The sequence below is a fragment of the Rhodococcus sp. NPDC059968 genome (genome assembly GCF_042738615.1).
Taxonomy (GTDB): domain Bacteria; phylum Actinomycetota; class Actinomycetes; order Mycobacteriales; family Mycobacteriaceae; genus Rhodococcus_F.
This window is the reverse complement of the sequence record NZ_JBHWUE010000032.1, coordinates 1-105,140: the sequence shown is the minus strand read 5'-3', so window position 1 is coordinate 105,140 and position 105,140 is coordinate 1. Positions and strand designations below refer to the sequence as shown.

Genomic DNA, 105,140 nt, shown 5'->3' with positions numbered 1-105,140 from the left:
GCACCCGCACCACCGCAACGCGCCCTGCGTAGACCGCAGACCGCTCGTCCTCTCGGGCGACTCCGTGCCCTCGCCATAAATAAACGGTATTGGGCCTAGCCCGTCGTCGCAACTGATCGAGGTGATGACGGCAACACGGTGTCTTTGACGATCCTGCCGTCGCGAAACACCGCGAATGATTGCTTCGGTGCACGGCGCCCTAATCCCGCAAACGCGACACCGCCTGCGAGGTTGATGCAGACCGTCACGCTCTGGACAGCCGGGCATCCTGTTCCGTCGATCAACAGAACTTCTCCAGAGGGATCCGGCGCTCGAGATGGTTGGTGTGCATGGCGACTCCGTGTCGATCGTCGGAACTCAAACATCCCCCACCTGCCAGTATCGAAGCCCATCGTGGTCAATGTTTGTATCCTTCGTGCAAATCCGATCGAATCCGACGAAAATCACGAGAACAATGATGGAATCCGTCAGGCAAGCCGCGTTTCGGTGGCGTGCAGGTTCTGTGATCAGAGCGAGGTTGAAGGCGTTGGCCGTAGCGTCGAGGTCAAGAGATGCCGACCAATGAAGAGGTGAGAGGGCTCATGTCGTCAGGAATCGACCTCGACGTGGCGTTCAAGGAACGATCACCCCGGCAGCACACCACGCTCGAACCGACGAAATCAGTCTCCATTAGCGGCGGAGCGCAACAGACACTCCGGTCGGCGGCGAAGACTCAAACGTGATTTCGGATGGTCCGGCGGTAGGAACCGGTTTCCGGATCGGCGTGACAGCTCTGGTGGGGCGACCCCTCGACGCCCCACCAGTATGCGAACGATCGACGGCCGACGAGTCAATGCGGACCGTCGCATCCGCACTACCGCCGGCTACAGATCGCGGGTGCAGGGACCCGAGCGGTCGAAGCTCACCGCGGCGGAGTCGGCGGGTGTGATTTCGTCGATCCGCTTCCGTCGTGCCACCCCACACACCGTAGGGTTCACCTGCCGCGAGAGCGTGATCGCGGCACTGCGCGAGTACAGGGCAGGGCTGGCAAATCTGCCGGGCGCGCGCTTCGCGCCGGTCGCGGGCGTGGCCGCGTTCACCGTCAGGCGAGAAGAACACTGCCAGTTCTCATCACGGCACGCGGCATGCGCCCGCCAGTCAGCGGAATCGAGACTGACGTTTTCCTTGCGCGTGGGGGAAATCTTCAGGGGCGGCGATTGCGGCTCCGTCCTCATCGAACGCCACCCATGTCGGTGGGCGCTGCACGTGGCAGATGGACGGTGGGACGGGGTTCCGGTTGCTCTCGCAGATCGGGAATCGTAGATGGCCGGGACAGGATGTGTTCGGCTGCGGTGACAATGCTGACGTGCTTGCGGCGGGCTACGTCGAGGAGAGAATCGAAGGCGGCGTCCTGACTGCAACCAAGCTGCTCGGCCAGGATTGCGGCCGCGGCAGACAGTAGCTGTGCGCCAGCAGTTTCCGAAGGGTCCCGTCCGGATACTGCAGAGGTGTCAGTCGGCACGAGAGTCCTTTCGCTGCGTCGGCGGTCTCGACGGCGTAGACGGCAGGTGGACAGTGCTCCGCGCTGTACCGCCGACGCCACCCGGTCGTTACCTCAGCCTCCTCGACGAGACGTCCAGAGACCACCGACATTCACCTAGTCATGCCTCGGCACGTGGTACCTGTCGGGGCGACCCTCGCAAGACGAGATTCAACGGCGACGCCCCCGAGCCGACTGCGCCGCCAATGTGATCGGACGAATCCTCGGCGCCCAATATGGCCACCTGCACGAATGGCCAGGTCCGAGGAGGTGCCGACAGCGTGGTTGGGTGTCACAAAATCCGCGGAGATCTCACTGGACCGGGGTGGTGAACGGACAGACGTCGGTCCCGGCCCCACGGAATGTGAGCCGGGACCGACGAAGTACAGCGACCGCATTTCCGCCCCCTGACTACTTCTTCGAGGTCAGTGACCTGAGAAAGAAAGCCAGGTTGGCGGGGCGCTCGGCGAGACGACGCATGAAGTAGCCGTACCACTGCTCGCCGTAGGGCAGATAGACCCGCAGATGCTGCTGCTCTTCGATCAGACGCAGTTGTTCGGTGTCCCGGATGCCGTGGAGCATCTGGAATTCGAACTCGTCGGTGGTGCGACGCGTGGCCTTCGCCTGCGCCAGTGCGGCGTCGACCATGGCCGGGTCGTGCGACGCGACCATCGGGTAGCCCTGGCCGTTCATCAGGATCCGCAGGCACCGCAGGTACGCCTCGTCGACCGCGGTCTTTGCTTGATAGGCAACAGATGCGGGTTCCTTATAGGCGCCCTTGCACAACCGGATCCGTGATCCCGGCCCCGAGAGGTCCCGACAATCCGCTTCGGTGCGCTTCAGGTACGCCTGCAGCACGGTGCCGAGAGACGAAAAGTCCTGCCGCAGTTCCCGCACGATCGACAACGTCGAGTCGGTGGTGGTGTGGTCCTCGGCGTCGACCGTGACCCATACGCCGGCTTCTTCGGCCGCGGTACAGATCTTGTGGGCGTTCTCGAGTGCCACGTTGTGACCGTCGCGGGGCAGGAACTGCCCGAGGGCGGACAGCTTCAGGGATACCTCGATGCTTCGCGGCCTACTGCCGTTGTCGGTGGCCGGGGCAAGCTGCGCCAGCGACGACAGCAGCGTCAGGTAATGCGACACGGTGCGGGAGGCCTGCGCGAGATCGGCGGTGTCCTCACCGAGGTAGTCGATGGTGATGTAGCGGCCGGAGTCGAGGATTCCGGTCGTCGCGGCCACCGCCTGATTCTCGGTCTCGCCGGCGACGAACCGGTCGACGAGACTCTTGGTCACCGGAATGCGAGTGACCGTGCGTTCTATCCGCGGTGAGCGGGCTGCCGCCAGCAGTGCAGGCCGGAGCAGATCGGAGGGTGCCATCAGATGTCCTCGGAGGTGTCTGCGGCGGCCTGGTGGGGGTAGTGGTGATCGGTGGCCGGGACGAAGGTTTCCTTGATGGTGCGTGCGGAGGCCCAGCGGAGCAGGTTCTGCGGGGAGCCTGCCTTGTCGTTGGTGCCCGATGCCCGTGCCCCACCGAATGGCTGCTGTCCGACGACGGCGCCGGTGGGCTTGTCGTTGATGTAGAAGTTGCCGGCCGCGAACCGCAGGTCGGCGGTCGCCTTCGCGATCGCGGTGCGGTCGTCGGCGATGATCGAGCCGGTCAGCGCGTAGGCGGATCCCTTGTCCACGAGGTCGAGGACCTTCTCGAACGATCCGGCGGCGGAGTCGTCGTAGACGTGCACGGACAGGATCGGTCCGAAGTACTCGGTGCGGAATGCCTCGTCGGTGGGGTCGTCACCGAGCAGGACGGTGGGGTCGACGAAGTAGCCGATACTGTCGTCGACGTGGCCGCCGGCGGCGATGGTCAGGCTCGGGGTGGCCTTGGCGCGGGCGATGGCGTCGGCGTTGCGGTCGAAGGCCCGCCGGTCGATGACGGCGCCTCCGAAGTTCGAGAAGTCGGTGACGTCCCCGTATGTCAGTGTCGATGCCTTCTCGATGAAGTCGTTGCCCATCTTCGCCCACACCGACTTCGGGACGAATGCGCGGGAGGCGGCGGAGCATTTCTGGCCCTGGTAGTCGAATGCGCCGCGCAGCAGTGCGGTGGTGAGGGTGTCGGGGTTGGCGGAGCTGTGGGCGAGGACGAAGTCCTTGCCGCCGGTCTCGCCGACCAGGCGCGGGTAGCTGTTGTAGTTCGAGATGTTGTTTCCGACCTGGCGCCACAGGTGCTGGAAGGTGGCGGTGGATCCGGTGAAGTGGATTCCGGCCAGGCGCGGGTCGGCGAGGACGACGTCGGAGACCTCGGCGCCGGCACCGTTGACGAGGTTGATCACACCGGGCGGTAGTCCTGCGGCCTCGAGCAGCTTCATCGTCCAGTACGCGGCGACGGCCTGGGTCTGCGACGGTTTCCACACCACGGTGTTGCCCATCAGGGCGGGTGCGGTGGGCAGGTTGCCGGCGATGGCGGTGAAGTTGAACGGGGTGATGGCGTAGACGAAGCCCTCGAGGGAGCGGTATTCGAGCTTGTTCCACACGCCGGGGGAGGAGATGGGTTGGTCGGCGAGGATCTGCCGGGCGAAGTGGACGTTGAACCGCCAGAAGTCGATCAGTTCGCAGGGGGTGTCGATTTCGGCCTGGTAGGCGGTCTTGGACTGGCCGAGCATCGTTGCAGCGGAAAGGGTTTCACGCCACGGTCCGGACAGCAGGTCGGCGGCGCGCAGGAACACTGCGGCGCGGTCCTCGAAGGACAGTGCCCGCCAACCTGGGGCGGCGGCGGTGGCGGCTGCAACGGCGTCCTGGATGTCCTGGGCGCCGGCATTGGTGAAGGTGCCCAGGACCGCGGCGTGCCGGTGCGGCTGCACGACGTCGATCGCGGGCCCGTTGCCGCGCCGGTGCGTGCCGCCGATGACGTTGTGGATCTCGGTGGGATTCGCACCAAGCTCGGTCAACTTCGCCTGCAGCCGGGCACGCTCGGCGCTCCCCGGTGCGAAGGAGCCCACCGGCTCGTTGATCGGCTGCGGGGTGGTGGTGATGGCGTCCATGGAACCTCCTACAGGGGTGTGGCGGCGAAAGAACCGCCGCTCGAACTAGACGTAGTCAACACCAGAACAGAGCCGAGATATTGAGCCAATCGGACAAGGAATACCATTTGGGGTTGTACTGTTGGCTAAACCAGCTCTCACCTTCCGAACGGAGCGATGTCGGTGACTCCCGGAACTCGAAGCCCCGCCACGGCAGCCGCGGCGCCAGCTACTTCTGCCGAAACCATCACGCTGCGTGAGCTTCTCCGCGCTCTCGACACCGCGGTCGTCGAGCTGATCGACGCTCCCGCGGGCGACGAGGTCGTCGTCGCGTCGATGGCGCTCGTCGACAGCTCCGATCTGACGGTCGAAACCGAATCGCAATCTCCGATGCAGGATTTGTATCTCCATGTGGGGGTTGCCGACGCCGATGCCGTGCGCTGGTTCGACGACGTCTCCGGGCGGGCGCGTGAGCACCGGCCGCATGCGGTGATGTCGAAGACGGCGCACGAGTCGAGCGCAGTGCAGGAGGCGGCGCGCCGTGCCGGCGTCGCCCTGGTGGCGGTGCACCCCAAGGCCCGATGGGATCACGTGTTCCCGCTGGTCCAGCGCATGCTCGACCGCTCTCGCCGCGGGCGTGGCGCACCTGCGGACCCGGATCTGCTCGCCACGGACACCGACCTGTTCGGTCTCGCACAGATCGTCGCCCAGAACGCCGGAGGGATGGTCTCGATCGAGGATGCCCAGTCGAAGGTGCTCGCCTACTCTGCCTCCGACGAAGCGGCGGACGAACTGCGAGCCTTGTCGATCCTCGGCCGCGAGGGCCCACGCGATTACCTGCGGGCACTGCAGAAGTGGGGAGTGTTCGATCGGCTCCGCGAAAGCGACGAGGTCATCGACGTGCCCGCGCACGAGGAACTCGCCACCAAGCGGCGGTTGGTGGTCAGTATCCGCCAGTCCACCGAGGACACCTCGACCGCACCCCGGCTTCTCGGTTCGATCTGGGTGCAACAGGGCGACGCGCCGTTCAATTCTGATGCGGTGGACGTGTTGCGCGGCGCTTCGGCGATCGCAGCCCGGATCATCTCCCGAAGTCTCAACGCCCCCTCCACCGAGGGGCTGCTGGTCCAACGGTTGTTCGGGGCGCGTGGCCGGGGTGTCGACGTGCCCTCCGTGGCCAGTGCCCTGAACTTGCCGATGAGCGGCTCGGCCGCTGTGGTGGGCTTCGCGCCGACCGGATCGGAGAGCTCGACGGCCACCGGCGAGTTCGCCGGTATGGGCAGCATGCTCCGCCTGCACGCGAGCTCGTTCAGCCGCCATTCGGTCGCCACTGTGATCGGTGATCGCGCGTACGTGCTGCTTCCTCGCTACAAGTCCGCTGCGGGAGTCACTGCATGGACGCGGCAGCTCGTCGACCAATTCGAGGCGAAGCGGTCGATCGTGCTGAGGGCCGCCATCGCCGTTCCGGTTCCCGATCTCGCGCAGGTGGCCGCAGCGCGCGTCGAGGTCGACAGGGTTCTCGACGGCACTGCCGCCACGTTCCCGGAGGGGCGGGTGACCACCCTCGCCGAATCCCGCACCGCGGTGCTGCTCGGTGAGATCCTCGACCTCGTCGGCGAGCACCCGGAGCTGCACGATCCGCGCCTCGATGCGCTGTTCGAGTACGACCGAAAGCATGCTTCCAACCTGTGCGACAGTGCCGAGACCTACCTCGCCGAGCACGGGGACGTTCGTAATGCCGCCGCCGCACTGAGGGTGCATCCCAACACGCTGCGCTACCGGATCCGCAGAGTGGAGGAGATCATCGGGATCGGTCTGCAGGACGCGGCCGACCGGCTGCTGTTCGAGCTGCAACTCGCCGTGCACCGGCGCACGACACCGGAGAAGCCGCCGCGGAGTTGACGCATTGGTCAGGCGATGACGGCAGACCAGATTTCGTCGACGGAGAGGCCGGAGCCGTCGCTGAGAACAGCTTGGGTGACAAGGAGTTTCCCAGTGTTGACCAGGTGAACGCGCATGGCGGCTTCGGCTCCGTCGGGGTCCCCGGCGATGATGGCATCGATGATGGGCGCGTGCTCGTTGTCGATGTCGGCGAGAGTTCTGGTCTTGTCGGCGGTGTTGGCCCCGAGTAGCCGGGTTGTCTCGCGAAGGGTCTTGACGATCGCACGGGCTCGGGCGTTGCCGGCGGCGTCGAGGATCAGGTCGTGAAGCCCGAGATCGTGATGGGCGAACTCGTGTTCATCGCCGCCGGCAGCGGCGTCCTGCATCAGGCGTCGCTGCCGCTGCAGTGCGTCCGAGAGCGCGGGGTCGGCCACGGTTGCGGCCTTGCGGACCGCGGGAAGTTCCAGGGCCAACCGGACTGCGAAGATCTCCGCGATCTCCTTCGGCTGGGGGAGGAGAATGCGGAAGCCCTGGCGTGCTTCGAACTTGATCAGTCCCACTTCTTCCAGGCGCAGTAAAGCGTCCCGTACCGGGGTTCGGGAAATGCCCAGGCCCTCGGCGAGTTGGTAGACCGAGTACTTCACTCCTGGTTTCATGCGGCCGTCGTCGATGGCCGCCCGTACCGCCGCGATCGCTTGCTCCATCCGTCGTCCCGTGAACGGGGTGAGCGGTTCGAGTTCGAGCGCTTCGTCTGCCACTCGCTCACTGTAACAACACGGAGCTGTTCGTAGCATGCTAGAAGTTGTAGCATGCTACGAATGATCTCCGCTGAATCACTGGCCGCTGAGCTGCGCAGTTCGGGAGTGAGCGACGTTCTCTCCGACGGCACCACCCGCGCTGCCTATTCGTCCGATGCGTCCCTGTACCGGGTGCGACCGCTGGTCGTTGCGCGGCCACGCCATGCCGACGAGGTCGCTGCCGCCCTCGCGGTGTGCCGCCGAGAGGGCGTGCCGCTGACCTCACGAGGTGGCGGCACCTCCGTCGCAGGCAACGCTGTCGGGACGGGACTGATTCTCGACTTCAGCCGGCACATGAATCGGGTGCTCTCGATCGACAGGGACGCACAGACGGCCACCGTCGAGCCGGGCACAATTCAGACGGTGCTGCAGCAGGCCGTTGCACCGCACGGCCTGCGATTCGGGCCCGACCCATCGACGTTCACTCGCTGCACCATCGGCGGCATGATCGGAAACAATGCCTGCGGTTCACGCACTCTCGGATACGGCCGGACCTCGGACAATGTGAAGGGCCTGCACGTTCTGACCGGAACCGGGGAGTCGCTGCAACTGGGTTCGGCGGGCGGGGTGCCGGACTCCCCGGCACTGGGTGCATTGCAGCAGGTCACCCGCGCCGGTTTGGCGACCATCCGCACCGAACTCGGGCAATTCGGCCGTCAGGTGTCCGGATACGCCCTCGAACACCTGCTGCCGGAAAATCGGTTCGACGTGACCCGCATGCTGGTCGGCACGGAGGGCACCCTCGCCGTCGCAACTCGTGCGACGGTCCGCTTGGTGTCCGAGCCCGCCCACCGCGTCCTGGTCGTACTGGGGTACGCCGACATCGCGTCGGCGGGTGACGCGACCCCGCTGGTGCTGAAGTTCGATCCGACCGCCTGCGAGGGTATCGATTGCCGGATCGTCGAGGTGGTGCGCGAGCGCCGCGGCCCGGATGCGGTTCCGCCGTTGCCTGCGGGGGCGGCCTGGTTGTTCGTCGAGGTCGTCGGCGACGACCTCGACGAGACGATCGCCAGGGCCCAGCAGGTCGGACGGGACTGCGGCGCCGCGGATAGCCTCGTGGTCACCGACGAGGGGCGCACGGCCCAGCTGTGGCGGATTCGCGCCGATGGTGCCGGACTCGCCGGCCGCAGTCCTGCCGGCCTTCCCGCACACGCAGGATGGGAGGACGCGGCCGTGCCACCGGCCATGCTGGGCAACTACCTACGCGACTTCGACGCCCTGATGGACGAATTCGACGTCACCGGCCTGCCGTACGGACACTTCGGTGACGGATGCATGCACGTTCGCATCGATTGGCCGCTCGACAAGCCCGGCGGGGACGGCATCTTCCGGGACTTCCTGGTCGCGGCGAGCACACTCGTCGCCGGCTACGGCGGATCCCTGTCCGGTGAGCACGGGGACGGCCGCGCCCGCAGCGAACTATTGCCGCTGATGTACTCACCGGACGCGATGAAGCTCTTTGCTGCCGTCAAGCACGTCTTCGACCCGGACAACATCCTCAACCCCGGAGTGGTGGTCGACCCCCGCCCGGTCGACGCGGACCTGCGCATTCCCGCAGCCCCACTCCTGCGCCGCAACCTGGCCCTGGCCTACCACCACGACGACGGAGATTTCACCCAGGCGGTGCACCGCTGCACCGGCGTCGGAAAATGCCGGGCCGACAACACCGCCGCCGGCGGCGTGATGTGCCCGTCATATCAGGCGACCCGGGAGGAGAAGGACTCCACCCGCGGCCGCGCGCGCGTGCTGCAGGAGATGATAAACGGCACCGACATCGAGGGTGGCTGGCGATCGCCCGAGGTTCACGACGCCCTCGACCTGTGCCTGTCCTATAAGGGGTGCTCCTCGGACTGCCCGACCGGTGTCGACATGGCCGCGTTCAAATCCGAAGTGCTGCACCAGAGCTACAAGGGCCGCATCCGCCCCGCCTCGCACTACTCGCTGGGGTGGCTCCCGCGCTGGGCGAAGATCGCCAGCCGCGCGCCCGGTCTGGTCAACGCCACGATGCGCATTCCCGGCATCGGGCCGCTGGCGTTGTCGTCGGCCGGAGTGGACAAGCGCCGCACCATTCCACCGTTCGCGAAGCGGACGTTCCGGTCCTGGTTCAAGGCCACGGAGAACGACCGTGCCACGACCGGTGACCCGGTGCTGCTGTTCGTGGACTCGTTCACCAACTACTTCACCCCCGAGGTCGGGCACGCCACGGTGCAGGTGCTCGAGGCCGCCGGCTACCGGCCGCAATTGACCGACAAGCAGCAGTGCTGCGGACTCACCTGGATCTCCACCGGGCAGCTCACCGCGGCGAAGAAGATCCTCGGCCGCACCGTGGATGCACTGTCCGGTAGTGCCGCGGCCGGAATTCCGATCGTCGGAATGGAGCCGTCCTGCACGGGTGTGCTGCGCTCGGACGCCGCGGAACTGCTCGGTAGGTCGGCGGCCGAACCGGTCGCCGACGCAACCCGCACCCTCGCGGAACTGTTGACGGACCGAGGGTGGGAACCCGCCGTCTCTCGAAGGCAAGTCCGTTGTCGCGCAGCCGCACTGCCACCATCATTCGGTGATGGGGTGGAGTCAGGACGCGCAGCTTCTCGAGAAGGCCGGTGCACAGGTTCAGCGGCTGGGCGGATGCTGCGGGCTGGCCGGCAACTTCGGCGTCGAGAAGGGGCATTACGAGGTGTCGGTGGCGGTCGCCGAACAGCAACTCCTACCCGCCGTGGCCGGGGCGGACGCGGACACCACGATCCTGGCCGACGGCTACTCCTGCCGGACCCAGTTGTCGGATCTGACCGATCGTCGCGGTGACCACTTGGCGCAATTGCTCGCCGCGCAGCTCGACGTCGATGCTGTGCGGCAACGGGACTGACCTCGGTGGTTGCGCGGCGTTCTGGTCATCGACAACACCGCCCGCGGAATGGGCAAGGGCGGGACCCGCATGTCCACCACGGTCAGTGTCGGTGAGGTCGCCAGGCTGGCCCGCAACATGACCTGGAAGTGGGCGGGGGTCGACCTGTTCTACGGCGGCGCCAAGGCTGGCATCTGGGCCGACCCGACTGCCTCCTCCAAGGACGCGGTCCTGCGTGCCTTCGTCCGGGCACTCCGCAACGAGGTCCCCGAGGAGTACGTCTGCGGGCTCGACGTGGGATTGACCGAGAAGGATGCCGCGATCATGCTCGACGAGGTCGGCGGACGCGGCGGCGCGGTGGGCACCCCCCACGCGCTCGGCGGGCTCCCGTACGACCAGCTCGGGGTCACCGGCCACGGTGTCGCGGAGTCGGCCGACGCCGCCGCGCAGGCCATCGGCCTGTCCACCGGTTCGCTGAGCGTGTCCATTCGGGGCTTCGGAGCGGTCGGAGCGGCGAACGCGAAGCGCCTCGCGGAACTCGGGGCGACCATCGTCGCTGTGTCCACCTCGCACGGCGGCATTCGCAACCCGGACGGGCTCGACGTCGCTACCTTGCTCGACCTGCGCGATCAGTACGGTGACGGACTCGTCGACCAGTACTCCGACGCCAAGCCTCTCGCTGCCGGGGAAGAACTCTCGGTGACGGCGGACATCCTGATCCCGGCAGCGTTGCAGGACGTCATCGACGCCGATCTCGCCCGGACGTTGCCGGCCAAGATCGTCGTCGAAGGCGCGAATCTGCCGAGCAGCCCCGAAGCGCAGTCGGTGCTGTTCGACCGCGGCGTGACCGTGGTTCCGGATTTCATCGCCAACGCCGGCGGTGTGGTCGATGCAGCCGTGGCGATGGATGCCCGCTTCTCCGGAATCCGTCCCGAACCGGCAGCCGTGTTCGACAACATCTCGAACAAGCTGCGCGCCAGCACCATCGATACCCTCGATGCGTCGAAGGCTCAGGGGCGGACCACTCACGAGGTGGCCCGCGCCACCGCCCAGGAGCGCGTGCGCGAAGCCATGGTGCTCCGCGGGCGTTCCCTGCAGAACGCCGCGTTCTAAAAGGTTCGGAAGCCACCACGCGCCCGCTGACTGTGTGACCCCACTCCGGTCAGCGGGCGCGCGTCATTCTTCCAGGCAAAGCCATCGACCCGGTCGTTCGTCAGGTGTCCCGGAACCGGTCGGGCATCACATCACTACTCTCGAAGGAAAGAAGAGGACGACATGAGCAAGGAACTTCCCGAACAGGCGTCCGTCGTCGTCATCGGCGGCGGCGTCATCGGCGCCAGCATTGCGTTCCACCTCGCCGAATCCGGGGTCTCCGATGTCGTTCTCCTGGAAAAGGACGAGTTGGCTTGCGGCTCGACCTGCAAGGCCGCCGGCGGTGTTCGCGCCTCCTTCAGCAACGAGGCCAACATCGCGATCGGTCTGCGCGGCCTCGACGTGTATTCGCGGTTCGCGCAGGAGTACCACCAGGAGATCGACTTCAGCCGCGACGGCTACCTCTATCTTCTCTCGGACCAGGCGAACGTCGACATTTTCACCGAGAGCGTCGCGCTGCAGAACCGCCACGGCGTTCCGAGCCGCATGGTCACCCCCGAAGAAGCACAGAAGATTTCGCCGCTCATCAGTACAGACGGGCTCCTCGCGGCATCCTGGTCGCCCCAGGACGGCAAGGCCACCCCCGAATCGGTCGTGATGGGATACGCCGCCGCTGCCCGTCGACACGGTGCCCGCATCGTCCGTCACTGCGCGGTCACCGACATCGAGAGCACAGGCGGCACGATCACCGCGGTCGTGACCGAACACGGACGCATCAAGACCGACACCGTGGTGTGCGCTGCGGGAGCCTGGTCGGCCGGCATCGGCACCATGCTCGGGGTGAACATCCCCGTCGTTCCCGTCCGCCGACAGATCGCCTTCACCGAGCCGATCTCCGAGTTGCCCGAATCCTCGCCGTCGCTGACCATCGACTTCCCGTCCAACTTCTACTTCCACCCGGAAGGCAAAGGCCTGCTGCTCGGCTGGTCCGACCCGAACGAGCGCGAGGGATTCAACCTCGAGTTCGAACTCGAGGACTGGCTGATGGGACTGGGCGCCATCGCCGAGACCCGGGTGCCGGCTGTACTGGACTACGGCATCAGCACCGGGTGGGCCGGTCTCTACGAGGTCACCCCCGACCGCAACCAGATCATGGATCGCTCCACCGAGGTCGAGGGCCTGCTCATCGCCACCGGTTACTCCGGCCACGGCTTCCTGATGGGACCGGCGACCGGCGAGATCGTGCGCGACCTCTACCACGGCAAGGAGCCCGGATACGACATCAGCTCCTTCGCCCTGGACCGCTTCGCGCAGGCCGGTATCCGAGCAGGCGAGACGAACATCGTCTGACGTCACCCGCGACACTGCCCAGTAGACGATCACCAGTTCTCCATCGCCCGCGCGGCCAAACTGAACCTGCTCTCCGCGTGGCCCGAGGACGCGATCGCGGTATGCAGTTTCTCTCAGAAGACACCATCGAGGCCGCGGCGATCACGTCGGTCCAGGTGAGCTGATGGCATACTTCGGGCCGGAATCTGGGGCGGACTCTCCCCGAAAGAGCGTCGCCAGTACAAATGGTTCCACCCCTCGAGTAAGACTGGGACGTAACCTGTCCGAGCACGAACCGACACCTGGAGCAGTTGTGCCCACCTTCGATCCCGGACCGCACACTGAACCGTTACGCGCCCAGGAATTCAACGGAATCGCAGTGTTCGACGCCAGCGAACACAACCTCGCCCACGTCGATGTGTTCATTCCCCGGGACTGCATCGTCGCGTTCACCGGGGTCTCGGGATCGGGGAAGTCTTCGTTGGCCTTCGGCACCATCTACGCCGAAGCGCAACGGCGGTTCCTCGAGTCCGTCACCCCGTACGCACGCCGGCTGATGGATCAGATCGGAGCGCCCAGGGTTGGAGACATCACCGGGCTTCCACCGGCGGTTGCCTTGCAGCAGGCCCGCGGTCATACCTCCGCCCGATCGTCGGTCGGCACCCTCACCCACATCTCGAACGTGCTGCGGATGCTGTTCTCCCGAGTCGGTACGTACCCGCCGGGTGCCCCCATCCTCGACTCGAATGCGTTCTCGCCCAACACACCCGAAGGCGGATGCCCAGCCTGCCACGGACTCGGACGCACGCACGACGTCGACATCGATGCCCTGGTGCCGGACCCGAGCCGAAGTATCCGCGGCGGTGCCGTCGCCGCCTGGCCCGGCGCGTGGCTGGGCAAGAACTACCGCGACGTCCTCGACACACTCGGTATCGACGTGGACCGCCCCTGGTCCGAGCTCCCGGAGGACCAGCGCGAGTGGGTCCTCACCACCGAGGAACAACCCACGGTCACGGTGTCACCGGTGCGCGACCCGGGCAAGATGGTGCGCGACTACCAGGGGACGTTCTCGAGCGCCCGCACCTACGTCCTGCACACCTTCGCGACGACGAAGAGCGCAACCCAGCGGGCGAAGGTCGCCCGATATCTGGTGTCCCGCCCCTGCAGTGCGTGCAGGGGCAAACGGCTGCGCCCCGAGGCGCTGGCCGTACGGTTCGCCGGCCTCGACATCGCCGACGCCACGGAACTGTCACTGGCCGATCTGGCGTCGGTCCTCGACGCCGTCGTCGCATCCCGCGGTTCCGACGCAAGCGACGCAACCGAACGCGCATCCGCGGCGCTGGTAGACAACCTTCGCGGACGCCTCGCGGGTCTGACCGAGCTCGGGCTGGGATACCTTAGCCTTGCCCGCTCGACCACCACCCTCTCGCCGGGAGAACTTCAGCGCCTGCGGCTGGCAACCCAGCTGCAATCGGGTCTGTTCGGAGTGCTGTACGTCCTCGACGAACCGTCCGCAGGCCTGCATCCCGCCGACACCGAGGCGCTGGTCACCGCCGTGCGGCGACTACGAGCGGCAGGTAACTCCGTCTTCGTCATCGAACACAACCTCGACGTCGTCCGGGCAGCAGATTGGATCGTCGATGTCGGTCCCGGTGCCGGGGAGCATGGTGGCCGGGTGCTCTACAGCGGTGAGGTGGACGGTCTCGCTCACGTCCCCGAATCCGCCACTCGCCGATACCTTTTCGGAACCCCCGAGAGTTACCCCGAGCCCGGACCGCCGAGCCGGTGGATCGAACTCGCCGGCATCACGATGCACAACCTCCGTGATCTGACCGTGCGAATCCCGCTCGGGGTGCTCACCGCGGTCACGGGCGTGTCCGGTTCGGGCAAATCCACACTCGTCAGCCGTGTGCTCACCGACGTCGTCGCTCAACACCTCGGCGTCGACAGCGAACCCGGGGGCGACACCGGGGGAGACGACGCCGAGGACTCCACGGTCGTACTGGCCGAGGAGCGCGAGAACGACACCGAGCCGACGGTCGTGGCCGCCCACGGGCTCGGACACATCACCCGGCTGGTGCGCGTGGACCAGACCCCCATCGGGCGGACTCCGCGCTCGAATCTCGCGACCTACACCGGTCTCTTCGATGTGATCCGGAAACTCTTCGCCGCACACCCCGTTGCCCGTGATCGGGGATACAGCCCGGGCCGATTCTCATTCAATGTCAGCGGCGGCCGTTGCGAGGAATGCGAGGGCGCCGGTTCGATCACCATCGGCATGCTGTTTCTCCCCGAGGCCTCCGCGCCGTGCCCGGCCTGTGCGGGCGCGCGATACAACGCGGAGACCCTCGAGATTCTCGTCGACGGCCGGTCGATCGCGGACGTTCTCGCGATGACGGTCGACGATGCCCGTGCTTTCCTGAGTCACGTTCCGGCAGCGGCGAAAAGCCTCGACATGCTGGCCGAAGTCGGTCTCGGATATCTGCGACTCGGCCAATCGGCCACCACCTTGTCCGGTGGGGAGGCGCAACGCGTCAAGCTCGCCAGCGAACTGCAGCGCATCCGATCCGGGCACACGCTCTACGTACTCGACGAACCGACCACCGGATTGCACCCCGCCGACGTCGACCGCCTCATGGTGGTGTTGCGTCGTCTCGTCGCTGCGGGAAATACCGTCGTACTCGTCGAACACGACATGCCGGTCATTGCCTCGGCGGACTGGATGATCGATCTCGGGCCCGGCGGCGGAGACAACGGCGGCCGGATCATCGCCGCGGGGCCACCGACGGTCGTTGCCGAGACGGCCGGCTCCGCCACCGCCGCCTACCTCGCCCGGCACCTCGCCGTGTGACGTTGCGTATGACGTAGTCGACATCGACCTGGTGTGGTAACGGTTCAGTGCGCGTGGATTCCGTAGACGGTGACGACGAAGCCGTGCCCCTTGGCCGTGCAGGTGAGGTCCCCCATGAATCCTGCGACACAGGTGGTTCCCCCGTGGGTGATCGTCTTCTGGTACATGCTCCGGCTGGTGGCGACCTCGGATATGTCGGGGCTGCCGGCGGGCAGGGTGAACGGAGTGCCGGGCGGATAGGTGGGGTGAGCGGGAAGCCAGGGAAGGTCGATGACGACGTGCTGGACGGGTCCCAGCCACGGCAGTCCGAACTCGCCGAGGATCGGGAAGTCCATCGGCAATGGTTGTGGCAGATCGCATCCCACGACGTCATCGGGTGCGATCGAGCAGTTGAAGTTCCCCACGCGGAAGTAGACGGGCGCGGGGGAGTCCGCCTGCGCGGGTGTTGCGAATGCGAGGAGAGCGGCTGCTGTGGCCGTGAACAGGCCGGTGGCTCGCTTCACTGACGGTTTCATACGAGCTATATACGCTGGGAGCGCCGGGTGTTAGCTGGGCGTGGCATCGGACGGCTGAGAACTGACCGTGAGGAGCGAGAACGTCATGGCGGCGGCAGACGAGCAGACGGACGGACCGGACAGCACGACCGTGCGCGTTGCCCTGTGGCGGGCAATGCACGTACAGGTCGACCCGCCGCCGCACGTTCTCGTCGACGAGATCGGCCTGCAGCTCGCGGCCCCGGACGAGGGCTGGCGGGCTCGTCCGGACATGGACCCGGCCGGCACCCGCGGGTTTCGGGCGGCCATCGTCGCGCGTGCTCGTTTCATCGAAGAGCTGGTTGCCGAGCAGGCCGGCCGCGGCGTCGACCAGTACGTCGTCCTGGGGGCCGGACTGGACACCTTTGCCCAGCGTAGGCCGGGAGATCGCCTCCCGTATGCGGGTGTTCGAGGTCGACCAACCCGGCCCTCGAGCATGGAAGCGGAAACGGCTGATCGAGCTGGGCTTCGGTGTACCCGACTGGTTGCGGCTGGTTGCGGTCGACTTCGAGGCGAGCGAGTCCTGGTCGGAGCAGCTGGCTGCGGCGGGCTTCGATCCCGGCCTGCCGGCGGTTGTCGTCTCGACCGGCGTCACGATGTACCTCACGAAAGACGCGACAGCGGCCACCCTGCGCCAGCTCGCCGGTCTCGCTGCCGGCTCGACGCTGGCGATGACGTTCCTGCTGCCGCCCGGGCTTCTCGACGACGCCGATCGCCCCGGACTCCAGACGTCCGAGAAGGGTGCACGGGCGGCCGGAACACCGTTCATCAGCTTCTTCACGCCGCAGGAAATGCTCGCCCTGGCCCGCGAGGCCGGTTTCACGGGCGGTCAGCACGTGGCAAGAACGTCACTCGCCGAGCTTTACTTCGCCGATCGGACCGACGGCCTGCGACCGTCGAGCGGAGAGGATTTGTTGGTGGCCACTACCTGAGCACCTCGTCAAGTGACGGCACAGCTGGACAGTTGTCTAGATGACAGGCGCGGCGCCGTCGGCTAGAACTGTTGGGGCATCGACAGTGACGTGACTCACATTTTGCGTCCGGACGGGATCGTCGGCACACCGGCGGGCCGGCAGCCGATGCACGAGAGCGAAGGAGCATCGCGGAATGATCGAGGACAGCACCGAACTACTCACTCCGACTCCCGGCCCGACACGGCTGATCCCCCGTAGGCGTCCCGACGGACGTGAACTACTCGGCACGGCGAAGGGAATCCTGATCGCAGGCCGCGGCTGCAGTGATGCCCAGGCGTTCGACGAACTCCTCGACGTCGCCCGCCGTCATCACCTGACCGTCCTCGGCGCTGCCCGGAGCCTGGTCGACCTCGCCGCCGGACCCTCGTCCCGTCCGCGCTCGCCCGAAGCTGCCCGATTCGAAGAGTGGGAGCGGCTGGTCAGCCAGCTTCCTCCCCGCCGACACGCTCACGCGAGTTGACGCGACACGGGGCGCGAGCGGTGAGTGATTCCGAGGTAGATCCGAACGAGATCAGCACAGCAGAATCGGGCCACCCGCGCGAAAGTGCGCCATCACTCACGGCCGACGCGATCGTGTGGCCCGAACCGAGCCCGCTCGAATCGTGGTGGGAGCACGTGGTCAACGACCATGCGACTACGCTCCCCGAGCGCGAGCCCGTCACCGACGCCGGCAAGTAGCAGACCGCGACAGGCGGGTTCTCCGGGACGTCTCTCTTCAGCCTCGACCGCGTCGTGCCCGGCAGTGCGAGCCGATCATGCGAGATCGGAGTCGGTGGCGCGTTGGACCCAGGTCGCGAACTTCTCGGAGCCCGCGCGGTCGGCCACGTAGCGTCGAACGATCCGCTCGACGTAGTCGGGCACCTCGGTGGCTGGAAGCTTGTGGCCGCGCAATTTACGTCCGAAGCTCGTGTCCAGCCCGAGGCCGCCGCCGAGGTGAACCTGGAATCCCTCGACCTGGTTGGAATCGACGTCGGTCACGATCATGCCCTTCAGGCCGATGTCGGCGACCTGAATGCGGGCGCACGAGTTGGGGCACCCATTGAGGTGCAGTGTGATCGGGTGCTCGAGCCGATCCTGGACGTCGGCAAGTCGCTTCTCGACTTCCGCAATGAGTGCGGCGGCCCGCGCCTTGGTCTCGACGATCCCGAACTTGCAAAATTCGATGCCGGTGCATGCCATGGTGCTCCGTCGCCACGGTGACGGACTCGACGGAAACCCGAGACTTTCGAGATCGGATTGGAGTGAGTCGATCTGTTCGTCGGGCACATCGAGGATGACGAGTTTCTGCATCGGGGTGATGCGGACCCGCCGGGATCCGGTTGCTTCCGCTGCCCGTGCCAAGTCGGTGAGCAGGGTGCCGCCGACCCTGCCGACAACGGGTGCGATCCCCACGGCGTTGAGACCGTTCTTCTGGCGCTGGATACCGACGTGATCGCGTGGTTCGTCGAGCGGCTCGGGTGCGGGCCCATCGAGCATCGGGTGTCCGAGGTACTCCCTCTCGAGCACGTCGCGGAATTTCTCGACACCCCAGTCCGCGACGAGGAACTTCAGGCGCGCCTTCGCTCGCAGGCGCCGATACCCGTGGTCACGGAAGAGGGAGACGATACCGATCCACACGTCGGGCACGTCCTCGAGCGGGACCCACGCGCCCAACCGCTCGCCGATGCGAGGATTGGTTGACAGGCCGCCGCCGACCCAGACGTCGAGTCCCGGACCGTGCTCCGGGTGTTCGACGCCGATGAATGCCACATCGTTGATTTCGTGGACGACGTCCTGAAGGCCGGAGATGGCGGTCTTGAACTTGCGCGGCAGGTTGGAGTATTGGGGGTTTGCGATCAGTCGGCGGGTGATCTCGTGCAGAGCGGGTGTGGCGTCGAGGACCTCGTCGACGGCAATACCGGCCATCGGCGAGCCGAGGACCACGCGCGGGGTGTCGCCTGCGGATTCGGCAGTGGTGAGGCCTACCCCTTCGAGCCGCCGCCAGATTTCGGGCAGGTCCTCGACCCGGATCCAGTGCAGCTGGATGTTCTGGCGGTCGGTGAGGTCCGCGGTGTCGCGGGCGAAGAGTCGGGAGACTTCACCGACGACGCGCAGCTGTTCGGTGGTCAGTGCCCCTCCATCTATTCGGATGCGGAGCATGAAGTGCTCGTCCTCGAGCTCTTCCGGCGGCAACGTGGCGGTCCGGCCGCCCTCGATGCCAGGTGCGCGCTGGGTGTAGAGCCCCCACCAGCGGAACCGGCTTCGCCGGTCGGTCGGGTCGATGCCGGCGACACCGGTGCGGGAGTACACCTCCTCGATTCTCTTGCGCACGTTGAGGCCGTCATCATCCTGTTTGACCTGCTCATTCACGTTGAGCGGCTCACGGTCGCCCTGGGCCCATTGCCCCTCCGCGCGCGGGGCCTTCGCCTGGGCAGGGCGGGTCTTCGGCGTTGTCATCGGTGCTCCTGTCGAAACTGTGTGCCCGAAACTGTAGCGTAGGCGAATAGATCGTGCATTAATTATATGTGCACGCCCCGGTTGTCTACGAAGTGAAGGATGAGCCATGAGTAGAAGCAATTTTCTGGTCGACGCCGAATGGGTCGTCGAACACCAGCACGACCCCGATGTCGTCCTCGTCGAGGTGGACGAGGACACCGCGCAGTACGAGACGAACCACATCGACGGTGCCGTACGCATCGACTGGAAGCGCGATCTTCAAGATCCGGTACGCCGCGACTTCATCGACCAGCGATCGTTCGAGAAACTCCTGTCCGAGAGGGGAATCGCCAACGGCGACACGGTGATCCTGTACGGCGGGAACAACAACTGGTTCGCGGCCTACGCGTACTGGTATTTCAAGCTCTACGGCCACCGCGACGTCCGGTTGCTCGACGGCGGACGCAAGAAGTGGGAGCTCGACGGTCGGCCTTTGTCGAGCGAGAAGGTCACCCGGCCGGGCACCGACTACGTGGCGTCCGAGCCTGTGTCGGGAATCCGCGCGCACCGCGACGAGGTGATCGAGCAGATCGGGAAGAAGAGTATCGTCGACGTCCGGTCTCCCGACGAATTCTCCGGGAGGATCCTCGCTCCGGCGCAGTTCCCGCAGGAGCAACCCCAGGTTCCAGGGCACGTCCCGACTGCTGTCAACGTGCCGTGGTCCAAGGCCGCCGCTGACGACGGCACCTTCCTCGCCGAGGACGAGCTCCGCGCCCTGTACGGCGACGCCGGCCTCGACGACACGAAGGACATCATCGTCTATTGCCGGATCGGCGAAAGATCGGCGCACAGTTGGTTCGTTCTCCACGAACTGCTCGGCTACCCCGAGGTTCGGAACTACGACGGCTCGTGGGTGGAGTACGGCTCGTTGGTCGGCGTTCCGGTCGAGAGGTAGCCCACGCCTTGACCAGCTCTCGGTTCACCGAACTCAATCAACGCGTGCGGTTCATGATGTTCACCGTGTTTCAGGTGGTTCCCGGCGCGCTTCCGGACGTGCGCGACGAGGTCGTGGACGATGCGCACACCTACCTCGACCGAGTCGCCGAGTCCGGTGTCGCGATCCGCGGGATCTACGACGTCGCAGGACTACGTGGAGACGCCGACTTCATGATCTGGACGCATGCCGACACCGTCGAGGGATTGCAGGCCGCCTACTCCGGTTTCCGGCGCTGCCGACTCGGGCGAGCGTGTACGACGGTGTGGAGTGCGGTCGCGCTCCACCGGCCGGCCGAATTCAACCGTAGCCACATCGCGGCATACGTGGCCGACGAGGAGCCGGGGCAGTTCGTGTGCGTGTACCCGTTCAACCGATCGCTCGAGTGGTATTTGCTGCCGGACGCCGAGCGACGACGGCAGCTCGCCGAACATGGCCGAGCGGCTCGCGCCTACCCGGACGTGCGGGCCAACACCGTTAGTTCCTTCGGGTTGAGCGACTACGAGTGGATCCTTGCCTTCGAGGCTCCGGACCCGAGCCGGATAGTCGACATGATGCGAGACCTTCGCGCTACCGACGCGCGCCGGCACGTTCGGCTGGAGACTCCGTTCTTCTCCGGCCCGCGAACCGGCCTCGATGCCCTCGTTGCGCGTCTACCTTGATCGCCGACTACCTCCAGAATGATTCGTGCAATATTAGTTATTGCACGAATCATTCTGGTAGCCTGGTGGCATGACCGCAGACATCCAGCAGGGGAAGGCCGGCGACGATCTACTCGCTCTCGACCGGCAGGTGTGTTTCGCGCTCGCGATCGCGAACCGGGCGGTGCTCGCCGTCTACCGCCCCTTGCTCGAGCCGATGGGGCTGACGCATCCGCAGTATCTGGTCATGCTTGCTCTCTGGGGAAAGGCCCCGATGGCGGTCAAGGAGATCGGGACCGCGCTGCAACTCGATTCGCCCACCCTCTCGCCGCTCCTCAAGCGCCTCGAGGCGTCCGGACTGATCACGCGCACCCGCAGCCGGGCCGACGAGCGCCAGTTGGATGTCGAGCTGACCGAAGCCGGTGGTGCGCTGCGTGCGGAGGCCGAAAAGATTCCGCCCGCCGTGATCGAGAAGCTCGGCGTCAGCCTGGCCGAACTCGAAGAATTGCACGACGTTCTCACCCGCGTCAATCAGGCTGCGCTCAGAGCGGGCGCGCTCGATCAATGAGGACAACCATGTCGAATTCGACTTCAGCACAACATGAACAGGTAGTTGTCATGTCGCGAAACACGCAACGAACCCGGCCGGGCCCCATACAGTGGCTGGGCTACGCGGTAGGCCGCAAACTTCCCGACTCCATGCAGGACTGGGTCCGCAACGACCTGGTCGGTGACTGGGCGGTACCCCGGCACCTCGTCCGCAGCATGGTCCCGTTCGTTCCGGTCTTCGCCGCGTTCTTCCTGTTCCCGGGACCGCTCGGACTGCGAGCGTCCATGGTCCTGCTCGGAGTGCTACTCGCCGTGTTCTATGCGGTGTCGTACATGGCGCAGAACCGATCTCGGCGCCTCGAGAGGCATGGACTGCCGCCCGATCTGGAGAACCCGAGAAAGGCGTCCCGGCACGACGCCGAAAAGGCCGCGTACGAGAAGCTCCACGGACCTTCCGGCACCTGGGGCCTCGAACGGCGGAGTGGCAACGAACTTAACTGAGCGCAGTCGATCAACCCCGGCGCCGAGAATGGTCACATGGTGAGGACCATCCGATAGCGTGCGCGTCCTTCCTCCATCGCGGCGTAGGCCTCCGCCGCTCGAGCCAGCGGCCGTTCCTCGATTCGGGCACGCACGCCTGACAGGACCGCGAAGTGCATCGTCTCTTCGACGTCGCGGGCGGTGCCGGACGGGTGGCCGGTGACATCGACGCCGGGAGTGATCAGCTGTAGGGGGCTGATCGGCAGTGGGTCGGGCGTGACACCGACGACGGTGAGCTCACCGAGCGGAAGCAGCCCACCGACCACAGAACCCATCGCTTTCGAGTTCGCAGCGGTCCCCAGAACCACCGACACGCCACCGAGAGCCTGCAACGCTTCGCTGACGTCGCCGGCGGTGGAATCGATGTAGTGGTGGGCGCCGAGCTGACGAGCGTCGTCGCCTTTGTCGGCGCCGCGGGCGATGGCGACCGTCTCGAAGCCCATCGCCCGGGCGAACTGCACGCCGAGGTGGCCGAGTCCGCCGATGCCGAGGATGGCGACGCGGTCGCCTGGGACGGCCCTGGTTTTGCGCAGCGCGTCGTATGTGGTGACCCCGGCACAACTCATGGGTGCGGCTTCGGCGAAGGACAGCTCGTTCGGAATCCGGGCGAGTGCGTTTGATGGAACGATCACCGACTCGGCGTATCCGCCGGGGTACTGCCAGCTCGGCACCTGCAACTTCTCGCAATGAATGAAGGAGCCCTGACGGCAGGGGACGCACTGGTTGCAGTGTCCACCGAACCAACCCACAGCGACGCGGTCGCCGACGGTGTAGTTGTCGACGCCGTCGCCGAGTTCGGCGATGGTTCCGGCGATCTCGTGTCCAGGTGTCAGGGGCCAAGACATATCCGGGAACGCGCCGTTGACGAAGGCGTGGTCGGTGCCGCACACTCCGCACGCGGACACCGCTATTCGTACGTGGTCGCGAGGGGGCGACCCTGTCTCGACATCGACGAGTGTCAGCGGTTCACCGGGGGCCTGGACGTGAACGGCCTGATGGGTTGGCATATGCATCCTCCCTGTCTGTTCATCCTGGGCGATCGGGACCCACGTTTCAGTCAAGCCCCTCAGCGGAGCTCCTGACAAGGGTTGACGGGTTCCAACCCAGCGGCTGGGAGACAAAGGTGCCCGGCGACACGACTATCCGTGTGTCATGTCTGCGCGCGTACCAGCAGTGCGTCCTCGGCGGCGGCGTCCGTCTCGCAGCGGATCACTTGCTCGTCCGAGGTGCTGGGACGCACGTGTTCGGCTGTGCTGATTCGTACGGTGATCAAGGCGGCGAGGGAGAATGCCATGACGGCTGCCGCGAACGTGATGACGGCTGCGCCGAAGGGTATGAATTGGATCAGGTAGCCCGTTCCCACAGGTAGCAGAGCCGCAGGAACGTAGCCGGCAATGTTCAAAGTCGCGTTTGCTTCGGCGCGATGGTTCGAGGGGATCCGGGTGCCGATCAGCGTCAGTGCCGCAAGCTGGCCGAGGCCCTGTGCGGCGCCGGCAAGAAGTGCCGCGATGACGAACAGCGCCGGTGTGGGGGAGATGGTGACGCTCGCCGTCAGCGTCACCATCGAGACGAATGCGGCAGAGGAACTCAGCGCGAGATGGGTTCTGGTACGTAGATGCGCGAGGGCGAACTGGATTCCGGTTGCTACCAGAAACATGGCGCATGCCGCTGCACCCGCGAGTAGCGGGCTGGGGGCGTTGATGCCGGTGGCGAGGACCGAGGGTCCGAGGGAGAGGAAGAAGGAGGTCGAGGTAATGCCTGGAGCGAATGCTGCTGCTCCCCAAACGAGTTCACGTCGATTCGGACGGGGAACGGAAGGCCACGACCACAGACGCTCGACAGGACCGTCCGCTACGAATCCGCGGTGGAGTGGCAACCGTATCGCGACGACCAGTGTCAGCACCGTTACCGTGAGCACGATTCCAAATATCCAGGACTGTGGTGTGTCGATGAGCTGGGAGAGCGCCCCGGACAGGAGTGGTCCGAGTCCGGCACCGAATACCATTGCAGCGGAGGCGATCATGGATCCCGTCCGGCGCCGGTGATCGGGGGCGAGATCGATCGTCGCCGACATGCCGGCGGTGACGGCCGCGCCAACCGCGGCGCCCGCGAGCAGCCTGGCCGCCAGCAGCCACATTACGTCCGTGGCCGACAGGAAGAGGCCCGCCGCGGTGACCGCGGCGATCAGGCCTGGGACGAGCACAATCTTCCGCCCATATCGATCGGCGAGTTTCCCTGCAACGAGAAGGGTCCCGATCAACCCGACCATGTACGCCCCGAACACGATCGTCAAGGTTCCGGAACTGAATTCCCATTCCGTTTGCCAGCGCGTGTACAGCGGTGTAGGCGCGTTCGACAGCACGAACACGGCTGTCACCGTACTTGCGGCGGCCAGGGACCACCCCAGTTCCTTCGGGCCGGCCGAAGTCTTTGCCATCGCTGTCTCCTCTTCCGCATCCGGTTCGATACCGGGCGTACCAGTACGAAAATTATCGTACTGAGATGGTACGACAAAACTCGTACTGACGCTATGCTGGATGTATGACTGATCTCGCGCCGACCTATCGCATGAGCGACAGCGAAGAGCTTTCCCTGCCGATGCCGCTGCCCGAACCGGCGGCAGCGGACATACGCCTGGAGCGGGTCATGGGCGTCCTCGCCGACCCGCTGAGACTGACAATCGTCAACCGGCTCTTGACCAGGTCTGAGGAATACGACCACACCTGCGGTTGGTTCGGCTTCGACCGGCCCAAGTCGAGCCTCACCCATCACTTCAAAGCGCTCAGGGAAGCGGGTGTCATCCGACAGCGGCAGCACGGGCTCGAGCGACGCAGCCGAGTCCGCATCGAAGACCTCGATGGGCGCTTTCCCGGTCTCGTGGAACTCATTGCGAACTGGCAGCCGGATGGTGGCGGGGTGTGAGGGATGCGGAGCCCACTCGGCTCCTGATCTGCTCACCGATTTCCTCGGTGGAACGGGATTCCTGTTCGCGGGATGCGACGTGGTCCTGAACTGCCTGGTCGATGGTGTTCGCCTCACGCGACAGCCCGAGGTGATGCAGCATCAGCGCTGCCGAGAGGATCGCGGCTGTGGGATCGGCGACTCCTCGACCCGCGATGTCCGGAGCGCTCCCGTGTACTGGTTCGAACATGCCGGGATTCCTCCGTGAGCCATCGATGTTCGCGCTTGCCGCTAGACCGACACCCCCGCCCAGGGCGGACGTGAGGTCGGTGATCAGGTCGCCGAACAGGTTGTCGGTGGCGATGACGTCGAATCGGGCGGGGTTTGTGACGAGATGCAGCATGGCCGCATCGACGAGCATGTGATCGACCTCGACGTCTGGGTACATCGTTGCCAGTTCGTCGGCAGCGCGCGTCCACAAGGAGCCGGCGAAGGCGAGAACGTTCGGCTTGTGCACGATCGTCAACCGTTGCCGCCTGACCGTGGCCCGCTCGAACGCCTCGCGGAGAAGTCGATCGACGCCGAAGCGTGTGTTGACGCTGACTTCTGTCGCGACCTCATGGGGAGTTCCGACGCGGAGCGCGCCCCCGTTGCCGGTGTACGGGCCTTCGGTTCCCTCTCGGACTACCAGCAGGTCGAGATTCGCATCTCCGGCAAGCACCCGTGGCGCGCCGGGCATCGTCTTCGTCGGACGTAGGTTGATGTGATGATCTAGCGCGAAGCGCATTTCGAGCAGGATGCCACGTTCCAGCGTGCCTGCGGGGACGGTGGGGTCGCCGATTGCGCCGAGCAGGATCGCATCGTGATGCCGGATCTCGTCGAGTGTTTCCGGGTCGAGCAGGCGACCTGTGGCCCGGTAGTTTCGGGCGCCTAGATCGAAGTAGCGGGTTTCGATGGTGGGGGCAACCTCGCGCAAGGTCCTGACTGCCTGGTCGATGACTTCGGGTCCGATTCCGTCCCCGGGAATGACTGCTATTTTCATCAGATCTCCGAACTACGAACGCGGGACTGTTTCCGCGCGTGATGAGTCGTCCAGCCCGAGTGCAGGCATGTAGCGGGCGGAAGTGGCGTCGGTCCACAGAAGCTACCGCGCTGAATCAAATGCTGGAATAGGCGTGCCACATAGTGAGATCGAAGTTCGAATGCCGAGTCTCACGGAGCATTCCGTCTTCACGCGATCCCAATCCGGCGCCTGGGTAGGGGCCGCGTCGAGCGTAGGCATCGGAGTGTCACCTCAACGTATTGACAAACTGTGAGCCAGTGCACATACTCGAAAGTGACACGGCGTACCGCTGAACGGCACAGATCGATTCAGGTTTACGGCCGCCTGTCTCGCGAACCCCACGCCGCCCGCGAGCGATCGCAGGTCGAATAGCGACTTCCTAGAAAGGGAAAGGCCATGCCATTTGTGGACACGGAGAGGTTCACGGAGGCGCTCAACTTGGATCCCGAATTCAAGATTGCGGCGCGCTTCTGGAACGCCATCGTCAGGTTGGAGATCGGCGACGAAACCTACGTGCTGGTGATTCGTGACGGTCGACTCGACTCCATGGCGCCGCCCGAGGGCAACAACCTCATGACGGTTGCACGGAACTACGACATCGAGATCTCGGCGCCGATCGAAGAATGGAGCAAGTTCTTCCAGCGGGTGCCTCGCCCGTTCTACCAGGACCTCTTTTCGGCGGTCACCCGACACAACTTCCGCTATGGCGGCGACATGAAGATGTTCTTCGCCTACTACGCCGCGCTCAGGCGACTGTTCGATTTCATGCGTTCGTACACCAACGTTGCCGAGGAGGCGAAATGACCACGACCAAGTTCGACAAGGCGGTCGGGCGGTACGTCCATCTGACGATCGACGACATCGAGTACCGGGTCTACTACGAGGAGAGCGGCTCCGGAATCCCGCTACTTCTCCAGCACACCGCCGGCTGTGACGGCCGCCAGTATCGTCATCTCCTCGAGGACGAGGAGATCACCTCGCACTTCCGGGTGATCACATGGGATCTGCCGTATCACGGGCGGTCGCTGCCGCCGCTCTCGGTGCGATGGTGGGAGCAGGAGTACAACCTGACCCAGGACTTCTTCATGAAGTTCGTCGTGGCCCTGGCCGAGGCTCTCGACTGCGAGGACGCGGTGTACATGGGTAGTTCGATGGGCGGCAACCTCGCCCCCGATCTGGCCCTGCACTACCCCGGCGTGTTCCGCGCCGTGATCGCGCTCGAAGCGGCGCTGCATTCGCCCGGCTACTACCTCGACTACTGGTTCCACCCCGAGATCAGCAACGACTCCAAGCCGGCGGCGATGTACGCGCTCACCTCGCCGACGGCCCCCGAGGTCGGCCGCAGGGAAACGACCTGGGTCTACAGCCAGGGGTCCCCGCCGGTCTTCAAGGGTGATCTCCAATACTACAGCGTCGAGCACGATCTTCGGGAAACGGCAAAGAACATCGATACCTCGAAGACCGCCGTGTACATCCTGAACGGCGAATACGATTTCGCGACGGGACCGGAGGAAGCCGAGGAACTCGGCGCGCAGATCGAGGGTGCGAAGGTCGTTCCGATGGCGGGACTCGGACACTTCCCGATGAGCGAGGATGCAGCCCAGTTCTTCCGCTGCATCAAGCCGGTGCTGTGGGAAATCCGTGACTCGGCCGTGCCGTCGAAGGTGCTGTCGGCCACCCAGTAGTCCACTGACCGGTTGCGCGGCCGGCAGTGCTCGTGGTGGCCACGAGGCACGAGGCCGGCGCAACCTCGCGGGGCCGCCGGCGAGCGAGTTCCTCCAACCTCGCCGTCGGCGGCTCCGCGCCGCCCATCAGCTCACGACCCGACTCGGTGGGTAAGAGAGATCGAAGCCAGGATGGAAGTAGAGGTTCGGCGTGAGCGAAGTCGTATGGGACGAGGTGCACGACGGCGGGTTCATCGGGCTGATCGGTCCGCTGCTGCTCCGTCACGGAGATGGCGGTGCCCGGGAATACGGACTGCGGTGCGAGCTCAAACATCGAAACCTTCGAGGAGTCGTGCAAGGGGGACTGATCATGGCCTTCGCCGACCGTGCTCTCGGATCGACCGCGCTCGCCGAAACCGGCACGCAGAACATGGCGACCGTGCAGCTGAATGTCAGTTTCCTCGGTATCGTCCGGGTCGGTGACCTCTTGACGAGCTCACCCCGTATCGTGCGGCGCACGGCATCGATCGTCTTCGCGGACTCCGACCTGCGGGTGAACGACTCAGTGGTGGCCACCGCGACGGGTGTGTTCAAGATCCTCGCGGACAGTTCGCTGCCTGTCGGCGTCGGCGGGGCCGCGGAGAGTCGCCTTCGGTGAGTCCGTAGCGGATGCCAAGACTGGACATTTCGACATACTGTGCCGATAATCGGCACAGTACGGAAATGTTGCACCGCGGCGGAGCGGCGGTCGAGGGAGAGGAACAGTAGGTGCAAGGCATCGAACGAGGTTTGCGCGTACTCGAAGCTGTGGCGGAGAACCAGCCGGTCGGAGTAGGCGAACTGTCACGCACCCTTCAGTTGCCGAAATCGACCGTGCAGCGGACTCTTCAGGCGCTCGCATCCGCCGGCTGGATTCGCAGCGATGGGAGCGAGTACACCAGGTGGAAGCTCACCTCGCGGGCACTGGCCGTGGGCCGGCGCGGCTGGGACAAGGGAGACTTGCGATCGGTCGCGCTCGAGCCGATGCGTGAGCTGCGGGATCTGACGAACGAGACCATCACACTCCAGATTCGCGATGGCGTGGAGCGGGTGGTTCAGATCGAACGCATGGATTCCCATCAGGCTGTTCGCACCTTCATCAAGGTCGGCAGCACATGGCAGCTACCTCACACGTCGGGGGGAATGGCGATCATGGCGCGCCTGCCGGACGACGAGGTCGACAGAATTCTTTCCAATCCCATCCAGCAACTGACGCCGCAGACCGACACCGATCCCGAATCGATCCGAAAGAAGATCGAGGAGATCCGCCGCGTCGGATATGCGGTGAACGTCAATCAGAACCGGATGGGAGTATGTGCGGTCGGGGCAGCTGTGCTGGGGGAGGGGGGATGCCCGGTAGGTGGCATCGGGATCTCGATGCCGGAGACCCGTTTCGACGAGCATCGTGTGCCCTGGTGGGGAAAGCAGGTCTCCGACACTGCAGCGAACGTGAGTTCACTGCTCTGATCCCGCCTGTAAGCGCTCTGGATCCTTCCCGAGCCGCGCAGACCACATTTGTCCACGGTGTTGCTGCCCGTAAACGCCCCCGTGCCTCATGCGGCACGGGGGCGTCGACTCTGGTGCCCTCACAGGCCCCGCGTGGTCACAGGCGGGCAGTGACCGTCTTGAGCTGGCAGTAGTGCTTGAGCGCCTCGAGGCCCTTCTCTCTGCCGAAACCGCTCAACTTGTAGCCACCGAACGGGGTTTCGACACCACCGGCGAAGTACTGGTTGATGAAGACCTGCCCCGCCTCGATGGCGCCGGCGACGCGATGAGCCCGGCCGTGGTCTCGGGTCCAGACCCCCGCGACGAGTCCGTAGTCGCTGTCGTTGGCGATCTCGACCGCCTGCTCATCGGAATCGAATCGGAGCACTGTCAGTACCGGGCCGAAGATCTCCTCGCGTGCCACCCGCATGGTGTTGTCGACGTCGACGAAGATGGTCGGCTCGATGAACAACCCGCGGCCCAGCCGCCCGGTGTCGGCGACGTGTCCACCGGTAGCGACACGTGCACCTTCGCTCGGTCCGAGTTCGAGATACGAGCGAACCTTGTCGAACTGCCCTCGCGTGGCCAAGGATCCGATGTCCGGGTCCTCGATGCCCGGTGCGATGACCGTGGTCGCAGCGTGCTGGACGAGCCGATCGACCAGCTCGTCGTGCACCGAGGCATGCACCAGCAACCGGCTGCCGGCCGAACATACCTGACCCGCCTTGGTGGTGAACGCGGTCCAGGCGCCTGCGGCGGCCGCGTCGAGGTCGGCGTCGCCGAAGACGATGTTGGGGGACTTGCCGCCCAACTCGAGAGTCAGGGGAATCAATCGTTGGGCGGCCGCCCGCATGATCGCCCGGCCGGTCTCCACCGAGCCGGTGAAGACGATCTTGCGGACCTTGTCGTGGCCGGTCAGCGCCGCTCCCGCATCGGCACCGAATCCGGGGACGACGTTGAGAACGCCCGCGGGCAGTCCCGCTTCGACGGCGAGACGGCTCATCTCGAGTGCCGACAGCGGTGTGTCCTCGGCGGGTTTGAGGACCACCACGTTGCCCATCGCCAATGCGGGTGCGATGGCCCGTGCGGCCTGGTTGATCGGCGCGTTCCAGGGCGTGACGACACCGATCACGCCGAACGGTTCGTTACGGGTGTACGAGAGGTAGTCGGGTCCCAGCGGAATCGTCTCGCCGTGCACCTTGTCTGCCGCCCCGCCGTAGTACTCGAAGTATCGTGCGGCGGTCTCGATATCGACCTTCGACTGCGACAGCGTCTGGCCCGTGTCCAGTGTTTCGATTCGGGCCAGTTCGTCCGCGTGTTCACGCAGTGTGCGGGCGACCTCGAGGAGAATGCGACCGCGAGTGGCGGCCGGGGTGTCACGCCACGAACGGAAGGCGTTCTGCGCTACGGCAACTGCTTCCTCGATGTCCTCCGCCCCGCCGAGCGCGACTTCGGCAATGACGTCGCCTGTGGCGGGATCCCGGGTGGAGAAGTACTTCCCACTCTTACTGCGCTCGTCATGTCCTCCGACGAACGTTTCGTAACGCTCTCGCATTGTGCTTCCTATTCCGAGTGGTGCCCCGGGGTGACCGGCTACACCGCGTTTGTGCCGATAAATGGCACAGTGTTTCTGTTGATAGCTTGGTTCGTTCCCGCGATCTCTGTCAAGGGCCGGGTGTCCTCCCACCATCGGGGGAACACCCGGCCCGGATCGAAGATCGGAGGGACGAGATCCTTGATCCGCGTATCACACAGCCAGCCAGCAGATCTCATCCGGTCTCGGTGAGATCAGCCGCGGGCGTTACGGGTGGGAACGCTCCCACCGGAGTCGACTACGCGTGCGGCAGTGGTCGAGCGGGTTGGTCGCCGCCGCGCGAGTCGCCGTAGCTTCGCTTGGGTACGAGAACTTTGCGTCGGAAGATGCAGACGATCTGCCCGTCCTGCTTGTAGCCGCGGGTCTCGACGTACACGACGCCTCGGTCGTCCTTGGACTTCGAGGGAGTGACTTCCAGGACCTCGGTTTCGCCATAGATCGTGTCACCGTGAAACGTCGGCTTGACGTGCCGCAACGATTCGATTTCGAGGTTGGCGATCGCCTTGCCGGAGACATCCTGTACGGACATTCCGAGCAGAAGTGAGTAGACGTAGTTGCCCACGACCACGTTTCGGCCGAATTCTGTTGTTTCCTCGGCGAAGTGGGAGTTGATGTGCAACGGGTGGTGGTTCATCGTCAGCAGGCAGAACAGGTGATCGTCGTACTCGGTGACGGTCTTGCCTGGCCAATGCCTGTAGATTGCTCCGACTTCGAAATCCTCGAAGTACCGACCGAACTGCATGTTCTGTTCTTTCTCCACGGTCGTCACTGTTCACACACCGCTCTCTACGGTTTCGATCTCCGGTTTCCACACGTCGAGGCGTTCCATGCCGGCGGCGCGGCCCTGGCCGGCGATGACCAACGCCATTTTGCGGGACGCCTCGTCGATCATTTCGTCGCCGAGCATGACGGCGCCCTTGCGGCCGCCCCGGTCGGAGGCGAACCATTCGTACGCCGCGAGGATGTTCTCGGCGTGGTCGTAGTCGGCCTGGGCTGGACTGAAGGTGTCGTTGGCGGCGTCGATCTGGGCCGGATGCAGCACCCATTTCCCGTCGTAGCCGAGCGCGGCGGCCTGCCCGGCAACCCGGCGGAAGCCGTCGACGTTACGGACCTGCACATACGGTCCGTCGATCGCCTGCAACCCGTTCGCTCGGGCGGCCATCAGGATCCGCATCAGCGGGTAGTGGAATGCGTCACCGACCCCATAGCCCGGCGGCTGCTCACCGATCACGAGCGACTTCATGTTAATGCTCGCCATGAAGTCGCCAGGGCCGAAGATGATCGTTTCGGTACGCGGCGACGCGGCTGCGATCTCGTCGACGTTGATCAATCCGGCGGCGTCTTCGATCTGCGCCTCGATTCCGATTCGGCCTACCTCGAAACCCATGGTCTTCTCGATCTGGGTCAGGGTGAAGTCGAGCCAGGCGATCTGGGCGGCCGACTGCACCTTCGGAAGCATGATGCAGTCGAGATTCTCACCGGCACCTTCGACGACCTCGACCACATCGCGATAGGTCCAGTGGGTGGTGAGATCGTTGACCCGCACCACACGGATCTTCGATCCCCACCCGCCTTCGTTGAGTGCCGAGACGATGGTCTTGCGCGCACCAGGTTTCGCGAGTGGCGCACACGCGTCCTCGAGGTCGAGGAAGACCTGGTCGGAATCGAGGCCCTTCGCCTTCTCGATCATCTTCGGATTCGAACCGGGAACCGCGAGGCAGGAACGCCGCGGTCGTTGTGTTCTGGACATGATCTCCCTATCTTGTTTCTTCGAGCTGGAAGGCAGCTGTGGTGTTGTCGAACTGGGCCAGCACTTCATCGGTGTGTTCGCCGAGTAGCGGGGCTCGCCGGAGGTGGGGCGGGGCCGCATCCGCGAACTTGATCGGCGTGTTGGCGATCGTCAGCGGATGGGGCACACCGGGGTGATCGACCTCGACGAGCATGTTGCGGGCACGCACGTGGGGATCCGCATAGATGTCCTCGATGGTATTGACCGGTGCCACCGGGACTTTGCCGCCGAGTGTTTCCACGATCTGGTCCTTGGTTCGCGTGGTTGTCCATGCGGTCACCGCAGACATGGTGAAGTCACGATTGGCCAGTCGGCTGACGTTGTCCCTTGTGCGATCGTCCGTAGCCAAGTCGGGGCGTCCGATCACCGTGCAGAGTTGCTGCCAATGATTGTTGCCGGGCGCGGCGATACTGACCCACCCGTCTGCCGCGGGCACGACATCGAAGGGGCAGAGCAAGGGATGGCTGTTTGCCTGCCGGGTCGGCACGTCGCCGTTGTAGGAGTGCTGGTAGACGGTGCGTTCGCACATTGCCAGCATGGCGTCGTACATCGACACGTCGACGAAACCACCGACTCCGTCACGGCGAGCACGGTGCACGGCCGACAGCAGGCCGATCACCGCGAAGAGCGCCGGCACGGTGTCACCGAGACCGGGTCCGGACTTGATCGGGGGTCGGTCGGGCTCGCCGGTGATCTCCATCAAGCCGCTGAGCGCCTGGACGGTGATGTCGTACGCCGGCCAGTCCCGCATCGGGCTGCTACCGGTGCGTTCGTCACCGAAGCCGCGGATCGCCGCGTACACCAGGTGGGGATTCTTCTCCTGGAGTCGCTCGTAGGACAGCCCGAGCCGGTCCATGACCCCGTGGCGGAAGTTCTCCACGACGACATCGGCGTGCGCGACCAGTTCGAGCAGCGAGGTGCGTCCCTCTTCTGTGGTGAGGTCGAGAACTACGCTGCGTTTGTTGCGATTGACGCTCTGGAAATACCCACCGAATGCGCGTAGTTCGTCATCCGGTGCGAACGGTCCCTGCTCTCGGATGAAGTCACCACGCGGGGGTTCGATCTTGATCACGTCGGCACCCAGATCTCCGAGGACCATAGTGGCGAAGGGCCCCGCGAGCATGGTGGTCAGGTCGATCACCACGACATCGTTCAGTGGCCCGGCGGCCGGCGATCTCATCGTGCCTGCCTTCCGAGGATCGAATCCGAGATGATCTTCAGCTGGATTTCCGACGTTCCCTCGAAGATCTTGGTCAGTTTCGCGTCCCGCCAGTACCGTTCGACAGCAAAATCGGTGGTGTATCCGGCGCCGCCGTGAATCTGCAGAGCCTCACTGGTCACTCGTTCGGCCATCTCGGTCGCGAGGTACTTGACCATCGACGCCTCCACGGCGTTGCGCCGGCCGGCGTCGACTTCGGTGCACACCCGGTACATCAGCGATCGGGCCGCCTCGAGTTCGGTGGCCATGTGCGCGATCTTGAACCGAATCGCCTGGTTGTCCCCGATCGGACGGCCGAACTGGACGCGTTGCCGCGCATACGCAACGGAGTCCTCGAGCGCTCCGCGCGCCACGCCGATGGCGCGGGCGGCGGTATGAATCCGGGCGGTCTCGAGATCGCCCATGGCGACCTTGAAGCCCTCGCCTTCGGGGCCGACCATGGACTCACCCGCGGCGTAGGCGTTGTCGAAGGACAACTCCCACGTCTGCCATCCGTGATATCCGATCTTGCGTACCGGTGTGCCCGTCACTCCCGAGGGCAGCTCACCGCGAGGCTTCGGCATGATGAAACAGCTGATACCGCGCGATCGGTGGTCGCGGTCAATGGGTGACGTACGGGCGAATACCTGGAGGTAGTCGGCTCCGTCGGCGAACGTGCACCACATCTTCTGGCCGCTGATCCGCCACCCGTCAGCTTCCCTGCGGGCCCGAGTCGACAGCGCCGCCACATCGGAGCCCGCATCGGGCTCGGACAAGGCAAAGGCGCTGAGGAAGTCGCCCGTAGCCATCCGCGGCAAGTACTTTCGGCGCTGTTCCTCGGTGAAACCCGCGGTGAATTGTTGTCCACGAGCGATCAGGCTCGACACGCTCATCCACGCGCGGGCAAGTTCCTCGACGATCAGGGCGTACTCGAAGACCCCGAGGCCCAGCCCGCCGTATTCCTCGGGAATCAGCACACCGAAAAATCCCAGGTCGGCCATTTTCTGGCGCAGTTCCATCGGAATTTCGCCCTTGACCGGATCGAGTTCGTTCGCCACAGGTAGCACTTCCTTGGCGGCGAACTCCCGCGCCATCGCCTGGATCGCGAGTCGCTCGTCGGTGAGATATCCGGCTCCTGACGACCCGACGTCGTCAACTACAGCAGTCATGAGGCTTCACCCCTTCATCCGTGCCTCTATACGGCACAGTGTTCCGATATGAATCAGGATGCCCCACTGAAGCCGTATTGGTCAACCCTCCCTCCGGCGAGGGGCAATGATAACGCTGTCAGTGCAGGTAAAAGCTGTATGTCAACCGACGTCGGGTCCGGTCTGTGTTCTCCGATGTCGGCCAGAACTTGCGCTTGGAGCAGGGTTGCCGGGTGCGCAGAGGCTCGAAGTTTTGTGCCAATATCTGGAATACCGTGCCGATATCGACTACCATGGTTCGCGCCGATCCAGATGGATCGGCCTCCGAAGACAGCACGTCGCGGCGATGGATGATGCCGAAGGGCGACAGGAACGGATCGGTGTGCGCTCATGGGTGGCCGTGACAACGAACAAGCGCCGGCACATCGGCGGTTGTCCCACGCGCTGCGCGAGCAAATCGCTGCAGGCCACTTCCACGGTGGCCGCCAGCTTCCCACTGAATTCGAACTTGCCGAAAAGTATGCATTGAGTCGGCAGACGGTGCGGCGAGCATTCTACGATCTCGTGGCGGATGGCCTGGTGTATCGCGTTCCGGGGAGGGGCACGTTCGTCTCCGAACAGGGGAGCATGCGCCTCCGGCGACTCGGGGCGATTGAAGAACTGACCAACCTCCCCGCTGGTGCCACCACAGAAATCGTTGCGCCTCTGCAACGTAGGGCCGACATCGAAGCCGCAAGCCGTCTACGCCTCGACAGTGACTTCGTCTCCACGATCGCGTATGTACGCCGTTACGCGGGGTTCGTGTTCGCGATGACGACCGTCCATCTGCCGGATCTTCACGCGCAGCACCTATGCGGCGGCGCGGGGACGGAGCCAGGCGCGATCGGAGCGCACACGATCATCGGTCTTCTGGAACCCCACCTGGCGTCTCCCGTTGTCGAACTCGTGCAGTCGATCACCGTGGCGCCGGCGGCCGAGGAGATCGCCCGTCACGTCGACTGTCCCGCCGGGCATCCGCTGTTACGCGCCGATCGCTTGTATCTCGATTCGGACAGTCGGGGAGTTGAGTTGGCGGTCAGCTACTACTTACCCGAGCACTACACCTACCGAAACACCATAGGCAGAAGTTGACGGGTCCTTCTCGGGCCGCCAGGGGCGGCCCGAGAAGGAGCGAATCCCGTGAACAGGGGAGAAATCCGGTCAGGATTCTTCGCCCGAAATATCGCTGCGGAACGTTTCCGGTACCGCTATGGCCCCCAGGAGCGTAATAATCGCGGTTGCCACTATGTACCACGGAAAGTACTGGGAGTAACCGGCATTGGCCAGAGCAGTGGCCACAAGCGGGACCGTTCCACCGAAGATTGCCACCGAGAGCGAGTAGGGAAAGCCCAGGCCGCTCACTCGTACGTGCGGTGGGAAGTTTTCGACCATCACAGCTGATGTGATCGATGTGCAGAAGCTCAACAATAGTAGCCCGATGAGCTGAATGAATATGAGTACCGCAAAGTGTGAACTAGTGATCGACAGCAGGAAAGGCGTCACAATGATGGTGCCGGTACAAAATGCGTACATGCATGGTTTACGCCCGTATCTGTCGGAGATCAACCCGGCCACCGGCTGTGCGATCGTGTAGAGAATGAGCGTGATAATGCCGACCGTCATTGCGGTGGTGGCAGAGGCGCCGTTCTGGATCTGGAAGTACGTAGTCAGGTAGGTAGCCCAAAAGTATTGTCCAACACCCATTCCGGTTGCGATTGCAAATACGATGAGGGACTGCTTGGGGTAACGCTGCAGAGCATTGAGCGGGTTGTGATCAACCGGTGCCGCGCCCTCGTCGGAGACGGTAGTTCCGAGCGTTTCCTGCGTCCCGCGGCGGATATACCAGGCCACGACCGCAGCTAAGGCGCCGACAGCGAAAGGGATTCGCCAACCGTAGTCCCGCATCGCATCATCACCGATGAGTGCGACGAACATGGTGATGAAGGCCAGACATGCCAACTTGCCTATGCCCGACGCCACGAACATGAAGCTCGAGTAGAAACCACGTCGGCCGGCGGGTGCGGATTCGACGATGAAGGCACCCGCAGTCGTGTACTCGCCTCCAGCGGACAATCCCTGCAGAATGCGGGCAACCGTGAGGATTATGGGCGCGGCGACACCGATCTGGCTGTATGTGGGGCAGATGGCGACGAGCAGGCTGCCGCCGGCCATGAGGCTGATGGTGAGGCTCAAAGCTCGCCGACGGCCGTACCGATCTGCAAATCGTCCGATGAAAAGCCCTGCCAGCGGACGTGCGAGGAACCCGACGGCAAAAACGCCGAATGCGCTCAGGAGCGGCACCAGTCCCGACGACTCGGAAGAGGGAAAGAAGGAAGACGCGAAGTAGACCGCAAGGTAGGAGTACGCGAGGAAATCGAAGAACTCGACCGCGTGTCCGACGGTGCCGGCGATCAGCTGTCGCCTCGGGTTCAAGATGGCCGCTTTATCAGATGTTTCTATCTTCATTGCGAAGCGTCTTTCTGTGAAGGCGTGCTCGTGATTCTGGAAGACTCTGGGCTGCGTGTGGCTCGATGAGGTTCCATTCGTGGGAGAGTTTTGAGGGACTGACCACCCCGGGCCCGTGGCTTCGATCAGCGCATCGGGAAACTCTGCGATCGGCGCGAGCCCGTCACAGGGGCGTAGATGGTGAAGCGGACGCCGCGCGTGCTAGATAGCGGCACGGTGTATCGAAAACTGAGTATCGTGCTTCGGGTCACACTCTGTCAAGGGCGGCTCATCGGGTTCATTCACGGGTGAAGTATGTTGACCTACAGACCAAGTAGGTCAGGTAGGCGAGAGGGAGGTAGCGAACGTGCACGCGACTTACCGGTGAACTCGGGAGCAGCTTCTTGAGTACTGTGCCGTTCAACGGTATGGTGTGCCATGTATTGGCTAACTGGGCGCAACGGGCGCACTGTGGGGAAAAGGGAGCGGGCTATGACGATTGCGCCGCACGAATCAACCGATGTCAGCGCGCACGATCTCGCAAGGTGGGCCACCGGAATCGACCCCGAGGCCGCGGATCTCGATCTCGCTCGACGCGCTCTGGTCGATACCGTTGCAGTGACCCTCGCTGCACTGGATGATCCGGTAGCTGCGTGGACGGATGGTCTGCCGGCCGCGCTGCGTTGGGCAGCGGTCGGGCACGTGCTCGATTTCGACGATCTGCACATACCGTCCACGACGCACATCAGTGTGGTGTGCGTTCCTGCCACGTTGGCAGAGGGCGGCGGTGCGCGGGAGTACCTGGCGGCGGCGGGTGTGATGGCGCGTCTGGGTACCGCGCTCGGTTGGAACCACTACACGCAGGGATGGCACACTACCGCGACGGTCGGTGCCATCTCGGCTGCTGTTGCAGCGGGGCTGTCGCTCGGGCTCGATTCTGACGGTATCGCTACTGCGATGGCGCACGCTGTGCCCGGTGCAGGTGGTGTCCGCCAAGCCTTCGGCACCGCAGGCAAGTCGATGCAGGTCGGATTCGCTGCCCAGGCTGGTGTGCGTGCTGCCAGACTCGCCGCAGCCGGCGCGACTGCTGACCCTCGTGCCGTCGGTGAATGGTTCCGGCTCGTCGGAGGGCGGAGATCCCCGCAGGTTGAAGGTCCCATCATTCCGGATGGTCTCGGGCTGAAGCTTCACCCGTGTTGCTACGCTCTCCAGCGTCCTATCGCGGCGATCCGGTCGCTTGGTGCGTTATCGATCGACGACATCGCCCGTATAAGGCTGCACACGCCGCACAGCGCGCTTTTGCCGTTGATCCACGACTGTCCGAGTTCGGGTCTGGAAGGCAAGTTCTCGCTGAACTACGGTATTGCGGCAGCCCTGCTGGACGGGTTTCCCGATATCGGGAGCTTCACCGACGCTGCTGTGCAGCGGCCGGAAGTTCGGAGCATTCTCGACAGCGTCAGTGTGGTTGCCGAGCCCGTGGGCGACGGGGTGCTCGATGGAGACTGCGCGGTAGTGGTCGAACTCCGTGACGGATCACATCTCGAGGCCGTGGTCGAACTGCCTCTGGGACATCCGAGCCGACCTGCGTCCGACGTAGATTTCGACGCCAAAGTTCGAGGGTGTGTCGGTGACGAACGCGCAGCCGAGATAGTGAACCTGGACTGGATTTCGGCAGCGGCGTTGTTGCAACGTCATCTGCCGGGCGGTGTCAACTGAAGAATCGGGACGGAAATCACTCGGACCAAGCGGAATTCACGATCACATCGACGAAGTCACCCCGGACGAAGCCGGGTACGAAGTGTGCCAGCACATCGGCCTTCACGTTGCCGAACGTGGTTTCCGGTCGGTCTTCGAGTCCGTTCGTGAAGGCGGCGAGGATGTCGTTCTTGAAGTTCGGCCGCGGGTGGGAGGCGACGACGGCGCCACGTTCCTCGTCGGTGATCGTGTCGTAGCCGATACCGAGTACGTCGAGTTCGACGCCCCGGGTAACCAGCGCGATCTCCGGTGCCATGTGCAACGGTATCTCGGGGGTGGTGTGGAGTGCGATGCTCGTCCACACCGTCTGTGCCTCGTCTTCGCCGATTCCGTGGGACCGGAGGAAGTTGCGGGCCTCGTCGGCGCCGTCGATCTCGAATCGCTGATCCGTGCGGCGGTATTTCGTCGTGAGGCCGAGGTCGTGGAACATGGCCCCGACGTACAGCAGTTCGGGATCGAACGTGAGCTTCTGGTGACGGGCTCGGAGGGAACCGAACAGGAACACGCGGCGGGAGTGGTGGTAGATCAACGGGTTCGCAGCCTCCCGTACCAGTTCGGTTGCTTCGGTGACGAGGGCGGTGTCGGGAATGTCGATGCCTGCGACGGTGTCGGTCATGCGGGGCTCGCTTCCGGAGTAGTGGTCCGCGGGGTACGGCTGCTCTACTTCACAGTGACATCTTCAACCGCGGCGGAAACCGGCATTCCGGCCCACTTCCGCACAGATCGGGACATGTCCTGTCGGCTGCTCTCAGCGCTGGGTGGAGTGGAATCGCTGCCGATACGCCCGGGGCGACACCCCGAGATGGTGGATGAAACTGCGTCGTAAGGTCTCCGAGCTGCCGAACCCGCTATGCTCCGCGGCTGACGTCACGGTGTGTCCTGCATCGAGCATGGCTTTCGCGGTTTCGAATCGGATCAGCTCCACGTACTTGGCCGGGGTGGTGCCGAGCTCGTCCTGGAACAGCCTGGACAGATGCCGGGGACTGACGTTGGCGCGTGCGGCGAGCCGGGTGATGGAGTGGTCGCCTGCGGGGTCGGCGGCCACGGCATCGACCACCTCGCGGAGTTGTCCGGTGCGTGGCCGCGGCCCGCGCATGCTGGGGGAGAACTGGGACTGACCGCCCGGTCGCTGCAGGAATACCACGAGCGACTGGGCCACCGCTCGCGCCAGTTCGGCGCCGTGATCGCGTTCGACGAGAGCCAGGGCCAAGTCGATGCCGGCGGTGACACCCGCCGAGGAGTAGATGGTGCCGTCTTCGACGAAGATCGCGTCGGGTTCCACGGCGATCCGGGGATATCCGCGCGCAAGGGTATCGGCGTGTTGCCAGTGGGTGGTCGCGCGCCGGCCGTCGAGGAGCCCGGCCGCCGCCAGGATGAACGCGCCGGTGCAGATCGAGGCCATCCGGTCGGCGTTGCCGGCCAGCACAGTGGCCGCGTCGGCGAGTTCCGGGCTCACCGGCGTGGACGGAAAAATGTCGCCGCCCATCACCAGTGCGGTTGACAGGCGGCCCGTTTCCACGGCATCGACATCGACGGGAATCCGCATCCCGGTGGACGCGGTCACGTCGACCGCCCCGACCGAGCACAGCACCAACTCGTACGTGGCGCCGAGCCGATTGGCCTCCGTGAAGACCTCGGATGGACCGGCGACGTCGAGCATCTTGACGCCGTCGAACACGAGCACGCCGACACGGTGGGGCACATCCATGAGCGCATCCTCCTCGCATCACGTTTCAATGGCCTGCAGGCTCGACCCACGATCGGCATACCGGAGTTTGCTCGACAGCACCGGCCGAGGTGTTCGCGGTCCTGAGGGCCAACCTGACGGATCCCGAGACTCTCGACCTGGTCTGTCCGCCAGGCGTGCCGACGGCTGATCGTCGCGCGGCCGCAAGCTACCGAATGTTACCTGTGATGCTTGAATATCTGTGCAGCAACACTATTCAGCCTGCGGGCATTCTGCGTTGTGTCACCTGTCCGACGAGCTGTGCCGCTGTTCGGGGTCCCCGCGGTCGTGGACCGGGGGAGACCCCGAGGACGGCGAGTGTGCGACGTTCTTTGTCCGGCAAGGCGTCGGCCCTCCATTTCTTCACCGCCCGGTAGAGCCACTGGCCCAGTTGTTCACCGTCAGCGGTGACATAGTTCGCGGGAACGAGTGCATTGCCGTGCTCTTCGCGGTAGGCGGCGATGGCGGTAAGCATCCGTCGTCGCTTGGGGTCGGCACGTGATACGGCCGGAAGTGGGACGTCGTCATCGCTCCACAGAAATCCGATCGCGTCGAGTTGCTCGATGCGCTCAGGCGGCAGTGTGCCGAGCATACGAGCAATCCGCTGGCGGTCCTGCCAACGTCCCAGTCGGAAACCGCATTCTGTGACGAAGTCGGCCGGGACCGGAGTTCGGGGGTGTTGGTGCTGAAAGGCGCGGTAGAGCTGCAGGGCTGAGGCTGCGGGCCTGTTATCTCGCATCGAGATCGCATCCTTGTGAAAGCTGTCTAACGTTATCCGGATAGTCATCACTTCAAGTATGTCAACGAGTTTGACGATCTGTCACGAAAGTCGGCTCGTGTCGCCCCGGGAAATGCATTCTCTGTAGGGGCGACGAGTGCCCTGATGTGGCGCTATCCGTAAATGTCGACGGCGATTCTCGTCGGTTCTGTGAGAGTCGTGACCTGGAAGTGCGGGTAGTCGGTACGGACGCCGACGAACGACTGGGTGCCGCTCTCGTAGTTCGGTGTGAGGTGTACCTCGACGACGCTGTGCGCCGCGGGGTCCGACAACGGATTCGGTCCGTTGTACGCGGCGATCCCGCTCTCGATCGAAGAGTCCGTGTCGAAGAAGTAGATCTGCAGGATCGATCGACCGTTGATCCGTGTCGCGGTCTCCTTGCCGCGTTGCGTTGCCTCGGCGACGTATTCGGCGCGCCAGCGAGGTGCGTAAGTGTCGCCGAAGTCGTAGACGATGCGATCGAATCCGTCGTGCCGCTCGATGTGCATGCCACTGGCCGTAACTCCGGGGACGGGTGGAATCACCAGCGCCGTGGGCGGGAAGAGTGGGATGTCGGTCATCGTCGGGCCCGGTGTTGTCGGTGTTGTCGGTGTGGGAGGGCCGGGGATACCGGGACCGGCGTTCGGGTCCGTCGGTGGGGGAGGATCCGGTGGTTGGGGCGGGGCACCTCCGCCCGACTGTGGGGCGGGGACCTTGCTCCACGGGATCGTCGTTCCTTCGACGGATCCCGCTTGTTCGCTGGTCGACTGGCAGCCCGCTGCCAGAACGACGCATGTCATCATTGCCATGAACGGTATCAGCGTGCGGGTTTCGCCCCTCATGGTCTGGGTATCGCTCTGCGTCGACGAGATGTGACTCGCTCGCGAAGCGACCCGCGAGTATCGGACTCGGTGACGGAGGCGGTAGCGGATATGGGAGGCCTCCGGCGTGTCGATCACCCCAACGATCTCCAACTCGACGCGCGAGGGCAATACCTCGCACGCTCGACGACCACTGCCGAACAGCACCGGGATCTGATGGATCTGCAACTCGTCGAGCACACCGGCCTCAGCGCCCGTCGCGCCACCGACGAAATTTTCTCCGAGCCGTCCTGATCTCCTGCAGACCCCCGGCGCGCATGTTCTCGACAGTACTGTGCAGCAACGAAGTTCGTGGAAGTCGTGTTCGGATGGCCCGATCCGCTCAGGCGCCTTCGGGATTGCTGCCTCGCGGGAAAATGGCTGATGGCGGTGGCCTCGCAACTCCTCAGGTGGGCGGCTCCGCCCCGGACTGTTCGGCGGCCATGTACTCGGCATACCAGTCGGGCCAGTTCGGGTCTTCTTCGCCGGTTCGCTCTTCATGCCGGCCGTGGGCAGTCGCCGCGCGCCGGAGCGCGGTCGCGAGGTCGCGTGCAGAGCCGAACGAGGTGACGGCGGTGTCGATGCGCCCGGGAAGCCGGGTCGTGACCTCTTGCAGCACCCAGGCGTTGCCGTCGGGGTCGCTGAACGACGCCAGCGAGAAGTAGCTGCGACGGTCCGGGTCCAGCCCGTCGCCCGGGCCGTCCGTGCCGAGGTGGAACAGGGTCACCTCGATGCCGGCGGCGACCAGCTGGTCACGGGCAGCCTCGATGTCGGAGACAATGAGGTATCCCTTGGCGGAACCGGGTGCGGCCGTGGTGAGGTCGGCGCCGAAGTGGATCGAGGCGTCGGCGCCGGGCGGGGTGAACTGGACGACGCCGGAGCCAGGCGGTGTGACGTCTTGTCTCCAACCGAGCCTGGTGTAGAACTCGGTGGCGCGGTCGACATCCGTGACGGGGATGACGACGACCTCCAGCTTCATGTCGACTGGCGTGACATGCGTGTTGGTCGCTTCGTTGGTGTGAACTTCGTTCGTGCTCATGGGTGCCTCTCTGGTTGTTGTGGGGATTGATCGGGGTGGGTCTTTCGAGCCACCCACGTTTCGCCGTGTGGTCATCAGGAGACGAACTGCTGACCACCGTCGATGTCGTATGTTGCGCCAGTGAGCGCGGTGTTGCTCATGATGTGGACGGCTAGTGCGGCGACGTCGGCGGGGCCGACGACCCGGCCGATCGGAAGCGTTGTTCTCAACTCGTTCCGGCGCTCGTCCAGTCGATCGCCGAGCAGCGACGCCGACAGCGGGGTGTCGACGAAGCCGGCGGCGATGAGGTTGACGCGAACCGGCGCGAGCTCGAGCGCGAGGGCCGCCGTGAACGGGGGCAGTGCGGCGGTGGCGGCGGAGGCGATCCCCAGTCCGTGACCGATGCGCCGGCCGCCGGTTCCGCCCATGAGCAGCAGCGTGCCCCCGGGCCTCATCTTGCTCGCCGCGTTGCGCGCGACCTCGAGCCCCAGCACCACGTGACCGCTGAGCTGTTCGCGCACCTCGTCGGAGTCCATGTCGAGCAGGGGCGCGTAGCGCGGGCCCCCGGCCGTGACCAACACATGGTCGATCGGGGTCGGCAGCTCCTGGAAGAACCTCGCCAAGGAGGCCGTGTCGTTGGCGTCGAAGGCCGCGGTGTGTTGTGTGCCGACGTCTGCCGCTGCTTGCTCGAGCCGGTCCGGGTTGCGGCCGGTGAGGACGACATCGGCGCCCTCGGCCCGGGCTCGGCGAGCTGTTTCCAACCCGATGCCTGCGCTGCCGCCGATCACGACGACGGTTTGCCCGGCCAGTTCCGGTTCGCGCTGGATGGAGACTGGGGTGGTTTCGCTGGTCATAATTTCTCCGATCGGTAGCGTCGGCTGCCGATTGGCGGGATGCCTGCGAGCAGAGCTCTCACACTGTCCTCCTTGGACCTGCCGCAGCCGTCGGCAGGACAAATCGCGACCCCGGAGGACGCCGTCGCGGGTTGCACCGTTTCAGTCCCGGCACCGGCGCGACATGCAGTCGCCGGTCGGCGTCCGCCTACGGAAATGCTTCTACAGTCGTCGCGGCCGGGCAAGGGTGGACGCAGCACCGGATCAGTGCGGGCACCTGCGCTTGTCGCAGTCAACAAGCGCTGCTCTCGCGGACGACTTCGTCAGGCAGGCTGTCGCCAAGTCGCGGGTCGCCTCAAGGGTGGGGAAGCGGTCTCGCGTTTCGGGTGTCGAGTATGGCAGTCATTACAGAGATTTCATTGCTCTGGTCACGGATCATCCCGCGTGCGATGCGGCGGATCGGTTCGGATGCAACAGCGTGGGTGGCTGCCTCGGCCATGTCGACGCCTCCTTGGTGGTGCCGAATCATGAGCTGCAGAAACAGTGTCTCGGAATCTGCTCCGCGCAGGCCGGCGAGCCGGGTGATCTCGCTGGTACTCGCTGCACCCGGCATGGGCGCGCCGCCCTCGTCACTCATGGCGTGATCCGATCCGTGCATCCACTGCATCGGATGGGGCGTGGTGAACGGTTCGTCGAAGAGGTTGAGCCAGCCGCGCATCGTCGCGATCTCGGAAGTCTGTGTGACAACGATCTGGTCGGCGATGACCCGGATCTGCGGATCGACGTCCCGCGGCAGCGTCTGGGCGATCAGCACGGCCTGCTCGTGGTGCACCGACATGTCCTGTGCGAAACCGATGTCCGCTGATGATAATTGCACCCCGCCGGGGTTCGTGTCGCGCTCCGATTGCAACCACATTCCGGCGGCGACCCCGGCGACACCGAGCAAGACTGTGCACAGCAGGAGGACGAGGGGACGGCGGAACTGCGAAGGCGTGGTGTCACTGCCCATAGGTAGAAGCCTGATTCGCCGGTGGTTGATAGACGGTGTCGTCCAGCTGCAAGGCCATGAAGCCGTTGTCGCTGCACGAGGTCCAGATCTGGTTCTCGTGGAACTCCGGTGGCGAGAAGCACCAGTCTGCGGACAGGTCGCCGAACGCCACCATTCCGGCGCGCGGGCCGAATGCGACCCGCGGATCCGTCTTGCCCTCGAAGACGGCGCGGGCGAGCGGAACGAAATCGAAGAGTGACACACCGATCAGCGAGGACAGTGCGTGTGGTGAGTTGGTGAGCTGAACGTTCTTGCCGGTCTGTGCCGGCGGGTTGTAGTAGGCGATCTCACCGATGCGGCTCAGATCGCGGATATCGAACACGCGGATCCCGGATGATTCCCAGGAGCACGCGAGCGCGGTCGGGTCGGCTGGACGGTCGACCACGCAATAGTGCGGATCGTAGGAGAACACGGAGCCGCCTTGCGACGACCGAAGGTTCGCGGCGGTATTGGCCGGAAGCTGGATCTCGAGCTTGATCTTCTGCACGATCTCGGCGTGCGCCGGGTCGGCGACATCGAAGACCTTGATTCCACCGCCGCCGGTTTCGTCGACGGTGAAGATGTAGGGCTTGTCCCCATACGTGACCGGGATGCTGTGCTGATTGAAGAAGCCGTCGGTCCACAGGTAGGTGGCGATCTGCGGCACGGTGGGATACGGGTCGCCTCGTTGCACCGAGCTGATGTCGAGGACGGTGATCCCACCGAGATTCGACAGGTACATCCGGTTTCCGTCCGGGGTGATGCCGAACCCGTGCCCGCCGAGTCCGTGTAATCCCTGCCAGATGATCCGCGGCTCGGCAGGGTTCCTGATGTCGATGGCGGTGAGGAATCCCGGTGCGGGGCCGGACACCCAGTAGGTGTTGCCGTCCGGGGAGAAGCCGCCCTCATGGGAGATGAACGGCAGCGGCATCGTGACGTCGGTGCCGGCACCACGGTTGAGCAACCGGGGGTGGGCGCAATCGGAAATGTCGTAGACGGAGAAGTAGCCGGTGCCGGCAGCGATCGGCACCGCCGTGGCCGCGAGCAACTTGCGTGCCTTGTTGACCTTCAGACTTTCCCAGGTTCCGCCCAGCATCGCCGGTTCGTTCAGGGTCGTGGACAACACCGGCTGCGCGGGGTTCGACACGTCGAGCACCTGTACGCCCGGTGTTGTGGGGTTGAGCAGGTTCCCGGGGAAGAACGTGCTGGTGTAGGAGCAGTGGTCGTAGGTCACCGACAGCAGGCCACCACCGCGATCCTGCAAGCCGCCGACCAGCGACATGTTGCATCGATAGCCCTGGGTGCTTCGGCCGTTGTTTCGGTCCTCGGCCGGAACGTCGCCCTGCATGCCCGTTTCCGGCAGCGAACCGGGACCGCAGTTCGCCCGCGGAACGGCCGTCGAACCGACGTCGTCGAAGAAGAACGTCTCGGCTGACGCGATGGCAGGCGCGGGGCTGGTCGCGACCCCGAGGACGACCGATACCGCCAGTGCCGCGGTAGCCACACCTCGCCGGGCATTTCCTGGCCGCGTCCGCGCGATCCGCATCGAGATCTCCCCCCGGCAGTGTGGCCTCAATCACCGGAAGGCTAGCAACGCGTACTCGAGTTCACACACAAATCGGGTAACTCCGCAGAACTGGCAAACGAGCGTGGGAGGTATGGCGAGACACGACGCGTCGGACGGATCCCTACACTGTCACTCGTGCGAATCGCGACCTTCAACGTCAACGGGATCCGCGCGGCGCAGCGGCGCGGATTCGAGGACTGGCTGGGCGACCGCGGCCCCGATGTGGTCGCGCTTCAAGAGGTGCGGGCTCGTGCCGAGGCCATCCCGCACGGGGTGTTCGGCGACTACCACCTCACGTACGACGAGGGTGACGTCGCGGGCCGCAACGGTGTCGCGGTCCTGACCCGGCGCGCACCCGTCGCAGTTCGGACGTGGAGTGGTGCGGCGCTGGTGCGTGCACCGGGTGAAATGCACACCGAGAACGTCGAACTGGATCCGGAGCCGTTGGCTCGGGGTCTGGGAGAGTTCGCGAACCAGGGTCGGTACGTCGAGGTCGACCTCGCCGAGGCGCCGATTACGGTGGCGTCGATGTACCTGCCGAAGGGTGGTCTACCGGCCCACCTCCAGAAGCCCGGGCGGATGCGGGAGGCGCCCGACGGCGGTGCCCGGTACGACCGCAAGATGCGCTTCCTCTCCGCGTTCGCGCGACAGCTGACCCGCTCGCGACGTACGGCACGCGCACGGGGCAGGGAACTTCTGCTGATGGGTGACCTCAATATTGCGCACACCCGTTCCGACGTGAGGAACTGGCGGCGTAGCAATCAGGCCGAGGGATTTCTGCCGGAGGAGCGCGAGTGGTTCGACTCGATCCTGTCGCCGCGCACGCTCGTCGACGTCGTCCGGCGACATCATCCGGGCGTCGACGGTCCGTACTCGTGGTGGTCGTGGCTGGGGCAGTCGTTCGTGAACGACATCGGCTGGCGCATCGACTACCACCTCGCGACGCCGCAACTGGCGCGGGCGGCAGTCGCGGCCGGCACCGATCGGGATCCGGCGGCAGACCGTCGGATGAGCGATCACGCTCCGGTCGTCGTGGACTATGACCTCTGAGCGGTCCCCTCGTGCGGCGTAGACAGCCCGGGACTCAGGTGGTGAGTTTCATGGACAAGAAGGCCAAGGTCGCCCCGAACTCCCGGATCTCGCTGGGCTGGTCCGGCTGACATGCCCATTCGATCAGATCTCGATCGGCCACCAGGTCGGCTGCGCGACGACGGGACTCGTCGGGGTCGGGTGGTGTTGCCCGGAGCGCATCACCCAACCGGCTCAGAGGTTCGACGAGAGGAATGAGCTCGGAGGGAGGGCGGTTCTCGGGCGTGAAAACCCGCTGAGCACTCTTGATCACCGTCATCGCCGCGAGCCACGAACCCTCCCAGGTACCGGCCTGGTCATTCGGTGGTTGCATAGCGCCAGCGTAGACATCGAGCGTCGAGTCTCGCGGGGACTGACCGAAATCGCGGGTAATCGGTCTACGGCTGCGCGACCACGGTGTTCCCGTTGTCGTCGGAGCAGTTGATCGTGTAGCCGATCTCCGCGGATTCCGGGTCTCCCGCGAGGCGGCATTCCCACCCGTCGAAGCTGTACACCGGTTCACTCTTGTCAGGTGCGGCGAAATACTTCGTGAGCATCGCGTGCGCCTCGTCGCAGCGGAGTGTCCCCTTCACGATGACCACGGTCGCAGGCTTACCCGTCTCCGGATAGACAACGGGGCCACACTGATTCGATCCGCGCGCCTGCTGAGGGAGCGGGGCAGCGGTGGGCGCGATCGGCGGTGGGCTCGCGCTGGGGAGGCTCACGGGTACCGGGGTGAACTCGAACTTGTAGCCGCTGGTGGAGATGGTGAACCCCTTGTCCGTTGCATCGTCCCTGCACGAGACTCCGGAGAACTGCACATTGCAACTGAATCCGTCGATCGCCAGCGTGGTGTCGTAGAGGAGGACGTTGGCGTCACCGGGAAAGACAGCCTGGTTCCAGTTCTGGAAGCTCGGCTCCTTCCCCGCCTCGATCGCGATGAGGTTCGCCTCCGCCGTCGGGCCGCCGTCCGACGAGGCGATCTGTGGAGTCCCCGGAACTCCCAACGGCCCCGCTGTGGGATGAGAGGCGCATCCGGCCAGGTTCTTCGCGGGAACGATCGCGCACAGCCATTTCCCTGACGGTGTGACGAAGCCGTAGGCATCGGTTTCCGGGTCGCTGGCGGCGTACTGCTTCGCATCGACACCGTTGACCGGTGCCTCCGCGGCCGGTGCCGCGATGGAGGCGCTCGGTGCAGGCGATTCGCTGTCACCGCTCGACGATGCGTCCTGGTTGCAGGCCGCAAGAAACAGGGACGACACACCGGCGATCGATGCCAGTGCCACCGCGGACCGAAGTCGAATCCCGGTCATGCACCACACCCCCTTCTCTCCAGTCTGCTGGACCGATCGGATGAGATGTTCCCACGAATACCGGTGTGCCGCGTGGCATCGATCGATCCGCGCCGAACACTGCCGGCGACAGGTGACCGGAGGTGTCGAGAAAGTCCACCCAGGTGTCGCGTTACTCCACCTTGTGGTGATGGTGTCGAATCCGCATTCCCGCGAGGATCGATCTCGTGTTCCTCGAACTGCCCGGACTCGCGGGCGGTACCCGGTGAGCCTTCGCGCGCACAGTGCGACCGCCCTGGTGACCGCCGTACTGGCGGTCGCGGTGACGGCGTCCGTCGACTGGCAGTTGTGCCGGGGCGATTTCAGTCCGACGGAACTGGCGTTGTTCGTGATGGTCGGCGCGGTGTTCGTGGCGGCGGGCCTGGTCGCCAAGTGCCACCGGCCGCAGGACAACCTGGGGTGGCTGCTGGTTGCCGCCGGGCTGCTGTGGCTGGTGAAGGGTTTTCGGCTGTCGACAGTTCCGGCGCTGTTCACGGCCGGCGCGGCGTTGACCAACATGTACATTGCGGTGCTGATCCAACTCGTGTTCAGTTTTCCCTGGGGGCGGTTGCGCCACCGGTGGGAGCGATGGTTCGTCGGCGGAAGTTACGCGTACTACGCGGTCGCCGTCGTGTCCGAGCTTGCGTTCCTCGACACCCACCGCATCAGCCCGGCCCATCCGCCGTCGCTGAACCTGCTCCTGGTGCGTGACGACCCGAGGGTCTTCGCGGCGCTGCAAGTGATGTTCGGTGCAGTCGGGATCGCCCTCGGTGCGGTCCTGATCGGCGTGGTGGTCGCCCGGTGGAGGTCGGGCTCACCGGCCTACCGGGCCGCCGTGGCGCCAGTGTGGATCGCCGCTACCGCCTGGACGCCGCTGGTCTCCGTGTGGGTGCACAGCCCGCAGCACGCGTGGACTCTGCTTCTGCGATATCCGTCGACTGCGCTCATCCCGCTTGCGGTGCTGGTCGGGATGTGGCGCTACCGCGTCGCCCGAGCCGCGGTGCGCAACCTGATGATCGAGATCGGCACCGCCCCGCTCGGTGACGGCTTCATCGATGCGCTGCGGGCGGCAATGCGCGACCCGGACTTGACATTGTGGTCGTTCTCCCGCGCCCGCGACGGGTATGTGGACGCTCAGGGACGTCCCCAGGTTCTGCCACCCAGGAACGATCCCCGCGAGGCCACGGCCCTCATCCGCGACGGCGTCCTGGTGGGGGCCTTGGTGTACGACCGGGCGGTCGCCGACCAGCCGACGCTTCTGGCGGCCGTGCGGGCCGCCACCACTCTGGCGCTGGACAATCAGCGACTGCGCGGCGAACTCGACGCGCAGTTCGCGGAGGTCCGCAGGGCCCGCGAGCAGACCGCCGAGTCCCGTGGTTCCGCAACTCGCCGGTGCTAGAATCTTGGGCATTGTCGCAGGTCCGGCTGTTGATGTCCCCGCATCTTCCGGTCGGAGTCGCCCCGGCCGAGGAGGCCGTCCCATGGCTGAGTCATCGGTACTACCCGCGGATCTCGGCGGCAGCCCAGATCTCGAACGCATCATCCTCGAGCACGCCTATCGCGGCGCGTACCTGCAACTCGCACTCCGTGGTGTGCTGGTCCTCTTCATCGCGTTGACGCTTGCATTCGTCCCGCCCATGAACGATGCGGGCGTGTGCGTCGCGATCCTGATGTGCTACGCACTCTGGTCCGGCGGGCTCGCGCTGTGGACTCGTCGAGGCGGTCCGGGGCCGGTGAACGCGATGTGGCTCGCACTGTTCGTCGACCTTGCGGTACTCGGTTGCCTCACCCTGTTGACCGGTATTGCGGCCCAACAGAGTTGGACCGCAGACATCCTCAGCAACGGTTTGTTCGTGATCCCGCTACTGGCCTCCACACAGCTGCGCCCGGGTGTCTGTGCGTCCGTGGTCGTGCCTACGGTCTTGGTGTTCCTGGCCGCCAGCTGGGCCACGATGGCTTCGAACGAAGAACCCTGGACCTCCATCCTGCTCAGCACGATGGCCCTCGCCGTCCTCGGTGCGGGCGCCGTCATGCTCAGCCGAATTCAACGGTCCAGGGTGCTGACCATCGGTCACCTGGTCCGCGACCGCACCGCTCTACTCGCGGAATTGATGGGTCTCGAACAACGCGAACGACGTGCGTTGTCCGAGCAGCTCCACGACGGGGCGCTTCAATTCGTCCTGGCCGCGAAGATGGACCTCGACGACCTCACCGGCATTGCCGACCCGGAGGCGGTCGATCGCATCACCCACGCACTCACCGAATCCGCGACCCTGCTCAGGGCGACCGTCTCGGAGCTGCATCCCACTGTGCTCGATCGTGTCGGTCTCGCTCGCGCCCTCGGCGATCTCACCCGCTCTGCCCAGGCGCGTGGCGGTTTCGACGTGGAGCTCCTGACCTCGGAATGGGTCGACGACTTGCGCACATCGGCTGATGACGTGCTGTTCAGCGCGGCACGCGAATTGCTCAGCAACGTGGTCAAACACGCGCAAGCCCGTACCGTCCGGGTCGAGCTGGCGCGGTGGGGTGAGCATGTGGTCCTCGATGTCACCGACGACGGGTGCGGAATCTCCCGTGAGGCGATCGACCGAAGCCTCAGCAGAGGCCACATCGGACTGACATCACACGAACTCCGTGTCGTCGCGGCCGGAGGCAGCTTCTCTGTCCACCCCGGACCTAATTCCGGGACTGTTGCGCACATCGAAATGCCGTTCGAGATCGTGACAGCACCCGATTCCCTCACGACCTCGGCGCACTAGCAGCGCGCGGGTCGCTGAACTGTCGAGGTTCGGGCTACTCGACGCCGAGCATCACCTCGGTGGATTTCACGAGCACCGTCGCAGCCACACCCGCCTTCAGGCCGAGTTCCTCGACTGCCTCCTTCGTGATGGATGCGGTGACGATCTGCTCGCCACCGTCGAGTTTCACTTTCACCGTGGCCATCACACTGCCGAGGGTGACCTCGGTAATCGTTCCGGCGAGCTGGTTCCGGGTGGACAAACGCATCGTGAACCTCCATCTCGGGGCATGTCGTTCCGACGCTAGCCGCAACCACTTCGGAACGGGAGAGGAGTGAACCTTTCGGATCAGTCGGATGTGACAGCGGACGGGCTCGGTTCGAGGAGGGCAGTGACACAGGTCGGGCCGAGACCGATCTCCGGCCACCCCGCCGAGATCATGATGTCGTGCGGGCGCGTACACGTTCCGAGCCAATAGTTCGGCTCCGTGCGGTACCCGGGTACCCCACCCCATTTCAGCGGCGAACCGGATCGCGGCAGGTAAGGGTCGGCTTCGCCCGCCACGGAACCCAGCTGCAGCAGCACCGACAGATACGACCACTGGGTATCGGGATCGGTTGGATCGGACAGCGACCGTGTCTCGTGATGTGCACGTTCGGCGGCGCGCCCGGTCGCAGTCAGCGCGAGCCGGACATGGATTCCGGACGAGAAGGCGACGATTCCGAGCAAGTCGAGGGTGATGTGAGTTTTGGACGCGAGGATGATAGGACCGTGCACTGCGGTCCCACTGGCTGCCGGCGGCGCGAATGCCGGCCAACGCGCTCTGCGCATGCCCACGATCGTGCACCTACATCGAGGCAGAATCAACGTGCCACGCCCGCACCGCCGCGGCGTTCCCGACGCCGCTTATCGTGGAGGAGGTCACAGGCGGGTGTGAGACGGAAAATTCGCAGGGGAGGGAGTATCCATGGAGTCGCTGCCGGATTCGGGGATGTTGCTCGCGGTCCTCGAACACACTCCGGCGTTGGTGTTCGTGTCCGAATTCGTGTCCGGGCGGATCGTGTATTTGACGTCCTCCCGGCCGTGAACGACCGGGATTCCTCTGCGGCGCTGCGCGCCGCTTGGGTGGGTTCCTGTTTCACTGGGGCTCGCTTCCCTCTAGGAGGGAAGGCTGACGGCCCCTCCGCAGGCGTTTAGCCACTCCGCACGTCCTGCGTCGTGGATGTTCTTCGCGGCGTTGACGTCGCGGTCGTGAACCGCTCCGCACGCCGTGCATGCCCACTCCCGGATCGAGAGCGGTTTCGGGCCGTCGAGGACCCCACATTGGGAGCAGATCTGCGACGACGGATAGAACCGGTCCACCTTGACGAAGGTGCGCCCGTAGCGGGCGGCTTTCTCCTCCACCATGCGGGTGAACATTCCCCGCCCGGCGTCGTGGACCGATTTCGCCAACCGTGTCCGCGCCAGCCCCTGGACGCACAGATCCTCGACGAACACCGCTTGGTTCTCGCGGATGATCGCCGTGGAGTGCTTGTGCGCCCAGTCCTTGCGAGCGTCGGACACTCTGGCGTGGGCCTTCGCGACGCGAATACGTGCCTTGACCCGGTTGTTGCTGCCCTTCTCCTTGCGCGACAGAACTTGCTGCGCCGTGCGGAGCTTGCGTTCGGCACGGCGCAGGAACTTCGGCGAGCTGATCGTCTTGCCGTTCGACAGGACCGCGAACGTTGCCAACCCGAGGTCGCTACCGACCTCCGCATCGACCGGCGGCAGAGGTTCGTCGGTGGTCTCGACCACGAACGACGCGAAGTACCGGCCCGCTGCATCCTTGATGATCGTCACCGAGGACGGTTCCGAGGGCAGATCGCGGGGTCAGGCGACCTCCAACTCGCCGACCTTCGCCACGTACAGCTTCCCGTTCGGGCGAATCGAGAACCCGTTGCGGGTCAGCCGGATCGCCTGCCGATTGTCCCTGCGGGACCGGAACCGTGGCGCGCCGACCTTGCGGCCCTTCCGTTTCCCGGAGAGCGAGTCGAACCAGTTTCGGTACGCCCGCCGCGCGTCCTGACACGCCTGCACCAGCACCACCGATGCGACCTCGCCCAACCAGGCCCGCTCCGGAGTCTTCTTCGCTGCGGTGACTACCTGCTTCTGTACTGCGGTATCCGACAGCTTCACCCTGGACGCGTACGCGTCCTGGTGGATGCGCAGGCAGTCGTTGAACACCACCCGTGCACACCCGAACGACCGGGCCAGCATGTCCTGCTGACCGGGCGTCGGACGGACGCGGTACTGGTATCGCAACTGCACACCACGAGACCACTATTGATCTATGGTTTCTGAACCTGAATACAGACGTGGCCGCACCGTTGTTTCCGCCCTGCACGTCCACTTGGTCTTTGTTACCAAGTATCGGCGCGGAGTCCTCACCGACGAGATGCTGACCACCTGCGAACAGGTGATGCGCAGCGTGTGCGACGACTTCGGTTCTCGGCTGGTCGAGTTCAACGGGGAGGGCGACCACGTGCACCTGCTGATCGACTACCCTCCGACCATCCAAATCTCGAAGCTGGTGAACAGCCTCAAAGGCGTCTCCGCACGCCGCCTGCGCGACCAGTACCGCGGATGGGTGAACCGGCACTCGATGAACGGACACCTCTGGTCCCCGAGCTACTTCGCCGCATCGTGTGGCGGGGCACCTATCTCGATCATCCGGCAGTACATCGAGCAGCAGCGGCGACCGCCCCGTGCTCCCGGTAGGCCGAAGTCGATGCGCTAACCCGGCCCTGAAGGACCGGGCTTGCGCGCTACGCTCCGCGGTCAGACGGCGGCGAACTCGCCGTGCTGGCCTATCGGGGGCCCGAGCCCTCGCCGACGACGTTCGCCCCGGGAAGGGGTACGCAACCCGGGTATGCCGCCGCCAGCGGGTCGGTGATCGTGTGCGCCGATCGGGTCCACGAGACCCGGTTCTCCACGGCCGGGATGACCGGGCGCGGGCTGCACAGCGGGGTGTGCGTTCCGATCGGCTCCGAAGCGGTGTGGGGAGTATTGACCGCGCACAGTCGTCGTTCCCGCGAATACGCCGACCGTGACCTGACCTTTCTGCGCTCGGTGACGGCGGTGCTGTCCGCGGCGATCCGCCGCATCGAGGCCGAAGCCGCGCTGGTGCACCAGAGCTTGCACGACCCGCTGACCGGGTTACCGAACCGCGCATTGGCCCGCCGCCGGCTCGACGAGGCCCTGGACGCCGCGCCGCGCGGCGGCACGCGCCTTGCGCTGTTGCTGGTCGATCTCGACGACTTCAAGGTCGTCAACGACAGCCTCGGCCATGCCGGCGGCGACGACGCGCTGATCGTTCTCGCCAGGCATCTGCGGTCGGCGGTGCGCCCGGGCGATACCGTTGCCCGCCTGGGCGGTGACGAGTTCGTGGTGGTGTGTGAGCACGTCGCGGGCGCAGCGGAAGCGCTGGCGATTGCGGCCCGGATTACCGGGAGCCTCGCCGACCTCAACCGGGCAGAATCGCTCGACTGGCCGATCAGTGCCAGTATCGGTGTTGCACTCTCCGATGCGGAGTGCACCCGCGAAGAGCTCGTCCGCCGGGCAGACTCGGCGATGTATCGGGCGAAGGCTGCGGGGGCGGGTGGTTACGCGCTCTACGACGGCACCTTCTAGGACGGCAGCAGACCCGATCGGTGCACTGCGGCCGGCGTGACATGAAGTCGCGGCTGCCGATAGGCACCCTAGGGAGGGGAAATTGTCATCTTGACGCGGATCCCGTCCCGTCGAATACTTTTTGGACAGGGCGGATCCCGTCGACACACGACGGAAAGACGCCGCGCTTCGCCCTTGTGACAGAAAGATATTCGCGTCGTCGACTGCTGGTGAAACGCATCGGCTGTCTGGTCGACCTGCATCAGAGGTGAATGCGATGAACACGTGTGTGCACGCCGGCACGAAGTCTGCCCTGCTCAGCGGGCATCGCCGCGACGCCGTCGTGGATGTCGGACGGAACTGAGGCACCCGATGGCCGATTTCGACCCAGATGCGACCCAGGCGGCGTCGGTCCGTGCAGTCGGCCACGGGATCATGGCCGAGTTGGACGCTGCCGGGTTCGCCGGTGCCGAGGAGGTCGGCCGGGGCGGGTTCGGTGTCGTGTACCGCTGCCTGCAGCGTTCGCTGGGTCGAATCGTTGCGATCAAGGTCCTGACATCGGACCTGGACCCCGAGAACCGCGAGCGCTTCCTGCGGGAGGGTTACGCGATGGGTGGGCTCTCCGGTCACCCGAACATCGTCAACATACTGCAGGTCGGCGTGACCGACGCCGGTCGCCCGTACATCGTCATGCACTATCACCCGCGCGATTCACTGGCGGTCCAGATACGCCGAGAAGGTCCGCTGCCCTGGCCGGAGGCGATCAGCATCGGGGTGAAGTTGGCGGGAGCCTTGGAGACGGCGCACCGGACCGGCACGCTGCATCGCGATATCAAACCCGCGAACATCCTTCTCACCGACTACGGCGAGCCGCAACTCACCGATTTCGGCATCGCACACATCGCCGGCGGGTACGAAACGGCCACCGGTGGATTCACCGGGTCACTGGCGTTCACCGCGCCGGAGGTGCTCAACGGTGAATCGCCGACCGCGAGATCCGACGTCTACGGACTGGGCGCGACGATCTATTCACTGATCGCGGGGAGGGCGGCGTTCGAGCGGAAGACCGGTGAGGAACTCGTTGCGCAATTCGTGAGGATCAGCAGCCAGCCGGTGCCGGACCTGCGCGCCCAAGGCATCCCGGACGGCGTGTGCGCCGTGATCGAGAGGGCGATGGCGACGAATCCCGCTGCCCGGCCGGCGACCGCCGAGGAGTTCGGACACGAACTCCAAGCCGCACAGCGACACATCGGTCTGCGCTCGGACGCAATGGCGCTGGCACCCCTGGAGACCGCGCCGACGACTGAGGCGCCCCGGCCGGAGTCAGGTACCGATGGATACCGTCGAATCCGGTACGAAGATCCGGACATCGGTCCGCGCCAGTGGGTCGAACCGACCCAGCAACTCCAGGCGGATTCTCATCCCTCGGGACCGCCGTTCTGGCCGCCGGCAGGCCCGCCGCCCTGGCCGCCGACCGGAGGTCCGGGCAGCATCGCAGAGTCCCGCAAAGGTCGGCGCGCCGTCCTGACCGCGCTCGCACTGGTCGTCGCGCTGATACTGGCGGGCGGCGGGTACCTCGTGCTCCGAGAAACCACCGGACCCGGTACCGCAGGACCGACCGCCCAGGACGCCGAGGCGACTCCTGCCGTCGACCCGACTGCGGCGTGGCGACCGGTCGAGGATGCCCGTGTTGCCCGCCAGCAGACGGCAACGACAGTCGCGGACGGGACGATCTGGGTGTTCGGAGGGTTGGACGACAACGGCGTCTCGGTTCGGCAGGAGGGCTTCGACCCTGCCATCGACACCTGGAAGGCCGGCCCCGACCTTCCGGTCCCGCTCAACCATGCGATGGCGGTCACCTTCAACGACGAACCCGTGCTGATCGGCGGCTGGAAAGCGGAAGGTCAGAACCTGACCGCGGTCGCCTCCGATCGGGTGATGGCGATGCGCGACGGTCGGTGGGTGGACCTGCCCCCGCTGAACGAGCCGAGGGCTGCTGGTGCCGCAGCCGTGGTGGGCGACAGGATCGTGGTCGCCGGGGGACAGGCGAACGGCGCACTGGTGTCGACGACCGAAGTGTTCGACGGCACGAAGTGGACGACCGTCTCGCCTGTCCCCACCCCACGGGAGCATCTGGCCGGGGTGTCGGACGGGACGTACTTCTATGCGATCGGTGGGCGGGACCTGGCGTCGGACCAGAACACCGCCGCGGTCGAACGGTTTGACCCCGTCGCGGGAACGTGGACTACGTTGCCTGCGATGCCCACTCCGCGCGGCGGGCTCGGTGCGGCGTTCATCGACGGCCGCATCGTCGCGGTCGGTGGTGAAGAACCGACCAAGGTGTTGTCGACGGTCGAGGCTTACGACGTGGTCGCGGGGACATGGTCGCAATTGCCGGCTCTGCGGACACCGCGGCACGGGATGGCGGTCGGCGCGGTCGGCAACACGGTGTATGCCGTCGGTGGCGGCATCAAACCGACACACGCCGAATCGACTGCTGTGTCCGAGGCCCTGCAGATCGCGCCACGCAAGACCCAGTGGGCGCCGGCGTGGCGTCCGCTGAGGGATGCGCCCATCGCCCGTCAACAGACGGCGACGGCCGTCGCGGACGGCACGATCTGGGTGTTCGGCGGACTCGACAATGCGGGGTCGACCCCGAAGGTCGAGGGGAACGACCCCGCCATCGACACCTGGAAGGCAGGTCCCGACCTTCCGGTTCCGCTCAACCATGCGATGGCGGTCGAATACGGGGGCGAGTTGGTGGTCCTCGGAGGCTGGGTGCCCGAAGGTCCGAATCTCACCGGCAAGACGTCGGACCGGGTGCTCGCGCTTCGGAATGGCAAGTGGGTGGACCTTGCACCGCTGAACGAGCCGCGGGCGGCTGGTGCCGCGGCTGTGGTGGGCGACAGGATCGTGGTCGCGGGGGGACAGGCGGACGGCGCACTGGTGCCGACGACCGAAGTGTTCGACGGCTCGAAGTGGACGACCGTCTCGGACATCCCCACTTCACGGGAGCATCTGGCCGGGGTGTCGGACGGGACGTACTTCTATGCCATCGGCGGGCGCGACCTGGCGTCGGACCAGAACACCGGCGCGGTCGAACGCTACGACCCCGCCGCGGGAACGTGGACTACGTTGCCTGCGATGCCCACTCCGCGCGGCGGGCTCGGTGCGGCGTTCATCGACGGCCGCATCGTCGCGGTCGGTGGTGAACAGCCGACCAAGGTGCTGTCGACGGTCGAGGCTTACGACGTCGCCTCTGGGACCTGGTCATCATTGCCGCCCATGCCCACCGGGGCGCACGGGATGTCCGTTGCGACGGTCGGCCACACCGTCTACGCCATCGGCGGTGCACTACGGCCCACGCACGCGGAGTCCACCGCGACTGCACAGGCACTGGATTTCTGGTGAGAGTGCCGGTGTCGACGGGTCGATCGTCCGGCGGTCAGTCAGGCCAAATGTCTTTTGTCCGTGTAGTTGTGCTCAGTAGAGGGGGACTAGACTTGGCGTTGGAGGGGCGAGTTTCGCAAGAGATGCGGGCCGGGTAGGAAGTGGTTCGTGATGAAGGTGACGGCGACGGCCACCCGTTGTGGCGGCTGGTGGGTGGTGGAGGTTCCGGGAGTCGAGATGGCTCTCACCCAGGCGCGGCGGCTCGATCAGGTTTCTGCCATGGTGGCGGATGCCGTGCATCTGGTCGAGGATGTGCCGGCCGAGGACATCGAGGTGGTCCTCGACTACGAGATTGGGGATTCGGCGGCGCTCATGGAGGCCCGAGCGGCCCACTTGCAGGTCGAGTCCGCCGCCCACGCGCAGGAATGTGCGGCGCGGGCCTCGCGGGCCGCGGTGGCGCATCTGCGCCGATCGGGTCTCTCGGTGCGTGATATCGGTGTCATCCTCGAGCTGAGCCCGCAACGGGTCTCTCAACTCGACCGAGCCGGCGTTCGTGCCTGACACCATCACGATGTTCCTCGCCGGCGACGTGATGACCGGCAGGGGAGTCGACCAGATCCTCCCCTTTCCCGGCGACCCGGAGTTGAGGGAGCGTTGCGTCCGCGATGCCCGCGAGTACGTGGCGTTGGCGGAGAAGCAAAACGGCCCGATCCCCGGCCCCGTCGGGTTCGGGTGGCCGTGGGGTGAGGCGTTGCGCGTCCTCGACGCGGCGGAGCCCCACGCCCGGGTGATCAACCTGGAAACGACCGTCACCACCTGTGCGCGCTTCGCGTCCAAGGGAATCAACTACCGAATGCATCCGTCGAACCTGGGAGTGCTCACCGCTGCGCAGATCGACGTCTGCGTTCTGGCGAACAATCACCTTCTCGACTTCGGTGCCGATGGGCTCGTGGAGACCGTCGACGCGCTGGCCCGCAACGGCGTGCGGACCGTCGGTGCGGGGCGCACCGTGGCGCAGGCGTGGTGTCCCGTGGTCATGAAAACCGGGACGAGTCGGCTGTTGATCTGGGCGGCAGGTATGTCGTCGAGCGGGGTTTCGCCGCACGGGGCGGCCCGTCGGGGGCGGCCTGGTGTCGCCCACCTTTCGGAACCCACCGGCGCCGAGGCGGACCGTGTGCTCGACCGGACGCGGCTGATACGGCGGGACACGGACGTGGTGGTGGTCTCTCTGCACTGGGGTTCGAACTGGGGATACGACGTGCCGGATGCGCATATCGAGTTCGCGCATCGGCTCGTCGACGGTGGCGTCGACGTGGTCTTCGGGCACTCGTCCCATCACCCGCGGCCGGTCGAAATCTATCGTGGCCATCCGATCTTGTACGGCTGCGGCGACCTGATCAACGACTACGAGGGCATCCGGGGGCACGAACGCTACCGCGACGATCTGCGGCTGCTCTACCTGGTGACCCTCGACGCGCGCACGCACGAACTGCTCGAGCTACGAATGGTGCCGATGAGATCCCGGCGGATGCAACTGCAACGCGCGTCGACAAGTGACACCGAATGGCTGCGGCAGGTTCTCGACGGGATCAGCCGCGACTTCGGCACCCGCATCGATACGGGTGCCGACGACGTCCTCGTCGCACGGGCGGACCACGCGAACTGGTAACTGGCGGGTGTGTACGGAGCGGACGCGCTGTGCACACACCGTTGAGCGGATCCCACCAAGGTTTTGTTCGAAGGGAACTGCTCCTAGATTGGACGTATGGAGGGCACGGCACAGTCCTCGATACTGCTCGGAGACGTCCTGAATTCGAGGCGCAGGCGGACCTTCGTCGGACGCCGGGTCGAGCGCGAATTGGTTCGGGCCGGACTGGAGTCGGGCGATTCGCAGTTGTCCGTGCTGTTCCTGCACGGCCCCGGAGGGATCGGGAAGACCACGTTGCTCGACGAGTTCGCGGAGATCGCGGCGGAAACGGGCGCGTCGGTCGTCCGGCTCGACGGGCGCGATATTCCGCCGTCTCCGTCGGCTGTCCTGGCTGCGTTGGGCGAGGCCGTCGATGTGCCTGACACGGGCGTGATCGCGCGGGAGGAGGAACGACTTTGCGTCCTCATCGACACATACGAGGTTCTGGCGCCGATCGACGAGTGGGTGCGCACGCAATTGCTGCCGCGACTACCGGCAACGGCGCTCACCGTGATCGCGGCCCGGACACCGCCCAGCTCCGAATGGCGGTCCGACGCGGCGTGGTCCGAGTTGTTGCGGGTCGTGTCCCTGCGGAATCTCACCCCGCAGGAGAGCAGAGAGTTTCTCCGGGCAGTGGGGGTGCCGCCGCCGCTGCACGAACGGATCTGCCGGGCCACGCACGGCCATCCGCTGGCGCTGGCGCTGTTGGCCGACGTGGCATCCCGCGGCGGCGAGGTGGCGGCCGATCCGTTGACCCCCGACCTCATGGGGGAGCTGATGCAGCGGTTCATCGCGGTGGTGCCGAGCCCCGCGCATCGGCGGGCGCTCGAGGTGTGCGCCCTCGCCCGAGTGACTACCGAGCCACTGTTGCGTGACGCCCTCGGGCTCGAGGACACGCATGAGATGTTCGGGTGGCTGCGACAGCTGTCGTTCGTCGACGCAGGCCCGGATGGCCTGGCCCCACACGAAATGGCCCGCGAAGTCATCGACGCGGACCTGCGGTGGCGCGACCTCGACGCCTACACCGACGTCTTCCACCGCGTGTGCCGGCACATTCGCCACTCGCTTCTGTCCGGTACCGGGCGCGAACAGCAGCGCGTGATCTTCGACCTGAAGTTTGTGTTTCGCAATCTGCCCGGGATCCTGTCCCCGGTGGATTGGGAATCGTGGGGCCGGCACTATCCGGAACCCGCTTCACCGGCGGATCGCGAGACGATCGTCGAGTTCACCCGATTACACGAGGGTGCGGAGGCGGCGGCCATAGCGGCCGCCTGGTACGAATGCCAACCCGACGGCTTCTACATCGTGCGCCGTCCCGACGGTGCGCCTCGTGGATTCTTCGGTCTCATCGATCTGAGCCTCGCGTCCGCGGACGATCTGGCATCGGATCCGGGTGCCGCGGCGGCCTGGCAGTTCGCCCGCGGGCACTCGCCTCCGCGAACGGGGGAGACCGTCACCCAGACCCGGTTCGTCGTCGACCGGGACACCTATCAGGACCCATCGCCCACGATGAACGCCATTCCGATCATCACCATGCAGCGGTACCTGTGCACACCGAGCCTGTCCTGGGATTTCCTCACACTTGCAGAGCCTGACCGGTGGAACGAGTACTTCGCGGTCGCCGACCTTCCGCGCACCGAGGGTGCCGATTTCGAGGTGGGCGCCCGAACGTACGGGCTGTTCGCGCACGACTTCCGTCGTGTCCCGGTCGACGAGTGGCTCGAGCGGGTAACCGAAGCCGCATTGTCCGAGAGCCCTTCCGCACCTCTGCGACCGGCGCCGGACCTGCTGGTACTGTCGCAACCCGAGTTCGAGCAGGCGGTCCGGCAGGCTTTGCACGACTGGCACCGCCCCGACCTGCTCCGGCGAAACCCGTTGATGCGCACCCGGGTCGTGTGCGATCGCAGCGATGGGGAGCCGGACGTCGCCGAACTCGACAGCGTGCTCCGCGACGCGGTGGACTCGCTGGCCGACAACCCACGCGACGACAAACTGCTGCGGGCGGTCGACCGGACGTACCTGCGCCCGGCCGGAACCCAGGAGGCCGCCGCCCGGGTGCTCGGAGTGCCGTTCAGCACATATCGGCGCCACCTCACACAAGGTGTCGCGCGGATCGTCTCGTGGTTATGGGACCTGGACGTCTACGGACACCCGCAGTGAACACGAATGAGCAGTATTCGGACTGGTGATCGAGCACCGAATGCTTGCATTCTCCTCGTATCCAATCGAGGAGGCTCCCATGACAACTCAGATCGGAAACCGAGCGGTCGTGCTCGGAGCCGGCATGGCCGGCTTGCTTGCGGCCCGCGTACTGTCCGAAGCGTATTCGCAGGTGATTGTGGTCGATCACGACCACCTCCCGGGCACAGCCGAGCCGCGCCGGTGTGTTCCTCAGGGCCGCCACACCCACGTGCTGATCGAACGCGGCCAGCAAATCTTGGAGGAGCTGTTCCCGAGCTTCACCGACGACCTGGTCGGGCTGGGGGTGCCGACCCTGGACAACCTGCGCGACGTGCGGTGGTGCCTGAGTGGGCACCGATTTCCGCAGCCGGAGAGCGGAATGACCGTCGTGAGCGCCAGCCGGCCATTCTTGGAGGGCTACGTGCGTGCCCGGGTGAGCGAACTGGCCGGGGTCACCATCGTGGACCGCTGCGATGCCGCGGGCATCACCACGACGCCCGACCGCCTGCGCGTCACCGGGGTCCGTGTTCTCCGGCGGGCCGACGGCAGTACCGAGGAGATCCTCGACGCCGACCTGGTGGTGGACGCGACCGGACGGGGCTCGCGCGCCCCGATGTGGTTGGTGGATCTCGGCTTCGGACGCCCGGACGAGGAGAAGGTGCACGTCGGTCTCGGCTACGCCACCCGCATCTACCGAGCCCCGGCGCCGGGGTTGGGCGACGACCGAGGGATCGTGATCGGTCCGACACCCGATTCTCCGCGCGGGGGTGCGCTACAGCTGCTCGAGGGAAACCGTTTCCTGGTGACGTTGATGGGGATGCTCGGCGACTATCCGCCGACCGATCCGGACGGCTTCCTCGACTTTGCCTCGTCCCTGCGGATCCCCGACCTCTCCGAGGTGATCCGGGACGCCGAGCCGCTCGAGCAAGCCCGGACATTCCGGTTTCCGGCGAGCGTCCGCAGACGGTATGAACGACTGTCGCTCTTCCCTGCCGGCTTCCTCGTAACGGGGGACAGTCTGTGCAGCTTCAACCCGACCTATGCACAGGGGATGACCGTGGCAGCGCTCGAGGCACTCACGCTGCACCGTCACCTGCAGGGAGGGACCGAGCCACACGCACGCGGCTTCTTCCGCGATGTCGCGAAGGTGATCGACGTTCCATGGGACATGTCGGTCGGCGGGGACCTAGCTTTCCCGGAAGTGATGGGACACCGCAGCCCGAAGATGCGGATCGGAAACGTCTACATCCAGCGCCTGCACAAAGCCGCCGTGCACGATCCCGTGCTCGCTACTGCCTTCATCCGCGTCGCCGCCCTGATCGATCGTCCCGAGCGGCTGATGAGCCCCGGGACCCTGCTGCGGGTCCTGCGTCAGAACGTGTGGCACCCCGCCCGATCCGTGCACCCTGACGCCGCTGGCGAGCGGAATCAGGTCACCGATCAGTGTTGACGCCGACTCGAATCCAGTGCTGGATCCGCCAGATCACGTTGTACCCTGAGTCGGGGCGGCCCCGGGCCGGGGCTGGACATGATGCGTTCTGCGCATACGAGCACACGACCCGGCACTCCCGACAACACTCGATCGTCACGGCGCCGTCCGCGATAATCCACCGGCGGTGAGTCCGGTTTCGGCGCGTTCGACGTGCGTTGATCGTCTCCAACGAGAACCGACGGCCGTCACCGCCTAGAATTTCGGGTGCACAGTCCCGCAGACGCGGCCGATTCGAGCGCGGAGAGTGGCAATGCAAGTTGGAGCGCTATTCGGCAAATACCGGCTGGACCGTCCGCTGACGGTGGATGTGAGCGGCGAGGTCTGGGCGGCGTTCGACACTGTCACGTTCCGGCACGTCGTGGTGCGGGTGCTGCCGCCGGATGCTACCGAGGACGACGAATTCTGCGACCGGTTCGAACGGGAAGTAGGCATCGCGGCGCAGATCCGAAACCCGCATGTAGTCCCGATCCACGACTTCGGGCAGATCGGAAACCGACTCTTTCTCGCAACGCCGCCGACCCAGGGCACGAATCTGCGGACGATCCTCGAGTCCACCGGACCGATGGAGGTATCGCGGGCGGTCGGCGTCGTCGAGCAACTGGCGTCGGCGCTGGAGGCCGTGCGCGCGGCCGGGCTGGTCGAGCAGGAAGTGTCATCGGCGAACGTCGTCGTGCATGACGGGGGACTGATCCAGCTCACCGATGTCGGGCTCCCCACGATTTTCGGGGCCGCCTCGGGCGTCTACGGCCTGACCAGCGTGTTGTACGAGTGCCTCACCGGCGAGGTGTTCCCGACATCGGCGATCCCGACGCCGCCCGTCGGCATGGCCGCCGTGATCGCACGCGGAACGGCGGTCGACCCCGCGCGGCGCTATCGATCGGTTGGCGAACTCGCCGCCGCCGCTCGCGTCGCGGCGCCACCGCAACAGCCTGCCGCCGAGCCCAGTCCCGCGACCCCTCCGATCGACCGGAACCGCCGTCTCGTGGTCGCCGGACTTGCGTTCGCCGCGATCATCGCTGTCGCGATTGTCGGCGGCGTGATCATCGGGTCGGGAACGTCGTCACCCGACGTCGCCGTGCCGACGCCGTCGTCGGGCGCGGCCGGGCCGGCATCGCCGTCGTCGTCACCGACCGCCAAGGGGAACCCGACCGCTGCCGAGCAGGTGCCGCCGGTGCAAGCACCACCACCGACGCAAACGCCGGTCGCGGAGGCACCCGTTCCAGAGGAAGTCGTCCCGACACCCACTCCGGCACCGCAAGCACCACCGATAGTGCCGACGCCCGCACCGCCCCCGGTAGCGTCCGTTCCGCAGGTGCTGCCGTGCTACCCGGGGTACGAGCACACCCCGCCCCCGGACGGTCCGTGTCTCTCGCCCGGCTCGCCACCGGCGAATGCACCGGCCCCCGTACCGGCCCCTGCCCCTGCCCCCGCGCCTGCGCCTGCGCCTGCGCCTGCGCCGCAGGTGCTGCCGTGCTATCCCGGTTACGTGCACACCCCGCCTCCGGACGGGCCGTGCTGGGCTCCCGCGGGCCCGTGAAGTCTCAACGATTGTCGGTGGCGATCCAGGAGTCGTAGACCTCGCTGACAGCCGCGGCGATCGCTCGGCCGTGCAGCGTCCGCGCGGATCGCGGTTGTTCGATTTGGATTCCGCCGGCAGCGTCGATGGTCAGGCGGTTGACCAGGTTGGACGCGGATTCACCGCTATGCCGTTCTCCGGGTTCGGCCACGCGCACACAGACACCGCTTCCGTCGAGGGCCTTCGCGATCGCGTTCCGGACGTCCGACTTGAGCCGCGCGGGAGCGAGGCCGCCGATGAGGACTTCGTTTCCTCGGTAGCCGTGAAACGACAGCGCCCACTGGAATCGTCTCGCTGACAGGGAGCGTAGAAGCGGAAAGCTGTGCACGCTGAGATCGCCCGAGGAAATGTGCCATGCCCGATAAGCGTTGCCTCCCGGTCGCCACCCTTTACACGTCCACAGGGTCGAATGGCGTGATCCGAGCGAATCGACGACCTGTTCAGCCTGCTGATCCGTTCGGGTTTCGATGGCGCCACCGTGCGGTGCCAGAACCACGAGACGGTGATGTCGCCCGTCGTCTTCGAGTCGCTCGATGAACTCGCCCTCGGTTTCGGCCTCTTCCTCGGTCATCGCGGGGGCGGTGCACCGACGGTCGAGAATCACCGTCTGTCCCGGCGCCGCGCCGAGCCGCCGACAGCCCCCCTCTGTTATCCGGATGGTGTCGATCTCTTCCACATCGGTGTCCGGGATCAGCGTGAACAGTGCGGTCGTTTCCCCGTGGCTCACGCGAGCCTGCTGACGCGGCGCCGCTCCCAGTCGAGCCAACATCCGCGGGTGAATCCCGATACGTTCGCCGGCCGATGCATTGGTGGAGCGATCGTGACGGACTGCGAGGCGCAACGGCATCGAAAACTGCTGAAACGGACGCTGTTCGAACACCTCTTCAGGTTAGGCGCGAATCCGTTGCGGGTGCGGTCGAAACGAGCAACCGCCACCGATCTCGTCGCGTGCGAATGCCGTGATTCGATGAGGCCCCTTGTCGGCAGTCCTCGCGCGGCGAAGACTCGAATCCATGAGTAATAAAGCAGTGGTCAGTCTCACCACCGGTCTCGAGGACGCCGAGAAGGTGACGGTTGCGTTTCTGGTCGCGGTCGGCGCGGCAGAGCAACAGCGCGAGACGCTGATGTTTCTCACGAAAGAAGCGGTACGGCTCGCGCTCGACGGCACGATTCAGGGCGTGGCCTGCGAAGGTTGTCCGCCGCTTCCCGATCTGGCGGCACGATTCGCGACCGCGGGCGGCATCTACATGGTGTGTCCGATCTGCTTCGAGGCCAAGCACCTGGACAAGGACGCGCTGGTATCGAATGCCGAACTTGCCGGGACAGTGCCGATGTGGAAATGGATCGGCGACGAAGGGGCGGTCACCTTCAGCTACTGACCGGCGGAGCGAGCGAGGCGCCGGGTCCAGTTACACTGCGCGCGTGAGTAATCGAGTCGATTCGATCTGGGATCACGGGGAACAGGGCCGGCAGTGACTGATCGCTACGTACTCGTCGACACCGACATCGGCGTCGACGACGCCCTTGCTCTGCTCACCGTTGCACACCACCCCGGAACCGAGATCGTCGGTGTCGGAACCGTATTCGGGAACTGCCCCGAACGGCAGGCCGCGCGGAACGCCCTCACCGTTCTGGCCGTCGCCGGCCTATGCGACGTTCCGGTGTGCATCGGACAACCACGTCCCGGCACGCCCCCTGCCACCCGCTCCCCGCACGGACTCGACGGACTCGGCGACCGCGGTTATCGGCCACCACCGGGCGTGGGTCCGGCGCCCGAGTCCGCCGTCGATCAATTGCTCCGCGTCGCCGAGGAGCGGCCCGGCGCGGTGGACCTGCTGTGCCTGGGTCAGCTCGCCAACATCGCCGCTGCCGTCACACGCGACCCACGGGTCCTGACCCGGTCCCGTTCGGTCACCATCATGGGCGGCATGGGACCCGCCTCCCGTAGAGACGTCGAGGCCGCAGCACAACCACAATTCCTCGGGAAAGGTGACACCAACGCCAACCACGATCCAGCCGCGGCCATGGTGGTCGCTGCAGCGCCTGGGAAGATTACGTGGGTGGGAATGAATGTCACCGGCCGACTCCGATTGGCCTGGGCCGATGTCGACGCTCGTTCCGCGGTGGGAAAGACTGCGACCTTCGTCCGCGACATCACCGAGGACTATCATCGGTACTGCACCAGCACATACCGCGCCGAGGACCCGATCTACACCGCGCACGATTCCGTCGCGGCCGCCGTGATGCTCGACCCCGCGGTCGTGCTGACCGCCACCGACGCCCAACCTCGGGTGCATCACGAGGACGGCCGGGCCGCCGTGTGGGGCGTCAATCCAGTACGGGGGCCGGCACATCGATTCGTGACCGACCTCGATTACCGTTCGGTCGGAGCGCGGATCACCGCCACACTCGAAGCAGATTCTCCCGGATCGGTCTCGACCGGCTAGCAGCGCCGATACGTCACCTGCCGGTGTTCGACACGGCGTCGACGGACCTCATACGACGGCGTCGAGCAGATGCAGTTCCTCCGCCACGATCAGATCGACCTCTTCACTGGTCAGACCGGACAACAGATGTGCCGTCAACATCGCTCTCACCTCCTCATGTGCTCCTACTTATTCGTCGAATCGGCGATCGCGATATCGACAAAACCGGGCACATTTTCGGGAGGTAAATTTCGGCGTCGACCGCAGGATCCCGAGATCGTCCGAAGTGATGTGGCAACGTCCGCCGACGCGACTACTTGCCGTCGACCGGAACTGCATCCGCACCCGGTGCGGAGGGATCGAACGGTGGCGGGTCGGCTGGATCGAATCCACCTCGCACCGTCGAGCAGGTTGCCCCCGGTTCCGGGTAGGTGTTCGGGTTCTGACGTAACGCCGTGAGGAAGTCGGAGATCCGGGGATCGGTTACGTCGTCGAGTTTCAGTTGGTGACCCCACGACTGAAGGGACACCGCCGAATCGAGACCGGGGTACGGCGACATCAGGGTGTACGGTTCGCCGTCGACCTTCGCTGCCAATGTCGAGACCTCGTCGGCGCTCAGTCGGTCCGGGTCGTAGGTCACCCACACGGCGCCGTGCTCGAGAGAGTGCACGGCGTTCTCGCTGCGGATCGCTTCGGGATAGACAATTCCCGTGCACGTAGCCCAGTACTGGTCGTGTGCACCGCCGAACGGGGGAGTCTGGTCGTACGCCACCCGCTGCGGTGCCTGCACATGGGCGGCGGGCGGATAGTCGATGGTGACGATCCCTTCGATTCCCAGTGACGGGTCCGGATTGTCCGCGCTCGGCGAGAAGTCGCGGCCGTCGTCAGTTCCGGAGGTCAGCGCGTAGGCAACGACGGCGACCGCTCCCACGACGACCACGACAGCGGCGAGCAGCAGCCAGGGGAGGCGCCGCATTCCGCCCGGTGACGGTCGAGAGTTCGGGCCTTCGCCGCGGTCGTTCGTCATAGCCGATCCTTCGTCTCACCGGGGGCCTGACCGCGCATCCCCATCTACGAAGCATGGTAGTAGACGGTGGAACAGCGCCCGGCTGGACTACGGTGCGGCGATCTACCGTCTGGCCATCGCTGCGATTCGCAGATCGCGGGTACGAGCCTGGTGCGCGATCATCAGGATCCGCGCCTTTTCGGCGTCGCCGCTCTGCACGGCGGTCAGGATCTCGCGGTGTTCCGTTTCGATCTGCTGCAGATTGGAGGAGGCCTGGGCTTCCTCCGCGTCGTAGACCCGCAACTGGGCGTCGAGTCGGTCCATCAGCTGTGCGATGGTCTGATTGTGAGCGGCGCTGCGAAGCGCGCTGTGCCACTCGTTGTGTAGCGCCAGGCTTGTCGAGGGATCGGGTGATTCGATCGCCTGCTCGAACAACCGGCTCAACCGCGCCAGGTCCAGTTCGGTGTGGCGGGTCGCGGCGGAGTAGGCGATCGCGGACTCGAGTGCGATTCGTGCCTCGCAGATCTCGAGCACCTCCTCGGGAGTTCGCTCGCGCACCCGGTACCCACGCGGCGCCTGGACCACCAGGCCCTCGTTTTCGAGTCGCTGCAACGCTTCCCGTACCGGTGTACGGGACAGTCCCAGTTCCGCACCGATGGTCGCCGGTATCAACATCGTCCCGGGCCGGTCGGCGCCGCCGGTGATCCGCTCACGCAGCTGTTTGTACGCCGATGATTCTCTCTCCACCGAGTTCCCCTGTCCGGGCACGAACGCCATGCCACGGAGCAAGCGTTACCAGAGGCGAGTAACCGAAGTAAAGGGTTTGAATCCATGTGTATACAGATGCAGACAGAGATGTGCAGTCGTTCGTAGGCTCCTCCGCGTCAGCACAAGGAGAAGCCATGAATACCCACTCAGCACGGCAAGTCCGTAGCAGAGAATCAGCACCCGTCGGATCGGACGTCGTCGGGAATGTCTGAGACGCAACTTGCCGCACCGCGCCCGACCCGGGCCGAGCCGACGGGGGAGGATCGCCGTCGGCCGCGACGCGCCGCCACGCGCCGCCGACTTCAACCGTCGGTGTTACTGCCATGGGTGGTGCCCATCCTCGTGATCCTCGGCTGGCAGTGGGCGTCCTCGACCGGGGCGATCTCGCCCTCCATCCTGCCTCCGCCCAGCAAGGTCCTGGCCACGGCAGAGCAGTTGTGGACCGCCGGAGAGCTGCAGAGACACCTCACGGTCAGCGTGCGCCGAATTCTGATCGGGTTCACCCTCGGAGCCTCGATCGGACTCGTGCTCGGCTTCGTAGTCGGGCTCTCGCGAATCGCCGAGGGACTCGTGGATCGCACCCTGCAGATGTTGCGCGCGCTCCCACACCTCGCCCTGGTCCCGCTGCTGATCGCGGCGTTCGGTATCGGTGAACTCCCGAAGGTCGTGCTCGTCACGCTGGGTGTGATCTTTCCGGTGTACCTCAACACGGTCGCGGGAATCCGCACCGTCGATCCGAAACTCGTTCAGCTCGGCGAGTCCTACGGGCTGGGTCGAGGCGCCCGAATTCGGGACATCATCGTTCCCGGAGCCATGCCGATGATTCTGACCGGCATCCGCTATGCACTCGGCGTCGCCTGGTTGACGCTGGTGATCGCCGAGACGATTGCCACCAGTGAGGGCATCGGATTCCTCGCTCAGAACGGCCGGGACATGCTGCGCAACGACCGCATCGTTCTCGCGATCCTGCTGTACGCCGTCGCCGGACTGCTCGCCGACCAGATCACCCGGCTGATCGAGGCCCGTGTCCTGCGCTGGAATCCCCACTACCAGGGAGGAAATCGCTGATGCCTGCCACCAACCTCGTCGGCCTCGATCTGGTCGGCATCGGCCACCGATACCGTGACACGACTGTTCTCCACGATATCGACCTGACCGTCGAGCCCGGTGAGTTCGTCTCGTTCCTCGGCCCCAGTGGGGTCGGCAAGTCCACGCTTCTGAGGATCGTCGCCGGGCTCGAACAACCGACGCACGGTGTCGTCGAATCCACCGGCGGCACGTCGGGCGGCACGATGTCGCGGATGATGTTCCAGGAGGACCGTCTGCTTCCATGGCGGAACGTCCTGGACAACGTGCAGCTCGGAACTCGGCACCAACGCGAACGCGCCCTCGAGCTGCTGAACGACGTAGGTCTGTCGGGGCGTGAGAAAGACTGGCCGTCAGAGCTTTCCGGAGGGCAGCGTCAACGGGTGGCGCTGGCCCGGGCGTTGCTGCATCGGCCTCACGTCCTCTTGCTCGACGAGCCGTTCGGTGCCCTGGACGCGATCACCCGCGTGGCGATGCAGCAACTTCTCGAACGCGTCCTCGCCGAGCAGCCGAGGACGGTACTGCTCGTGACCCACGACGTGGAAGAGGCACTGGTGCTCTCCGACCGCGTTCTGCTCTTGACCGAACAGGGCATCACCCGCGATCTGAGGATCCCGCACGCCCGACCACGACACCGCGGAGACGCCCAACTCGCGGCCTGGAAGGAGGAGCTGCTCGACGGACTCCTCCAGGCAGACAACGCACTCTCGTATCCCTAGTCCACTTCTGTGGTTTTCTCGGAAAGGCCCTCACTCTCATGTCACCCCGCGTCACTTCACAACTCCGCGCCCTCGATCGGCGGGGATTCCTCAGGGCCGCCGGCGCCGGAGTCCTGGGCCTCTCCGCCCTCTCGCTGACCGGCTGCGCTGCGTCGGCATCCGGCGCAGCGGACGGCCCGCTGACCGAGGTGCGATACGCATTGATCGGCGACGGGAAGGCCGAGCCCGGCACGATCCTGCGCAACAACCTGGGCGGATTCGACCTCGCCAAGGATCTGGGGGTTCCCGTCCAGTGGCCGTCAGGTTTCCCGGCGTCGCTCCCGGTGATGGAGGCCGTCAAATCGGGAAGTGTCGACTTCTCCTTCGCCACCGCCACCGCGGTGATCTACGCCATCGGCGGCGGTGTGCCGATCGTTCCGCTGGTTGCCTATCCACTTCCCGCCAACGAGGTCGACATCCTGGTTCCGCAGGGATCGGACATCAAGTCGGGTGCAGATCTGCGAGGGCGCAAAGTCGCGGATCATCGCGGCACCACCGGCACGTACAGCTTGGTGAAGTATCTGGAATCGGTCGGTCTCACACTCGACGACATCGAGTACGTCAATCTTCCTGCCGCAGATGCGGAGGCCGCCTTCGCGGAGGGCAAGGTCGATGCGTGGATCAGCTGGCAGCCCACCATCGAGTTGGCCAAGCGGAAACACAATGCGGTCGCGCTTCCCGACGTGAAGACGTACGACTACGCCTTCTTCGTCGCGAGTGAGGACTTCGCATTCAACCACCCGGATGCCGCGGCCACACTGGTCCGGAACGTGCGCGATGCGCAGCGCTGGATAGACGGCAACCCGGAGGTCGCGATCTCCGCGTTCGCCGAACTGGGTGGATTCGGGAACAGCGATCTCGAGGAGCAGGTGTATCTCGACCTGGTGAAGGCGAGACGTTTGTCCTATTCCGGTGCAGGTGAATTCGCTGCGCTCGATGCGGCGGCGATCAGCGGAACCCAGGACCTCGCCGACAACTTCCACGATCTCGGTGTGTACCCGGACCGGGTCGACGTGACAACGTGGTTGCAGGATTCGCGTTTCGACTCGATCAAGTCAGTCATCACTCAAGCGCTCGCGAAGTAGGTATCACCGCACATGTCTCCCTCTCGTATGCATCTGGCCGCCTTCGTGACCGCGGGCCCGGGTCGGCCCGGCGGCTGGCGATACCCGGCATCGGTTCCCGGCTGGCTCAGCGCCGGCTACTACCAGAACATCGCTCGCACCCTCGAAGACGCTCGTTTCGATCTCGCGTTCTTCGCGGACATCCTCTCGGTGCCCGACCGCTTCGGCGGCAGCCCGGATTCCCAGCTACGCAACGGTGCACTCGGTTCGATGCGACTCGACCCACTTCACGTGCTGTCGTCGATGGGTGCGGTCACGTCGCACCTCGGCCTCGCCGCCACGGTCTCCACCACGTACGCGCAACCGTTCACCGTCGCGCGGTCCTTCGCCACCCTGGACCACCTGACCGAGGGACGTGCGGCCTGGAATGTGGTGACCTCGTTCCAGGAGTCGGAAGCGCGAAACTTCAACCGGGACGAACAGTTCCCCCGTGAACAGCGCTATGAGCGGGCCGACGAGTTCCTCGAGGTCGCGGGAAAGCTCTGGGACAGCTGGGAGGACGACGCCCTCGTCCTCGACACCGAACAGCCGTTGTTCGCCGATCCGGATCGAGTGCACCCGATCCGTCACAAGGGTGACTGGTTCACCGTGCAGGGCCCGCTCAACGTCCCCCGGCCCCCGCAGGGCTACCCCGTGGTGATCCAGGCCGGCGCGTCCGCCAAGGGCAAGGACTTCGCGGCACGGTGGTCCGACGTGATCTTCTGCAGCCATGCGTCCCTCGAATCGGCGCAGGACTTCTACAAGGAGATCAAGGAACGGGCCGCCGCTCACGGCCGAGACCCCGAGGCTGTGAAGATCCTTCCGTCCATCGCGCCCGTCGTCGGGGCCACGACGGCGATCGCGCAGCAGACATTCGAAGAGCTCTTCGATCTCGTACCGCCCCTCGGTGGACTGTCCACACTCGCGTACCACTTGGACGTGGACCTGTCGACGTTCCCACTCGACGAGCGGCTCCCCGATGTCGAGGTTCCCGGCGTCGAAGGCCATTACCAGGAGGTCAGGGAGATGACCGAGCGGGAGGGGCTGACTCTGCGCGAGCTCGGGAAGCGCTACGGCGGTCGCGTCGAAGGTGGATTCATCGGCACTGCAACAGAAGTCGCCGACGGGCTGGAGGAATGGTTCGGGCAGGGGGCCTGCGACGGGTTCATGGTGCAGGCGCCGTACCAGCCGGGCGGATTCGAGGACTTCACCCGTCACGTGGTTCCCGAGTTGCAGAAGCGAGGACTGTTCCGCAAGGAATACGAGGGGAGCACCCTGCGCGAGAACCTCGGGCTGCCGCGAGTGCAGAGCGGGGAGTGGGCCAACCGGGTGCGTCGAGCCGCCGGGGCCGCGCTGTGAGTTCCGACGTGGCGGAAGTGTCCGGGCACACGGTATCCGGGGCGCCGGGACGATTCATCCTCGATGCCCGCGAGAACCACCTCGTCTCGGATTCGAGGTTCGGCCCGGCCGAGGCCATCCAGGCCGGCGAACTGCTCCTGGCAGCGATCGTTTCGTGCGCGATGGCGAACATTCAGTCCAACGCCGAGGCCGACGACATCCGCGTGACCCACATCGAGGTGCACGCTTCACATCGACGGGGTACGGCCGACCCGACTCGCTACGATTTCACGGACGTGCGCATCGAAGTGCACGGCGTGGACCAGCCGACGGCCGACTCACTGGCCGCGAAGTTCGCGGCGTCCTGCCCGATCTACAACACCATCAGGCGGGGAAGCGGAATCGAGTTGACCACCACAGCCCACTCGTAACGGAGCGATTCGATCGGACCGGGGTGCGCCTTACAACGCTCGCGTGGCGCAGGAGGGTCAGAGTGACGGGCGCGTGCGGGAGATCGCGGTGTCGATCACCGCGAAGAGGTCGTGCTGTGGAACCGTGTCGCCCGCGCCGGCCGTCTGGGCTGCCTCGATCAGATCATCGGTGAGGCTGTCGAACAGCAGCGCCGTGCGGGGGTCGGTCCGCTGGCCGGGACTGTCGAAGGCCCGCAGCGCATCGACCGCGTCGCGGTACCGGCCGAGCCCTTCGGGCGCCGCGCTCACCTGCATCGCGTGCACGTTCATCGCGCTCAGCTCCGAACCATGCTGTTGGACAGCCGGGCTTCGTTCAATGCTCGACTGGCGGGATCGCAGCGGTACTGACCGGTAGTGGTGTGCCGGTAGCCCGGGCCATCCTTGGCGACGGCGTGCCCGCAGTAGCGGCATTCGTGACCGGACTGCCCGATGCGGATGGTTTCGAGGGTGGGATACGTGTTGGTACTCATTGTTCTCGTTCGTCGGTGTGGTCGGTGGTGTCTGTGAAGGTGGGGTCGAACGGTTGGGGTGGGCTTCGGGGTACCACTGCCGTCGGCGGCCGCGTCATGCGTATTCGACGAGGGGCTCGGCCGAACCGGCATGGGCGCGTTCCAGTGCCTCCCAGACGAGGCCGTAGCGCTTGAGGGTCATCTCGTCCGCGTTCGCGAGCAGGGCGTTCAGGAGGGAATGCGGGTCGTCCTGCCAGGAGTGCAGCGCGGCCGCGACGGTTCTGTTGGTGAACAGACCCGATTGGGCAAGGGCGTAACTCCACTCGTCGAACAGACCGCTGTGGATGCGTTCGACAGCGTCGTGGTCGAATCCCTCGGCGACGAAATCACGCGCGAAGGTGGCCGTGACGTAGTCACCGCAGGTAATCGGTTCTGCATTCATTGGTGCGAGCACCCTCCGTCAGTGGCGGCGTCGGACCAACGGGCGACCCCGGTTCGTGAGTATGAGACAGGTCACATCGTCGCCCACTACGTCGGGATGGCGCATCGGCCGAATCACCGGGGGTATACCTATCTTCTGGTCCTGGCAGCCGTCGTCGGGTGGGGACACGGACCGTTCGGCCTGGTCACAGGCTTTTACCTCGGAAGGAAGCTCCTATGACCGTCACCGACCTCGAGGTCCTCCCCAACCTGCGCGACCTCGGCGGGCTTCCCCTCGCCGAGGGGCGCCGGACCCGTGCCAGGGTGCTGTACCGCAGCGCTCTGCCGGCGCCGGGCGACGCCCGACCCACCGCGGTCGATGAGTGGCCGGCCCGCACCGTCGTCGACCTGCGCAGTCCCCGGGAGTTCGCGACCCGGGTGCATCCGTTGCAATCGGAGAAAACCGCCGTGCACCAGATCTCGCTGCTGTCCGATGCCGAGGTCGCCGCGCCGAACCAGGGTGCCCGACTCGCTGACGTCTACCTCGGGATTCTGACCAACGCGGGGGATCGGCTCGTAGACGTCCTGCGGGTGGCGGCCACCGCCCCCGGCCCGGTGCTGCTGCACTGCGCGGCAGGCAAGGACCGCACGGGGGTCGCAGTGGCATTGCTGCTGCGCACGGCCGGAGTCGAGCCCGATGACATCGTTGCCGACTACGAATCGACCAACCAGCACATGGACGCTGTCGTTGCCCGCATTACCCGCTTCGCTCCCGAACTCGGCCAGGCGCATCCCAACGACCGCGATCTCCGGGGTGCGGTCCCCGAGGCCATCGAGGGTGTCCTGGCCCGCTGGGACACCCACCCGGGCGGCATGCACGCGTGGCTGCGGGCGCACGGTGCCACCGACGAGACGATCCGACTCTGGATCGCGCGTTTCACCGGGTGACCAGCAGAGCGCCGGTGATCTTGCTGCACCCACCCTCGCGGCCGAGCAGTGTCCTGCCCAGCAGCACCAACCCCCACGGGCCGATCACCCAGATCGGCCAGGGGTAGATCATCACGCCGGTTGCGAGCGAGACGATGCCCCAGATCGCGATGTTGAGTCCTCCGGCGGCGAGCCAGGCGAGCCACTCGATCCGCTGGTGACCCGGGATGCGACGCCGCGCGGGGCGGGCCACCGGTGCCCCGGCCCGCGCGGTGGCAACGGCCGGGGGTGCCGACGGAAGATCACCCAACACCTGATGCGCCTGCTGTTGGGTGGTCGACTGATACACCTGTGCCACCCTCTGGTCGAACTCGCCGATGGTCAGTCGCCCTGCGGTGAGGTGCCGCCCGAGTTCACCGACGATCTGCTCGCGTTCGGAATCGGATATCCGGATGTTGTCCGCGTACTGCATCGGACCCTCCTCAGCAATGACATTCCACTGTGGAATGTCGCTCCTACCATGATCGATATGCCACAGTGGAATGTCAACCCCCGACTGCGCGAAGGACCGTGCCATGCCCGAACGCCCCCTCAACGCCACTGCGGCATCGCTCCTCGGGTTCCTGCACGAGGGAACCAAAACCGGATGGGACCTGGTGGTGACCGCGCAGGAACGCATCGGCAAATTCTGGTCGATCACGACCAGCCAGGTGTATCGGGAGCTCGCCGCAATGGAACGCTCCGGGTTGATCGAGGCGGGGGAACGGGGCGCCCGCGAGCGCAAGCCCTACACGCTCACCGACGACGGTCGCCGGGCGTTCGCGGAGTGGATCGAGCGCGACCCCGGCCCGGAGAACATCCGTTATCCGATGCTGCTCACCGTCGCGTTCGGCGCGCACCTTCCGCCCGAGCACTTGGCCGCGATGCTGGACGCGCACCGCGCAGCGCACGAAAGTCAGCTCGCCGAGTACGAGCGTGACGCCGCGGTGCACGGTTCCAACCGATTCGCGCTGGCCACGCTCGACTTCGGGATCGTGTACGAACGTGCGGTACTCGAATGGTTCGATCGCGTCGGAAACCGTCTGGGGCAGGGAAGTCGCTGACGGCCCCGCTGCTCGCCAGGTGCGGATTTCGGAGAGTCAGCCGATCACGCCGTCTTCGGCGACGACAGACGTCGGCAGGTCCACCCGTTGCGGAGTGCCGACTTCATCGCAGATCACGGTGACGAACGCCGGAAACACTATTCGCCACGAGCCGCCGACGGGAGACAACGCGCTCGCGGCGAAATCGGCCCACTCCTTTGGCAGCAATGTCGCTGGTTCTTCCTGCAGCCATTGCGGCGTGGGAATCCGGCGGTTCTTCTCCTCGGCGGGGTCGACGACGAACCGCACGTCGGTGGCGGTACCGGTTCCGATGTTGCGGAGCCGGAATCGGTCGACGGGTCCGCGGATGCGCTGGACTTCGAACTCGACGTGTTGCGGGTGTGGGAATGCACGCTCTGCGGCTTCGGCGATCCGGGTCAACGCGGTGACCTGCTCGAGCGCGGCGTCCAGCGCAGTCTCGGCCTCGCGCCTGGCCTGATCGGCGAGGGTTGCCTTCCGCCACGCTGCGGCAGTGGTGGCACCGAACAGCACCGCAGCCGCCGCGCCGACCCACGATGCGGTTCTCATGCGCGGAAACTTACCCGACCGCATATCGGGGAGGCTCGCTGGTGATGTCTCCGCGAGCGGTGAGGCGCCGGTCGATGGTCAGGGGTTGACGGAGAGGAACACGTAGGCCGCCAGCAGTACCAGGTGGACGCCGCCTTGGAGGCGGGTGGCACGGCCGGGGACAACCGTCAGCATGCCCACCACCACGGTGATGGCGAGCAGCACGACCTGGGTGGGACCGAGGCCGAGCAGGAGTGGGCCGTCCAGCCAGATCGACGCGACGGCAATGGCCGGGATGGTCAATCCGATGCTGGCCATCGCCGATCCCAGGGCCAGATTCAAGCTGATCTGGATCCGGTTTCTCTGCGCCGCCCGCACCGCGGCGAGGGTTTCCGGCAGAAGCACGAGCAACGCGATGACCACACCGACGATGGATTGTGGCAATCCGGCATCCTCGACCGCGTCCTCGATCGCGGGGGACTCGACCTTCGCCAATCCCACGACTGCGCACAGCGCCAGCACCAGCAGGGCGAGGCTCATACCCGCCATCCTGCTCGTCGGGGGTGCGGCGTTCTGGCCATCGGCGTACACAGGTTCGTCGGCGATGACGGGCAGGAAGAAATGCCGATGCGGTCCGGTCTGGGTGAGGACGAACATCCCGTACAGAACCAGCGAGGCCACCGCCGCGAATATCAATTGAGCCGAGGAGAATTCAGGGCCTGGCCGGCTCGTCGTGAAGGTCGGCAGCACCAGGCTCAAGGTGGCCAGTGACGCCACCGTCGCCAGTGCCGCGCCCGTACCCTCCGCATTGAACAGCGCGAGTCCGTATCTTCGTGAGCCGACGAACAGCGACAACCCCATGATTCCGTTGACGGTGAGCATCACCGCCGCGAATACCGTGTCGCGCGCAAGCGAGGCCGTCGTCGGGCCACCCGAGATCATCAACGTCACGATCAATCCGACCTCGATGACGGTGACGGCGACAGCGAGAATCAGCGATCCGAACGGCTCGCCAACCCTGTGTGCAACCACCTCGGCGTGATGAACAGCTGCCAGCACTGCCCCAACCAGCACCACCGCCACGACGAGCACCAGAACGGTGCCGATGTCTCGGCCCCAGGTGACGCCCAACACCGCAACGGAGACCGGTGGTACCACCAGCGGCCACTCCGCAGTGACCGACCGCCACCCGAACGCCATGATTAGACCTTGCCAGCTCTATCCGCTCGGGTGGACCGCAATGCGGAACCCGCATCACCCATCCGCGGCGGTCCAGCGGTTATGTCCGGGCCGCCTGGGTTCGGGTGAGTGCAGCCTGCGTCGCAGCCTCGACTGTCATCACGATGAAATCGCGTCGGCGAGTCCCGGTCGCGACCACGCGGAAGTGGTGTCGAAAACAGCCGGTCTGCGGTCTGCATAGCTACCCGTCCGTCGACGAGCGTGATCACTGTGATGAGGAGTTCCTCGGCGTCGATCTCGGAAAGTTCGGAGACCGCGTCACGTGCGCCGGCGACTATCGCCTGAGTGTGCTTATGTCGCGACGCTTCCGCCAGGTGCCTCGAGCTCGAGTCCCTCCCAGAAATTGACGCGGTCGGCGCCGGAACAGTAATTCGCGGTGCAGCCCTCGAGTGGCTCGAGCACGTGCCGCAGATTCATGTCAGAGGAGCGAGGTACCTTCTCGTTGCGACGAAAGAGGTCGCCACTCACACTCACGAATCCGAGGCATTCCGGCTCGGGTGGATACGAGGTGCATCCGCGCCTCGTATCTCGAGAGAGTGGCGACCTTTCTCGGCCCGCCACCCTCTCGCTACTCGTGATTCTCATGGTCTGCATGAGGGCATTCAGCCGTGCCGGATCAGGATCAGGCCGGCTCGGCAGCGATCCGCCCCGATTTCACCGCGGCGACCAGGGTTGCGTGATCGGCTTCGGTTTGATCGGCGTAGCCGACGGCGTACCGTCCGATCACCTCGTCCAGTTCCGTGTCGTTGGCGAAGTAGCCGGCGAGCACCCGTGGATCGAGCGAGCGGGTGTGTGCACGGGCGAGCAGGGCGCCGGCGAGCCGGCCGTAGTCGTCGAGATGGTCTTGCTCCAGACCGGTTGGATCGATGTCCCCTTTGAGGTTTCGGAACTGCCGCACGATGTACGGGAGGCCGTCGACGGTCGTCCAGCCCAGCAGAATGTCCGATTCCGCCTGCACCAACCGGGCGCCGTGCACTATCCGCTTGCCCTCGTGTTTCGGCTCGTCGACCGGTAGATACGCCGACAGTGCGGACGGCCGGGCCTGTTTCAGTTGAAGGACGAGCACCTCGTCCCCATTACCGTGCAGCAGGGCGATGTAACTGCGCAGACCCACGCTGCCGGTTCCGACGATCCGGAACGCGACGTCGGACACGGCGAATCGGGTGATCAGATTCCGGCGAGACTCGCGCAGCGAGTCGACATACAGTTCCAGACCATCGGTCACGGCATCGGCCGTTGCGTGGTCGACGTGGGTGAGGACCGGAGGATCATCGATGAATCGCCGTCGGCGGATCCCGGTCTCGTGATCTTCGAGGTGGGCGGTCCACTTCGCCGCCACCTTCTCGCTGGTATTGCGTCGCGCCTTGTGCGCGGCCTTGTCGAAGTCGTCGAGCAGAGCGTCGGCCTTTGCCCGCTCGAGCACCGACTTGTCCGGTAGTGCATTCCAGGACTGAAGAAATGGCAGTTCGGCGAGATCGCGGATGGTGCGCCGATACGATTTGACGGCGTCTTCGGCGGCCTCGATGCAGCCGTTCTCGGACACATCGCCTTCGCGTCCGGCGAGGACCAGGCTTGCGGCGAGGCGTTTGAGATCCCATTCCCACGGACCTGGGAGGGTCTCGTCGAAATCGTTGATGTCCATGACGATTTGACCGTCCGGTGTCCCGTACAGGCCGAAGTTGGCCGCATGAGCGTCACCGCACAGCTGTGCTGTCAATCCGGTAACCGGAGAGGCGGCGAGGTCGGCTGCCATCAGGCCGGCGGCGCCGCGGAAGAAGGCGAACGGGGAGGCGATCATCCGCCCGATTCGCAGCGGGATCAGATTCGCGAGCCTTCCCTCGTTGCCGGCCTCGACGAATTCGAGCACATCTGGCCGTCCTGCGCCGACCGCGGCGCTCTCGTGCGCACTGGACGGCACGGTGGCCTGCAATGCGTCGCCACGCGCGAAGACGTCGTCCGCCTCGATCTGAGTTCGCAGGTCGACGGCTCGGGCTCGATTCTTCGTCACCTCGGCGACACTATCCCAGGCCCTGTCACCGTGTACCTCGTCAGCGTTCGCTCGTGCTGCCGTATCGCCAGGACAGGGCGCCGCCTTCGCCACACGACATTGTGGCGGCCGAGTGGTTATGCTTCGGTTTCCGGTGGTCGGCAGCATCCGGCGCCGGAGACGCGTTCCGGCGGCATGCCGTGCCGCCGGGCCTTCTTAACGGAGGAACCCATGTCCGCTGAATCCGTCGCCGCCACCCCCGAGTCCTCCGGCGGCCACATCCGATTGACGTCACACAGCGGCGGTGTCGGGGCCCTGCCGATCCACTGGGGAGCACCCTCGGCGTCCGAGCGCGGGCCTGTGGTCGGCACCACCACCAACCGCGCCCACCGCAACGTGATCGGAACGCACAGCGGTTCGTACAGCATCTACCGGGCACTGGCGGTGGCGTCGGGCGCGCTGTCGCGCCATCACAAGGCCGACCTCACCGATACCGCGCCCACGAACATCATCGGCCCGTACCCGCAGTGGAGCGAGTCCGGCAAGATCGTGAGCCTGGACCCGTGGGGTGCCACGGTGGCCGAGGTTTTCGCCGCCGAATTGGCGGCTGGTCACGACATCCGCCCCAGCATCGCCGTAACCAAGGCACACGTGATCCTGCCGGAGGTCATGGAGGCCATCCAGAAAGGTCGCCTGCACCCGGACGGCCGCTTCCTGCTGCCCAGCGGTGCTGCGCTGGTCACCAAGGCGGCGATCGAACCCGTCTGGCACCTGCCGGGTGTGGCGGAGCGCTTTCACTGCAGCGAGGCGGATCTGCGCCGCGTGCTGTTCGAGGAGACCGGCGGCATGTATCCCGAGCTCGTGACCCGCTCGGACCTCGAAGTGTTCCTGCCCCCGATCGGGGGTCAGACCGTGTACATCTTCGGCGACGCGCGCGACCTTGCCGATCCTGGGGTGGAGCTGACCGCACGCGTACACGACGAGTGCAACGGCTCGGACGTGTTCGGTTCCGACATCTGTACCTGCCGCCCGTACCTCACGCATGCGATCGAGGAGTGCATCCAGGGTGCGCAGCGCGGTGGCGTGGGCTTGGTGGCGTACTCCCGCAAGGAGGGCCGTGCGCTCGGTGAGGTGACCAAGTTCCTGGTCTACAACGCGCGCAAGCGCCAGGTGGGCGGCGACACGGCCGACCAGTACTTCGCCCGCACCGAATGCGTGGCCGGTGTGCAGGACATGCGCTTCCAGGAAATGATGCCCGACGTGCTGCACTGGCTGGGCGTCAGAAAGATCCACCGCCTGGTCTCCATGAGCAACATGAAGTACGACGCCATCACCGGCTCGGGTATCGAGGTCGGGGAGCGGGTGGACCTCCCCGCGGATCTGATCCCGGCCGACGCGCGCGTGGAGATCGACGCCAAGATGGCGGCCGGCTACTTCACGCCGGGCTTGGTGCCGGATGCTGTGGAATTGGCGAAGGTCAAGGGCCGGGAGCTGGACGGATGAGCATGATCGGCGTCGGTCCCGTCCTGGACACGGGGCGGGCGGAGGGTGCAGCCGCGGCACTACGTACCACGTCGGCCGTGCGGGAACGCGCGCGACAGCTGCTGTTCCGTGCGCGCGACGGCGATTCGCTCTGGTTCGGCGTCGACGACGACGCGTTGCAGACGGCCGCCGCCGAGGTCGTGGACGTCACGCGTGCCCGCTATCCAGACCTGAAGATCCCGTACCACAGCCGGTGGCGTCATTTCGAAGCCGGCGGCGTGGACCGCAAGGCCGAGCTGGATGCACGGCTGACCGCGCTGGACTCGCCCGACCGCGCCCGCGCCATGATCGACCTGGCGGTGGTCAGCGTGCTGCTCGATGCAGGAGCCGGTCCCGACTGGCAGTACCACGAGGTTGCCGGCGGGCAGCGCTTCGGCCGTTCCGAGGGCCTGGGTGTCGCGAGCTGGCACGCGTTCCTTGGCGGCCTGTTCTCCAGCGACGCGGCGCACCCGCTGCAGGTCGATGCGGCCGGACTGCGCAGTCTGGACACGGACCGGCTGGGCGAGGTGTTCCAGGCCGGCCCGTCCAATCCGTTGGTAGGTCTCGAAGGTCGCGTGCTGCTGCTGCGACGGCTGGGCGACGCGCTCGCCGCGCGGCCCGAAGTGTTCGGCCAGCACGGCCGGCCGGGTGGCCTGTTCGACCTGCTGGTCGCGCCGCAGGGTGCGGCCCCGGCGACGGTCGCGGCCCACGACATCCTGTCGCAGCTCCTGACGTCGCTGTCGGGCATCTGGCCCGCGGGCAACGCCATCGGCGCCGAGCCGTTGGGTGACTGCTGGCGTCACGACGCAGTGGCCGGTCCGGGGCTGACCCAGGGCTGGATGCCGTTTCACAAACTGTCACAGTGGCTGAGCTATTCGTTGCTGGAGCCCTTCCAGTGGGCGGGCGTTCAGGTGGTCGGGTTGGACGAGCTGACCGGCCTGCCCGAATACCGGAACGGCGGTCTGCTTCTCGACACCGGCGTGCTCCGCCTGCACGATCCGGCCTGGGCTGCGCAAACCTGGACGGCGGGCGACGAATTGGTGGTCGAGTGGCGCGCGCTGACGGTAGCGCTCCTGGACGAACTGGCCCCGCTCGTGCGCGCACGCCTGGGCGTGGATGCCGGAGAGATGCCGTTGGCCTGCGTCCTGGAGGGCGGCACCTGGGCGGCGGGCCGTGTGCTGGCACAGCGCTCGCGTGGTGGGCTGCCGCCACTGGCCGTGGTCAGTGACGGCACGGTCTTCTAGAACGAAACGAGGACGAATACATGGGCACGGTACACGTGATCGACCACCCGCTGGTGCAGCACAAGCTCACGATGATGCGCCGTAAGGACGCTTCCACCAACAGCTTTCGTCGACTCGCGAACGAGATCTCCGCGCTCATGACGTATGAGGTCCTGCGCGACATCCCGATGCAGGAGATCGATGTCGAGACACCGCTGGAGTTCACGACCGGCAAGGTCATAGACGGCAAGAAGCTGGTCTTCGTCTCCATTCTGCGCGCGGGCACCGGCATCCTGGACGGCATGTTGACAATTGTGCCGGGTGCGCGCGTCGGCCATATCGGTCTCTACCGCGATCCCAAGACCCTCGGAGCCGTGGAGTACTACTTCAAGATGCCCGGCGATCTGCAGGAGCGCGACGTGGTGGTAATCGATCCGATGCTGGCCACCGGCAACTCCGCCGTGGCGGCGGTGGAGCGGCTGAAGGAATGCGGTCCCAAATCCATCAAGTTCGTCTGCCTGCTGACCTGCCCCGAAGGCGTTGCCGCCCTGCACAAGGCGCATCCCGACGTCCCGATCTACACCGCCGCCGTCGACCGCCAACTCGACGAGCACGGGTACATTCTGCCCGGCATCGGGGACGCCGGCGACCGCCTCTTCGGCACCAAGTAGCAGACGCGGTCGTCACCGGCAGGTCACGGGGCGGTTGTTTCCGGCGCCTCGAGTTCGGTGTCCGGGGGTGTGGGGAACCGTAGCGTGAGCGCTGTCTTGATCTCGATGTGACGCAACAGGAAGGCACGCTCGTCGAGCCGTTTGCGCCGCAGCCAGCCGGTGACTTCGTCGTTGCATTTACTGGCGTTGCACGAGCCGCAGGCCGGGGCTATGTTGTCGAGTGTGTAACGCCCGCCGCGGGACAGTGCCTGCACGCAGTCGCGTTGCAGCGGCTTGTCGGTCGCGCCGCAGTACGCGCAGCCACCCCACGCCTCGGTGAGCGCACTCCACTGCTCGGCGGTGAGGTCGTGCTCGACACTCTCCATCCGACGCTTGCGTTTACGGGCGCCCCTGGCCCTGCGACTCCGGTTGACCGCCATCGCCCCAGCGTAGGACTCGGGACGGGTCGGCCGGCGACAGGGGCACGCTCTGCTCGAAGCTGAACACGTTCTCCGGGTCGTAGGTGGCCTTGACCTCGCGCAGCCGCTCGCGGTGGGAGCCGTAGTACTCGCGTTCCCAGTCCGATGCGGCGGCGTTGGGCACGTTGACGTAGGCGCCGTCGCCGTATGGGCGCAGCGCGCGCCAGAAGTCGGCCGCCCAGCCCAGTGCCGTCGAGTTCAGGGCGGGGTCGTTCCAGGCGGCGCCCGGCTCGCAGTAGAACAGCGCATCGCGGTGCGGGAACGCGGACCCGCCGGGCGGCGCATGCCGCACGGCCCCGCCGAAGCTCGAGCAGAAGAAATTGCTCGGCGGGCTGGGCGTGTTGCCCATGTAGTGGACGATCAGCTCGATCGCCTCGTCGGGGAACGGCCGGGTGACGAACTGGGAGTAGAACTTCCAGAGGGCGACGTCGTTCGGCCCCCTGTCGACCTCGCCGTACACGGTCGGCCAGGCGCCCTCCGTCACGGTCACGTCGGGATTGCCGATCGTCAGCAGCGAGCGCAGGTGGTCCTCGAGTTCTCGCCGCGAACCGCCGTACAGCAGCGCAGACAGCTCGACCGCCGTGGAATCCACCTCGAGCGCGCTGGTCAGCCGCTCGTCGGCCACCGGCGCGTCGCGCTGCCAGGCGCGAAGCACGGCGCCCAGGTCGCCGTGACCGGTCCACCTCGCAACCAGGAATGCGACGTTCGAGAGCTCGTGCAGCCTCAACGTGTAGGACGTCGCAATCCCGAAATTGCCGCCGCCCCCACCGCGGCACGCCCACAGCAGGTCGGAGTTACTGTGCTCGGTGGCCTCCACGACCTTCGCCGAGCGCGCGCCGTCGGCCACCACCACCTCCGCGGCGAGCAGGTTGTCGCACGCCATGCCCATGCTGCGGGTCAGTAGTCCGAAGCCACCCCCGAGAATCACACCACCGAGACCGACGCCGCCCTCCGAGCCGGTCGGAACGACGAAGCCGCGTTGCCCGAGCGCCGCGACCGTCTCCTGCTGCGTCAGCCCCGTCCCGACCGTCGCCGTGCGCGCCGCTTCGTCGATCACGATGCTCTTCATCCGACTGACGTCGATGACCAACCCACCGTCGATCGACGACCAGCCCTCGAGGCTGTGGCGACCGCTGCGGGCACGCAGGGCGATGCCATCCTCGCGAGCCCAGCGGACCGCGTTGACCACGTCCTGCGTGTCACAGCAGAACACGATCGCCTCGGGGTAGCGGGAATACAGGCGATTCCACCCGACCCGCGCCGCCTCGTAACCGGAATCGCCGGCACGCACCACGTCACCGGTGAGCATGGCGGTGGCGGCGCGGAGGGGCTTCACCTCTCGGTCAGTGCGAGAAGACATCGGCGTCTCCCGGCTCGGTGTCCAGTACCTCGCGTTTGAAAATCAACAGGTAGGCGAAGTACAACCCGCCCGCGAGGAGCAACCCGACCGCAATCAGGATTGAGGTCAGAGCCGTCGAGGGCGACACGATCACGAACAGCACGACAGCCGACCACACGAGCGCACCGATCGCGATCGGCAGCTCGAAGCGCCCGAGATCGAACGCGCCCTCCTTACGGTCCAGTCGCCTCCGTACCGCAAGATAGAGGACGATTATCGCGCCGTAGAGGACCGCCGAGATGACCGTCCCTACCGTGAGCAACTCCAGCAGTGCGCCACCCGGCAGCACGGCCATCAGGACGACCCCCACGACGACGATCAAGATGGTCGCCGGAATGGGGGTCTGCGTGCGCGGGTTGACCCGACGCATCAGCCGGTAAGCAGGGAAACGTGCGTCGCGCGACATCGCGAACACCATCCGCGAGCAGGTGGCCAGGGTCACCATCCCGGCGCCGAAAAATGCGAACGCGATCGCGACCAGTAGCGTCCTCTCCATCACCGGACCCAGCTGATCGCGCAGGATCGCCGCCACCGGCGTCTCACTGGCGCTCACCCTGGGGATGTCCTTGATCGCGATCGTGAGCGCGATCAGGAACACCAGTCCCAGCACTGCCGCCGCCACGACCGATCCCACGATCGCGCGCGGGACGCTGCGAAACGGATCCTTGGCTTCCTCAGCCATATTCGCCGCGGAGTCGAAGCCCACGAGCGTGGCGAGCCCCATGATCATCGCGGCCATCAACCCGCCGCCGACAGCGAAATAGTTGGGGGCTCCCTCGGTGATACCGCGGGAGGTGAGGTTGCCGACCGAGCCCTCGCCGGTGATCGCCACAGCGACGAAGAGCCCGATCGCCAGCACCACCACGATCACCAGTTCGAGCCCCACCGCGCCCGACGTGATCAGGCCGACGAGGCGGGTGGAGAACACGACGAGCACCGCCTGAACAAGTACCACTACGAGCGTGATCACCCGCGCCGTGTCCTCGTCGGGCTGCATGCCGAACAGCGGCATGAGTGCGGAGCTTGCCATCGCATTGTCGACCGTCACCACGCCGAGCGCCAGGTAGCAGAAGGTCAGCCAACCGAACAACCAGCCGACTTTCGGGTTGGCCAGCCGCGAGGCCCATTGGTAGGAGGAGCCACTGAGTGGGATGCGGGCCGCGAATTGGGCAATCACCAGCGCCACCAGGGTCTGCCCCAACGCCACGATGACCCAGAGCCAGATCCCCACCGGACCGGCGTCTCGAAGTACATCGTCGTAGGTGCCGAAGATCCCGACCGCCACCGAGATGAACGCGAACGAGACCGCGAACACCTGAAAGGAGCCCAGAGTTCGCTTCAGCTCCGGCTTGTAGCCGCAGTCTTGACATTCTTGATCGGCGATTTGCGCGCCCATCACGTTTTCTGCCGTCATCTGGGCCGCCTCACGTTCGATCGGAATGCGGAGAAGTTGAATCGCGTGAAAAAAACCGGTCACTACGAGACCCGTTCCGCGATCAGGACGAGACTGGTCTGTTTCATCGTCCTCCTCGCGGATGCGGATGTCATCGATGGTTCGTCTTTCTAAATACTCCGAAAGTGTGCACGGCACGCCTTCGCACACGTCTCGGCCGCCGAGGCCAATGGCCCCGGTGGCCGCGAGACTGTGCTGGAGATCCTGAGTGAGTCGGCGTCGAACGAATGTCACATCCAGGGCATGTCGGGATCGAGCGGGTGGGAGATCACCCCGTCGTCGGGCTCGAGGGGGTAGTTGACCTGGTGGATGGTGGCGGCCTGCTGGGAGTTCACGGAAGCGGCGGCGGGGCCGTAGAGGGTTGTGCCACCGGGCTCGACCAGGGTGGTGCCGGGCTCGACGAGGGTCACCTGCGGGGGCACGTCTTCGTCGGGGGCGTCGCAGGCGACCATGGGCCATGCGTTTGCGCAGCCGATACGGTCCCTGACCTCGACCTTGTACGGGGAGAGTCCGGATTCGGGGGAGACGACTTGCGGGAACGTCGACTGGGCGGGTGCGGCGGCGGCGGTGGCGCTCTGGGCCATGAACATTCCCAGTCCGAGGGCGGTGCCCGTTGCGGCTGCTGCGGCGATGCGTGTCTTCGTCGAGTTCATTGCGTTGCTCCTGAGTGTGGTGTGTGGATTTCCGTGTCCCTTGTGGACGAACACCAGTCTTCGCCGTTACGGGGGTCCGGCAACGCCCCCTGATGGGGTGGTGGGCCATCCATCCAGGGGTGGACGTTTGCACCCCGGGGGGTGTTCCGAAGGCGTGAAGAAACAGGTGGCTTGCCGCGGTAGCGGCGTCAGAGATAGAGGTCGACGAGGGTACTGATCACCGACCAGTGCGTGGTTCGTGCCCGCACGGTCCTCAACTCGGGGTAGACGATGCGGAAGGTGCGCGCGAGGGCGACGCTGAGTCCGCCGGTGATATCGGGGAGTCCCGATCGGGTTCCGGTTGCGAGGATGCCGTCGAGCGGCGGATAGGCGGCCAGTCGCTCGACGATCGGGTCTACCCGGAGGCTGGGGCCGAGCTCGCGGAACAATCCGATGTTCTCCTGTAAGCCTCTGGTGATCGGCAGGTCGGTGGATTCGACGACGTGCCGGTGCTGGGCCGCCGCGCTCTCCTGCGCGACGAGGAGCAGGTCGTAGAGTTTCGCGGTGACGACGTCGTCGAATCGGTGAAAGTCGTCCTTGACGACGCCGAGGGTGGCGACGTCCCGGAAGATGTCCGCGAACTGGTCGAACGTCATCAGCGTCCCGTGGTTTCCGACGTCCGCACGTTCCATGAGGTGATCATCCTCCGAGATGCGGTCACAAATCCGACGAACCGCGCGCACAGGGTGTTCGTTCCGGAATCCCGTTGCCCGGCACGACGTCCTGCGTCCGGGCGAGTGCTGCCCTTACCGGGCTGCGGACGTGAGAATCTTTCACGCGTGGTCTGCGCATGGGTTGTGCAGGACCACGAACAGCGAGTACAGCGAAAGATATGACGTCGACGAAGTGGACGCGGTGGTTGCCGTTGGCCGCCGTCGCGGCGCTCGTCGTCGTGCTCGCGGTGAGCGGGATGGTTCCCGTCTGGCCGGGTCTGCTGCACCTGGTCGCGCTGCCGCCGCTGGATCAGTTCGCGGACCTGCGACTTCTGGTGGTGCGTACCGCCTCCTGGCCTCAGTTCCTGGTGTTGCTGGCCGTGGTGTCGGCCGTGCGGGTCGTGCTGATGGCCTGGCTTCTCGGTGGGCTCGATGCGCGACGCCTCCGTTTCGCCGCGGTGTTCTACGCGACGGCGTTCGGCCCCGTCCTTCTGGCGACGCTCGGTGACGCGACCGCCTACGCGACGCTGTACTCGCGGGCGTTCTGGCCGGCGGTGGCGCTGATCGGACTGCTGGTCCTGATACTCGGCCCGGTCCCGTGGCAGGGCGGGGTCACCCTGCGCGGGGCGATGGCGCGGGCGTGGCGCCGCGGCCTGCGGATCGAGGTGATGGTGCCGTACTGCGCGGCGGTCCTCGGGCTCGGCGCTCTGGCCGACCGGGTCCCGGCCCTCACCGCACTGCTCGTGCCGGTCTCGGCTGCGGCGACGGGACTGACGGTGTGGGCGATGGACCGTGCGCCGGTCACCCGGCCCGTCGCGGCGCTTGCTGCCGTGCTCGTCGTGGTGACGGCGGCGTCGGTGATCTTTGTTCGGACACGAGGCTACGACGATCCGGAACCCGGGTCACGACAGGCCGGTTCGCTGTTCCTCCTGTCCGGAATCAATTCGCGTTCGGGGCAGGGGAGCATCCACCGGGCCGACGTGCACCGGCTGGGTTACGAATGCGATCAGGTCTACTACTTCTCCTACGCCGGCCCCGGTGACGGGCAGCCTCAGCGCGACTCGACGTGTCCGATCAGATCGGGGGCCCCGTACGAACCTGCCGACACCCAGCGCCCCGTCGAGGAACAGGTCACCTTGTTTGCCGAACAGACCGCGAACCTGCAGCGGCCGTTGACCGTTGCCGCACATTCCCATGCCGGCTGGATTGCGTGGGAAGCGGTCGCGACGGGTCGGGCGCGGGTCGATGTGCTGGTGCTGGTGGGTGTCTTTCCGGAAACCCCGCTCGGCTTTCCGCCTCCGGATGTCGACCGACGGGGCAGGGTGTTCGGCGACCTGTTGCGGTGGGCGGCGCCCGTGACCGACATCGTCTTCTTCCACTTCGACCCCGACACACCCGCGGCGCGGCAACTGCTCGGCACCGCGGGCAGCGCACAAGCCATTCTCGGCGAGCCGCTGCCCGGGGACGTGCGTGTTCTGACTATCACCTCGGCTGCCGATCTTCCACTGATGCCGCACGGCTGGCGGCTGGACGTCGAACGCAATGGCTGCCCGGTCCGCGCCGCGCACTCGTCGCTGCCCACATCGGCTGCCTTCGACGACGAGGTGATCCGGTTCCTGGGCCACCGGGATCCTCCACCATGCCCGATGTGGCGGGACTGGGGTGCGGTCGTGATGCAAGCGTTCGGGGTACCGCCGAGTGCGAGCTGACAGGCACCGGGGCGCTTCAGCTGTCCGGATCGACGACACCGAATTGTGTCGAAGCGGACGAGGCGATTTCTCGGACGCCGGAGCATGGCTCGGAGTTAAATGGAATGACGCAGGCGTAATGGATTTCTGCAGCGAGTAAGCCCAACTCAAGGTCCGCCGCCGCCCGCTCCGGTCGCGTCTCAACCGTGCGGGAGGCATAGCGTCGGGGTGCGCGATGATCGAAGCAGTGACAGGGCTCCTTGCGAGGAGAACCGAACCCGCCGATGCCCGATCCGACCCGCCCGAACACATCGATCACGACGAACGTGTCAGCGGTGTCGGGCTCGGAAGACTCCTGGCGGTGGCGGCGTTGACACCATCGCAGGCTGCGCTACTCGTCGCGGATGCGCTCCGTCAGCTCGAACTGGCGCGCGGCGAGGGGCCCTACCCACTCCGCCTCCGGAACGTGACGGTCTCCGACAGTGGACAGCTCACGATCGAGTTCGCGGGCTGTGCGTCCCGGCAAGACACGAGCGAGGAGGTGGCCGAACTTCTCCGAACCATCGCGACGAACTGTCGCGGTTCGGTACTCGCCGACCGGGTGCACGAATCGCTCGCCGAAACAACAGATCTGGATGCGTTGGTGCAACGGGTCCGTCAAGCGATCGCACCCGACGTCGACCCGGCCGAGGAGAGAAGGAAGCGCTGCCAACTTGCCGCGCTCGTCGCGGCCACCACGGGACAGCCGCGTCCTGACAGCCGGGTGGTGGAGGAGCCCACGGGCGTGCAGGACTGGCCGTATGTGGCGGCCGGATCCAGTCTCGCACCGTCAGGCTGGTTCCCGCCGGTCCGGAATCCGTGGCATCGCAAGAGGAAACGACCGTCTCGGCGGCAGGGAGTCCTCGGCCTGATCGCGATCCTGATCCTCGTCGCTGCAGCGTGGATGGCTCCACGGGTCTGGTCGGAGCTGCGCCGGGGATGGGACGCCGTCCTGAATCCCGTGAATCCCGCGGAGCAGAATCAGATTCGGCCCGTGTCGCCTCCACCGGAACCCCCGGCTGATCAGCCCGCGCCGGCGACGACCGATGTCGGCCGGGCGCCGCAGCCCGTCGACGTCGGTGCCCCCGGGAGCGCGGGCCCGATCACCCTCGTCACGGTCACGCGCGCCAACGGGGAGTGCAGGCCCGGGCAAGCGTGCGCGATCCGCGTCGACATTCGCCTCGATCCGGCAGCAGCTGTCGGCGCCGTGACCTGGAGGGTGAACGTGTACGACCTCTGTTCCGGCGAGGTGCGGACGAATGGTGACGTGACGCTGCCCGTTCAGCCCGGGGCACAACAGGTGTACGGCATCGTCCGGACAGATCTGCCGCCAGGCGCCGCGCTCGCCGTCGCGGCACTCACCAGCGCCCCGGCGACGGCCGCGTCCGAGCCGCTGCTGGTGCCCGCCGAGAACGCTCGCTGCTGAGCGCCGGGGGGAGGGGTGGGATGCACGACGGCAAGCACGACGACAAGCATGAATCCGACCCGTGGATCGTCGGTGCGGCGATCGTTCTCGTCGTGCTCGGCCTTCTGAATCTGCTCTCGACAGGCAAGACGGCAGATGCTGTTCGCCACACGCTCTTCGCCGTTGCCGGTCTCGGCATCATGTATGTGGTGTCCCGCCTGCGGATGAGTGATCTCCGGGCCTTCGGTTGGGCAGTGTTCACCACGGCGACGGTGTTGCTGGCGGTTGTGCCCCTCGCGGGGGTCGCGACCAAGGGCGCCCAGCGCTGGCTGGACTTCGGCGTATTCACCGTGCAGCCGTCCGAGCTGGCCAAGCTCGCTCTCGTTCTCGTACCCGCAAGCATGCTCGCGGGTGGGTTCACCCTGGCACGATTCCTCGCGACCTTGGCGATCGTGGGCGTGCCCGTGGCACTCGTTGCACTGCAACCCGACCTGTCGACTGCCGTCGTCCTCGTCGCGACGGCGGGATTCATGCTCATCCTCGCCCGGGTCCCGCTGCTGCCTCTGGTTCCGCTGTTCGTGCTGGGTATCGCGTCGCTTCCGCTGGCGGTGCTCTTCCTCCGCCCCTACCAGCTCGAACGGGTCCACGTGTTCCTGTCGAGCAACGCCGACCCCGCCGGCGCGGGATGGGCCGAGTTGCAAGCGAACATCGCGATCGGCAGCGGTGGCCTGTGGGGGCTGGCGCGCGACCCGATGTACGCGGTGCGGGCCGAGTATCTTCCCGAATCGGAGCACGATCTGGCGTTCGCCAGCCTGGTGTACGGGTGGGGTTTGATCGCCGGCTTGGCTGTCGTGGTGGCAACTTCCGTCATCGTGTGGCGGGCTGCACTCTCCGCGCGAACGGCGCGCACTCGCGAGGCCGCACTCGTCGCGGCCGGAATCGGCGCGTTGTTCGGCATCCACGCGCTGGTGTCGATCGGTCAGAGTCTGTCGCTGTTGCCCCACACCGGCATGCCGATTCCCCTCTTCAGCTACGGGGGCACCGCTGCCATCGTCGGATTCGTCGCCATCGGACTGGTGCTCGCGGTGCGCCGAGACGGCGTCGGGCGACCGCTGTGGGCCGCCGAGCCGCGACGGCGACGCCGCCCACGCGGAATGTCCGCGGGCACCGTGACGATGACCGCGGCACTCGTCGCGATGTCGGTGTTCGCCTGGCAGCTACAACACGACCGGGGTGCGGAATTTCGGGCGATGAGCGACCAGCAGATGATGCGGTGCATCCGCCTGCCCGCAGAGCGCGGACTGATCCTCGACCGCAACGGTGTTCCGTTGGCGGTGAACGTGGCCGAGTACGCCGTTGCAGTGGTCGCCAGGATGTTCGACGAGCACGACGACGACGCTCGGAACCGGTTGGCCGCGCTGCTCGCCCGGTCGCCCGACGAGGTCGCGGCCCTGATCGATGCCGGTGGCGAGGGCGAGTCGCAGGTGGAAGTCGGCCGAGTCGCGCCCGACCAGGCTCGGCGCATCGTGGACGCGCGACTTCCCGGTGTCCTCGTGGTGCCTACCGGCCGCAGGCAGTACCCCTACGGTGCCGTGCTCGCCTCCGTCCTCGGACACGTCGGGGTCGCCGACGCCGACGACATGGAACGCTGGCCGCATCTCGCGCTCGGGTCACGCGTCGGCAAGGCGGGACTCGAGAAGCAGTACGACGCTCTGCTCCGCGGCGGCGACGGCAAACAGTGCATGTATGTCGATCCGTCCGGACATCCGGTGGCGACCGGCGAACGCGTGGATCCGGTACGGGGCCACGATCTGCGCTTGCACCTCGACATCCGCGTGCAGAACCTGGCCACCGACGCGCTCGTGGAGGCGATGCGAACCAGCAAGGGCGACCTCGGTGCCGCCGTCGTGATGGACGCGCGGACGGGAGCCGTGCTGGCCCTCGCCAGTGTCCCGGGGGCCGACAACAACGTCTACGGACCTCCGGCCGACCTCGTCGCCCTCGCGGCGCAGAGCCAGACCCCGGGGCCGAGCCCGTTGGTCAACAACGCCACCCAGACCGCGGTCCCGCCCGGCTCCACGTTCAAGATCGTCGTCGCGGCGACGAATGCCCAATACCCGGTGCTGTCGCCGGACGCGGTGATCGACACCGGCGCCGCCTACACCTACGGCGGCCACACCTTCCGGAACTGGCAACCGATGGGCCCGCACAATCTGCTCCAGGCGATCCAGTGGTCGGACAACGTCTACTTCTACAAGCTCGGTGAACTCCTGGGTCCGGAGAAGATGGCGGACGTCGCGGATCAACTCGGCGTCGGCCGGCGTTCCGGCATAGACCTGCCGGGCGAGGCCGAAGGATTTCTCGGCACCCCGGAGAACGTCGGAAGCATCGGGGCCACCTGGTATCCCGGGTCGACGCTGTTGATGGGTATCGGACAGGGCACCGTCAGCGCGACCCCGATACAGGTGGCGCGCTGGACGTCGGGCATCGCCACCGGCGCGATGGTGACGCCCCAGCTCGCGGCGGCGTACGGGTCGGACTCGGTGCCCATACCGACAGCGGCGCCGCAGCGTCTACCCTTCGCCGACCTGCTCGGTCCAGTCCGGGCAGGGATGCGGGCGTCCGCGTCGGCAGGGACCGCCGGGCAACTCGCGGACCTGCCCGTACCGGCCGGTGCCAAGACCGGTACGGCGGAGGATCCGTCGGCGCCCGGGGAAGGACTCAACGCCTGGTTCTCCGCGGTCGCGCCTTTCGACGACCCCCAGATCCAGGTGTCGGTGCTGATCCGCGGCGGCGGCTTCGGATCGGCGACGGCGGGGCCCGTGGTGAAGAAACTCCTCGAGCACTACTTTCCGCGACCGCCCGTCGTGACGCCGATTCGGTGATCAGGCGCTGTAGGCGGCAACCACCTCAGGGTGCGCCAGACAAGCCGTAGCGCCCTCGGCGACGCAGGTGAGCGGGCGCTCGGCGGTCTTCACCGGGAACCCGAAGGACTCTTCGAGTAGCTGGGACAGCCCGCGTAGCAACGCCCCGCCACCGATGACCAGCAGCCCCTCCGACATCACGTCACCGATCGCTTGGGCGGGGAGGTCGTCCAGGCATTCCGTCAATGTCTGCACGATTCCGGTTGTCGTCGGCCGCAACGCCTCCACGATCTCTTCGGTCTCGAGTGTCACCAGGCGTGCGCGGCCGGTCACGACGTCGCGGCCCTCGACGACGAGCGACTGCCCCTCGGCGGTGTCGGGTTCACCCAGCTTGGCGCGCTCGGCGGTGAGCACGCCGACGACGATCTTGTGCTCTGCCCTCAGGTACTGGTACAGCGCGTTCGTCAATTCGTCGCCCGCGACGCGGCAACTGCGGTGAGAGAGAATGCCACCGAAACAGATGGCGGTGACTTCCGAAGTGCCGCCGCCGATATCGACGACGAGGTGTGCGCGTGGTTCCATCGGGTTGATTCCGCAACCGAGCGCACCTGCCACCGGCTCCGGTACCAACCCCACTTTCCGCAGGCCGGCCTCGTGGCCGACCTCGAGCAACGCCCGACGTTCCAGCGGGGTTGCGCCCGCGGGGACCGAGATGACGGCCTTGGGCCGCAGACCGTATCGCCTGGCGGCGGAGACCCGTTTGATGACGGCCGTGACGAATGCCCGCGCCGACTCCAGGTCCACGATCACCCCGTCACGCATCGGTCGAACCGGCGTGATTCCGATTGGAGTGCGGCCGACGAGACTTCGCGCCTCCGTGCCGATCGCGAGAGCACGGTGCGGATCCTTCGTTCGAACCAGCATGAACGACGGCTCGTTCAGTACGATGCCGTCGTCGGGAGTTCCGACGACAGTGTTGGCAGTTCCGAGATCGATACCAAGTCCACCCACGTCGGCCTCCAGAGGGATTCCAGCGAGATGATCCTGATGTTACGCAGCGGCAGCGTCGTTCGGAAGATATCGCGTGATACCAAAGATTCCCGGAAATGGTCAGGAGGGCCGGGGGTCTTCCTCGGTGCGCCGTCGTGCCCGCTCCCACGGCCAGGTCATCAGGGCCCACACGACGAGAATCAGCGTCGTCGCGGTCAGCAGGTACACCGGCCAGGGACCCAGAACGTCCAGAAGGGTCGCGGTGGCGGGCTTTCTGTTGAGGAAGCCGTAGTTGGTTCCGGCGACGCGGTTGAACGTGAAGGTCGCTGCCGCCCAGACGACCGTGACCAGGACCGTGAACCGGTAGCTGCGCCACCGGGGCCGCATCCCTCGACCCCACGTCAGATAGATGGCCGCCCAGACCACGAGCAGGTGAATCGCCCAGAACGCGAGGAACTGGTAGTGGGGGAAGTCCGGACCGGTCAGAACAGGCGAGATCAACGCCTGGGTGCTCAGCACGAGTCCCCAGTAGTACGTGAGCGCGTAGGCCCACTGCGCCCGGGACCACAGCGCACAGGCCGCCGCCACGGTCGCGAGATCGGTGAGGCGCAGCGGTACCGAGCCGCCGATCGTGGGCGGAATCGAGAAATGGACCAGCGTCGCGCCGTATATCGCGGCAGTCAGCACCGCAAGGACGCGGCCCAGGCGCCGGGCCTGCGATTCGGTCTGCCTTCGTCCGAGCCAGACCAGAATCGCGGCCCCGACGGCGAACAGCGCGATCATGGCCCAGTACGACGGGCCGTACGCCGTGAATTCCCTTTGCGAAGAGAACAATCTGGATCAGCTCCGCAGTGTGGTCAGACGAAGTCGAAAACCGGTGGGAGAACGCCGACCATCAAGGCCGCCCACACGCCGAAGACGGGGAGGTAACGGGTCTGCCAGCGTTCGGTGGAGCTGAATCCGCGGCGGCCGCGGAGGAACCCGAGGACGAGATGGGCCGACCAAGTCAGGTTGACGAGGAGGACCAGGTTCATTCCGAGGGCCGCCACCTTGTTCGGGGTGAATCCGAATTCCGCGATTCGAGTGAGCATGGCGAACAGCATCAGCAGGTCGACCGCGAGGGCACTGACGACGAGGACGAATTGGAGGCGGTCGAACAGGTCGGGTGGCAGGTAGGGGTCGCGGGCGGAAATCGCGTACAACAGCAAACCGAGGACGACCACGAGGATGAGATCCATCAGGATCAACAGGTTTCGGTCGACGTCGACGACGCTGCCGGTCGTCGCGAATGCTGTGAGCAGCACCAGCAGCATGAGAGTCGTCAGTGGGGTGAACACGCGGGTGAGGACCGGGGCGATGTTCTCCACCACATTCTGTTTCGCCTCCACGAGCCATGCGGCGACGATGACCGCGCCGGCCGCGCCGAACGGCAGCACCCAGTCCTCGATGAACCACTCGACATTCAGGCCGAGCGCGTTGAACGCGCCGACCGTCAGGCCGATGAGGACGCCGCCGCCGAGGGCGAGGAGGGTCAGGTAGACGACCCACTCGCCGGTGAATCGGATGAAGTCCATCCGCCGCCGGTCCGATCGCCACTGACCCCCGGAATACGCGAGGCCGACGGCGAACCACAGCGCGATCGGTGCGTGGATCGCGGCGATCACCTCGGTGGAGCCGTTCGATGCGAACGGGAAGACGTTCAGCAGAATCGCCGCGAGAGCGAACGGCACCAGCAGTACCGCGGCGAGGCGAGGCGTCACCTGTCGCTTCCAGGCGAAGTATCCGGCGAGGAACGGAAGGACGAACAGACTGACGTTGCGCGCGAGGTCCTGCTCGTCGAGTGTCGCCACGCCGGCCTTGACCGAAAGTGCCGCGCCCACGGCGAGCCCGAGAACGACGAACAGCTCACGTGTGGGGCGAGTGCCATCGCCATCCGACGCGGCCGGCACCAGGACGAGTTGCTTCCACAGCCGATCGGAGTGCTCGCGCGCAAACTCGCGGGAGATGTCGTCGACGTTGCCCATTCGTTTGACCGCGACCAGGAATGCCTCGTCGGCCCTCAGCCCGGCGGCGGACAGATCCGAAATTTGATCGCGTAGATGGTCTTCCATCTCGTCCGTGTCGGCGGCGGATATCGCGTGACGGCGCTCGACGTAGCCCCGCCACTGACCGATCTGCGATTCCAGTTCCTTGTCGGTATCCATCACGACCATCCTTCGGCGGAGGCTGGGGGCAGCTGGACGGAGCGCCACACCTGGCTCAGCGCATCCGCGACGACGTCCCATTGGGCGCGCCGTTCCGCGAGCATCTCCCTGCCCGCAGCGGTGATCGTGTAGTGCTTGCGCCTTCGCCCGCTGTCGGAGGCTCCCCACGACGCCGACACGTATTCCAACCTTTCCAGGCGATGGAGAAGGGGGTACAACATTCCGTCGGTCCACTGAATCCGTCCGCCGGACAAGTCGTTCACTCGCTTCAAGATGGCATACCCGTAGGACTCACCTTCCGCAAGAATTCCGAGGACGAGGGGAGTGGCCGAAGCCGCCACCAGATCCTTCTCGATATGCATAGAACCCCTATCCCTAGATCTACTAGTCATCAAAGTAGCAGATCTGGCCGCAGGTCGGTGGGCGGCTGACGGACGCCGACAGCGACAACCCGGGGTTGACGCTAACCGTGCGTCAACTTAGAGTTGACGCATGGAGAATTCAGACCGTGCGACCCCACCCATCCGGCTCGACGAGCTCATCGACGCGATCAAGAAGGTGCACGCCGAAGCCCCGCTCGAGCAACTCACCGACGCGGTCCTCGCCGCGGAACATCTCGGTGAACTGGCCGACCATCTCATCGGCCACTTCGTCGACCAGGCACGCCGCTCGGGGGCCTCGTGGACCGAGATCGGCAAGAGCATGGGCGTCACCAAGCAGGCCGCCCAGAAGCGGTTCGTCCCCAAGGACCCCGGGCAGGCCTCCGACCTCGATCCGAATCAGGGATTCAGCCGCTTCACTCCGCGCGCACGACAGGTGGTGGTGGGCGCTCAGAACGAGGCCAAGGCCGCACACAATGCCGAGATCCTGCCCCAGCACCTCGTCCTCGGACTCCTGGCCGATCCCGAAGGGCTCGGCGCCCGGGCGATCGCCGCGCAGGGCGTAAAACTGGATTCGGTCCGGCACGCCGCGACCGCGACGCTGCCCCCCGCCGCCGAGGACGTGCCCGCACTCGTCCCCTTCGACGCTCAGTCGCGCAAGGCACTCGAGCTGACGTTTCGTGAGGCACTTCGTCTGGGGCACAACTACATCGGCACCGAGCACATCCTGCTGGCCCTGCTCGAGGTCGAGGACGGCGTCGGTGTGCTCACCGGACTGGGTGTCGACAAAGCTGCCGCCGAAGAGAGCATCGCCGCCGACCTCGCGGCCATCGTCGCCGCCCGCGAGAAGGAGTGACCTCGCCCTCTGCGGTGTTCAGGTGAAGGGCGTCCCGCCGGTGACGCCGAGTACTTCTCCGGTGATGTAGCTGGATTCGTTCGATGCGAGGAATACGTACGGGGGTGCCAGTTCGGCCGGCTGGCCGGGCCTGCCCAGAGGCACGTCGTCTCCGAATTGCCGATAACCGTCGGCGGGCATCGTCGCGGGGATCAACGGCGTCCAGATGGGCCCCGGTGCAACGGCATTGACTCGGATTCCCCGTTTCGCCACATCGGCCGCCAATCCCTTGGTGAAATCGATGATTCCTGCCTTCGTGGTGGCGTAGTCGAGAAGCCCGGGAGACGGATTCATGCCCTGGATCGACGAGGTGTTCACGATCGTCGATCCAGGTTCCATGACCGCGATGGACTTCTTGCACAACCAGAACAGCGCGTAGAGGTTGGTGCGCAGGACGCGGTCGAACTGCTCGGTGGTGATGTCGGCGATACCACCCGTCTGCACCATCTGAAAGGCCGCGTTGTTCACGAGAACGTCGAGACCGCCGAGTTCATGGACCGTAAGGTCCACGAGAGTCTGACAGTGGTCCTCCGACGTGATGTCGCCGGTCGCGACGACGCCTCGCCGTCCGGCCTCTTCCACCAGTCGCACAGTCTCCCGTGCATCCGAATCCTCGGCGTCCAGGCAACTGATCACGACATCGGCACCCTCGCGAGCAAACGCGATCGCCACCGCTCGTCCGATGCCCGAATCCGCTCCGGTGATCAGGGCGCGGCGACCGTCGAGGCGGCCGCTTCCGCGGTAGGACTTCTCGCCGTGATCCGGCGCGGTCACCATGTCGGAGGTCAGTCCCGGGTGCGGAAGCTCCGGTTGGTGTTCGCGATCGGGAGCGGGGTACTGCGTAGTGGGATCCTGCCGGGCGTACTGGTCGGCCATTCTCGTACCCTTCGTCACCTTCTTGTGAATCGGCAAGCAGGACTGAAATGTTCGTCGAATCAGCGAAGTTCTTTCGCCACGCTTACCCCTTCGGGAGCACCTGGAAACCGGGTGCATCCGCTACTGAAGGGTGTTCGTCGACAGGTCAGGGCAGGAGACCGGTGTGCGATAGTGCGGTGTTCGTGCGGAGGCCTTGGGCGTCTTTGCCGGGGGAGACGCCGAACAGGCGACGGTATTCGCGATTGAACTGTGAGGGGCTGTCGTAGCCGACGTGATGCCCGACGCCCGCGACATCACCGGGGTGGGCGACCAGCATCGAGCGGGCTTGTTGGAGTCGAATACGTTTCTGGAACTGCAAGGGGCTCATGGCCGTGACGGATCGAAAGTGCCGGTGAAACGCCGACGCACTCATGCTGGACAGGCGTGCGAGGTCGTCGATCCGCATCGGCTCGGCGTAGTTGTCGCGGATCCAGTGGATCGCCCGGCTGACATGCGACAGGTCGCTGTCGGCCATCCCGATCTGGCGGGTCGTGCTCCCGTGTGGGCCGGTGAGAAGCCGCCAGAGGATCTCCTGCTCGATCAGCGGGGCGAGCACAGGCGCGTCCGCGGGATGGTCGAGCAGTCGCAGCATCCGGGCCGCGGCGCCGAGTAGATCGTCGTCTGCGTCGCCGGTCTCGATCGCCGGCAGGCCGGCGGTGCCCCGGGACCACCGTTCGGTGGGGGCCTGCAGCACCAGTGCGGCGATGGCGGCTGGGCGCAGCACCAGTCCCATGGCCAACGACGGCGCGCCTTCGCTGATGTCGATGTAGTGGCCGGTGACAGGCAAGGTGGCGGTGACGACAAGACATTGCCCCGCCCGGTACTCGTAGACCCGGTCGCCGAGCAGGAGCCGCTTGCCGCCTTGGGTCATGATCACCAGCAGCGGTTCGGTCAGCGAATACTCCGGCGCCGCCGACTCGGCCGTCACTTTCGACAACAACAGCCCATCGATCGGCGTCTGCAGATCCGGCCGGGCATGCACCATGATGCTGCCGCGGATCTCGTCCAGCAGGTCGGGGGAGTTGCGCACAACTCACGAAAGCATCTGGGTAGCAGTCCGGCAACCCGATCGTGGCGACATCGAGAGGATCGTGCAACGACCGGCGGCGATCGATCTACCGCCGCCACTGCAGTTCGCGTTTCGATAGATGTGCACATTCCGATACCCAAGGAGCAGATCATGCGACTCGATCAGTACGTCACTCTCGGCCGCTCGGGACTGCGGGTCAGCCCGTTCGCCCTCGGTGCGATGACCTTCGGCGAAGACGCCGGTGGCGCCGGCTGCAGCGTCGAGGAATCCGAGAAGATCCTCGCCACCTACCTCGACCTCGGCGGCAACTTCATCGACACCGCCAACTTCTACACCAACGGCCATTCGGAGAAAATCCTCGGCGATTTCTTCGCCGCCCAGCGGGGTCGCCGCGAGCGCGTGGTGCTGGCCTCGAAGTTCTTCGCGAACCTGTTTCCCGGCGACCCGAACGGCGGCGGTGCGGGCCGAGCGGCCATCATCGCCCAGCTCCACGAGACCCTCCGGCGCCTGCGCACCGACTACGTCGACGTGTACTGGCTGCACAACTGGGACCGCCACACCCCGATCGAGGAAACCCTGCGCACCCTCGACGACCTGGTCCGCGCCGGCAAGATCCGCTACATCGGGATCTCGAACAACCCGGCTTGGGTGACCGCGCAGGCCCAGACCACGGCGCTGTTGCGAGGCTGGACACCGCTGATTGCAATGCAGGTCGAGTACTCCCTGCTCGCCCGCACCGTCGAGGGTGAACTCGCGCCCCTCGCACTCGATCAGGGCATGGCGCTGGTGCCGTGGAGCCCACTGAAGAACGGATTCCTGTCCGGCAAATATCGCCGCGGCGCAGAGGTCACCGACTCCGCCCGCACCGCCTTCGTCGGCGGTCCGAGCGACGCCGAGTTCGTAGTCATCGATGCCGTCGCCGCAATCGCCGACGATCTCGCGACCACCTCGGCTGCCATCGCGCTGGCCTGGCTGCGAGCCCGATCCGGGACCGTCGTGCCCATCCTCGGCGCCCGGCGCGTCGAACACCTCACGGACAACGTCGCCGGGCTGGATGTGACCCTCAGCCCCGAACACCTCCGCACACTCGACGAGGTCTCGGCGCCGACATTGAACTACCCGGCGCCGATGCACGGCGAGCAGCGGGCGATGCTCCAGTTCGCGGGCACCACTGTGGACGGGGAATCGTCCACCGTGTATCCACCGATGCTGCAGAGCGACGTCCGGTACTGACGCCCCAACTTTCAGGTACTTTTGCCAGCGACGGGGGTCGGCGCCCAGCAGGCGGAGTTTCCGCACTTGTCTCGACAACACGGTGTCAGCGACCGTGCATCGTCACCTGCCCGTGCGACGAGGGCCGTCCGCGGAATCCAGGCGGGGATCTCCACTTCGTTCGGATCAGGGTGGGCCAGCGGGGTGTGGACGGTGACCCGGTAGACCGGGCAGATCGAGTTCTCGCGGATGCCGGCCTTCGTGATCGTCCGGCAACGGAAATCGGGGAGTATCAGTGTGATGTCGGCCGGGATGATTCCGAGTTCCGCGTCGACGCGGCGCGTTACCGCTGCCGGTAGTTTCTCGCCGGGGCAGGGGCGACCGGAACAGCTGTTGGTCCAGACTCCGGGCCACGTCGATTTCACCGTGCGCGCATACCGACCAGGACCTGTCGCTCGAGGTCGATGACGTGTCGCTTCGGCCGCAGTGCCGACCTGGGCGCCTGCCTCGTCGAGCAGCACTACTTCGTCTTCATGCACCGTCATCGGAGCACTTTACTTCTCGAACGGCTCCGTCGCGTCCGGTCCGAATCCGGCCGGGGCGCGGTACCGGGCAGCGCCGGCCGGGAGCGAGATCGACCCCCTAGTTCGCCGGCAATATCCGCCGAACCGCGCGAATCGTGACGGGCGGGCTCGCCGGATGCCATACCTCGCGATCAGAGTAGGACCAGGCATAAGTCGGGCTACCGTCGCAAATGCAGTCGAGTAGCCCCGGCTCGTCGAGTTCGTCGGCTGACCATTCGTATAATTGCTGCAGCCGCGGCCCGATCAGGCCGTAATCCAGCATCTCACCGATGTTGTGCTCCGCGGCGACGTATGCCGCGACGTCGTCCCCGAGGGGATATCGGTCCGGGAGGACCCGTGAAAGGGACAGGAAGATCCCGGTCATCGAGAGACGAGGATCTCCCAGAAGGGGGCCGGCGGGCGCGAGCCGCCCGAGCGCCAGACGCGGCGCCGCGACCAAGGCATGGGCATAGAGAACGCGGAGCAGTACGACGTTGAGGAAGAATCGCTCTGGACGGCTCTCGGTGCAGGCAAGGTCGCGATGGTCCAGATAGGCGGAGGCGATGCTCGCATTGTGGGCCCGATACCACGTGCGTGCGGTCGGATCGGCAACGAACAGCATCCACAGATCGACCGTGTGCGAGGACGGCGTCCCTCCCATTCCGCCGCTCCGGGCGACAGCCTCGCAGCCGTCCCGCAGAAGCCGCTCGTTGACCGCTCGCCACCACGGACTGCCGGGCGGCATCGCACTGAGCGGCGCCAGCACGCCGCGGCCGAGCTGCCAGCGCATGAACGACAAAGCCGCCCGGCGGAACGGCAAGTGCCGGGGTGCGTTGCCGATCGGACCGTGATAGGTCCGGGCGATCAGCTCGTGACGGGCTGCAGGATCGTCACGCACGGCGTGGACCTGACTCAGTGCCCAGTCTGCGGCGGAAAGTCGAGAACTCACGCCCCTATTGTCGGACCCACCGGCCCGAGGAGGAAGTGTGCGATTTCGGTTTCGGCCGACTTGCCGGTTGGCAGCTGATCGGTCGCCGACACAGGGAGCTGTCTCGCGCCGCGTGCCACGCGGACACAGAATGGCAATCCCACCCGGCGGATGCCACCGATGAATATCGTGGGTGCAACAGTGAAGAAGCCCTATGACTGCCTCGATTACGAATGCAGAAGAGCTTTAGGGCTTGTGATGAATTAATCTAGCTCGGTTCGGGCGTGTCGTCCGGTGCGGGATGGAGTGTGTAGTTCCACTCGCCGTGGAACTCGTGGCGC

100 protein-coding genes and 3 pseudogenes are annotated in these 105,140 nt (G+C 65.8%); 49 read left to right on the top strand and 54 right to left on the bottom strand.

Going from position 1 to position 105,140, the window contains the following annotated elements; all coding sequences use genetic code 11:
• Positions 1-669: 669 nt before the first annotated feature.
• The 4 genes from ACFWAY_RS24650 to pruA form a co-directional block, all read right to left on the bottom strand.
• Positions 670-1,098 (bottom strand): WhiB family transcriptional regulator, encoded by a 429-nt coding sequence (locus ACFWAY_RS24650; RefSeq protein ID WP_378512459.1) that lies wholly within the window; start codon positions 1,096-1,098, stop codon positions 670-672.
• A gap of 112 nt (positions 1,099-1,210) precedes the next feature.
• The gene (locus ACFWAY_RS24645) at positions 1,211-1,501 is read right to left on the bottom strand and encodes an ANTAR domain-containing protein (protein ID WP_378512458.1); all 291 of its coding nucleotides are present in this window, start codon (positions 1,499-1,501) and stop codon (positions 1,211-1,213) included.
• 429 nt (positions 1,502-1,930) lie between these two features.
• A complete protein-coding gene (locus ACFWAY_RS24640; protein WP_378512457.1) occupies positions 1,931-2,896 on the bottom strand; it encodes a proline dehydrogenase family protein in 966 nt (321 codons plus the stop codon).
• Entirely contained in the window at positions 2,896-4,554 is a 1,659-nt protein-coding gene (gene pruA / locus ACFWAY_RS24635; protein ID WP_378512456.1) for an L-glutamate gamma-semialdehyde dehydrogenase, read from the bottom strand. The genes ACFWAY_RS24640 and pruA overlap by 1 nt, the downstream gene beginning before the upstream one ends.
• 156 nt (positions 4,555-4,710) lie before the next feature.
• On the opposite strand from pruA, the gene ACFWAY_RS24630 reads away from it, so the two are divergent.
• On the top strand, positions 4,711-6,435 hold the full coding sequence (locus ACFWAY_RS24630; protein ID WP_378512455.1) for a PucR family transcriptional regulator: 1,725 nt from the start codon (positions 4,711-4,713) through the stop codon (positions 6,433-6,435).
• An 8-nt stretch (positions 6,436-6,443) separates the two neighbouring features.
• On the opposite strand, the gene ACFWAY_RS24625 is transcribed toward ACFWAY_RS24630, so the two are convergent.
• Entirely contained in the window at positions 6,444-7,172 is a 729-nt protein-coding gene (locus ACFWAY_RS24625) for a GntR family transcriptional regulator (RefSeq protein ID WP_378512454.1), read from the bottom strand.
• 60 nt (positions 7,173-7,232) lie between these two features.
• Between ACFWAY_RS24625 and ACFWAY_RS24620 the strand changes: the two are divergent.
• The 4 genes and pseudogenes from ACFWAY_RS24620 to ACFWAY_RS24605 all read left to right on the top strand — a co-directional run bounded on the left by ACFWAY_RS24620 (position 7,233) and on the right by ACFWAY_RS24605 (position 15,325).
• Positions 7,233-10,074, top strand: a pseudogene (locus ACFWAY_RS24620) (FAD-binding and (Fe-S)-binding domain-containing protein).
• Positions 10,075-10,083: 9 nt separating this feature from the next.
• Positions 10,084-11,166 (top strand): Glu/Leu/Phe/Val dehydrogenase, encoded by a 1,083-nt coding sequence (locus ACFWAY_RS24615; protein WP_378512453.1) that lies wholly within the window; start codon positions 10,084-10,086, stop codon positions 11,164-11,166.
• Between the two features lie 162 nt (positions 11,167-11,328).
• The gene (locus ACFWAY_RS24610; RefSeq protein WP_378512452.1) at positions 11,329-12,495 is read left to right on the top strand and encodes an NAD(P)/FAD-dependent oxidoreductase; all 1,167 of its coding nucleotides are present in this window, start codon (positions 11,329-11,331) and stop codon (positions 12,493-12,495) included.
• 292 nt (positions 12,496-12,787) lie between these two features.
• A complete protein-coding gene (locus tag ACFWAY_RS24605; RefSeq protein WP_378512451.1) occupies positions 12,788-15,325 on the top strand; it encodes an ABC transporter in 2,538 nt (845 codons plus the stop codon).
• Positions 15,326-15,369: 44 nt separating this feature from the next.
• On the opposite strand, the gene ACFWAY_RS24600 is transcribed toward ACFWAY_RS24605, so the two are convergent.
• Complete coding sequence (locus tag ACFWAY_RS24600; protein WP_378512450.1) at positions 15,370-15,828, bottom strand: hypothetical protein; 459 nt, start codon at positions 15,826-15,828, stop codon at positions 15,370-15,372.
• A 166-nt stretch (positions 15,829-15,994) separates the two neighbouring features.
• On the opposite strand from ACFWAY_RS24600, the pseudogene ACFWAY_RS24595 reads away from it, so the two are divergent.
• From ACFWAY_RS24595 to ACFWAY_RS24585, 3 genes and pseudogenes are all read left to right on the top strand, one after another.
• Positions 15,995-16,790 (top strand): annotated as a pseudogene (locus ACFWAY_RS24595) (class I SAM-dependent methyltransferase).
• Between the two features lie 175 nt (positions 16,791-16,965).
• Positions 16,966-17,292, top strand: coding sequence for an ANTAR domain-containing protein (locus ACFWAY_RS24590; RefSeq protein ID WP_378456543.1), 327 nt, complete (start codon positions 16,966-16,968; stop codon positions 17,290-17,292).
• 20 nt (positions 17,293-17,312) lie between these two features.
• The gene (locus tag ACFWAY_RS24585) at positions 17,313-17,510 is read left to right on the top strand and encodes a hypothetical protein (RefSeq protein ID WP_378456544.1); all 198 of its coding nucleotides are present in this window, start codon (positions 17,313-17,315) and stop codon (positions 17,508-17,510) included.
• 75 nt (positions 17,511-17,585) lie between these two features.
• Here ACFWAY_RS24585 and ACFWAY_RS24580 read toward each other — a convergent pair whose 3' ends face one another.
• Positions 17,586-19,268, bottom strand: a complete 1,683-nt coding sequence (locus ACFWAY_RS24580) for a nitrite/sulfite reductase (protein WP_378512449.1) — start codon at positions 19,266-19,268, stop codon at positions 17,586-17,588.
• Positions 19,269-19,374: 106 nt separating this feature from the next.
• On the opposite strand from ACFWAY_RS24580, the gene ACFWAY_RS24575 reads away from it, so the two are divergent.
• The 4 genes from ACFWAY_RS24575 (at position 19,375) to ACFWAY_RS24560 (ending at position 21,932) form a co-directional block, all read left to right on the top strand.
• Positions 19,375-20,202 carry a sulfurtransferase gene (locus ACFWAY_RS24575; protein WP_378512448.1) on the top strand — a complete coding sequence of 276 codons (828 nt, stop codon included), beginning with the start codon at positions 19,375-19,377 and terminating at the stop codon, positions 20,200-20,202.
• Positions 20,203-20,210: 8 nt separating this feature from the next.
• Positions 20,211-20,903: a hydrogen peroxide-dependent heme synthase gene (hemQ, locus tag ACFWAY_RS24570; RefSeq protein ID WP_378456547.1), complete on the top strand. Its 693-nt coding sequence runs from the start codon at positions 20,211-20,213 to the stop codon at positions 20,901-20,903.
• A 70-nt stretch (positions 20,904-20,973) separates the two neighbouring features.
• Positions 20,974-21,450 carry a MarR family winged helix-turn-helix transcriptional regulator gene (locus tag ACFWAY_RS24565; RefSeq protein ID WP_378512447.1) on the top strand — a complete coding sequence of 159 codons (477 nt, stop codon included), beginning with the start codon at positions 20,974-20,976 and terminating at the stop codon, positions 21,448-21,450.
• A 50-nt stretch (positions 21,451-21,500) separates the two neighbouring features.
• Positions 21,501-21,932, top strand: coding sequence for a DUF5313 family protein (locus ACFWAY_RS24560; RefSeq protein WP_378456548.1), 432 nt, complete (start codon positions 21,501-21,503; stop codon positions 21,930-21,932).
• 32 nt (positions 21,933-21,964) lie between these two features.
• Here ACFWAY_RS24560 and ACFWAY_RS24555 read toward each other — a convergent pair whose 3' ends face one another.
• Together ACFWAY_RS24555 and ACFWAY_RS24550 are read right to left on the bottom strand one after the other, a co-directional pair.
• Positions 21,965-22,978, bottom strand: a complete 1,014-nt coding sequence (locus ACFWAY_RS24555; protein WP_378512446.1) for an alcohol dehydrogenase catalytic domain-containing protein — start codon at positions 22,976-22,978, stop codon at positions 21,965-21,967.
• Between the two features lie 143 nt (positions 22,979-23,121).
• Positions 23,122-24,408 (bottom strand): MFS transporter, encoded by a 1,287-nt coding sequence (locus ACFWAY_RS24550; RefSeq protein ID WP_378512445.1) that lies wholly within the window; start codon positions 24,406-24,408, stop codon positions 23,122-23,124.
• 104 nt (positions 24,409-24,512) lie between these two features.
• Between ACFWAY_RS24550 and ACFWAY_RS24545 the strand changes: the two genes are divergently transcribed.
• Positions 24,513-24,893: an ArsR/SmtB family transcription factor gene (locus ACFWAY_RS24545; RefSeq protein ID WP_378456551.1), complete on the top strand. Its 381-nt coding sequence runs from the start codon at positions 24,513-24,515 to the stop codon at positions 24,891-24,893.
• Here the strand turns inward: ACFWAY_RS24545 and ACFWAY_RS24540 are convergent.
• The gene (locus tag ACFWAY_RS24540; RefSeq protein WP_378512444.1) at positions 24,856-25,914 is read right to left on the bottom strand and encodes a 3-isopropylmalate dehydrogenase; all 1,059 of its coding nucleotides are present in this window, start codon (positions 25,912-25,914) and stop codon (positions 24,856-24,858) included. The two genes, ACFWAY_RS24545 and ACFWAY_RS24540, sit on opposite strands and share 38 nt — an antisense overlap.
• Before the next feature lie 417 nt (positions 25,915-26,331).
• Between ACFWAY_RS24540 and ACFWAY_RS24535 the strand changes: the two genes are divergently transcribed.
• The 5 genes and pseudogenes from ACFWAY_RS24535 to ACFWAY_RS24515 all read left to right on the top strand — a co-directional run bounded on the left by ACFWAY_RS24535 (position 26,332) and on the right by ACFWAY_RS24515 (position 29,105).
• Positions 26,332-26,739: a hypothetical protein gene (locus tag ACFWAY_RS24535; RefSeq protein ID WP_037202755.1), complete on the top strand. Its 408-nt coding sequence runs from the start codon at positions 26,332-26,334 to the stop codon at positions 26,737-26,739.
• Complete coding sequence (locus ACFWAY_RS24530) at positions 26,736-27,620, top strand: alpha/beta fold hydrolase (protein WP_378512443.1); 885 nt, start codon at positions 26,736-26,738, stop codon at positions 27,618-27,620. The genes ACFWAY_RS24535 and ACFWAY_RS24530 overlap by 4 nt, the downstream gene beginning before the upstream one ends.
• Before the next feature lie 190 nt (positions 27,621-27,810).
• Entirely contained in the window at positions 27,811-28,257 is a 447-nt protein-coding gene (locus ACFWAY_RS24525; RefSeq protein ID WP_378512442.1) for a PaaI family thioesterase, read from the top strand.
• Between the two features lie 110 nt (positions 28,258-28,367).
• Positions 28,368-28,535 (top strand): annotated as a pseudogene (locus tag ACFWAY_RS24520) (helix-turn-helix domain-containing protein); the annotation flags it as partial.
• Positions 28,536-28,568: 33 nt separating this feature from the next.
• Positions 28,569-29,105 carry an IclR family transcriptional regulator gene (locus tag ACFWAY_RS24515; protein WP_378456581.1) on the top strand — a complete coding sequence of 179 codons (537 nt, stop codon included), beginning with the start codon at positions 28,569-28,571 and terminating at the stop codon, positions 29,103-29,105.
• 136 nt (positions 29,106-29,241) lie between these two features.
• Here the strand turns inward: ACFWAY_RS24515 and ACFWAY_RS24510 are convergent, their stop codons facing one another.
• The 5 genes from ACFWAY_RS24510 to ACFWAY_RS24490 form a co-directional block, all read right to left on the bottom strand.
• Positions 29,242-30,678 carry an aldehyde dehydrogenase family protein gene (locus ACFWAY_RS24510; RefSeq protein ID WP_378456556.1) on the bottom strand — a complete coding sequence of 479 codons (1,437 nt, stop codon included), beginning with the start codon at positions 30,676-30,678 and terminating at the stop codon, positions 29,242-29,244.
• Between the two features lie 277 nt (positions 30,679-30,955).
• Positions 30,956-31,486, bottom strand: a complete 531-nt coding sequence (locus ACFWAY_RS24505) for a MaoC family dehydratase (protein ID WP_378456557.1) — start codon at positions 31,484-31,486, stop codon at positions 30,956-30,958.
• A 3-nt stretch (positions 31,487-31,489) separates the two neighbouring features.
• The gene (locus tag ACFWAY_RS24500; protein ID WP_378456558.1) at positions 31,490-32,467 is read right to left on the bottom strand and encodes an HpcH/HpaI aldolase/citrate lyase family protein; all 978 of its coding nucleotides are present in this window, start codon (positions 32,465-32,467) and stop codon (positions 31,490-31,492) included.
• Positions 32,468-32,474: 7 nt separating this feature from the next.
• A complete protein-coding gene (locus ACFWAY_RS24495) occupies positions 32,475-33,686 on the bottom strand; it encodes a CaiB/BaiF CoA transferase family protein (RefSeq protein WP_378512441.1) in 1,212 nt (403 codons plus the stop codon).
• Positions 33,683-34,873 carry an acyl-CoA dehydrogenase family protein gene (locus ACFWAY_RS24490; RefSeq protein WP_378512440.1) on the bottom strand — a complete coding sequence of 397 codons (1,191 nt, stop codon included), beginning with the start codon at positions 34,871-34,873 and terminating at the stop codon, positions 33,683-33,685. The genes ACFWAY_RS24495 and ACFWAY_RS24490 overlap by 4 nt, the downstream gene beginning before the upstream one ends.
• A 369-nt stretch (positions 34,874-35,242) precedes the next feature.
• On the opposite strand from ACFWAY_RS24490, the gene ACFWAY_RS24485 reads away from it, so the two are divergent.
• The gene (locus tag ACFWAY_RS24485; protein ID WP_378512439.1) at positions 35,243-35,983 is read left to right on the top strand and encodes a GntR family transcriptional regulator; all 741 of its coding nucleotides are present in this window, start codon (positions 35,243-35,245) and stop codon (positions 35,981-35,983) included.
• 69 nt (positions 35,984-36,052) lie between these two features.
• Here ACFWAY_RS24485 and ACFWAY_RS24480 read toward each other — a convergent pair whose 3' ends face one another.
• Both ACFWAY_RS24480 and ACFWAY_RS24475 read right to left on the bottom strand, forming a co-directional pair.
• Positions 36,053-37,357 (bottom strand): MFS transporter, encoded by a 1,305-nt coding sequence (locus ACFWAY_RS24480; protein ID WP_378456562.1) that lies wholly within the window; start codon positions 37,355-37,357, stop codon positions 36,053-36,055.
• Positions 37,358-37,849: 492 nt separating this feature from the next.
• Positions 37,850-38,062 (bottom strand): hypothetical protein, encoded by a 213-nt coding sequence (locus ACFWAY_RS24475; RefSeq protein ID WP_378512463.1) that lies wholly within the window; start codon positions 38,060-38,062, stop codon positions 37,850-37,852.
• Here ACFWAY_RS24475 and ACFWAY_RS24470 point away from each other — a divergent pair.
• Positions 38,039-39,052 carry an MmgE/PrpD family protein gene (locus ACFWAY_RS24470; protein WP_378512462.1) on the top strand — a complete coding sequence of 338 codons (1,014 nt, stop codon included), beginning with the start codon at positions 38,039-38,041 and terminating at the stop codon, positions 39,050-39,052. The genes ACFWAY_RS24475 and ACFWAY_RS24470 overlap by 24 nt on opposite strands.
• Before the next feature lie 16 nt (positions 39,053-39,068).
• On the opposite strand, the gene ACFWAY_RS24465 is transcribed toward ACFWAY_RS24470, so the two are convergent.
• The 4 genes from ACFWAY_RS24465 to ACFWAY_RS24450 all read right to left on the bottom strand — a co-directional run bounded on the left by ACFWAY_RS24465 (position 39,069) and on the right by ACFWAY_RS24450 (position 42,155).
• Positions 39,069-39,707: an HD domain-containing protein gene (locus tag ACFWAY_RS24465; protein ID WP_378512438.1), complete on the bottom strand. Its 639-nt coding sequence runs from the start codon at positions 39,705-39,707 to the stop codon at positions 39,069-39,071.
• Between the two features lie 132 nt (positions 39,708-39,839).
• Positions 39,840-40,799, bottom strand: coding sequence for a GlxA family transcriptional regulator (locus ACFWAY_RS24460; RefSeq protein WP_378456565.1), 960 nt, complete (start codon positions 40,797-40,799; stop codon positions 39,840-39,842).
• 235 nt (positions 40,800-41,034) lie between these two features.
• Positions 41,035-41,556 carry a helicase associated domain-containing protein gene (locus tag ACFWAY_RS24455; protein WP_378456566.1) on the bottom strand — a complete coding sequence of 174 codons (522 nt, stop codon included), beginning with the start codon at positions 41,554-41,556 and terminating at the stop codon, positions 41,035-41,037.
• A 152-nt stretch (positions 41,557-41,708) separates the two neighbouring features.
• The gene (locus tag ACFWAY_RS24450) at positions 41,709-42,155 is read right to left on the bottom strand and encodes a hypothetical protein (RefSeq protein WP_378512437.1); all 447 of its coding nucleotides are present in this window, start codon (positions 42,153-42,155) and stop codon (positions 41,709-41,711) included.
• 330 nt (positions 42,156-42,485) lie between these two features.
• Here ACFWAY_RS24450 and ACFWAY_RS24445 point away from each other — a divergent pair, with 330 nt between their 5' ends.
• Positions 42,486-42,689 (top strand): hypothetical protein, encoded by a 204-nt coding sequence (locus tag ACFWAY_RS24445; protein WP_378512436.1) that lies wholly within the window; start codon positions 42,486-42,488, stop codon positions 42,687-42,689.
• A gap of 151 nt (positions 42,690-42,840) precedes the next feature.
• Here ACFWAY_RS24445 and ACFWAY_RS24440 read toward each other — a convergent pair whose 3' ends face one another.
• From ACFWAY_RS24440 to ACFWAY_RS24425, 4 genes are all read right to left on the bottom strand, one after another.
• Positions 42,841-43,473 carry a VOC family protein gene (locus ACFWAY_RS24440; RefSeq protein WP_378456569.1) on the bottom strand — a complete coding sequence of 211 codons (633 nt, stop codon included), beginning with the start codon at positions 43,471-43,473 and terminating at the stop codon, positions 42,841-42,843.
• A gap of 74 nt (positions 43,474-43,547) precedes the next feature.
• Entirely contained in the window at positions 43,548-44,306 is a 759-nt protein-coding gene (locus ACFWAY_RS24435; protein WP_378512435.1) for an SDR family NAD(P)-dependent oxidoreductase, read from the bottom strand.
• A gap of 334 nt (positions 44,307-44,640) precedes the next feature.
• Positions 44,641-45,294, bottom strand: a complete 654-nt coding sequence (locus ACFWAY_RS24430; RefSeq protein WP_378512434.1) for a DUF305 domain-containing protein — start codon at positions 45,292-45,294, stop codon at positions 44,641-44,643.
• Positions 45,284-46,858 carry an LVIVD repeat-containing protein gene (locus ACFWAY_RS24425; protein WP_378512433.1) on the bottom strand — a complete coding sequence of 525 codons (1,575 nt, stop codon included), beginning with the start codon at positions 46,856-46,858 and terminating at the stop codon, positions 45,284-45,286. The genes ACFWAY_RS24430 and ACFWAY_RS24425 overlap by 11 nt, the downstream gene beginning before the upstream one ends.
• Positions 46,859-47,014: 156 nt before the next feature.
• Here ACFWAY_RS24425 and ACFWAY_RS24420 point away from each other — a divergent pair, with 156 nt between their 5' ends.
• A complete protein-coding gene (locus tag ACFWAY_RS24420; protein ID WP_378456573.1) occupies positions 47,015-47,929 on the top strand; it encodes an exodeoxyribonuclease III in 915 nt (304 codons plus the stop codon).
• Between the two features lie 34 nt (positions 47,930-47,963).
• On the opposite strand, the gene ACFWAY_RS24415 is transcribed toward ACFWAY_RS24420, so the two are convergent.
• The gene (locus ACFWAY_RS24415) at positions 47,964-48,281 is read right to left on the bottom strand and encodes a hypothetical protein (RefSeq protein ID WP_378456574.1); all 318 of its coding nucleotides are present in this window, start codon (positions 48,279-48,281) and stop codon (positions 47,964-47,966) included.
• Between the two features lie 64 nt (positions 48,282-48,345).
• Entirely contained in the window at positions 48,346-49,260 is a 915-nt protein-coding gene (locus ACFWAY_RS24410) for a hypothetical protein (RefSeq protein ID WP_378512432.1), read from the bottom strand.
• Positions 49,261-49,504: 244 nt separating this feature from the next.
• Here ACFWAY_RS24410 and ACFWAY_RS24405 point away from each other — a divergent pair, with 244 nt between their 5' ends.
• Together ACFWAY_RS24405 and ACFWAY_RS24400 are read left to right on the top strand one after the other, a co-directional pair.
• Positions 49,505-50,677, top strand: coding sequence for a hypothetical protein (locus tag ACFWAY_RS24405; RefSeq protein WP_378512431.1), 1,173 nt, complete (start codon positions 49,505-49,507; stop codon positions 50,675-50,677).
• Positions 50,678-50,759: 82 nt separating this feature from the next.
• Positions 50,760-52,037, top strand: a complete 1,278-nt coding sequence (locus ACFWAY_RS24400) for a sensor histidine kinase (RefSeq protein ID WP_378512430.1) — start codon at positions 50,760-50,762, stop codon at positions 52,035-52,037.
• A gap of 34 nt (positions 52,038-52,071) precedes the next feature.
• Here ACFWAY_RS24400 and ACFWAY_RS24395 read toward each other — a convergent pair whose 3' ends face one another.
• The 4 genes from ACFWAY_RS24395 to ACFWAY_RS24380 all read right to left on the bottom strand — a co-directional run bounded on the left by ACFWAY_RS24395 (position 52,072) and on the right by ACFWAY_RS24380 (position 54,323).
• A complete protein-coding gene (locus tag ACFWAY_RS24395) occupies positions 52,072-52,284 on the bottom strand; it encodes a molybdopterin-binding protein (RefSeq protein ID WP_005246663.1) in 213 nt (70 codons plus the stop codon).
• Positions 52,285-52,364: 80 nt separating this feature from the next.
• Entirely contained in the window at positions 52,365-52,847 is a 483-nt protein-coding gene (locus tag ACFWAY_RS24390; protein WP_378512429.1) for a hypothetical protein, read from the bottom strand.
• Positions 52,848-53,174: 327 nt separating this feature from the next.
• Complete coding sequence (locus ACFWAY_RS24385; RefSeq protein ID WP_378512461.1) at positions 53,175-53,876, bottom strand: RNA-guided endonuclease InsQ/TnpB family protein; 702 nt, start codon at positions 53,874-53,876, stop codon at positions 53,175-53,177.
• Between the two features lie 9 nt (positions 53,877-53,885).
• Positions 53,886-54,323: an RNA-guided endonuclease InsQ/TnpB family protein gene (locus ACFWAY_RS24380; RefSeq protein WP_378512428.1), complete on the bottom strand. Its 438-nt coding sequence runs from the start codon at positions 54,321-54,323 to the stop codon at positions 53,886-53,888.
• A gap of 22 nt (positions 54,324-54,345) precedes the next feature.
• Between ACFWAY_RS24380 and tnpA the strand changes: the two genes are divergently transcribed.
• The 8 genes from tnpA to ACFWAY_RS24340 all read left to right on the top strand — a co-directional run bounded on the left by tnpA (position 54,346) and on the right by ACFWAY_RS24340 (position 65,951).
• Entirely contained in the window at positions 54,346-54,792 is a 447-nt protein-coding gene (gene tnpA, locus ACFWAY_RS24375) for an IS200/IS605 family transposase (protein WP_378512427.1), read from the top strand.
• Positions 54,793-54,854: 62 nt separating this feature from the next.
• Entirely contained in the window at positions 54,855-55,685 is an 831-nt protein-coding gene (locus ACFWAY_RS24370) for a diguanylate cyclase domain-containing protein (protein ID WP_378512426.1), read from the top strand.
• Positions 55,686-56,036: 351 nt separating this feature from the next.
• Complete coding sequence (locus tag ACFWAY_RS24365) at positions 56,037-59,075, top strand: kelch repeat-containing protein (protein WP_378512425.1); 3,039 nt, start codon at positions 56,037-56,039, stop codon at positions 59,073-59,075.
• A 150-nt stretch (positions 59,076-59,225) separates the two neighbouring features.
• Positions 59,226-59,615 (top strand): hypothetical protein, encoded by a 390-nt coding sequence (locus tag ACFWAY_RS24360; protein ID WP_378512460.1) that lies wholly within the window; start codon positions 59,226-59,228, stop codon positions 59,613-59,615.
• Positions 59,608-60,723 (top strand): CapA family protein, encoded by a 1,116-nt coding sequence (locus ACFWAY_RS24355; protein ID WP_378512424.1) that lies wholly within the window; start codon positions 59,608-59,610, stop codon positions 60,721-60,723. The genes ACFWAY_RS24360 and ACFWAY_RS24355 overlap by 8 nt, the downstream gene beginning before the upstream one ends.
• Before the next feature lie 96 nt (positions 60,724-60,819).
• Positions 60,820-62,901: an AAA family ATPase gene (locus ACFWAY_RS24350; protein WP_378512423.1), complete on the top strand. Its 2,082-nt coding sequence runs from the start codon at positions 60,820-60,822 to the stop codon at positions 62,899-62,901.
• A gap of 79 nt (positions 62,902-62,980) precedes the next feature.
• Entirely contained in the window at positions 62,981-64,372 is a 1,392-nt protein-coding gene (locus tag ACFWAY_RS24345) for an NAD(P)/FAD-dependent oxidoreductase (RefSeq protein WP_378512422.1), read from the top strand.
• A 292-nt stretch (positions 64,373-64,664) separates the two neighbouring features.
• The gene (locus tag ACFWAY_RS24340) at positions 64,665-65,951 is read left to right on the top strand and encodes a serine/threonine-protein kinase (RefSeq protein ID WP_378512421.1); all 1,287 of its coding nucleotides are present in this window, start codon (positions 64,665-64,667) and stop codon (positions 65,949-65,951) included.
• A 4-nt stretch (positions 65,952-65,955) separates the two neighbouring features.
• On the opposite strand, the gene ACFWAY_RS24335 is transcribed toward ACFWAY_RS24340, so the two are convergent.
• The gene (locus tag ACFWAY_RS24335; RefSeq protein ID WP_378456912.1) at positions 65,956-66,837 is read right to left on the bottom strand and encodes a poly-gamma-glutamate hydrolase family protein; all 882 of its coding nucleotides are present in this window, start codon (positions 66,835-66,837) and stop codon (positions 65,956-65,958) included.
• 166 nt (positions 66,838-67,003) lie between these two features.
• On the opposite strand from ACFWAY_RS24335, the gene ACFWAY_RS24330 reads away from it, so the two are divergent.
• Both ACFWAY_RS24330 and ACFWAY_RS24325 read left to right on the top strand, forming a co-directional pair.
• Positions 67,004-67,369 carry a peroxiredoxin gene (locus tag ACFWAY_RS24330; RefSeq protein ID WP_011593566.1) on the top strand — a complete coding sequence of 122 codons (366 nt, stop codon included), beginning with the start codon at positions 67,004-67,006 and terminating at the stop codon, positions 67,367-67,369.
• A gap of 93 nt (positions 67,370-67,462) precedes the next feature.
• On the top strand, positions 67,463-68,437 hold the full coding sequence (locus tag ACFWAY_RS24325) for a nucleoside hydrolase (RefSeq protein ID WP_378512420.1): 975 nt from the start codon (positions 67,463-67,465) through the stop codon (positions 68,435-68,437).
• Positions 68,438-68,729: 292 nt separating this feature from the next.
• Here the strand turns inward: ACFWAY_RS24325 and ACFWAY_RS24320 are convergent, their stop codons facing one another.
• Both ACFWAY_RS24320 and ACFWAY_RS24315 read right to left on the bottom strand, forming a co-directional pair.
• Positions 68,730-69,443 (bottom strand): DUF3105 domain-containing protein, encoded by a 714-nt coding sequence (locus tag ACFWAY_RS24320; protein WP_378512419.1) that lies wholly within the window; start codon positions 69,441-69,443, stop codon positions 68,730-68,732.
• A gap of 102 nt (positions 69,444-69,545) precedes the next feature.
• Positions 69,546-70,169: a GntR family transcriptional regulator gene (locus tag ACFWAY_RS24315; RefSeq protein ID WP_378456858.1), complete on the bottom strand. Its 624-nt coding sequence runs from the start codon at positions 70,167-70,169 to the stop codon at positions 69,546-69,548.
• A 348-nt stretch (positions 70,170-70,517) separates the two neighbouring features.
• On the opposite strand from ACFWAY_RS24315, the gene ACFWAY_RS24310 reads away from it, so the two are divergent.
• Genes ACFWAY_RS24310 through ACFWAY_RS24290 form a run of 5 tightly spaced genes read left to right on the top strand, consistent with a single transcriptional unit; the run spans position 70,518 to position 74,906 of the window.
• Positions 70,518-71,258, top strand: coding sequence for an ABC transporter permease subunit (locus ACFWAY_RS24310; RefSeq protein ID WP_378456859.1), 741 nt, complete (start codon positions 70,518-70,520; stop codon positions 71,256-71,258).
• Positions 71,258-71,995, top strand: a complete 738-nt coding sequence (locus tag ACFWAY_RS24305; protein ID WP_378512418.1) for an ABC transporter ATP-binding protein — start codon at positions 71,258-71,260, stop codon at positions 71,993-71,995. The genes ACFWAY_RS24310 and ACFWAY_RS24305 overlap by 1 nt, the downstream gene beginning before the upstream one ends.
• 38 nt (positions 71,996-72,033) lie before the next feature.
• A complete protein-coding gene (locus ACFWAY_RS24300; protein ID WP_378512417.1) occupies positions 72,034-73,119 on the top strand; it encodes an NrtA/SsuA/CpmA family ABC transporter substrate-binding protein in 1,086 nt (361 codons plus the stop codon).
• Positions 73,120-73,131: 12 nt separating this feature from the next.
• Entirely contained in the window at positions 73,132-74,496 is a 1,365-nt protein-coding gene (locus tag ACFWAY_RS24295) for an LLM class flavin-dependent oxidoreductase (protein ID WP_378512416.1), read from the top strand.
• Positions 74,493-74,906 (top strand): OsmC family protein, encoded by a 414-nt coding sequence (locus ACFWAY_RS24290; RefSeq protein WP_378512415.1) that lies wholly within the window; start codon positions 74,493-74,495, stop codon positions 74,904-74,906. Before ACFWAY_RS24295 ends, ACFWAY_RS24290 begins: the two co-directional genes overlap by 4 nt.
• A 57-nt stretch (positions 74,907-74,963) precedes the next feature.
• Here the strand turns inward: ACFWAY_RS24290 and ACFWAY_RS24285 are convergent, their stop codons facing one another.
• From ACFWAY_RS24285 to ACFWAY_RS24275, 3 genes are all read right to left on the bottom strand, one after another.
• Positions 74,964-75,215, bottom strand: a complete 252-nt coding sequence (locus ACFWAY_RS24285) for a hypothetical protein (RefSeq protein WP_378456864.1) — start codon at positions 75,213-75,215, stop codon at positions 74,964-74,966.
• Between the two features lie 5 nt (positions 75,216-75,220).
• Positions 75,221-75,415: a hypothetical protein gene (locus ACFWAY_RS24280; RefSeq protein WP_378456865.1), complete on the bottom strand. Its 195-nt coding sequence runs from the start codon at positions 75,413-75,415 to the stop codon at positions 75,221-75,223.
• A gap of 94 nt (positions 75,416-75,509) precedes the next feature.
• Positions 75,510-75,836: a hypothetical protein gene (locus ACFWAY_RS24275; RefSeq protein WP_378456866.1), complete on the bottom strand. Its 327-nt coding sequence runs from the start codon at positions 75,834-75,836 to the stop codon at positions 75,510-75,512.
• 215 nt (positions 75,837-76,051) lie between these two features.
• Between ACFWAY_RS24275 and ACFWAY_RS24270 the strand changes: the two genes are divergently transcribed.
• The gene (locus ACFWAY_RS24270) at positions 76,052-76,762 is read left to right on the top strand and encodes a tyrosine-protein phosphatase (RefSeq protein ID WP_378512414.1); all 711 of its coding nucleotides are present in this window, start codon (positions 76,052-76,054) and stop codon (positions 76,760-76,762) included.
• Here ACFWAY_RS24270 and ACFWAY_RS24265 read toward each other — a convergent pair.
• Positions 76,752-77,213 (bottom strand): DUF1707 domain-containing protein, encoded by a 462-nt coding sequence (locus ACFWAY_RS24265; protein ID WP_378456868.1) that lies wholly within the window; start codon positions 77,211-77,213, stop codon positions 76,752-76,754. The two genes, ACFWAY_RS24270 and ACFWAY_RS24265, sit on opposite strands and share 11 nt — an antisense overlap.
• A 103-nt stretch (positions 77,214-77,316) precedes the next feature.
• Here ACFWAY_RS24265 and ACFWAY_RS24260 point away from each other — a divergent pair, with 103 nt between their 5' ends.
• Positions 77,317-77,844: a PadR family transcriptional regulator gene (locus ACFWAY_RS24260; protein ID WP_378512413.1), complete on the top strand. Its 528-nt coding sequence runs from the start codon at positions 77,317-77,319 to the stop codon at positions 77,842-77,844.
• Between the two features lie 36 nt (positions 77,845-77,880).
• Here ACFWAY_RS24260 and ACFWAY_RS24255 read toward each other — a convergent pair whose 3' ends face one another.
• From ACFWAY_RS24255 to ACFWAY_RS24245, 3 genes are all read right to left on the bottom strand, one after another.
• On the bottom strand, positions 77,881-78,411 hold the full coding sequence (locus ACFWAY_RS24255) for a hypothetical protein (RefSeq protein ID WP_378512412.1): 531 nt from the start codon (positions 78,409-78,411) through the stop codon (positions 77,881-77,883).
• 78 nt (positions 78,412-78,489) lie between these two features.
• Positions 78,490-79,590 (bottom strand): calcium:proton antiporter, encoded by a 1,101-nt coding sequence (locus ACFWAY_RS24250; protein ID WP_378456871.1) that lies wholly within the window; start codon positions 79,588-79,590, stop codon positions 78,490-78,492.
• A 661-nt stretch (positions 79,591-80,251) separates the two neighbouring features.
• On the bottom strand, positions 80,252-81,637 hold the full coding sequence (locus ACFWAY_RS24245; protein ID WP_378456872.1) for a DUF2252 domain-containing protein: 1,386 nt from the start codon (positions 81,635-81,637) through the stop codon (positions 80,252-80,254).
• Positions 81,638-81,847: 210 nt separating this feature from the next.
• On the opposite strand from ACFWAY_RS24245, the gene ACFWAY_RS24240 reads away from it, so the two are divergent.
• From ACFWAY_RS24240 to upp, 3 genes are read left to right on the top strand one after another with little or no spacing between them, the layout of a single operon-like run.
• On the top strand, positions 81,848-83,119 hold the full coding sequence (locus ACFWAY_RS24240) for a GTP cyclohydrolase II (RefSeq protein WP_378512411.1): 1,272 nt from the start codon (positions 81,848-81,850) through the stop codon (positions 83,117-83,119).
• Positions 83,116-84,381, top strand: a complete 1,266-nt coding sequence (locus tag ACFWAY_RS24235) for a URC4/urg3 family protein (protein ID WP_378512410.1) — start codon at positions 83,116-83,118, stop codon at positions 84,379-84,381. Before ACFWAY_RS24240 ends, ACFWAY_RS24235 begins: the two co-directional genes overlap by 4 nt.
• Before the next feature lie 20 nt (positions 84,382-84,401).
• Positions 84,402-85,031 (top strand): uracil phosphoribosyltransferase, encoded by a 630-nt coding sequence (upp, locus tag ACFWAY_RS24230; protein ID WP_005246597.1) that lies wholly within the window; start codon positions 84,402-84,404, stop codon positions 85,029-85,031.
• Between the two features lie 23 nt (positions 85,032-85,054).
• Here upp and ACFWAY_RS24225 read toward each other — a convergent pair whose 3' ends face one another.
• The 5 genes from ACFWAY_RS24225 to ACFWAY_RS24205 all read right to left on the bottom strand — a co-directional run bounded on the left by ACFWAY_RS24225 (position 85,055) and on the right by ACFWAY_RS24205 (position 89,665).
• Positions 85,055-85,396, bottom strand: a complete 342-nt coding sequence (locus ACFWAY_RS24225; RefSeq protein WP_378456913.1) for an HNH endonuclease — start codon at positions 85,394-85,396, stop codon at positions 85,055-85,057.
• A gap of 13 nt (positions 85,397-85,409) precedes the next feature.
• Positions 85,410-86,849, bottom strand: a complete 1,440-nt coding sequence (locus ACFWAY_RS24220) for an FAD-binding oxidoreductase (protein WP_378512409.1) — start codon at positions 86,847-86,849, stop codon at positions 85,410-85,412.
• Positions 86,833-88,302, bottom strand: a complete 1,470-nt coding sequence (locus ACFWAY_RS24215; protein WP_378456914.1) for an APC family permease — start codon at positions 88,300-88,302, stop codon at positions 86,833-86,835. The genes ACFWAY_RS24220 and ACFWAY_RS24215 overlap by 17 nt, the downstream gene beginning before the upstream one ends.
• A 269-nt stretch (positions 88,303-88,571) precedes the next feature.
• Entirely contained in the window at positions 88,572-88,994 is a 423-nt protein-coding gene (locus tag ACFWAY_RS24210) for a hypothetical protein (RefSeq protein ID WP_378456876.1), read from the bottom strand.
• Positions 88,995-89,182: 188 nt separating this feature from the next.
• A complete protein-coding gene (locus ACFWAY_RS24205; protein WP_378456877.1) occupies positions 89,183-89,665 on the bottom strand; it encodes a DUF1931 family protein in 483 nt (160 codons plus the stop codon).
• Between the two features lie 200 nt (positions 89,666-89,865).
• Between ACFWAY_RS24205 and ACFWAY_RS24200 the strand changes: the two genes are divergently transcribed.
• The 3 genes from ACFWAY_RS24200 (at position 89,866) to ACFWAY_RS24190 (ending at position 95,703) form a co-directional block, all read left to right on the top strand.
• Positions 89,866-91,395, top strand: a complete 1,530-nt coding sequence (locus ACFWAY_RS24200) for a hypothetical protein (protein ID WP_378456878.1) — start codon at positions 89,866-89,868, stop codon at positions 91,393-91,395.
• A 214-nt stretch (positions 91,396-91,609) separates the two neighbouring features.
• Entirely contained in the window at positions 91,610-92,839 is a 1,230-nt protein-coding gene (locus ACFWAY_RS24195; protein ID WP_378456879.1) for a hypothetical protein, read from the top strand.
• Positions 92,840-92,859: 20 nt separating this feature from the next.
• Positions 92,860-95,703 carry an FtsW/RodA/SpoVE family cell cycle protein gene (locus tag ACFWAY_RS24190; RefSeq protein WP_378512408.1) on the top strand — a complete coding sequence of 948 codons (2,844 nt, stop codon included), beginning with the start codon at positions 92,860-92,862 and terminating at the stop codon, positions 95,701-95,703.
• Here ACFWAY_RS24190 and ACFWAY_RS24185 read toward each other — a convergent pair whose 3' ends face one another.
• The 4 genes from ACFWAY_RS24185 to ACFWAY_RS24170 all read right to left on the bottom strand — a co-directional run bounded on the left by ACFWAY_RS24185 (position 95,704) and on the right by ACFWAY_RS24170 (position 99,238).
• Positions 95,704-96,693 carry a rod shape-determining protein gene (locus ACFWAY_RS24185; RefSeq protein ID WP_378456881.1) on the bottom strand — a complete coding sequence of 330 codons (990 nt, stop codon included), beginning with the start codon at positions 96,691-96,693 and terminating at the stop codon, positions 95,704-95,706.
• Positions 96,694-96,792: 99 nt separating this feature from the next.
• Positions 96,793-97,506, bottom strand: coding sequence for a TIGR02206 family membrane protein (locus tag ACFWAY_RS24180; protein WP_378456882.1), 714 nt, complete (start codon positions 97,504-97,506; stop codon positions 96,793-96,795).
• Positions 97,507-97,529: 23 nt separating this feature from the next.
• Positions 97,530-98,876 carry a permease prefix domain 1-containing protein gene (locus ACFWAY_RS24175; RefSeq protein WP_378456883.1) on the bottom strand — a complete coding sequence of 449 codons (1,347 nt, stop codon included), beginning with the start codon at positions 98,874-98,876 and terminating at the stop codon, positions 97,530-97,532.
• The gene (locus ACFWAY_RS24170) at positions 98,876-99,238 is read right to left on the bottom strand and encodes a PadR family transcriptional regulator (RefSeq protein ID WP_005246523.1); all 363 of its coding nucleotides are present in this window, start codon (positions 99,236-99,238) and stop codon (positions 98,876-98,878) included. Before ACFWAY_RS24170 ends, ACFWAY_RS24175 begins: the two co-directional genes overlap by 1 nt.
• 130 nt (positions 99,239-99,368) lie before the next feature.
• Here ACFWAY_RS24170 and ACFWAY_RS24165 point away from each other — a divergent pair, with 130 nt between their 5' ends.
• Positions 99,369-100,112 carry a Clp protease N-terminal domain-containing protein gene (locus tag ACFWAY_RS24165; protein WP_378456884.1) on the top strand — a complete coding sequence of 248 codons (744 nt, stop codon included), beginning with the start codon at positions 99,369-99,371 and terminating at the stop codon, positions 100,110-100,112.
• 18 nt (positions 100,113-100,130) lie between these two features.
• Here ACFWAY_RS24165 and ACFWAY_RS24160 read toward each other — a convergent pair whose 3' ends face one another.
• Together ACFWAY_RS24160 and ACFWAY_RS24155 are read right to left on the bottom strand one after the other, a co-directional pair.
• The gene (locus ACFWAY_RS24160; RefSeq protein WP_378456885.1) at positions 100,131-101,027 is read right to left on the bottom strand and encodes an SDR family oxidoreductase; all 897 of its coding nucleotides are present in this window, start codon (positions 101,025-101,027) and stop codon (positions 100,131-100,133) included.
• Positions 101,028-101,172: 145 nt separating this feature from the next.
• The gene (locus ACFWAY_RS24155) at positions 101,173-102,096 is read right to left on the bottom strand and encodes an AraC family transcriptional regulator N-terminal domain-containing protein (protein ID WP_378456886.1); all 924 of its coding nucleotides are present in this window, start codon (positions 102,094-102,096) and stop codon (positions 101,173-101,175) included.
• 150 nt (positions 102,097-102,246) lie between these two features.
• Between ACFWAY_RS24155 and ACFWAY_RS24150 the strand changes: the two genes are divergently transcribed.
• Positions 102,247-103,329: an aldo/keto reductase gene (locus tag ACFWAY_RS24150; RefSeq protein WP_378456887.1), complete on the top strand. Its 1,083-nt coding sequence runs from the start codon at positions 102,247-102,249 to the stop codon at positions 103,327-103,329.
• A gap of 11 nt (positions 103,330-103,340) precedes the next feature.
• On the opposite strand, the gene ACFWAY_RS24145 is transcribed toward ACFWAY_RS24150, so the two are convergent.
• Together ACFWAY_RS24145 and ACFWAY_RS24140 are read right to left on the bottom strand one after the other, a co-directional pair.
• Entirely contained in the window at positions 103,341-103,853 is a 513-nt protein-coding gene (locus ACFWAY_RS24145; protein ID WP_378512407.1) for an NUDIX domain-containing protein, read from the bottom strand.
• 97 nt (positions 103,854-103,950) lie between these two features.
• Complete coding sequence (locus tag ACFWAY_RS24140) at positions 103,951-104,820, bottom strand: hypothetical protein (protein ID WP_378456889.1); 870 nt, start codon at positions 104,818-104,820, stop codon at positions 103,951-103,953.
• Positions 104,821-105,140: the final 320 nt, after the last annotated feature.

What these genes read in the sequence shown, in the direction of transcription:
- ACFWAY_RS24460 (WP_378456565.1), bottom strand. Translation starts at nt 40,799, where the DNA reads ATGGATGTGCCCCACCGTGTCGGCGTGCTCGTGTTCGACGGCGTCAAG.
- ACFWAY_RS24480 (WP_378456562.1), bottom strand. Translation starts at nt 37,357, where the DNA reads ATGAAGATAGAAACATCTGATAAAGCGGCCATCTTGAACCCGAGGCGA.
- ACFWAY_RS24205 (WP_378456877.1), bottom strand. Translation starts at nt 89,665, where the DNA reads ATGGAACGTGCGGACGTCGGAAACCACGGGACGCTGATGACGTTCGAC.
- ACFWAY_RS24340 (WP_378512421.1), top strand. Translation starts at nt 64,665, where the DNA reads ATGCAAGTTGGAGCGCTATTCGGCAAATACCGGCTGGACCGTCCGCTG.
- ACFWAY_RS24300 (WP_378512417.1), top strand. Translation starts at nt 72,034, where the DNA reads ATGTCACCCCGCGTCACTTCACAACTCCGCGCCCTCGATCGGCGGGGA.
- ACFWAY_RS24270 (WP_378512414.1), top strand. Translation starts at nt 76,052, where the DNA reads ATGACCGTCACCGACCTCGAGGTCCTCCCCAACCTGCGCGACCTCGGC.
- ACFWAY_RS24415 (WP_378456574.1), bottom strand. Translation starts at nt 48,281, where the DNA reads ATGCAACCACCGAATGACCAGGCCGGTACCTGGGAGGGTTCGTGGCTC.
- ACFWAY_RS24345 (WP_378512422.1), top strand. Translation starts at nt 62,981, where the DNA reads ATGACAACTCAGATCGGAAACCGAGCGGTCGTGCTCGGAGCCGGCATG.
- ACFWAY_RS24575 (WP_378512448.1), top strand. Translation starts at nt 19,375, where the DNA reads ATGAGTAGAAGCAATTTTCTGGTCGACGCCGAATGGGTCGTCGAACAC.
- tnpA (WP_378512427.1), top strand. Translation starts at nt 54,346, where the DNA reads ATGGTTTCTGAACCTGAATACAGACGTGGCCGCACCGTTGTTTCCGCC.
- ACFWAY_RS24400 (WP_378512430.1), top strand. Translation starts at nt 50,760, where the DNA reads ATGGCTGAGTCATCGGTACTACCCGCGGATCTCGGCGGCAGCCCAGAT.
- ACFWAY_RS24630 (WP_378512455.1), top strand. Translation starts at nt 4,711, where the DNA reads ATGTCGGTGACTCCCGGAACTCGAAGCCCCGCCACGGCAGCCGCGGCG.
- pruA (WP_378512456.1), bottom strand. Translation starts at nt 4,554, where the DNA reads ATGGACGCCATCACCACCACCCCGCAGCCGATCAACGAGCCGGTGGGC.
- ACFWAY_RS24165 (WP_378456884.1), top strand. Translation starts at nt 99,369, where the DNA reads ATGGAGAATTCAGACCGTGCGACCCCACCCATCCGGCTCGACGAGCTC.
- ACFWAY_RS24560 (WP_378456548.1), top strand. Translation starts at nt 21,501, where the DNA reads ATGTCGCGAAACACGCAACGAACCCGGCCGGGCCCCATACAGTGGCTG.
- ACFWAY_RS24390 (WP_378512429.1), bottom strand. Translation starts at nt 52,847, where the DNA reads ATGCGCAGAGCGCGTTGGCCGGCATTCGCGCCGCCGGCAGCCAGTGGG.
- ACFWAY_RS24435 (WP_378512435.1), bottom strand. Translation starts at nt 44,306, where the DNA reads ATGACCAGCGAAACCACCCCAGTCTCCATCCAGCGCGAACCGGAACTG.
- ACFWAY_RS24500 (WP_378456558.1), bottom strand. Translation starts at nt 32,467, where the DNA reads ATGTCCAGAACACAACGACCGCGGCGTTCCTGCCTCGCGGTTCCCGGT.
- ACFWAY_RS24145 (WP_378512407.1), bottom strand. Translation starts at nt 103,853, where the DNA reads ATGACGGTGCATGAAGACGAAGTAGTGCTGCTCGACGAGGCAGGCGCC.
- ACFWAY_RS24200 (WP_378456878.1), top strand. Translation starts at nt 89,866, where the DNA reads ATGACGTCGACGAAGTGGACGCGGTGGTTGCCGTTGGCCGCCGTCGCG.
- ACFWAY_RS24580 (WP_378512449.1), bottom strand. Translation starts at nt 19,268, where the DNA reads ATGACAACGCCGAAGACCCGCCCTGCCCAGGCGAAGGCCCCGCGCGCG.
- ACFWAY_RS24150 (WP_378456887.1), top strand. Translation starts at nt 102,247, where the DNA reads ATGCGACTCGATCAGTACGTCACTCTCGGCCGCTCGGGACTGCGGGTC.
- ACFWAY_RS24530 (WP_378512443.1), top strand. Translation starts at nt 26,736, where the DNA reads ATGACCACGACCAAGTTCGACAAGGCGGTCGGGCGGTACGTCCATCTG.
- ACFWAY_RS24550 (WP_378512445.1), bottom strand. Translation starts at nt 24,408, where the DNA reads ATGGCAAAGACTTCGGCCGGCCCGAAGGAACTGGGGTGGTCCCTGGCC.
- ACFWAY_RS24265 (WP_378456868.1), bottom strand. Translation starts at nt 77,213, where the DNA reads ATGCAGTACGCGGACAACATCCGGATATCCGATTCCGAACGCGAGCAG.
- ACFWAY_RS24365 (WP_378512425.1), top strand. Translation starts at nt 56,037, where the DNA reads ATGGCCGATTTCGACCCAGATGCGACCCAGGCGGCGTCGGTCCGTGCA.
- ACFWAY_RS24490 (WP_378512440.1), bottom strand. Translation starts at nt 34,873, where the DNA reads ATGACTGCTGTAGTTGACGACGTCGGGTCGTCAGGAGCCGGATATCTC.
- ACFWAY_RS24535 (WP_037202755.1), top strand. Translation starts at nt 26,332, where the DNA reads ATGCCATTTGTGGACACGGAGAGGTTCACGGAGGCGCTCAACTTGGAT.
- ACFWAY_RS24590 (WP_378456543.1), top strand. Translation starts at nt 16,966, where the DNA reads ATGATCGAGGACAGCACCGAACTACTCACTCCGACTCCCGGCCCGACA.
- ACFWAY_RS24425 (WP_378512433.1), bottom strand. Translation starts at nt 46,858, where the DNA reads ATGCGGATCGCGCGGACGCGGCCAGGAAATGCCCGGCGAGGTGTGGCT.
- upp (WP_005246597.1), top strand. Translation starts at nt 84,402, where the DNA reads ATGGGCACGGTACACGTGATCGACCACCCGCTGGTGCAGCACAAGCTC.
- ACFWAY_RS24170 (WP_005246523.1), bottom strand. Translation starts at nt 99,238, where the DNA reads ATGCATATCGAGAAGGATCTGGTGGCGGCTTCGGCCACTCCCCTCGTC.
- ACFWAY_RS24190 (WP_378512408.1), top strand. Translation starts at nt 92,860, where the DNA reads ATGCACGACGGCAAGCACGACGACAAGCATGAATCCGACCCGTGGATC.
- ACFWAY_RS24495 (WP_378512441.1), bottom strand. Translation starts at nt 33,686, where the DNA reads ATGAGATCGCCGGCCGCCGGGCCACTGAACGATGTCGTGGTGATCGAC.
- ACFWAY_RS24395 (WP_005246663.1), bottom strand. Translation starts at nt 52,284, where the DNA reads ATGCGTTTGTCCACCCGGAACCAGCTCGCCGGAACGATTACCGAGGTC.
- ACFWAY_RS24640 (WP_378512457.1), bottom strand. Translation starts at nt 2,896, where the DNA reads ATGGCACCCTCCGATCTGCTCCGGCCTGCACTGCTGGCGGCAGCCCGC.
- ACFWAY_RS24335 (WP_378456912.1), bottom strand. Translation starts at nt 66,837, where the DNA reads ATGCCGTTGCGCCTCGCAGTCCGTCACGATCGCTCCACCAATGCATCG.
- ACFWAY_RS24450 (WP_378512437.1), bottom strand. Translation starts at nt 42,155, where the DNA reads ATGACCGACATCCCACTCTTCCCGCCCACGGCGCTGGTGATTCCACCC.
- ACFWAY_RS24485 (WP_378512439.1), top strand. Translation starts at nt 35,243, where the DNA reads ATGGGTGGCCGTGACAACGAACAAGCGCCGGCACATCGGCGGTTGTCC.
- ACFWAY_RS24175 (WP_378456883.1), bottom strand. Translation starts at nt 98,876, where the DNA reads ATGGATACCGACAAGGAACTGGAATCGCAGATCGGTCAGTGGCGGGGC.
- ACFWAY_RS24510 (WP_378456556.1), bottom strand. Translation starts at nt 30,678, where the DNA reads ATGCGAGAGCGTTACGAAACGTTCGTCGGAGGACATGACGAGCGCAGT.
- ACFWAY_RS24285 (WP_378456864.1), bottom strand. Translation starts at nt 75,215, where the DNA reads ATGAACGTGCACGCGATGCAGGTGAGCGCGGCGCCCGAAGGGCTCGGC.
- ACFWAY_RS24295 (WP_378512416.1), top strand. Translation starts at nt 73,132, where the DNA reads ATGTCTCCCTCTCGTATGCATCTGGCCGCCTTCGTGACCGCGGGCCCG.
- ACFWAY_RS24220 (WP_378512409.1), bottom strand. Translation starts at nt 86,849, where the DNA reads ATGTCTTCTCGCACTGACCGAGAGGTGAAGCCCCTCCGCGCCGCCACC.
- ACFWAY_RS24610 (WP_378512452.1), top strand. Translation starts at nt 11,329, where the DNA reads ATGAGCAAGGAACTTCCCGAACAGGCGTCCGTCGTCGTCATCGGCGGC.
- ACFWAY_RS24330 (WP_011593566.1), top strand. Translation starts at nt 67,004, where the DNA reads ATGAGTAATAAAGCAGTGGTCAGTCTCACCACCGGTCTCGAGGACGCC.
- ACFWAY_RS24320 (WP_378512419.1), bottom strand. Translation starts at nt 69,443, where the DNA reads ATGACGAACGACCGCGGCGAAGGCCCGAACTCTCGACCGTCACCGGGC.
- ACFWAY_RS24455 (WP_378456566.1), bottom strand. Translation starts at nt 41,556, where the DNA reads ATGCGAGATAACAGGCCCGCAGCCTCAGCCCTGCAGCTCTACCGCGCC.
- ACFWAY_RS24410 (WP_378512432.1), bottom strand. Translation starts at nt 49,260, where the DNA reads ATGACCGGGATTCGACTTCGGTCCGCGGTGGCACTGGCATCGATCGCC.
- ACFWAY_RS24225 (WP_378456913.1), bottom strand. Translation starts at nt 85,396, where the DNA reads ATGGAGAGTGTCGAGCACGACCTCACCGCCGAGCAGTGGAGTGCGCTC.
- ACFWAY_RS24275 (WP_378456866.1), bottom strand. Translation starts at nt 75,836, where the DNA reads ATGAATGCAGAACCGATTACCTGCGGTGACTACGTCACGGCCACCTTC.
- ACFWAY_RS24465 (WP_378512438.1), bottom strand. Translation starts at nt 39,707, where the DNA reads ATGACCGACACCGTCGCAGGCATCGACATTCCCGACACCGCCCTCGTC.
- ACFWAY_RS24160 (WP_378456885.1), bottom strand. Translation starts at nt 101,027, where the DNA reads ATGGCCGACCAGTACGCCCGGCAGGATCCCACTACGCAGTACCCCGCT.
- ACFWAY_RS24210 (WP_378456876.1), bottom strand. Translation starts at nt 88,994, where the DNA reads ATGAACTCGACGAAGACACGCATCGCCGCAGCAGCCGCAACGGGCACC.
- ACFWAY_RS24440 (WP_378456569.1), bottom strand. Translation starts at nt 43,473, where the DNA reads ATGAGCACGAACGAAGTTCACACCAACGAAGCGACCAACACGCATGTC.
- ACFWAY_RS24255 (WP_378512412.1), bottom strand. Translation starts at nt 78,411, where the DNA reads ATGAGAACCGCATCGTGGGTCGGCGCGGCGGCTGCGGTGCTGTTCGGT.
- ACFWAY_RS24280 (WP_378456865.1), bottom strand. Translation starts at nt 75,415, where the DNA reads ATGAGTACCAACACGTATCCCACCCTCGAAACCATCCGCATCGGGCAG.
- ACFWAY_RS24240 (WP_378512411.1), top strand. Translation starts at nt 81,848, where the DNA reads ATGTCCGCTGAATCCGTCGCCGCCACCCCCGAGTCCTCCGGCGGCCAC.
- ACFWAY_RS24555 (WP_378512446.1), bottom strand. Translation starts at nt 22,978, where the DNA reads ATGCCAACCCATCAGGCCGTTCACGTCCAGGCCCCCGGTGAACCGCTG.
- ACFWAY_RS24215 (WP_378456914.1), bottom strand. Translation starts at nt 88,302, where the DNA reads ATGACGGCAGAAAACGTGATGGGCGCGCAAATCGCCGATCAAGAATGT.
- ACFWAY_RS24305 (WP_378512418.1), top strand. Translation starts at nt 71,258, where the DNA reads ATGCCTGCCACCAACCTCGTCGGCCTCGATCTGGTCGGCATCGGCCAC.
- ACFWAY_RS24545 (WP_378456551.1), top strand. Translation starts at nt 24,513, where the DNA reads ATGACTGATCTCGCGCCGACCTATCGCATGAGCGACAGCGAAGAGCTT.
- ACFWAY_RS24430 (WP_378512434.1), bottom strand. Translation starts at nt 45,294, where the DNA reads ATGGGCAGTGACACCACGCCTTCGCAGTTCCGCCGTCCCCTCGTCCTC.
- ACFWAY_RS24195 (WP_378456879.1), top strand. Translation starts at nt 91,610, where the DNA reads ATGATCGAAGCAGTGACAGGGCTCCTTGCGAGGAGAACCGAACCCGCC.
- ACFWAY_RS24250 (WP_378456871.1), bottom strand. Translation starts at nt 79,590, where the DNA reads ATGGCGTTCGGGTGGCGGTCGGTCACTGCGGAGTGGCCGCTGGTGGTA.
- ACFWAY_RS24235 (WP_378512410.1), top strand. Translation starts at nt 83,116, where the DNA reads ATGAGCATGATCGGCGTCGGTCCCGTCCTGGACACGGGGCGGGCGGAG.
- ACFWAY_RS24350 (WP_378512423.1), top strand. Translation starts at nt 60,820, where the DNA reads ATGGAGGGCACGGCACAGTCCTCGATACTGCTCGGAGACGTCCTGAAT.
- ACFWAY_RS24360 (WP_378512460.1), top strand. Translation starts at nt 59,226, where the DNA reads ATGAAGGTGACGGCGACGGCCACCCGTTGTGGCGGCTGGTGGGTGGTG.
- ACFWAY_RS24565 (WP_378512447.1), top strand. Translation starts at nt 20,974, where the DNA reads ATGACCGCAGACATCCAGCAGGGGAAGGCCGGCGACGATCTACTCGCT.
- ACFWAY_RS24260 (WP_378512413.1), top strand. Translation starts at nt 77,317, where the DNA reads ATGCCCGAACGCCCCCTCAACGCCACTGCGGCATCGCTCCTCGGGTTC.
- ACFWAY_RS24540 (WP_378512444.1), bottom strand. Translation starts at nt 25,914, where the DNA reads ATGAAAATAGCAGTCATTCCCGGGGACGGAATCGGACCCGAAGTCATC.